100 protein-coding genes, 2 tRNA genes and 2 pseudogenes are annotated in these 113,316 nt (G+C 67.7%); 33 read left to right on the top strand and 71 right to left on the bottom strand.

Annotated elements, in window-relative coordinates:
• Window positions 1-132: 132 nt before the first annotated feature.
• The 4 genes from E4V01_RS12605 to E4V01_RS12590 all read right to left on the bottom strand — a co-directional run bounded on the left by E4V01_RS12605 (window position 133) and on the right by E4V01_RS12590 (window position 3,271).
• Window positions 133-690 (bottom strand): chemotaxis protein CheW, encoded by a 558-nt coding sequence (locus E4V01_RS12605; protein ID WP_135298574.1) that lies wholly within the window; start codon window positions 688-690, stop codon window positions 133-135.
• A complete protein-coding gene (locus E4V01_RS12600; protein ID WP_135298573.1) occupies window positions 687-2,132 on the bottom strand; it encodes a protein-glutamate O-methyltransferase CheR in 1,446 nt (481 codons plus the stop codon). The genes E4V01_RS12605 and E4V01_RS12600 overlap by 4 nt, the downstream gene beginning before the upstream one ends.
• 11 nt (window positions 2,133-2,143) lie before the next feature.
• Entirely contained in the window at window positions 2,144-2,644 is a 501-nt protein-coding gene (locus E4V01_RS12595; RefSeq protein ID WP_135298572.1) for a chemotaxis protein CheW, read from the bottom strand.
• A gap of 138 nt (window positions 2,645-2,782) precedes the next feature.
• Entirely contained in the window at window positions 2,783-3,271 is a 489-nt protein-coding gene (locus tag E4V01_RS12590) for a MucR family transcriptional regulator (RefSeq protein WP_135298606.1), read from the bottom strand.
• Between the two features lie 613 nt (window positions 3,272-3,884).
• Here E4V01_RS12590 and E4V01_RS12585 point away from each other — a divergent pair.
• From E4V01_RS12585 to E4V01_RS12550, 8 genes are all read left to right on the top strand, one after another.
• Window positions 3,885-4,286 (top strand): hypothetical protein, encoded by a 402-nt coding sequence (locus tag E4V01_RS12585; protein WP_245517535.1) that lies wholly within the window; start codon window positions 3,885-3,887, stop codon window positions 4,284-4,286.
• A gap of 71 nt (window positions 4,287-4,357) precedes the next feature.
• On the top strand, window positions 4,358-6,088 hold the full coding sequence (locus E4V01_RS12580; RefSeq protein ID WP_135298570.1) for an efflux RND transporter periplasmic adaptor subunit: 1,731 nt from the start codon (window positions 4,358-4,360) through the stop codon (window positions 6,086-6,088).
• A gap of 239 nt (window positions 6,089-6,327) precedes the next feature.
• On the top strand, window positions 6,328-9,504 hold the full coding sequence (locus E4V01_RS12575) for an efflux RND transporter permease subunit (protein WP_135298569.1): 3,177 nt from the start codon (window positions 6,328-6,330) through the stop codon (window positions 9,502-9,504).
• A gap of 26 nt (window positions 9,505-9,530) precedes the next feature.
• Window positions 9,531-9,908, top strand: a complete 378-nt coding sequence (locus E4V01_RS12570; protein WP_135298568.1) for a hypothetical protein — start codon at window positions 9,531-9,533, stop codon at window positions 9,906-9,908.
• 30 nt (window positions 9,909-9,938) lie between these two features.
• Window positions 9,939-10,325 (top strand): DUF305 domain-containing protein, encoded by a 387-nt coding sequence (locus tag E4V01_RS12565; protein ID WP_135298567.1) that lies wholly within the window; start codon window positions 9,939-9,941, stop codon window positions 10,323-10,325.
• A gap of 849 nt (window positions 10,326-11,174) precedes the next feature.
• Window positions 11,175-11,486, top strand: a complete 312-nt coding sequence (locus E4V01_RS12560; RefSeq protein ID WP_060772285.1) for a hypothetical protein — start codon at window positions 11,175-11,177, stop codon at window positions 11,484-11,486.
• 299 nt (window positions 11,487-11,785) lie between these two features.
• Complete coding sequence (locus E4V01_RS12555; RefSeq protein WP_135298566.1) at window positions 11,786-12,505, top strand: carbonic anhydrase; 720 nt, start codon at window positions 11,786-11,788, stop codon at window positions 12,503-12,505.
• Between the two features lie 8 nt (window positions 12,506-12,513).
• Window positions 12,514-14,082 (top strand): SulP family inorganic anion transporter, encoded by a 1,569-nt coding sequence (locus E4V01_RS12550; protein ID WP_135298565.1) that lies wholly within the window; start codon window positions 12,514-12,516, stop codon window positions 14,080-14,082.
• 155 nt (window positions 14,083-14,237) lie between these two features.
• Here the strand turns inward: E4V01_RS12550 and hflX are convergent, their stop codons facing one another.
• The 5 genes from hflX to E4V01_RS12525 form a co-directional block, all read right to left on the bottom strand.
• A complete protein-coding gene (gene hflX, locus E4V01_RS12545) occupies window positions 14,238-15,653 on the bottom strand; it encodes a GTPase HflX (RefSeq protein WP_060770242.1) in 1,416 nt (471 codons plus the stop codon).
• Between the two features lie 97 nt (window positions 15,654-15,750).
• Entirely contained in the window at window positions 15,751-16,005 is a 255-nt protein-coding gene (hfq, locus tag E4V01_RS12540; RefSeq protein ID WP_003600267.1) for an RNA chaperone Hfq, read from the bottom strand.
• Between the two features lie 306 nt (window positions 16,006-16,311).
• Window positions 16,312-17,682, bottom strand: a complete 1,371-nt coding sequence (locus E4V01_RS12535; protein WP_060770241.1) for a sigma-54 dependent transcriptional regulator — start codon at window positions 17,680-17,682, stop codon at window positions 16,312-16,314.
• Window positions 17,679-20,078 carry a PAS domain-containing sensor histidine kinase gene (locus tag E4V01_RS12530; RefSeq protein WP_135298564.1) on the bottom strand — a complete coding sequence of 800 codons (2,400 nt, stop codon included), beginning with the start codon at window positions 20,076-20,078 and terminating at the stop codon, window positions 17,679-17,681. Before E4V01_RS12530 ends, E4V01_RS12535 begins: the two co-directional genes overlap by 4 nt.
• Window positions 20,079-20,141: 63 nt before the next feature.
• Window positions 20,142-21,779 carry a DEAD/DEAH box helicase gene (locus E4V01_RS12525; RefSeq protein WP_135298563.1) on the bottom strand — a complete coding sequence of 546 codons (1,638 nt, stop codon included), beginning with the start codon at window positions 21,777-21,779 and terminating at the stop codon, window positions 20,142-20,144.
• A 214-nt stretch (window positions 21,780-21,993) separates the two neighbouring features.
• Here E4V01_RS12525 and E4V01_RS12520 point away from each other — a divergent pair, with 214 nt between their 5' ends.
• Window positions 21,994-22,668 (top strand): helix-turn-helix domain-containing protein, encoded by a 675-nt coding sequence (locus E4V01_RS12520; RefSeq protein WP_135298562.1) that lies wholly within the window; start codon window positions 21,994-21,996, stop codon window positions 22,666-22,668.
• Window positions 22,669-22,824: 156 nt separating this feature from the next.
• On the opposite strand, the gene ntrC is transcribed toward E4V01_RS12520, so the two are convergent.
• Genes ntrC through dusB form a run of 3 tightly spaced genes read right to left on the bottom strand, consistent with a single transcriptional unit; the run spans window position 22,825 to window position 26,469 of the window.
• Complete coding sequence (ntrC, locus tag E4V01_RS12515) at window positions 22,825-24,297, bottom strand: nitrogen regulation protein NR(I) (protein ID WP_135298561.1); 1,473 nt, start codon at window positions 24,295-24,297, stop codon at window positions 22,825-22,827.
• A 10-nt stretch (window positions 24,298-24,307) separates the two neighbouring features.
• Window positions 24,308-25,441: a nitrogen regulation protein NR(II) gene (locus tag E4V01_RS12510; RefSeq protein ID WP_135298560.1), complete on the bottom strand. Its 1,134-nt coding sequence runs from the start codon at window positions 25,439-25,441 to the stop codon at window positions 24,308-24,310.
• The gene (dusB, locus tag E4V01_RS12505; RefSeq protein ID WP_135298559.1) at window positions 25,441-26,469 is read right to left on the bottom strand and encodes a tRNA dihydrouridine synthase DusB; all 1,029 of its coding nucleotides are present in this window, start codon (window positions 26,467-26,469) and stop codon (window positions 25,441-25,443) included. The genes E4V01_RS12510 and dusB overlap by 1 nt, the downstream gene beginning before the upstream one ends.
• Before the next feature lie 127 nt (window positions 26,470-26,596).
• Here dusB and E4V01_RS12500 point away from each other — a divergent pair, with 127 nt between their 5' ends.
• Together E4V01_RS12500 and E4V01_RS12495 are read left to right on the top strand one after the other, a co-directional pair.
• The gene (locus E4V01_RS12500) at window positions 26,597-27,931 is read left to right on the top strand and encodes a bifunctional 2-C-methyl-D-erythritol 4-phosphate cytidylyltransferase/2-C-methyl-D-erythritol 2,4-cyclodiphosphate synthase (RefSeq protein ID WP_135298558.1); all 1,335 of its coding nucleotides are present in this window, start codon (window positions 26,597-26,599) and stop codon (window positions 27,929-27,931) included.
• Entirely contained in the window at window positions 27,928-28,458 is a 531-nt protein-coding gene (locus tag E4V01_RS12495; protein ID WP_135298557.1) for a CinA family protein, read from the top strand. The genes E4V01_RS12500 and E4V01_RS12495 overlap by 4 nt, the downstream gene beginning before the upstream one ends.
• A 147-nt stretch (window positions 28,459-28,605) precedes the next feature.
• On the opposite strand, the gene E4V01_RS12490 is transcribed toward E4V01_RS12495, so the two are convergent.
• From E4V01_RS12490 to cysC, 4 genes are all read right to left on the bottom strand, one after another.
• A complete protein-coding gene (locus E4V01_RS12490) occupies window positions 28,606-30,849 on the bottom strand; it encodes a xanthine dehydrogenase family protein molybdopterin-binding subunit (protein WP_135298556.1) in 2,244 nt (747 codons plus the stop codon).
• The gene (locus tag E4V01_RS12485) at window positions 30,842-31,891 is read right to left on the bottom strand and encodes a xanthine dehydrogenase family protein subunit M (protein WP_135298555.1); all 1,050 of its coding nucleotides are present in this window, start codon (window positions 31,889-31,891) and stop codon (window positions 30,842-30,844) included. The genes E4V01_RS12490 and E4V01_RS12485 overlap by 8 nt, the downstream gene beginning before the upstream one ends.
• Window positions 31,888-32,385 carry a (2Fe-2S)-binding protein gene (locus tag E4V01_RS12480; RefSeq protein ID WP_135298554.1) on the bottom strand — a complete coding sequence of 166 codons (498 nt, stop codon included), beginning with the start codon at window positions 32,383-32,385 and terminating at the stop codon, window positions 31,888-31,890. Before E4V01_RS12480 ends, E4V01_RS12485 begins: the two co-directional genes overlap by 4 nt.
• 169 nt (window positions 32,386-32,554) lie before the next feature.
• Window positions 32,555-33,181: an adenylyl-sulfate kinase gene (gene cysC, locus E4V01_RS12475; RefSeq protein ID WP_135298553.1), complete on the bottom strand. Its 627-nt coding sequence runs from the start codon at window positions 33,179-33,181 to the stop codon at window positions 32,555-32,557.
• Between the two features lie 528 nt (window positions 33,182-33,709).
• On the opposite strand from cysC, the gene E4V01_RS12470 reads away from it, so the two are divergent.
• The 3 genes from E4V01_RS12470 (at window position 33,710) to E4V01_RS12460 (ending at window position 38,261) form a co-directional block, all read left to right on the top strand.
• Window positions 33,710-35,497 carry an ABC transporter ATP-binding protein gene (locus E4V01_RS12470; RefSeq protein ID WP_135298552.1) on the top strand — a complete coding sequence of 596 codons (1,788 nt, stop codon included), beginning with the start codon at window positions 33,710-33,712 and terminating at the stop codon, window positions 35,495-35,497.
• A complete protein-coding gene (locus tag E4V01_RS12465) occupies window positions 35,494-35,832 on the top strand; it encodes a low molecular weight protein tyrosine phosphatase family protein (protein ID WP_135298551.1) in 339 nt (112 codons plus the stop codon). The genes E4V01_RS12470 and E4V01_RS12465 overlap by 4 nt, the downstream gene beginning before the upstream one ends.
• A 275-nt stretch (window positions 35,833-36,107) precedes the next feature.
• Window positions 36,108-38,261 (top strand): tetratricopeptide repeat protein, encoded by a 2,154-nt coding sequence (locus tag E4V01_RS12460; RefSeq protein WP_135298550.1) that lies wholly within the window; start codon window positions 36,108-36,110, stop codon window positions 38,259-38,261.
• Between the two features lie 189 nt (window positions 38,262-38,450).
• Here E4V01_RS12460 and E4V01_RS12455 read toward each other — a convergent pair whose 3' ends face one another.
• On the bottom strand, window positions 38,451-39,101 hold the full coding sequence (locus E4V01_RS12455) for an acetyltransferase (protein ID WP_060770226.1): 651 nt from the start codon (window positions 39,099-39,101) through the stop codon (window positions 38,451-38,453).
• Between the two features lie 318 nt (window positions 39,102-39,419).
• On the opposite strand from E4V01_RS12455, the gene E4V01_RS12450 reads away from it, so the two are divergent.
• Window positions 39,420-40,568 carry an aromatic ring-hydroxylating dioxygenase subunit alpha gene (locus tag E4V01_RS12450; RefSeq protein ID WP_135298549.1) on the top strand — a complete coding sequence of 383 codons (1,149 nt, stop codon included), beginning with the start codon at window positions 39,420-39,422 and terminating at the stop codon, window positions 40,566-40,568.
• On the opposite strand, the gene E4V01_RS12445 is transcribed toward E4V01_RS12450, so the two are convergent.
• The 5 genes from E4V01_RS12445 to E4V01_RS12425 form a co-directional block, all read right to left on the bottom strand.
• Entirely contained in the window at window positions 40,497-41,258 is a 762-nt protein-coding gene (locus tag E4V01_RS12445) for an SDR family NAD(P)-dependent oxidoreductase (RefSeq protein ID WP_060770224.1), read from the bottom strand. The genes E4V01_RS12450 and E4V01_RS12445 overlap by 72 nt on opposite strands.
• Window positions 41,255-42,301, bottom strand: a complete 1,047-nt coding sequence (locus E4V01_RS12440; RefSeq protein WP_135298548.1) for a 3-oxoacyl-ACP synthase III family protein — start codon at window positions 42,299-42,301, stop codon at window positions 41,255-41,257. Before E4V01_RS12440 ends, E4V01_RS12445 begins: the two co-directional genes overlap by 4 nt.
• Window positions 42,302-42,535: an acyl carrier protein gene (locus E4V01_RS12435; protein WP_135298547.1), complete on the bottom strand. Its 234-nt coding sequence runs from the start codon at window positions 42,533-42,535 to the stop codon at window positions 42,302-42,304. It abuts the gene before it with no gap.
• Window positions 42,536-42,554: 19 nt separating this feature from the next.
• Window positions 42,555-43,595, bottom strand: coding sequence for a 3-oxoacyl-ACP synthase III family protein (locus E4V01_RS12430; RefSeq protein ID WP_135298546.1), 1,041 nt, complete (start codon window positions 43,593-43,595; stop codon window positions 42,555-42,557).
• A gap of 233 nt (window positions 43,596-43,828) precedes the next feature.
• Window positions 43,829-44,860 carry an ornithine cyclodeaminase gene (locus E4V01_RS12425; protein ID WP_135298545.1) on the bottom strand — a complete coding sequence of 344 codons (1,032 nt, stop codon included), beginning with the start codon at window positions 44,858-44,860 and terminating at the stop codon, window positions 43,829-43,831.
• Between the two features lie 130 nt (window positions 44,861-44,990).
• On the opposite strand from E4V01_RS12425, the gene E4V01_RS12420 reads away from it, so the two are divergent.
• The gene (locus E4V01_RS12420; protein WP_060770221.1) at window positions 44,991-45,416 is read left to right on the top strand and encodes an Lrp/AsnC family transcriptional regulator; all 426 of its coding nucleotides are present in this window, start codon (window positions 44,991-44,993) and stop codon (window positions 45,414-45,416) included.
• Window positions 45,417-45,582: 166 nt separating this feature from the next.
• Here E4V01_RS12420 and E4V01_RS12415 read toward each other — a convergent pair whose 3' ends face one another.
• From E4V01_RS12415 to E4V01_RS12405, 3 genes are all read right to left on the bottom strand, one after another.
• Window positions 45,583-46,041 (bottom strand): type II toxin-antitoxin system RatA family toxin, encoded by a 459-nt coding sequence (locus E4V01_RS12415; protein WP_135298544.1) that lies wholly within the window; start codon window positions 46,039-46,041, stop codon window positions 45,583-45,585.
• Between the two features lie 6 nt (window positions 46,042-46,047).
• Window positions 46,048-47,067, bottom strand: coding sequence for a lipoyl synthase (gene lipA, locus E4V01_RS12410; protein ID WP_003597435.1), 1,020 nt, complete (start codon window positions 47,065-47,067; stop codon window positions 46,048-46,050).
• A gap of 136 nt (window positions 47,068-47,203) precedes the next feature.
• Window positions 47,204-47,941 (bottom strand): cell wall hydrolase, encoded by a 738-nt coding sequence (locus E4V01_RS12405; RefSeq protein ID WP_135298543.1) that lies wholly within the window; start codon window positions 47,939-47,941, stop codon window positions 47,204-47,206.
• 209 nt (window positions 47,942-48,150) lie between these two features.
• On the opposite strand from E4V01_RS12405, the gene E4V01_RS12400 reads away from it, so the two are divergent.
• A complete protein-coding gene (locus E4V01_RS12400) occupies window positions 48,151-48,366 on the top strand; it encodes a hypothetical protein (protein ID WP_135298542.1) in 216 nt (71 codons plus the stop codon).
• A 21-nt stretch (window positions 48,367-48,387) separates the two neighbouring features.
• A complete protein-coding gene (locus E4V01_RS12395; RefSeq protein WP_135298541.1) occupies window positions 48,388-49,734 on the top strand; it encodes a sorbosone dehydrogenase family protein in 1,347 nt (448 codons plus the stop codon).
• 168 nt (window positions 49,735-49,902) lie between these two features.
• On the opposite strand, the gene E4V01_RS12390 is transcribed toward E4V01_RS12395, so the two are convergent.
• From E4V01_RS12390 to E4V01_RS26175, 3 genes are all read right to left on the bottom strand, one after another.
• Window positions 49,903-50,541 (bottom strand): L,D-transpeptidase, encoded by a 639-nt coding sequence (locus tag E4V01_RS12390; protein ID WP_245517533.1) that lies wholly within the window; start codon window positions 50,539-50,541, stop codon window positions 49,903-49,905.
• A gap of 87 nt (window positions 50,542-50,628) precedes the next feature.
• Window positions 50,629-50,889: a hypothetical protein gene (locus E4V01_RS26180; RefSeq protein ID WP_135298539.1), complete on the bottom strand. Its 261-nt coding sequence runs from the start codon at window positions 50,887-50,889 to the stop codon at window positions 50,629-50,631.
• A gap of 117 nt (window positions 50,890-51,006) precedes the next feature.
• Entirely contained in the window at window positions 51,007-51,333 is a 327-nt protein-coding gene (locus E4V01_RS26175; protein WP_245517531.1) for a hypothetical protein, read from the bottom strand.
• 477 nt (window positions 51,334-51,810) lie between these two features.
• Between E4V01_RS26175 and E4V01_RS12375 the strand changes: the two genes are divergently transcribed.
• Entirely contained in the window at window positions 51,811-52,323 is a 513-nt protein-coding gene (locus E4V01_RS12375; protein ID WP_135298537.1) for a hypothetical protein, read from the top strand.
• Between the two features lie 200 nt (window positions 52,324-52,523).
• Here E4V01_RS12375 and E4V01_RS25685 read toward each other — a convergent pair whose 3' ends face one another.
• The 8 genes from E4V01_RS25685 to eno all read right to left on the bottom strand — a co-directional run bounded on the left by E4V01_RS25685 (window position 52,524) and on the right by eno (window position 61,325).
• Window positions 52,524-52,676, bottom strand: a complete 153-nt coding sequence (locus E4V01_RS25685) for a hypothetical protein (protein ID WP_193763197.1) — start codon at window positions 52,674-52,676, stop codon at window positions 52,524-52,526.
• A gap of 343 nt (window positions 52,677-53,019) precedes the next feature.
• A complete protein-coding gene (lpdA, locus tag E4V01_RS12370) occupies window positions 53,020-54,459 on the bottom strand; it encodes a dihydrolipoyl dehydrogenase (RefSeq protein ID WP_135298536.1) in 1,440 nt (479 codons plus the stop codon).
• A gap of 161 nt (window positions 54,460-54,620) precedes the next feature.
• Complete coding sequence (locus tag E4V01_RS12365; protein ID WP_135298535.1) at window positions 54,621-56,018, bottom strand: pyruvate dehydrogenase complex dihydrolipoamide acetyltransferase; 1,398 nt, start codon at window positions 56,016-56,018, stop codon at window positions 54,621-54,623.
• A 33-nt stretch (window positions 56,019-56,051) separates the two neighbouring features.
• Window positions 56,052-56,330, bottom strand: a complete 279-nt coding sequence (locus E4V01_RS12360) for a DUF5076 domain-containing protein (RefSeq protein WP_135298534.1) — start codon at window positions 56,328-56,330, stop codon at window positions 56,052-56,054.
• 474 nt (window positions 56,331-56,804) lie between these two features.
• Window positions 56,805-58,253, bottom strand: coding sequence for a pyruvate dehydrogenase complex E1 component subunit beta (locus E4V01_RS12355; RefSeq protein WP_135298533.1), 1,449 nt, complete (start codon window positions 58,251-58,253; stop codon window positions 56,805-56,807).
• Between the two features lie 111 nt (window positions 58,254-58,364).
• The gene (pdhA, locus tag E4V01_RS12350; RefSeq protein ID WP_060770208.1) at window positions 58,365-59,414 is read right to left on the bottom strand and encodes a pyruvate dehydrogenase (acetyl-transferring) E1 component subunit alpha; all 1,050 of its coding nucleotides are present in this window, start codon (window positions 59,412-59,414) and stop codon (window positions 58,365-58,367) included.
• A 175-nt stretch (window positions 59,415-59,589) separates the two neighbouring features.
• Window positions 59,590-59,901, bottom strand: a complete 312-nt coding sequence (locus tag E4V01_RS12345; RefSeq protein WP_060770207.1) for a septum formation initiator family protein — start codon at window positions 59,899-59,901, stop codon at window positions 59,590-59,592.
• Window positions 59,902-60,035: 134 nt separating this feature from the next.
• Complete coding sequence (gene eno, locus E4V01_RS12340) at window positions 60,036-61,325, bottom strand: phosphopyruvate hydratase (protein WP_060770206.1); 1,290 nt, start codon at window positions 61,323-61,325, stop codon at window positions 60,036-60,038.
• A gap of 292 nt (window positions 61,326-61,617) precedes the next feature.
• Here eno and queF point away from each other — a divergent pair, with 292 nt between their 5' ends.
• Window positions 61,618-62,079, top strand: a complete 462-nt coding sequence (gene queF, locus E4V01_RS12335; RefSeq protein ID WP_135298532.1) for a preQ(1) synthase — start codon at window positions 61,618-61,620, stop codon at window positions 62,077-62,079.
• Between the two features lie 18 nt (window positions 62,080-62,097).
• Here queF and E4V01_RS12330 read toward each other — a convergent pair whose 3' ends face one another.
• The 5 genes from E4V01_RS12330 to E4V01_RS12310 form a co-directional block, all read right to left on the bottom strand.
• A complete protein-coding gene (locus tag E4V01_RS12330; protein WP_135298531.1) occupies window positions 62,098-62,616 on the bottom strand; it encodes a hypothetical protein in 519 nt (172 codons plus the stop codon).
• Between the two features lie 177 nt (window positions 62,617-62,793).
• Entirely contained in the window at window positions 62,794-63,105 is a 312-nt protein-coding gene (locus E4V01_RS12325) for a hypothetical protein (RefSeq protein ID WP_060770203.1), read from the bottom strand.
• A gap of 175 nt (window positions 63,106-63,280) precedes the next feature.
• Window positions 63,281-64,129 (bottom strand): 3-deoxy-8-phosphooctulonate synthase, encoded by an 849-nt coding sequence (gene kdsA, locus E4V01_RS12320; protein WP_060770202.1) that lies wholly within the window; start codon window positions 64,127-64,129, stop codon window positions 63,281-63,283.
• A gap of 10 nt (window positions 64,130-64,139) precedes the next feature.
• Window positions 64,140-64,628 (bottom strand): hypothetical protein, encoded by a 489-nt coding sequence (locus tag E4V01_RS12315; protein WP_135298530.1) that lies wholly within the window; start codon window positions 64,626-64,628, stop codon window positions 64,140-64,142.
• Between the two features lie 28 nt (window positions 64,629-64,656).
• Window positions 64,657-66,543 (bottom strand): chloride channel protein, encoded by a 1,887-nt coding sequence (locus E4V01_RS12310; protein ID WP_371688520.1) that lies wholly within the window; start codon window positions 66,541-66,543, stop codon window positions 64,657-64,659.
• Window positions 66,544-66,655: 112 nt separating this feature from the next.
• On the opposite strand from E4V01_RS12310, the gene E4V01_RS12305 reads away from it, so the two are divergent.
• Window positions 66,656-66,732, top strand: a tRNA-His gene (locus tag E4V01_RS12305).
• A 149-nt stretch (window positions 66,733-66,881) separates the two neighbouring features.
• Here the strand turns inward: E4V01_RS12305 and E4V01_RS12300 are convergent.
• Window positions 66,882-67,133 (bottom strand): hypothetical protein, encoded by a 252-nt coding sequence (locus E4V01_RS12300; protein WP_004446489.1) that lies wholly within the window; start codon window positions 67,131-67,133, stop codon window positions 66,882-66,884.
• An 88-nt stretch (window positions 67,134-67,221) separates the two neighbouring features.
• Here E4V01_RS12300 and E4V01_RS12295 point away from each other — a divergent pair, with 88 nt between their 5' ends.
• Window positions 67,222-67,893: a spermidine synthase gene (locus E4V01_RS12295; protein WP_135298528.1), complete on the top strand. Its 672-nt coding sequence runs from the start codon at window positions 67,222-67,224 to the stop codon at window positions 67,891-67,893.
• Window positions 67,894-68,006: 113 nt separating this feature from the next.
• Here the strand turns inward: E4V01_RS12295 and E4V01_RS25680 are convergent, their stop codons facing one another.
• A complete protein-coding gene (locus E4V01_RS25680; RefSeq protein ID WP_193763198.1) occupies window positions 68,007-68,168 on the bottom strand; it encodes a hypothetical protein in 162 nt (53 codons plus the stop codon).
• 99 nt (window positions 68,169-68,267) lie between these two features.
• Window positions 68,268-71,132, bottom strand: a complete 2,865-nt coding sequence (locus tag E4V01_RS12290; RefSeq protein WP_135298527.1) for an EAL domain-containing protein — start codon at window positions 71,130-71,132, stop codon at window positions 68,268-68,270.
• Between the two features lie 183 nt (window positions 71,133-71,315).
• Here E4V01_RS12290 and E4V01_RS12285 point away from each other — a divergent pair, with 183 nt between their 5' ends.
• Both E4V01_RS12285 and E4V01_RS12280 read left to right on the top strand, forming a co-directional pair.
• Window positions 71,316-71,687 (top strand): hypothetical protein, encoded by a 372-nt coding sequence (locus E4V01_RS12285; RefSeq protein WP_135298526.1) that lies wholly within the window; start codon window positions 71,316-71,318, stop codon window positions 71,685-71,687.
• Window positions 71,688-71,856: 169 nt separating this feature from the next.
• Window positions 71,857-72,915 carry a cytochrome-c peroxidase gene (locus E4V01_RS12280; protein WP_135298525.1) on the top strand — a complete coding sequence of 353 codons (1,059 nt, stop codon included), beginning with the start codon at window positions 71,857-71,859 and terminating at the stop codon, window positions 72,913-72,915.
• A 31-nt stretch (window positions 72,916-72,946) separates the two neighbouring features.
• Here E4V01_RS12280 and E4V01_RS12275 read toward each other — a convergent pair whose 3' ends face one another.
• Together E4V01_RS12275 and E4V01_RS12270 are read right to left on the bottom strand one after the other, a co-directional pair.
• The gene (locus E4V01_RS12275) at window positions 72,947-74,473 is read right to left on the bottom strand and encodes a carbohydrate porin (RefSeq protein WP_135298524.1); all 1,527 of its coding nucleotides are present in this window, start codon (window positions 74,471-74,473) and stop codon (window positions 72,947-72,949) included.
• A gap of 161 nt (window positions 74,474-74,634) precedes the next feature.
• The gene (locus E4V01_RS12270; protein WP_135298523.1) at window positions 74,635-76,524 is read right to left on the bottom strand and encodes a sigma 54-interacting transcriptional regulator; all 1,890 of its coding nucleotides are present in this window, start codon (window positions 76,522-76,524) and stop codon (window positions 74,635-74,637) included.
• Between the two features lie 284 nt (window positions 76,525-76,808).
• Between E4V01_RS12270 and cynS the strand changes: the two genes are divergently transcribed.
• Window positions 76,809-77,297, top strand: a complete 489-nt coding sequence (gene cynS / locus E4V01_RS12265; protein WP_012454767.1) for a cyanase — start codon at window positions 76,809-76,811, stop codon at window positions 77,295-77,297.
• A gap of 182 nt (window positions 77,298-77,479) precedes the next feature.
• Here cynS and E4V01_RS12260 read toward each other — a convergent pair whose 3' ends face one another.
• Window positions 77,480-77,749: a hypothetical protein gene (locus E4V01_RS12260; RefSeq protein ID WP_135298522.1), complete on the bottom strand. Its 270-nt coding sequence runs from the start codon at window positions 77,747-77,749 to the stop codon at window positions 77,480-77,482.
• A 191-nt stretch (window positions 77,750-77,940) separates the two neighbouring features.
• Entirely contained in the window at window positions 77,941-78,201 is a 261-nt protein-coding gene (locus tag E4V01_RS12255; protein WP_135298605.1) for a hypothetical protein, read from the bottom strand.
• Window positions 78,202-78,609: 408 nt separating this feature from the next.
• On the opposite strand from E4V01_RS12255, the pseudogene E4V01_RS12250 reads away from it, so the two are divergent.
• Window positions 78,610-78,858 (top strand): annotated as a pseudogene (locus E4V01_RS12250) (cyanase); the annotation flags it as partial.
• 104 nt (window positions 78,859-78,962) lie between these two features.
• Here the strand turns inward: E4V01_RS12250 and E4V01_RS12245 are convergent.
• The 15 genes from E4V01_RS12245 to E4V01_RS12175 all read right to left on the bottom strand — a co-directional run bounded on the left by E4V01_RS12245 (window position 78,963) and on the right by E4V01_RS12175 (window position 97,865).
• Window positions 78,963-79,433 (bottom strand): hypothetical protein, encoded by a 471-nt coding sequence (locus E4V01_RS12245; RefSeq protein ID WP_153227046.1) that lies wholly within the window; start codon window positions 79,431-79,433, stop codon window positions 78,963-78,965.
• Between the two features lie 170 nt (window positions 79,434-79,603).
• On the bottom strand, window positions 79,604-83,995 hold the full coding sequence (locus E4V01_RS12240; RefSeq protein WP_135298520.1) for a translocation/assembly module TamB domain-containing protein: 4,392 nt from the start codon (window positions 83,993-83,995) through the stop codon (window positions 79,604-79,606).
• Window positions 83,996-85,981 carry an autotransporter assembly complex family protein gene (locus E4V01_RS12235; protein ID WP_135298519.1) on the bottom strand — a complete coding sequence of 662 codons (1,986 nt, stop codon included), beginning with the start codon at window positions 85,979-85,981 and terminating at the stop codon, window positions 83,996-83,998.
• A 210-nt stretch (window positions 85,982-86,191) separates the two neighbouring features.
• A complete protein-coding gene (locus E4V01_RS12230) occupies window positions 86,192-86,896 on the bottom strand; it encodes an HWE histidine kinase domain-containing protein (protein WP_135298518.1) in 705 nt (234 codons plus the stop codon).
• 51 nt (window positions 86,897-86,947) lie between these two features.
• Window positions 86,948-87,682: a Crp/Fnr family transcriptional regulator gene (locus tag E4V01_RS12225; RefSeq protein ID WP_135298517.1), complete on the bottom strand. Its 735-nt coding sequence runs from the start codon at window positions 87,680-87,682 to the stop codon at window positions 86,948-86,950.
• Window positions 87,683-87,972: 290 nt separating this feature from the next.
• Window positions 87,973-88,056 (bottom strand) — tRNA-Tyr (locus tag E4V01_RS12220).
• Window positions 88,057-88,145: 89 nt separating this feature from the next.
• Window positions 88,146-89,981 (bottom strand): single-stranded-DNA-specific exonuclease RecJ, encoded by a 1,836-nt coding sequence (recJ, locus tag E4V01_RS12215; RefSeq protein WP_135298516.1) that lies wholly within the window; start codon window positions 89,979-89,981, stop codon window positions 88,146-88,148.
• Between the two features lie 94 nt (window positions 89,982-90,075).
• On the bottom strand, window positions 90,076-91,476 hold the full coding sequence (locus E4V01_RS12210; protein ID WP_135298515.1) for an NAD(P)(+) transhydrogenase (Re/Si-specific) subunit beta: 1,401 nt from the start codon (window positions 91,474-91,476) through the stop codon (window positions 90,076-90,078).
• 4 nt (window positions 91,477-91,480) lie between these two features.
• Window positions 91,481-91,933 carry a proton-translocating transhydrogenase family protein gene (locus tag E4V01_RS12205; protein ID WP_004446455.1) on the bottom strand — a complete coding sequence of 151 codons (453 nt, stop codon included), beginning with the start codon at window positions 91,931-91,933 and terminating at the stop codon, window positions 91,481-91,483.
• Between the two features lie 21 nt (window positions 91,934-91,954).
• The gene (locus tag E4V01_RS12200) at window positions 91,955-93,094 is read right to left on the bottom strand and encodes a Re/Si-specific NAD(P)(+) transhydrogenase subunit alpha (protein ID WP_135298514.1); all 1,140 of its coding nucleotides are present in this window, start codon (window positions 93,092-93,094) and stop codon (window positions 91,955-91,957) included.
• A 111-nt stretch (window positions 93,095-93,205) separates the two neighbouring features.
• Entirely contained in the window at window positions 93,206-93,499 is a 294-nt protein-coding gene (locus E4V01_RS12195; RefSeq protein ID WP_060770185.1) for an aa3-type cytochrome c oxidase subunit IV, read from the bottom strand.
• Between the two features lie 112 nt (window positions 93,500-93,611).
• The gene (locus E4V01_RS12190) at window positions 93,612-94,982 is read right to left on the bottom strand and encodes an AarF/ABC1/UbiB kinase family protein (RefSeq protein ID WP_135298513.1); all 1,371 of its coding nucleotides are present in this window, start codon (window positions 94,980-94,982) and stop codon (window positions 93,612-93,614) included.
• Between the two features lie 92 nt (window positions 94,983-95,074).
• Window positions 95,075-95,488 carry a type II toxin-antitoxin system death-on-curing family toxin gene (locus tag E4V01_RS12185; RefSeq protein WP_135298512.1) on the bottom strand — a complete coding sequence of 138 codons (414 nt, stop codon included), beginning with the start codon at window positions 95,486-95,488 and terminating at the stop codon, window positions 95,075-95,077.
• Window positions 95,485-95,910: a hypothetical protein gene (locus E4V01_RS12180; protein ID WP_135298511.1), complete on the bottom strand. Its 426-nt coding sequence runs from the start codon at window positions 95,908-95,910 to the stop codon at window positions 95,485-95,487. The genes E4V01_RS12185 and E4V01_RS12180 overlap by 4 nt, the downstream gene beginning before the upstream one ends.
• 77 nt (window positions 95,911-95,987) lie before the next feature.
• Window positions 95,988-97,865 (bottom strand): M3 family oligoendopeptidase, encoded by a 1,878-nt coding sequence (locus E4V01_RS12175; RefSeq protein ID WP_135298510.1) that lies wholly within the window; start codon window positions 97,863-97,865, stop codon window positions 95,988-95,990.
• A 328-nt stretch (window positions 97,866-98,193) separates the two neighbouring features.
• Here E4V01_RS12175 and E4V01_RS12170 point away from each other — a divergent pair, with 328 nt between their 5' ends.
• The 4 genes from E4V01_RS12170 (at window position 98,194) to E4V01_RS12155 (ending at window position 104,429) form a co-directional block, all read left to right on the top strand.
• On the top strand, window positions 98,194-99,684 hold the full coding sequence (locus E4V01_RS12170) for a sigma-54 dependent transcriptional regulator (protein ID WP_060770181.1): 1,491 nt from the start codon (window positions 98,194-98,196) through the stop codon (window positions 99,682-99,684).
• Between the two features lie 247 nt (window positions 99,685-99,931).
• Window positions 99,932-101,872, top strand: a complete 1,941-nt coding sequence (locus E4V01_RS12165; RefSeq protein WP_135298509.1) for a murein L,D-transpeptidase — start codon at window positions 99,932-99,934, stop codon at window positions 101,870-101,872.
• A gap of 234 nt (window positions 101,873-102,106) precedes the next feature.
• Window positions 102,107-103,597, top strand: coding sequence for a DUF882 domain-containing protein (locus tag E4V01_RS12160; protein WP_135298508.1), 1,491 nt, complete (start codon window positions 102,107-102,109; stop codon window positions 103,595-103,597).
• A 49-nt stretch (window positions 103,598-103,646) separates the two neighbouring features.
• Window positions 103,647-104,429 (top strand): glutathione S-transferase family protein, encoded by a 783-nt coding sequence (locus tag E4V01_RS12155; protein WP_060770178.1) that lies wholly within the window; start codon window positions 103,647-103,649, stop codon window positions 104,427-104,429.
• Window positions 104,430-104,535: 106 nt separating this feature from the next.
• On the opposite strand, the gene E4V01_RS12150 is transcribed toward E4V01_RS12155, so the two are convergent.
• The 3 genes from E4V01_RS12150 to E4V01_RS12140 form a co-directional block, all read right to left on the bottom strand.
• The gene (locus E4V01_RS12150) at window positions 104,536-104,802 is read right to left on the bottom strand and encodes a DUF2312 domain-containing protein (RefSeq protein WP_003601858.1); all 267 of its coding nucleotides are present in this window, start codon (window positions 104,800-104,802) and stop codon (window positions 104,536-104,538) included.
• Between the two features lie 105 nt (window positions 104,803-104,907).
• Window positions 104,908-105,240 carry a DUF1244 domain-containing protein gene (locus E4V01_RS12145; RefSeq protein ID WP_060770177.1) on the bottom strand — a complete coding sequence of 111 codons (333 nt, stop codon included), beginning with the start codon at window positions 105,238-105,240 and terminating at the stop codon, window positions 104,908-104,910.
• Between the two features lie 57 nt (window positions 105,241-105,297).
• The gene (locus E4V01_RS12140) at window positions 105,298-106,071 is read right to left on the bottom strand and encodes an N-formylglutamate amidohydrolase (RefSeq protein ID WP_135298507.1); all 774 of its coding nucleotides are present in this window, start codon (window positions 106,069-106,071) and stop codon (window positions 105,298-105,300) included.
• A 242-nt stretch (window positions 106,072-106,313) separates the two neighbouring features.
• Between E4V01_RS12140 and E4V01_RS12135 the strand changes: the two genes are divergently transcribed.
• Both E4V01_RS12135 and E4V01_RS12130 read left to right on the top strand, forming a co-directional pair.
• Complete coding sequence (locus E4V01_RS12135) at window positions 106,314-107,627, top strand: glycerate kinase (protein WP_135298506.1); 1,314 nt, start codon at window positions 106,314-106,316, stop codon at window positions 107,625-107,627.
• A 52-nt stretch (window positions 107,628-107,679) separates the two neighbouring features.
• On the top strand, window positions 107,680-108,135 hold the full coding sequence (locus tag E4V01_RS12130) for a DUF1036 domain-containing protein (protein WP_060770174.1): 456 nt from the start codon (window positions 107,680-107,682) through the stop codon (window positions 108,133-108,135).
• A 334-nt stretch (window positions 108,136-108,469) separates the two neighbouring features.
• Here the strand turns inward: E4V01_RS12130 and E4V01_RS12125 are convergent, their stop codons facing one another.
• Window positions 108,470-109,327 carry an outer membrane protein gene (locus tag E4V01_RS12125; protein ID WP_060770173.1) on the bottom strand — a complete coding sequence of 286 codons (858 nt, stop codon included), beginning with the start codon at window positions 109,325-109,327 and terminating at the stop codon, window positions 108,470-108,472.
• 368 nt (window positions 109,328-109,695) lie between these two features.
• Here E4V01_RS12125 and pyk point away from each other — a divergent pair, with 368 nt between their 5' ends.
• Complete coding sequence (gene pyk, locus E4V01_RS12120; RefSeq protein ID WP_060772279.1) at window positions 109,696-111,132, top strand: pyruvate kinase; 1,437 nt, start codon at window positions 109,696-109,698, stop codon at window positions 111,130-111,132.
• Window positions 111,133-111,183: 51 nt separating this feature from the next.
• On the opposite strand, the gene E4V01_RS12115 is transcribed toward pyk, so the two are convergent.
• From E4V01_RS12115 to E4V01_RS26170, 4 genes and pseudogenes are all read right to left on the bottom strand, one after another.
• Complete coding sequence (locus tag E4V01_RS12115) at window positions 111,184-112,179, bottom strand: alpha/beta fold hydrolase (RefSeq protein WP_135298505.1); 996 nt, start codon at window positions 112,177-112,179, stop codon at window positions 111,184-111,186.
• Between the two features lie 10 nt (window positions 112,180-112,189).
• Window positions 112,190-112,798, bottom strand: coding sequence for a tetratricopeptide repeat protein (locus E4V01_RS12110; protein WP_135298504.1), 609 nt, complete (start codon window positions 112,796-112,798; stop codon window positions 112,190-112,192).
• 77 nt (window positions 112,799-112,875) lie between these two features.
• The gene (gene ykgO / locus E4V01_RS12105) at window positions 112,876-113,001 is read right to left on the bottom strand and encodes a type B 50S ribosomal protein L36 (RefSeq protein WP_003601867.1); all 126 of its coding nucleotides are present in this window, start codon (window positions 112,999-113,001) and stop codon (window positions 112,876-112,878) included.
• Between the two features lie 152 nt (window positions 113,002-113,153).
• A pseudogene (locus E4V01_RS26170) lies at window positions 113,154-113,316 on the bottom strand (HlyD family type I secretion periplasmic adaptor subunit); the annotation flags it as partial.

The following is a 113,316-nucleotide window of genomic DNA, read 5'->3' as shown; positions in this document are numbered from 1 at the left end:
ACTCCGGCAGGCGGCGCGGGGAGAGGGTTCGGGTTCTCGGGGCCGCCTCCGTCGCGGGCGGCTCCAAGCTTCTGTTTTGACGCGCGCTCGACCGAACCGGCTTCCCGGTCGGCGTAAGAACGCGCGCGACGGTCACGTCGTGAAGCGGCCCAGCAGGGCCGGGATATCGATGAGGGAGAAGTCCTCGGGGATCCCGCCCGTTCTGTCCGAGCCGGGCGGTGCATAGCCCGAAAGCGGTCCGCGTCCCAGACTTTCCGACTCCGTCGTTGGCCGGGCCAGCGTGGTTTCGATTTGCGCGATCCCGAGCACGCGATCGACGGCGAGCGCGACCGGCGGCTCCTGCGCGCGCAGGCGCACCACGTGTCCGCCTTCTTCGGTCTCCGCGCGGTCCAGTCCCAGGCAGGCGGCGAGGTCGAGAACACTGACGATCACCCCCGACACCGCCGTGATGCCTCGGAGCGCCGGCGGTGCACCCGGCAGCGCCGTGCAGGCTCCCTCAGGCGTGACGCCCGCGACCGCCGTGAGCGGCACGCCGTAGCGCTCCGCCCCGCAGGCGCAGACGAGATAGGGTGCGGTCTCGATCGTCCGCTCCTGCCCCACCGTTCGGGCAGCGAGTGCGGCGGCGCGGGCATCGAGCAGCGCGGCGGTGCGCGCTTCGGCATCCGCTCCGGCGGTCACGCCGATCTTCATGCGTCTCGGCCCGTGATTCCGGCCAGGGCACGGCGTGCGCTCTCGGCCAAGCGTGCGGCGCTCACTCCGTCTCCCTCCGGCAGGATCGTTTCGGGCGGCAGTCCTTGCGCGAGGCGCAGGGCGTTGTCGAGGGCGCGGGCGGCCTCGCTCCGGCGTCCGACGCGGGCGAGCAGCAACCCGAGCTGAAAATGGGCCATCACGAAGCCGCGGTCGAGGAACAGCGCCCCCCGCAAGGCCCGTTCGGCCTCCCGCTCCCGCCCGAGATCGAGGGCGAGCAGACCCTCATAGTAGCGCAGGGGCGAATCGGTGGCGTAGCCGTCGATCTCTTCGTGCAATCGGCGCCACGCCCGCGCGGTCTCGCCCGCATCGGCCAGCACGCGGATCTCAGCGAGGAGATCACCCGGCGACAGCGGATGCGCGATCGCGGCCGGTGCCGGGATCGGCAACGGCAGGGCAGGCACCGGGTCAGGCGCGGGTTCCGGCAGCGCGAACAGGATCGGCGCCGGTTCCGGAGGCGCGGGCCCGAGGACAGGCGGCGGCTGGGGCGCTGGCGTGTCGATCGGGCGGTAGGCGACCGTTCCCGGCAGGGCCACGGGCTGCAGCCACTGCGAGAAGGTGGGATTGGGCTCGGCATGCCCGATCAGGAGCCAGCCCTGCGGGTTCAGCCGCTCGCCGAGCGCCCGCACGATACGGGTGACATGGTCGGCGCTGAAATAGATCAGGACGTTGCGGCACAGGATCAGGTCGAAGCCCCCCTGTATCCGGTCGCTCCCGTCGATCAGGGTGAGCAGGTTCTGCCGTTCGAAGCGCACCATGCGGCGAAACGCCGGCCGCAGGGCGTAGCCGCCATGCGGCAAGCCCGGTCGGGCGGGGGTGCGGCGAAACCAGCGCGCGCGCTCCTCGGTGTCCAGGGTCCGCAGGGCCCAGGGGCCGAACTCCGCCTCGCGCGCGACGGCGAGCGCGGCGGCGCTGAGATCGGTGCCGAGGATCGTCACGGACCAGTCGGCAAGGGCTTCGCCGAGAAGATCGTGCACGAGGATGGCGAGGGAATACGGCTCGGCCCCGGTAGAGCAGCCGGCACTCCAGATCCGCAGACGGCGGATCTCGCGGCGTGCCTCGATCACTTCCGGAAGAATCGTCCGGCGCAGGGCGGCGAATTGCTCGGCGTAGCGAAAGAAGAAGGTCTCGCCGATGGTGATCTCGGCCTCGAGTGCGGCCCATTCTTCCCGGCCGGCCGCGCCGTCGAGCAGGGATGAATAGGCGGCGCAGTCGGCGACCCCACAACTTCGCATGCGCTTGCGCAGGCGATCGTAGAGCAGGTCGTCCTTGTCTTCGTAATAGTTGTGTCCGGTCCGGGCGATCACCCGATCCTTCAGAGCCGGAAATCCGGGATCCACCGTCGCGCTGGCGACGCGTCGGGATCGCTCGACCGGGGCCGTCACGACCGGTGTCCTCAGACGGCTCGCGCCCCAGCGGGCTCGAACCGGGCAAGCCGCGTCGTCGCCTGCCGGGTCAGCGCTTCGAGCCGGGTCCGCTCGTCGAGGGTCAAGATGCGGTCGAGGGAGAGGAGGTGCACGAGTTGGTCACCCATTGCGAATTCGCCGACGACGCAGCCGTTGAGGCTGCGGGCGGATTCGACCGGCCGCAGGGACTCTTCCTCGACTTGAACGAAGTCGAGCGCCCGATCGACGAGAAAGGCGATGCCGCCCCCGCGGGCTAGCACGACGTGCCGGTAGGGATCGCGATCGCCGCCCGCGTCGCGAAGCGCGAACAGGGCGGCGAGATCGATGACGGGCACCGGCTCGCCGGCCAGATTGAGAAGGCCCGCGAGCGGACCGCCCGCGGCCGGCGGCGTGTGCAGGCGCGGCAGCGGGAGAATCTCGCGGATCTCGGCCTGCGGCAAGGCGCAGGTCGTCCCGGCGATGTCGAGAAGTAGGGTGGGCAAACGCGCCATCGCATGTCCTTGGGGCGGTTCGCCGCGGGAGCGGACGACGGGACCGCTCGTCACCTCGATCATGCGGTTGACGCTCGCCGAACGCAAAGGTTTCACGAACGACCGGTCCGGCCGTCCGTTCCTGCGGCGAGCGCCGTATCAGGCGACCTTCTGGCGCGACCGCGACTTCGTTGCCGGCTCGGGCGCGGGGGCCTCTTCCTCGATACGACCGCCCGGCCGGCCGAGGCCGATCGACTTCGCGAGGGCGGAGCGCTGCGCGGCGTAGTTCGGCGCGACCATCGGATAGTCGTTCGGCAGACCGTAGCGCTGGCGATACGAATAGGGATCGAGGCCGTGGGTGCCGAGATGGCGCTTGAGCGTCTTGTACGGCTTACCGTCGATGAAGCTGATGATCGCTTCCGGCGTCACCGACTTGCGGACCTGCCCGGCGGATGGCTTCTCGATCACTTCCTCGGCGGGAGCGGCCACAGCCTCGGGGCTGCTGAGGGTGGTCAGCGCCGTATGCACGCTGATGATCAGGCCCGGAAGCTCGGAAGCGGGGACTGAGTTGTTCGACACATAAGACGAGACGATGTCGCTCGCCAGTTCGACGAAATCGTTGAACGATTTCTGGTTTTCTTCTGTCATTCTGCTTGTCCGTTCCGTAGGCCCCCGGGCGCCAAAATCATACGTGATGCGCACCGATGCAAGAGAAGAATTCAAAAAACTACGCCAGGCTTGTGGGTATTGAGGATGGCACACTCAAGTCCAGCGTCGCCGTTGAAGCGTAGAACGTTAAATGGAAGACGTGCTCGCACGGTCCAATGATGTGTCATAGCTTAACTTTTTCGACGCCAAGCCGGAGCGTTACGGCATCCGGAACGTCCTATAAGCGACGGACGGATCGAGAGTTTCAGCGCGGCGTCCGCACTTGGCGCAGCGGCGCGGAAGGAGGATGCACGCATCGTGCCTGCCCTCTGGCCGACCCGCGAGGCGCTGGACGGGAAACGTGCGACGTGTCGGCCTCTTAAGCACCCATATTCTACACTATACAACCTATGCGAGACGATCCGTCGCGCCGTCATCAAGCCTCGATTTGTGTCTCCAAGTCCATCGAAGGTGGCGGTTTCGGGCGGGGTATGCCGTTCTTGTGAACGCGGCCGTCGCGGCTCTCATCGCCCGCCGGCCTCTGTTGACGGCGACGTGTCCATGCTACGGGTCACGCACAATGAAGTCCGTTCGTCTCATAGCGCTGTGGCTGGTGGCGGTGATCCTCACGATCGCCGCCGTGCTGATGCCGTCCGGCGCCCGCGCGCACGGCGTGCACGAGCACGTCGCTCAGGCGCAGCCGGTCGCGGCCTCGGCGCCTGACCTCGCGATTGCCGGATCGGACGTCCGGCGCGCCGCTCTGATGTCGGTCGTTCGAGCGGATGCGATACCGGTAATCGGGCAATCCCGGATGGACTGCGCCTGCCCGGCTTGCGCGGCCGGCGGTGTTTGCGGCCATGCGCCGTCGTCCTGCTGCGCCACCGGGCTCGCCCCGTCACCGGTTCCGGCCCTTCCGCCGGCCGCCGCGCAGGCCTGTGCCCCTGCGCGCGACGGACCGCGTCTGTCGGGCATCGTGCCCGAGGCGCAGATCGAGCCGCCCCGAATCCTCGCCTGATGCCCGATCCCCATCCGGTACGCTCCGTGCCGGGTGATGTCGTTGCTCATCCGGCGAAGGATTCGTTCCCCATGTCCATCCGTCTCGCGGCGGCGCTTCGGGCGCTGGCTGTCTCGCTCGTGCTCGCCGCCGCATCGGCAGCGGGCAGTGCCGCCCTGGCCCATGAGGGTCACAGCCACGGTGACGAGGTGCCGGCTCTGCCTGCACAGACCACCCCTCGGGCCGAAGCGGCCTCGGCCACCTTCGAACTCGTGGCGGTGGCGTCCGGCAACCGGATACGATTCTATCTCGATCGGTTCAGCAGCAACGAGCCCGTGAACGGCGCCGAGATCGAGATCGAGACGCCGGACGGCCCGGCCGAGACGCGGGCCGTCGGCGACGGCGTCTACGAGATCGCGGCCCCCTGGCTGGCCGGTGGTCGACGATACGACCTGCTCGCGACCGTGACGGCCGACGGTATGACGGACGTGCTGGCCCTCGATCTGCACCTGCCCGAGCCGGAGGCGGCAGCGATGCCGGTCCAGGCCGAAGCGTCGGCCTGGCTCGCCCATCTCCGCCGTCATCTCACCCATCAGGGTCCGATCGGTGCGGCCGCCGGCGGGTTTCTGCTCGGGCTCGCCGTCATCATGCTCGTGCGCGCGCGCCGGGCGCTCCCCGCCTTCGCGGTCCTCGCTCTGACCCTCACGCTTCTCCTCGGCACGGCCGCCCTTGCCCATGAGGGACATGCTCATGAGACAGATCGGCCCGGCGAAGGGGGGGCCGCAGCGGTTGAGGGCGTGGCTCTCACCGCGCCCATGGCCGTGCCCGTCGAGCGCGCCCGGCGCCTGCCGGGCGGCGCGGTGTTCGTCCCGAAATCGACGCAGCGCCTGCTCGCTTTGCGCACCGGCCTCACCGGCATCGCCGACCATCGCCGCACCGTCGAATTGCCGGGGCGTGTCATCGCCGATCCGAATGCCAGCGGCGTGGTGCAATCATCGGTCGGCGGCCGCCTCGCCCCCCCGCCCGGCGGTTTCCCGAATCTCGGCACACGGGTCCGCAAGGGTGAGGTGCTCGCCACCGTCACGCCGCCGGTCCAGGCGGTCGATCTCTCCGACATGCGCCAGACACAGGGCGATCTCGACCAGCAGATCGCCATCACCGGCCGCAAGGTCGCCCGCTACGAGCGCCTCGCCGCGACCGGCGCGGTGGCGCAGACCGCCTTGGAGGACGCCCGCGCCGAACTCGCCGGCCTGAAGGACCGCCGCGCCGCCCTCGACACGATTCGCCGCGCACCCGAAGAGCTGATCGCCCCGGTGGACGGCGTCGTCGCCGAGCGGGCGGCGGTGGCGGGCCAGATGGCGGCGGCGGGCACGATGGTGTTCCGCATCGTCGATCCGGACAAGCTCTACGTCGAGGCGCTCAGCTTCGTCGGCCTGGAGCCTGGCGCCACTGCCACCGCACGGCTGCCCGATGGGCGCACGCTGGCGCTGGCATCCCGCGGCGCCGGCCTCGCCGACCGCAATCAAGCGGCGCCGGTGCAGTTCGCGATCACCGGAAGCACCGAGGGTGTCCGGCTCGGTCAGTTCGTGACCGTGATGGCGCCGACCGGCGAAACCATCGGCGGATTGGCCGTGCCCCGGGCGGGGATCGTCCGAACCGAGAGTGGCGCGGTGGTCTACGAGCACGTCTCCGCCGAGCGGTTCGAGCCGCGGCCCGTGCGGGTCGAGCCGCTGGATGCCGAGCAGGTGATCGTCGCCGGTGGCCTCGGCGCCGGCCGGCGCGTCGTGGTGCAGGGCGCCGAACTGCTCGATCAGGTCCGCTAGAACATCGTCCCGGATATCGGATCCGGTTCGATGCTCTAGCCTGTTGTTTCGCATCCTCTTTTTCCGAAAGCCGGACGCCACCTTTCGGGATGATGCTCTAGCCTGTTGTTTCGCATCATCTTTTTTCCGAAAGCCGGACGCCACCTTTCGGGATGATGCTCTTGCCTGTTGTTTCGCATCATCTTTTTTCCGAAAGCCGGCAGCCACCTTTCGGGATGATGCTCTGGGGACGCCTCGCTATGTTCGCCCTTCTCGTCCGCGGCGCCCTGCTCAACCGGGTGCTGGTCCTGGCGCTCTGTCTCGGCCTGGTGCTGGCCGGCGGCCTCGCGCTCACGCGCCTGCCCGTCGATGTGCTGCCCGATCTCAACCGCCCCACCGTCACGGTGATGACGGAGGCCGAGGGCTATGCCCCGCCGGAGGTGGAGCAGCTCGTCACCTATCCCATCGAGACGCGGATGAACGGCCTGCCCGGCGTCACCCGTGTCCGCTCGGTGTCGAGTGCCGGGCTCTCCATCGTCACCGTCGAATTCGGCTGGGAGACCGACCTCTACCGCGACCGCCAGTTCGTGGCCGAACGCCTCGCCCTGGTGCGATCCGAGCTGCCGGCGGGCATCGTCCCGCAGATGGGCCCGGTCGCCTCGATCATGGGCGGCATCCTGCTCGTTGCCGTCACGAGCGAGACGTCGAGCCCGATGCAGGTCCGCGAGACGGCCGACTTCATCCTGCGCCCGCGCCTGCTGTCGATTCCCGGCGTCGCACAGGTGATCCCGATCGGCGGCGAGGTGCGCCAGTTCCGCGTCAGCCCCAATCCGGCGGCGATGCGGGCGCTCGGCGTCAGCAACGAAGCGCTCGTCACCGCTTTGTCCGGCTTCGGCACCAATGCCGGCGGCGGGTTTGCCGACGCCAACGCCCGCGAGATCCTGATCCGCAACATCGGCCGCACCCTGAGCCTGGAAGACTTGCGCAACCTCGTGATCCCGACGGGCCCGCAGGGTGCGACGGCAGCGGCCGACCTGCCCGGCACCGGCAACCCGGCGATCGAGGGCCGCGTCTATCTGCGCCAGATCGCCGAGGTCGCGTTCGCGGCGCGGCCCAAGCGCGGCGATGGCGGCTATCGCGGCGAGCCGGCGGTGATTCTCTCGGTCGAGAAGCAGCCCGGCGTCGATACCGTGCGCCTGACGCAGGCCGTCGAGGCGGCGCTGATGGAGATCGCACCCACTCTGCCGAAGGGCATGGACGCCCAGAAAATCCTGTTCCGGCAGGCGGACTTCATCGAGACGTCGCTCGCCAATGTCGAGCGGGTGCTGATGGAGGCGGTCGCGGTGGTGGCCGTGGTGCTGTTCGCCTTCCTGATGAACGCGCGCACGACGCTGATCTCGCTCACCGCGATTCCGGTCTCGATCCTGACCACGGCCCTGGTGTTCTGGCTCTTGGGCTTCTCGATCAACACCATGACGCTCGGCGGGCTCGCCATCGCCATCGGCGAATTGGTCGATGACGCGGTGGTCGATGTCGAGAACATCTTCCGCCGGCTGCGCGAGAACCGGGCCGAGGGCTCGCCCCGCAGCGTGTTCGACGTGGTGGTGGCCGCCTCCAGCGAGGTGCGATCCGGCATCGTTTACGCGACCGCAATCATCGTGCTCGTCTTCGTGCCGCTGTTCGCGCTCTCCGGCATTGAGGGCCGGCTCTTCGCCCCGCTCGGCCAAGCCTATATCGTCGCGATTCTGGCGAGCCTGCTGGTCTCCGTCACCCTGACGCCGGTCCTCGCCTCCTGGCTGCTGCCGGGGATGAAGACCCTGGCCGAGCGCGAACCGCTCTTGGTGCGGCGGCTCAAGGCCGGCAATGCGGCGCTGCTCAAGCTCGCGCTGGCCCATCCGCGGGTGCTGATTTCCGGCATCGCCCTCTGCGTCGTCGCGGCGGGAATCGCTGCGGCGCATCTGCCGCGCGCCTTCCTGCCGGCCTTCAACGAGGGCTCGCTCACCATCAACGCCACCTTCCGCCCCGGCATCTCCCTCGCCGAGAGCAGCCGCGTCGGCGCCATCGCCGAACGGCTGGTGCTCGACGTGCCGGAAGTCGCCACCGTCGGGCGCCGAACCGGCCGCGCCGAACTCGACGAGCATGCGGAAGGTGTCCACTCCTCCGATCTCGAAGTGCGGCTGAAAGCCGGCCGCCCCCGCGAAACGGTGATCGCCGAGATCCGCGAGCGCCTCGCGGTTCTGCCGGTGACGGTCAATGTCGGCCAGCCGATCTCGCACCGGCTCGACCATATGCTCTCGGGCGTGCGCGCCGAGATCGCCCTGAAACTGTTCGGCGACGACCTCGATAGCCTGCGCGCCGCGGCCGAAGGCATCCGCGAGCGGATCGCGGCAGCGGTGCCCGGCGTCACCGACCTTCAGGTCGAGCGGCAGGTGCGCATCCCGCAACTCGACATCCGGGTCGATTACGGCCGCGCCGCGCTCTACGGCGTCTCGCCCTCGACTGTGGTCGAGACCATCGCCCGGCTCGCCAACGGACGAACGCTCTCGACCATCGCCGACGGACCGCGCCGCTTCGACGTCACCCTGCGCCTGCCCGAGGCCCGGCGCAGCCCGCAGGCGCTGGGCGACCTCCTGATCGAGACGCCGTCGGGCTGGGTGCCGGCCCGCGAGATCGCCGACATCCGCGAGACCGACGGGCCGAACCAGATTCTGCGCGAGAACGGGCGGCGGCGAATCGTGGTGCAGGCCAATTCCGACGGCCGCACCGATATGGCGGCCATCGTCGCCGGTATCCGCCGCGTGCTGGCCGAGACGCCCCTGCCCGAGGGGGTGAGTGCGCGGCTGGAGGGCAGCTACGAGGCGCAAGGGGAGGCTGCGCGCACCATCGGCGGGCTCAGCCTCGTGTCGCTCGCCCTCGTCTTCGCCCTGCTGCACGGGCGCTACCGCTCGGTGCCGCTGGCCCTGATCGTCATGGGCAACGTGCCGCTGGCCTTGATCGGCAGCGTTCTGGCACTCTGGATGGCCGACCTGCCGCTGTCGGTCGCCTCGATGATCGGGTTCGTCACGCTCACCGGCATCGTTGCCCGCAACGGCATCCTCAAGATCAGCCACATGCTGAACCTCGCCCGCGACGAAGGGCTGGCCCTTGGCCCTGCCCTCGTGACCCGGGCAAGCCTGGAGCGGATGACGCCGGTGCTGATGACGGCTTTGTCGGCCGGCATCGCCCTGGTGCCGCTGCTGATCGACGGCACGGCGCCGGGCAAGGAGATCCTGCACCCCGTTGCCGTGACGATCTTCGGCGGCTTGATGAGCGCGACCCTGCTCGACGCCGTGCTCACTCCCGTTCTCGTCCTGATGTTCGGGCGAGGTGCCTTTGCTCGGCTTCATGCTCCGGCCGGAGCCGACGCGCTGCACGCACCCGTGCGTGAAGCCTTTTGATCCAACCGCATTCCAGGAGACGATCGATGAACCGCCCGATGTCCTGCGCCGTGCTGGCTTTGCTTCTGCTGGCCGCACCCGCGAGCGGCCAGCACGCCCATGACCATCCGCCCGGCCCCAATGGCGGTCGCGTCGAGGATGCGGGCGCGTGGCACGCCGAACTCGTGACACGGGCCGAGACCGTCTCGGTCTATCTCAGCGACGGTGACGGCAAGCCCCTGCCGGCCGAGGGGTTCAAGGCGGTCGCCATCCTCAAATCCGGAGCCAAGACGGCCCGCATACTCCTCAGTCCAGCGGGCAATCGGCTCACCGGAACGGCCGAGGCCGCCCTGGGGGACCGTCCCGGCGGCGCGGTGCGCATCACCGGGCCGGGCGGCGTCACAGCCAGCGCCCGCTTCGACTGATTTCTATTCGCGATACCAGGAGCATTCTCGATGTCGAAGACAATCCTCGCGGTTCTCGTCGCCAGTATTTTGGCCGGCACAGCCCTCGCTCAGGACCCGCACCACCATCACGGGCACGGTCAACCGGATGCGAAGGCCGCGGTGCAGGACAGCGCGGCGACCAAGGCGTTTCGCGAGGCCGACGCCCGCATGCACCGCGAGATGGACATCCGCTACACCAACGACATCGATCTCGATTTCGTGCGCGGGATGATCCCGCATCATCGCGGCGCGATCGAGATGGCGAAGATCGCCCTCGAACACTCGAAGGATCCCGAGATCCGCAAGCTCGCCGAAGACATCGTGAAGGCGCAGGATACGGAAATCGCGCAGATGGAAGCCTTCCTCAAGCGCAAGCAAGCGGCCAGGCACCGCTGAGAGGCCGTTGCCGCTCTCCTCCGGGGACCGTGACAGTTCTACCGGGTGAATCGCTGAGCTTCGAAGCACGGCGCAGCGCGTCCCCGCAGAAGCGATGCCACGGGATCGACCCTGCGGGATGCTTCGAGGCCGAGCTTTCGCGCGGGACCTCACGGCGAGGACAAGCGAAAGCACTGAGTGATCGTGGCGCAACGATCGTCGGAGCGCGCGCCGTGCTTCGACGACTGTATTTTTTTACGATCATATCGAGGCCAAGCAACGGCGCGGATTGAAAATCGACGGAGATCACTCCGCTCTGAAGGTGTCCGCCCGGCTTGAAGACATTTCGATCGACGGACGATCGATCAAGCGTCGCTGCTGATATCCTCGTCCGCTCTTTGAAAATGCCCCTCGCCGGCGCGGCTGCTCTTTGCAGCTCACCGCTCTGCTCCGACGAAACGTCAGTCGTTCCAAGTCCGCCGCTCCGATCCGGTCGTCTGGCGACGGCTTGATCGGTTCGCGATGGAGGCCGCCGCCCTGGTTCAGGCGCTGCGCTGTTTCGCGGGATGGGCGACCTTGATGATCGACCGCTGCTCTTATCGTCGATCTATGATTAGGTAGTTCAGCGAAGTGCCGTCGGATTTAATCCTGACCAATCGCAATCAATTTTCATCCCTCGATCACGTCTAGTTTATCGTTGAAATGTGCCGTTGCGCACCGGGCAAACAATCTGCCAGGATTAAATCATGAGTATATTCCGGTGATAAAACGCACTTTCCAAATATAATTCGTGGAATTACTGTCTCATTGCGACACCTGAAGAAGACGAAAAATAATTCGCAACTCAGGGATTACGAGAGGATGTTCGATATGAAGCGCATTGTGACACTCGGTTTCCTGGCGGCTGCGGCCGTTGCTTTGCCGCTCACGGCGCAGGCTCAGGACGGTGGAAATGGCAGCCGCCAGCAGGCGGGCGGCGGCTTCATGAGCAGCTACGTGGACGATCCCTACCACGACCCCCGATCGCTTCACTCGCAGCGTTCGGGCTCGGGCCAGATCCTCGGCGCGCCGATGCTCAGCGAGAACGCCGGCGCCAAGGGCGGCGACATTCGCCCTGCCGCACGCATGGGCTCGGTCGAGTCGCGCTGGTCCGCCGGCACCGCTCCGCGCCGGGCGCGCTAAGCAAGGCTTGTCCGCCGGCGGCGCTCAACCCCCGCTGCCGGCCACGTCCCCGCCATCCGACTCCGGCCGCCCCGCTTCGGGCCGACCGGGTATCCCGGACGACACCGTACCGGCTCACACGTCGTCGCAGTCCTTGCGGCGGCGCGGGCGGCCTTATGCCTGACGGAGGCGTCGGCATCACCGCGTCTCGCCTGATCGGACTTCGCGGAGCGACAGGCGGGATGCGCCTGTCATCCAGCCAACATCTCATGCGTCCCGGCGTGTCGGCTCACGCGTGGTGACGGACAGCGGGGTTTGACGTGGACGGCATCATCCAAGGCCTCTCGAACTTCCGGGGAACGGTCTTTCCGGGCCAGCAGCAGATGTATCAGCGGCTGGTGCGCGACGGCCAGCAGCCGCAGGCGCTCATCATCGCCTGCGCCGATTCCCGCGTCTCGCCCGAGCACATCACGCAGGCCGGTCCGGGCGACCTGTTCGTATGCCGGAACGCCGGCAACATCGTGCCGCCCTTCTCGCAGCAGAACGGCGGCGTGTCCTCCGCGATCGAGTACGCGGTCGTCGCACTCGGCGTGCTCGACATCGTGATCTGCGGTCATTCCGATTGCGGCGCCATGAAGGGACTTATGAATCCCGAGGCGCTGGGCAACATGCCCAACGTGGCGGCGTGGCTGCGCCACAGCCATGCGGCGAAACAGATCGTCTGCGAAGCCTATCCCGAGGGCATGGACCCGAAGGAGCGCCACCGCGCCGTCGCCCTCGAAAACGTCGTGGTGCAGCTCAGCAATCTTCGCACCCATCCGAGCGTGGCGACGGCTTTGGCCCGCGGCAAGCTCAGACTGCACGGCTGGTTCTTCGAAATCGAGAGTGGCCAAGTGCTCGCCTATTGCGGCGAGCGCAGCCGCTTCATCCCCATCGACGAAGCCACGGGGGTCCCCGTCGCCCAGGCTTCGGCGTCGCGGATCGCCACCCCCGAATTCGCCGGCCCCGAAGCCGTCCCCCACGCCATCGCAGCGGAGTAGATCTCGCCATGCGCGCCTCCCTCGCCCGGCTGATGCCGTCGACCATCGGCCGGGATCTTCCGGCCTCCTTCGTCGTCTTCCTCGTGGCGATGCCCCTCTGCATGGGCATTGCCATGGCCTCCGGTGTGCCAGCCGAGCGCGGTCTCATCACCGGCATGATCGGCGGCATCGTCGTCGGCTTCCTCGCCGGCTCGCCGCTTCAGGTCAGCGGCCCGGCCGCGGGCCTTGCCGTCATCGTCTTCGAGTTCGTGCGTGAGCACGGTATCGACGCGCTCGGGCCGGTCCTCGTCGCGGCGGGCGCCATCCAGCTTCTTGCCGGGGCGCTCCGGGTCGGCGGCTGGTTCCGGGCGATCTCGCCGGCGGTCGTGCACGGCATGCTCGCCGGCATCGGCATCCTGATCGTGCTGGCCCAGATCCACGTGTTGACGGACGCGCTGCCCAAGGCCAGCGGCCTCGACAACCTCGTCGCCATCCCCGCCGCGTTCTTCAACTTCGTCTCCGGTCCGGACGGCAACCGCCCCGGGGCCGTGATCGTCGGCCTCGCCACCATCGTTGCGATGATCGGTTGGGAGAAGGTCCGTCCGGCCAAGCTCAAGCTGATCCCCGGTGCGCTGATGGGCGTCCTGGCCGGCACGCTCGTCGCGGCCGTCGGCAGCATGGATGTCAAGCGCGTCGAGGTGCCGGAGAACATCTTCTCCGCCGTGACCATGCCGGGGATGGGCGACTGGAGCCGTCTGGCCGAGCCGGCGATGATCCTGATGGCGGTCACCCTTGCGGTCATCGCCAGCGCGGAGAGCCTGCTCTCGGCGGCGGCGGTGGACCGGATGCATGACGGCCCGCGCACGCAGTACAACCGCGAACTCGGGGCGCAGGGTATCGGCAACATCCTCTGCGGCCTCGCGGGCGGCCTGCCGATGACCGGCGTGATCGTCCGCTCCTCGGCCAACGTCCAGGCGGGCGCGGCGACGCGAGCCTCCACCATCCTGCACGGGAGCTGGATCCTCGCCTTCCTGCTGGTCCTGCCGATGGTGCTGAAGGTCGTGCCGACGGCCTCCCTCGCCGGAATCCTCGTCGTGACGGGCTGGCGCCTCGTGAGCCCCGCCCACGCCTTCCACCTGCACAAGCGTTACGGCCTGCCGACCGCCGCGATCTGGTTGGCTACCATGGTGATGGTCGTCGCCACCGACCTGTTGACCGGTGTTCTCACGGGCCTCGCGCTCAGCCTCGTTCAGGTGATCCCGCACTACCTGCGTGGCCCGCTCAAGATCGAGGGTGGCGCGGCGCAGACCATGCAGGGCGGAGCGCTTCAGGCGGTGCCGGAACTGCGGCTCTCGGGCTCTGCGACCTTCCTCCAACTGCCGCACCTCACTGCGGCGCTGGAGCGGACGCCGGAAGGCTCGCCGGTCCGGCTCGAGGCGCAGGATCTGCGCCACGTCGATCACACCTGCCTGGAGATGATCCGGGAATGGGCGACGCGGCGGGCGAAGACCGGGTCCAGGGTCGAGGTCGTCGGCGGCGGCGCGAGCGGCCTGCACCACAGCCTCGCGATGGTCGCCCACGCCGCGCCGAAGGACTGACGGCAAGCGCAGAGACGCGACCCGAAAGCCGGCGACTGGCTTTCGGGACGAAGCTCCGGAACAGGAAAAGGCCGGTGCCGCGATGGGCGGCACCGGCCTTTTCGTTTGCTGGAATCTTCTCTGCGCCGAATTGCCACCCGCAAGCGGACGAGGCCCTAAGCGGCCGGAGAACTCTGTGGACCGCCGACGCGCTGGGCCGCCTCGAACCGGTTGAGAAAGCGGGGTTCCTTCTCCGGCGCGATGCGGATCGTCAGGGCGATCGCGCCGCCGGTCTCGGATTGGCGATCGAGGACCTCGGCGTTCTCGTAGAGCCAGTTGAGAGCGGCGCCGTCCTCGGGCGGAAGCGTCACCGCGAAGGTCGAGCGCGCCCGCGCCACCTGCCCCTCGATCCGCTCGGTGAGTTCCGGAAGACCTTCCCCCGTCAAGGCTGAGATGAGAATCGGGGCCGGTCCGGCACCGCGATGCGCGGCGCTGAGATTGAGCAGACGGGTGCGCTCGCCCTCGTCGAGGAGGTCGGCCTTGTTCCACACCTCGATGATCCGCTCCGCATCCGCCTCGATTCCGAGTTCGCGCAGCACGCCCTCGACATCCTCGGCTTGGGCCTGGGTATCGCCATGCGAGACGTCGCGCACGTGCAGCAGGATGTCCGCCTCGATCACGTCTTCCAGCGTGGCGCGGAAGGCGGCGATCAGGGAGGTCGGAAGGTCGGAGATGAAGCCCACCGTGTCGGAGAGAATCACCGTCTCGCCGTGCGGCAGCTTGGTCGCCCGCGCGGTTGGATCGAGGGTGGCGAACAACATGTCCTGCGCCCGCACCTCGGCCTTGGTCAGGGCATTGAACAGCGTTGACTTGCCGGCATTGGTGTAACCGACCAGCGCCACGATCGGATAAGGCACCCGCGCGCGGCTCTTGCGGTGGAGACCACGGGTACGGGTGACGGCTTCGAGATCGCGCTCGATTCGGGTCATCCGCTCCTGAATCATCCGCCGATCAGCCTCGATCTGGGTCTCACCGGGGCCGCCGAGGAAGCCGAAGCCGCCGCGCTGCCGCTCCAAGTGGGTCCACGACCGCACGAGACGGGACTTCTGATAGGCGAGATGGGCGTGCTCGACCTGAAGCGTGCCCTCGCGGGTCGAGGCGCGCCGGCCGAAAATCTCGAGAATCAAGCCGGTGCGGTCGATGACCTTGGCGCCCCAAGCCTTTTCGAGATTGCGCTGCTGCACCGGCGAGAGCGCGCAATCCATCACCACGAGGCCGATCTCCTCGGCCTTGATGAGCCCGGCGATCTCCTCGACCCGGCCCTTGCCGAGATAGGTCGAGGGACGCGGGCGCTGGAGATGCACCGAGATCGCCTGGGTGACGTCGAGTTCGATGGCGGCCGCCAATCCGACCGCTTCGTCGAGCCGCGCCTCGTCGGAGCGCACGGTTTCCGTCTGTCCGGGTGCGAGCCGCTGAGCGGCGCGTGTGAGATAGGGGCCGAGAACCAGCGTGCGGGTCGCGGCGGCAATCTCGCCCTCGGGGGCGGCCTTCGCCTGCAGGCGCGCTTCGCCGGGCGGAAGGATTTCAGTCATGGCGTCTCCGTGTCATCGTTCCCTTATGTCGGAACGATGACGCAATTTTACATCCGCTGGCTGCCGCAAATAAGGGGAGCCGGCCCGCTTCGCGCGCTCAGGCCTTTTCAGGCGCCGTTTCGTCCGGCTCGAACAGCTGCACCGGATGACCCGGCATGATCGTTGAGATCGCGTGCTTGTAGACGAGTTGCGAGTGCCCGTCCCGACGGAGCAGGACGCAGAAGTTGTCGAACCAGGTCACGACACCTTGAAGCTTGACCCCATTGACGAGGAAGATCGTCAGCGGGATCTTGTTCTTACGGACATGATTCAGGAACGTGTCCTGGAGGTTCTGAGCGCGCTCGCCCGCCATTTCTTTTTATCCTTAGTTCGAGACTCGCGCCACGGATCAGCAGGGTCCCGTGGCTGAAGCGCGGGGCGGCGCTCTCACATGCTGGGACCGCTCTGCCGGGCCATTTCTATTACAGGGCGAAGCTTGCCGCGATGCAAGAGGCCCCCCGCAGCGCAAAGCGTCAATATCCACCCCTTGCAACCGCTCGCGCCGCCGATTCGCCCGCCGAACCGGCAGCGGCCGATGAGCCTCTGTCACAACACGCCCGCCGAGCCGCCGTGCCCGGAGGGCAGACGATCGGCGAGCGGGCGTTTCGCGAGTGACGTCTTATGGGCCGATGCCGAGCGACTTCAGCTTCCGGTGGAGGGCCGAGCGCTCCATGCCGATGAATTCGGCCGTGCGGGAGATGTTGCCGGAGAAGCGGGCGATCTGGGCGATGAGGTATTCCCGCTCGAAGATCTCGCGGGCCTCGCGCAGGGCCAGACTCATCAGCTTCTCGCCGCCGGCACCCGTCGGCGTCGTCGGCACCAGCGCGCCGATCTCGGTCGGCAGCATCTCGGAGGTGACGTCCTGCTCCGGATCGCTCTGGGTCAGGATCATCAGCCGCTCGACGTTGTTGCGCAGCTGGCGGACGTTGCCGGGCCAGTCGTGCGACTGGAGCACCGCCATCGCGTCCTCGGCGATGCGCCGTCGCGGCAGGCCGGTGGCGGCCGAGATCTGCTCCATGAAGAAGGTGATGAGCTCCGGCACGTCCTCACGCCGTTCGGCCAGCGAGGGAATGCGGATCGGCACCACCGAGAGGCGGTGGAAGAGATCCTCGCGGAAGCGCCCTGCGGCGATCTCCTCCGTCAGGTCGCGGGACGAGGAGGAGATGATGCGCACATCGACATGGACGCGGGCCGTGCCGCCGACGCGCTGGAAGTTCTGATCGACGAGGACGCGTAGAATCCGGCTCTGCGTTTCCTTCGGCATGTCAGCGACTTCGTCGATGTAGAGCGAGCCGCCATGCGCCTCCTCCAGGGCACCGACGCGCCGCACCCGACCCTCGCCGCCCTCGACGCCGAACAACTCGGCTTCCATCGTGTCCGGCGTGATCGTCGCGGCGTTGATGACGACGAAGGGCCCGCTCGCCCGCGAGGAGGCGGCGTGCAGCGTGCGCGCCGAGAGCTCCTTGCCGGCGCCCGGCGCCCCCGAGATCATCACGCGGGCGTTGGTCGGCGCCACGCGTTCGATGGTCTGGCGGAGCTGGTTGACCGCGACCGAGCCGCCGACGATGCGGCTGGCTTGGCCCGAGCGGACCTTGAGGTCGCGCACCTCGCGCTTGAGGCGCGAGGCTTCGAGCGCCCGCTCGGCGACGAGGATCAGGCGGTCGGCCTTGAACGGCTTCTCGATGAAGTCGTAGGCGCCGGATTTGATCGCCGCCACCGCGGTCTCGATATTGCCGTGGCCCGAGATCATCACCACCGGCAGATCCGGGTGGCCCGCCTTGATCAGGTCGAGCACCTGCAACCCGTCGAGGCGCGAGCCCTGGAGCCAGATATCGAGGAAAACGAGGTGGGGCCGGCGTGATTCGATCGCCGCCAGCGCCTCGTCGGACCCGGCGGCGGTTCGGGTGCGGTGCCCCTCGTCGTCCAGGATGCCCGCGACCAGATCGCGGATGTCGGCCTCGTCGTCGACGATCAGGATATCGGCGCTCATGGCTGCACCTCCGCGACGCGTCGCGCTTCCATGGCGTCCTCCGTATTCTTATCCATCGTTGTCCTGTCACGCGTGTCCGGTGTGGCGGAGCGCTCCCGCTCCTGTCCCGCACCGGTCCCGGAATTCCGTTCGTCCGGCCGCCCGACTTCCCGCGGCAGCCGCATGCGGACCTGTCCGCCGCGCCCCTCCGGGTTATCGTTCAGCTCGATCCCCCCGCCATGCTCTTCGAGCACCTTGGAAACGATCGCGAGTCCGAGGCCGGTCCCGCCCTCGCGGGTCGTCATATAGGGTTCGAGCAAGCGCTGGCGCCCCTCTGCCGGAAAGCCTTTTCCGTTATCGGTGACCTCGATCACCACGAATGCCTCTTCGACGACCAGCGTCAGGGCGACCCGACCCTTGCCACCATCGGCCGTCAGCACGTCCTCCGGCACCGCTTGAACCGCCTCGACGGCGTTCTTGAGGATGTTGGTGAGCGCCTGGGAGAACAGCCGCACGTCGAAGGCGGCGACGACGCGGCCCTTCTCGTCCTCGCCGACCGTTTCGAAGGGGAAATCAAGATCGGGATGCGCCATGCGCAGCATGAACAGGTTCTGGCGCGCGATCTCGGCCAGATCCTGCTGCGTGATCGCCGGCTTCGGCATCCGGGCAAACGAGGAGAACTCGTCCACCATCCGCTTGATCTCGTCCACCTGCCGCACGATCGTGGCGGTGCACTGCTCGAACACGTCCTTGTCGGTCGTGATCACTTTTCCGTATTTGCGCCGGATGCGCTCGGCCGAGAGCTGGATCGGCGTCAGCGGGTTCTTGATTTCGTGGGCGATGCGGCGGGCCACGTCCGCCCAGGCCGAGGTGCGCTGCGCCGTGACGAGATCGGTGATGTCGTCCAGCGTGACGACGTAGCCCCGCGCCTCGCCCTGCGCCTGCTCGCTGGTGACGCGGACGGCAATGGTGCGCTCGCGGCCGCCGCGCACGAGCTGGATCTGCTGCTGCAGGGCGCGGTGGCGTCCCTCCGCCTCCGGGAACAAAGCGGCGATCTCCGGCACGACATTCGTCAGCGGCTGTCCGACGAGTTCCTGGGCCGTGAGGCCCAGAGTCCGTTCCGCGCCGGGATTGGCGATGGTGATGACGCCATCGGCATCGACGCCGAGCACGCCGGGCGAGACGCCCGACAACACGGCCTCGGTGAAGCGGCGGCGGCGGTCGATCAGGTCGTTGGCCGCGCGTAGGCCATCGTGCTGGCGGCGCAGCTCCTGCGTCATCGTGTTGAAGCTCTCGCCGAGATGGGCGAGGTCGCCGTCGGATTTGCGCGCCGGAACGCGGGCGTAGAAATTGCCCGCGGCGACCTCGTCGGCGGCGTTGATGAGCCGGCGGATCGGAGCGACGAAACGGTTGGCGAAGTTCAGCCCGAACCAGACCGCCGACAGCAGCGTGATCAGCGCGATCAGGATGAAGACCGAGGCGAAGGCGATCTGCACGTAACGGCGCAGTTCGTCGAAGGTCAGGTACTCGGCCGCCGCGGCGCGGGCGACACCGGGAAAGTCGATCGCGAGCTGGCTTACCTCGCGCTGCACCAGCAGCACGGCGTTGTCGTAGGCCGGCATCCGCATCAGGGCGGCGAAGACCCGGCCCTCGTTCGGCAGCAGGCAGATCGGGTCGCTCGACTTCGCCGCATCCTCGAAGGCGGCGGCCGAGGGCAGGCGCGTCTGCTTGAGCACGTCGATATTGGCACGCGCCACCACCTCGTTCGGCCCGCGCATGATCTTGACGATCGGCAGGCCGAGCGCCTGGGCGCGGGTGGTCATGAAGCCCTCGAACCACTCGCGGTTCACATCAAAATTCGGCCGCGCCCGCGTCAGGTCGTCGGCGAAGATGCGGATTTCGCGGGCGAGCGACTGGCAGTGATTCTCCTGATAGGCGTCGGCGACCTGAACCGATTTGAGCACCACGTCACGGACGCGGTCGGTGAAGCCGAGCGACAAGCCGACATCGATCGTCACCGAGGCGACGATGGCGAGCAGGATCGTCGGCAGGATCGCAATCAGGCTGAACAGGCCGACGATGCGGGTGTGCAGCCGCGCCACCGAGGCGTGGGTGCGCCGGGCATGCAGGAAGACCCGCGCCTCCCAGGCGATCACGACGACCAGCGCGAGAACCAGCGCGGCGTTGACCGAGAGCAAGGCCACGCCGGTCGTCGGCGTCCGCGTGATCTGGATGATGCCGGCGAGGATGAGGAAAGTGACCGAGGCGGAAATCAGCGCCGTGAGCACCACCGCCGCCCCGATCCAGCCCGGCCCGCGCGGGGGCGAGTCGAACCGGCGCGCGACCGCCTCGGCGCCGTCCTCGGGGGACGGGGCATCGGACGGCACGTTTTCAGAACGTCGCGACAGAAGCGGCATCACTGATGCGGGGCCACATCAGTGTGGCGAAATTAATACGAATCGGCCCCTACGAGGATCCGATCAGGCGGCCAGGGTGCCCCAGCGGCGCAGGTCGCGGAACCGCCGCCCGTCGGAAAAATGCACCGTCACGCTCTCGGAAAGCCGGCCGGCGGCCTCCACCCGGAGGGTCTCCGGCCGCTCCAACTCGTCCGTCCGTTGCAGCGCTGCGGCGACCGACATCGGCACCGGATCGGCGCCGCCGAACGCGCGCCACCATTGCACCGCCTTCTCGCGGGCATGGCCGGAATGCTCCAGGCAGACCTCGACCCGGCAGCCGCCGCCTCGCCAGCGCAGGGCGACGACGAGCCGGTCCGGGCCGGAGCCGCCGGGACCGCGGTCGAGGCACCAGCCGGTCACCTCGCGCCAGGGGCAGATCGATTCGGACAGGATCGGCATGGCGTCCTCCGCGCTCGCGGCGTGAGGTGCCTCCTCGTCCTCCGGTTCGGGCTCCACCCAGCAGGCTTCGCAGGTGCTGGCGTTGAGCGCGATCAGCGCGCCACAGCCGGGGCAGGGTTTGGCCCGCGCCATTCCCGACGCCGCCGGGCCGAGCGCGACGCTGCGGGCGGTCACCGCGTCCACGGGACCGTGCATCCGCACCAGTCCGGCATAATCGAGCACGATCGCATCCGACTTGCCCGGCGCCCGGCGCAAGGCCCGGCCAACCTGCTGCACGTAGAGCCCGGCCGATTGGGTCGGGCGCAGCAGGGCGATGAGATCGACTTCCGGCACGTTGAAGCCGGTGGAGAGCACGCCGACCGAGACGAGGCAGCGGATCTTTCCGGCGCGGAAGTCGCGCACGATGCGGTCACGCTCGCGCTTTCCCATCTCGCCGGTGACGGTCTCACAGGAGATTCCTTCCGCCCGGATCGCATCGCGCACGGAGGCCGCGTGGGCGAGCCCGGCGCAGAAGGCGAGCCACGCCCGCCGCTCGCGGCCATAGCCTACCATCTCCTCGACCGCCGCGCGGGTGATCCATTCGCGGTTGACCGCCGCCTCCAGCGCCGAGGGGATGTAGTCGCCGCCGCGCTTCGGCACCCCCGACACGTCGAGGGCGAGCGCGGTCGCCTTGCAAACCAGGGGCGCCAGAAAGCCCTGATGGATCAGGTCGCCGACCAGCGATTCGTAAACGATCCGCTCGAACACGCGGCCCTCGCCCTCGTCGAGCCGGCCGGAATCGAGCCGGTAAGGCGTGGCGGTGAAGCCCGCGACCTTGAGATCCGGGTTGCCGGCCCGCGCTGCGGCGAGGAAGCGGCCGTATCCCGTCTCGCTCGCACGCGGCACGAGATGGGCCTCGTCGATCACGATGAGGTCGATGGCGCCGAACAACGCGGCCCGGTCACGCACGGATTGGATCGAGCAGAAGGTGACCTGCGCGTGAACTTCCCGCCGGCCGATGCCGGCGGAGACGATGCCGGCGGGCGCCTCGGGCCAGTAGGCCAGCAACTCGCCGTGGTTCTGCACGACGAGTTCGCGGACATGGGTAAGAACGCAGATCCGCGCCTCCGGCGCCCGATCCAGCCATTCGCGGATCAGCGCGGCGATGACGAGCGCCTTGCCGGCGCCGGTCGGCAGCACGACGAGGCCGGGCCCGCCGCCCTGGTCCCAATGACAATCGAGCGCGTCGAGGGCGGCGCGCTGGTACTCGCGAAGGCGCAGCATGGCGCGCCTTTAGCGGAGTTGGCGAGCCTGGAACAGGAGCCGCTGCCGGTCGCGATGCGAGGGGCCATGGCGATCCGCGCCGCCGCGCCGCAAACCAGCCGCAGCGTCCGGGACTCGGCGCAATATGCCTATGGACAACCTAGGGTAATAGTCTCGGCAGGTGGATTTCATGTAGGGTGGTGGTCAGCTCGCTTCGGACCCGTTCTCTGCTGAAATGTCAGAATCATTCCCGGAGCGACTAGAACAAGCTCTAGCGGCACGAGGTATCCGCAAGTTGTACGCTTTAGCCGATGAAATCGGTGTGAATAAAATCGCTTTGACGCGATGGAAATCTGGTAAGAATATCAGCATCGAAAACATCTGCCGGCTGGCCGAGTGCCTCGATATATCTATCGATTGGCTTTTTGCAGCCAAAAGCGCGACAACAGGAGGGATCAGCCAAAACACTTATAGCGGCACGATCGATGTCGGGGAAATCCTGAACTCTCTCCTGTCTACTTACTTCGGGCCCACCGAAATGGCAGGGTACGAGGCCCTCGCGCAACTGATGTCGAGTGACCCGGGCGATGATGGAACCAAAGACTTCCTAACATTCTGGTGGAATGCAGCCTCATCGGACACCAAGAGGACCAACCTCGCTTTCGGTCCCCTCAAGGTCGATCAAGGGCAGGCGTCGGTCACGCTCGTCTATCTGAGCATGGATATCGCTTTCCAGGATTGGCGGTCCATGTTCGTCTCGTTCCATCACGAGGGCGTTAATGTCACGAGTTCCGCGATCACCCTCGACTTGGATATGAACGTTTGGGAATCAGTGTCCCAGAATATCACTGACCAGAAAAAATCACAGATCACGAAGCACATCGCTTCGACGACATTGAACTTCGGATGATCGGCGCATCCGCCAGGTCGTACCGTGCCTCGACGGGACGCTTGGCGGATGGCGAGACCGTTGCCATCGAGAGAGGTGATCCGATCCTGAAAGATCGGATCACGTCTCAGGGCCGCCGTTGCGTCTGGCCCGGATACGCAACCGAACGCGGACGCCTCACCGCGAAGTGCGGAACACCTGCAGATCGAGATCCCGCACCTTCTTGCGCAGGGTGTTGCGGTTGACCCCCAGCAGTTCCGCCGCGCGGATCTGGTTGCCGCGGGTGGCGGCGAGCGCCGCACCGATCAGGGGGCCTTCGATCTCGCGCAGGATGCGGTGGTAGAGGCCGGGCGGGGGAAGGGCGTCGCGGTAGCCCGAGAAGTAGTCGGCGAGGTGCCGCTCGACCGCGCCGGACAGGGTCTCGCTGTCGGAGGCGCCGTTTGCGTTCTTGCGGGCCGCTCCGTTGCCGTTGGCCGTGGGCTGGGCGAGCGGCAGGGTGTCGAGTTCCGCCTCGATCACCGGGCCGGTGATGGTCTCCTGCGGGTAGAGCGCCGCCAGGCGCCGGACGAGGTTTTCGAGTTCGCGCACGTTGCCGGGCCAGCGGTAGCGCTTGAGCCGCTCCATGGCGTCGCCGTCCAGCGTCTTGCGGGTCAGCCCCTCGCGCTCCACCAGCACGAAGAAGTGGCGGATCAGGTCCGGCACGTCTTCGGCCCGCTCGCGCAGGGCCGGCAGCCGCAGCGGCACGACGTTGAGCCGGAAGAACAGGTCCTCGCGGAAGATGCCCTGCTGGATCGAGACGCGCAGATCCTTGTTGGTCGCGGCGATGATGCGGACGTTGGTCTTGATCGGCACCCGCCCGCCGACGGTGGTGTACTCGCCCTGCTGAAGCACCCGCAGCAGCCGGGTCTGCGCCTCCATCGGCATGTCGCCGATCTCGTCGAGGAACAGCGTGCCGCCCTCCGCCTGCTCGAACCGCCCGGCCGAGCGCGAGAGCGCGCCGGTGAAGGCGCCCTTCTCGTGGCCGAACAGCTCGGATTCGATGAGGTCGCGGGGGATCGCCGCCATGTTCACGGGCACGAACGGTCCGGTGCGGCGGCGGCCGTAATCGTGCAGCGCCCGGGCGACCAACTCCTTGCCGGTGCCGGACTCGCCCGTGATCATGACCGTGAGGTCGGTCGGCATCAGCCGGGCCAGCGCCCGGTAGATCTCCTGCATGGCCGGCGAGCGGCCGACCAGCGGGATGTCCTCGTTCTCCGGCCCGGCGCCGGGCGCGGGCGTCCCGCGGGGGCGTGACAGCGCCCGGCCGACGATCGCGATCAGCTCCTTCAGGTCGAAGGGCTTGGGCAGGTACTCGTAGGCGCCGCGCTCGGAGGCGCGGATCGCGGTCATGAAGGTGTTCTGCGCGCTCATCACGATGATCGGCAGTTCCGGCCGAACGCGCTTGATGCGCGGCAGCAGGTCGAACACGTTCTCGTCCGGCATCATCACGTCGGTGATGACGAGGTCGCCCTCGCCCTGCGCGACCCAGCGCCAGAGCGTGGAGCAGTTCGAGGTGGTGCGAACCTCGTAGCCGGCCCGGGACAGGGCCTGGTTGAGCACGGTGCGGATCGCGGCGTCGTCGTCCGCGACGATGATGTGGCCGTTGGGCATAGCTCTCGACTCAGCGCTCCGCGGCCGATTCACGCCCGTCGCGGGCGCTCGACATGGGAAGGAGGATCCGGAAGGCGGTGCGGCGGGGTACGGGATCGCATTCGACGATGCCCCCATGGTCGCCGACGATCTTGGCCACCAATGCAAGTCCGAGGCCGGAGCCCTGCACCTTGGTGGTGACGAAGGGGTCGAACAGGTCCGACAGCATGTCGGTCGGGATACCCGGCCCGTTGTCGCGCACCGCGACTTCGATCGGCAGGCTGACGCGCTCGCGCGATCCGGGGATCTGGAGGCGCAGGCCGGTGCGGAAGGCGGTCGAGAGGGTGATCTCGCCCTCGACCGTGTCCGTGCCGATCGCCTCGGCCGCGTTCTTCACGAGGTTCAGGATCACCTGGATCAACTGGTCCCTGTTGCCGAGGACGGGCGGCAGCGAGGGATCGTAGTTCTCGACGAAACGGATGTGACGGGCAAAGCCGGACTGGGCCGAGCGCTTCACCTGATCGAGCACGCCATGGACGTTGACGGGGCCGCGCTCCACCGGCCGCTCGTCGCCGAACAACTCCATCCGCTCGACGATGCGCACGATCCGGTCCGACTCGTCGCAGATCAGGCGGGTCAGTAGCCGGTCCTCTTCGTCGCTCTCCTGTTCGAGAAGCTGCGCCGCGCCGCGGATGCCGGCGAGCGGGTTCTTGATCTCGTGAGCGAGCATCGCGCCGAGCGCCACCATCGAGCGCGCGGCGCCGCGATGGGTGAGCTGCCGGTTCATCTTGTCCGCGATGGTGCGCTCTTGCAGCATCAGCACCACCGAATCGTCCTCGTCCCGCAGGGGCGTGGCGAAGACGTCGACGCTGCGCTCGGTCCCCGAGCGCGGCTGGACCAGCTCGACCCGGTATTCCGACACGGAGGAGCGGCGGCGGCGCACCTCGGTCACCAGCGCGATGATCGGCGAGGAGAACGGGATGATGTCGCGCAGCCGCCCCCGCAGCATCAGCCGGGCCGAGGCGTCGAAGAACAGTTCGGCGGCGTGGTTGACCCGCAGGATCCGCTCGTCCGGCCCGATGGTGAGGACCGGCAGCGGCAGCGAGTTCAGCACCGCCTCGGCCGGCGGCAGGGATTCAGGAGTGGGCTCGTCGGAAAAGGGCATCAGGCCGCCTTGCCGAGGGGCGTGGTCGCCACCCCGGCCGGTTCGAGGAACGCGCGTTGCAAGAGGCGGAGCGCCTCCGCCGGATCGTGCGTGGTGACGAGACGGCGCCGGTCGTCCGGGGTCAGTCCGCCGGCCGCATCGGCATAGGCCGCGAGATGCTTGCGGGCGTGGCGCACGCCCATCGCCGCGCCGTAGAGCGCGATCAAACCCTGGTAATGCTCGGCCGCGACCGCCGCCCGCTGCTCGGCCGAGAGCGGCGGCGCCACGCGCCCGGCGAGGCCGGCGGCGATCTCGCCGACGAGCCAGGGGCGCCCGACCGCCGCGCGCCCGACCATCACGCCCGCCGCACCGGATTGGCTGAGGCAGGCGCGGGCCTCCTCCAGGCCGGTGATGTCGCCGTTGGCGATGACGGGGATGCGCACCGCCTCGACCACGGAACGGATCGCCGACCAATCGGCCCGGCCCTTGTAGAATTGCTGCCGGGTGCGGCCGTGAACCGTCACGCCGTCGAGCCCGAGCGCTTCGGCGCGCCGTGCCAGTTCGGCGGCGTTGAGGCTCGCGTGATCCCAGCCGAGCCGCATCTTCACGGTGACGGGCATGTCGACCGCGCCGCGCACCGCCACGAGGAGGCGCGCGGCGTGGTCGAGGTCGCGCATCAGGGCCGAACCCGATTCGCCGCCCGTCACGGTCTTGGCCGGGCAGCCCATGTTGATGTCGATGGCGTCCGCGCCGTTCGCCACGGCGATGCGGGCGGCCTCGGCCATCGGTTCGGGCGCGCAGCCGGCGAGCTGCACCACATGCGGGTCCACCCCCGCGCCCTCGGCCCGGACCTGCGATTCGGCGTCACCCTTCGCCAGTTCGGCCGCCGCGACCATCTCGGAGACCACCGCGCTGGCACCGAGCCGCTGGGCGAGACGGCGCATATGGAGGTCGGTGACGCCCGACAGCGGTGCCAGCAGGACCGGCGGGCTCTTCGCCCCCGGATCGTCAGCCCCACGCAGTGCGCTCAAATAATGGTCACGTGTCATTGTGCTCAATAAGTAGCCAAATGGCGGGCGGACGCAAGCGCCTGCTGCGTTTGCCTTCGCGCATCTTGACGCATAAGGACGCGGCGATCCCCATCCATCCCCAGATGATTTCCATTCGAGGCCCAGCATGTCCGACCAAGCCGCGCGGCCGCCCGGGCAGGGATCGGGGCGTAAATCGGTGGCGGCGGTCGTGGTGGCGGCCGGCAAGGGCCTGCGCGTCGGCGGCGATTTACCCAAGCAATATCGCCGCGTCGGCGGCCGAGCCGTCCTGACGCGGACGCTTGCGGCGCTGGCGCAATCGCCCCGCATCGCCCGCATCCAGCCGGTGATCGCGCCGGATGCGCAGGACTTCTATCGCGAATGCCTTGCCGATCTCGAGCCGGCGCAGCGTGAAAAACTCGCCGAGCCGGTGCCGGGCGGGGCGACGCGCCAGCAATCGGTGGCGGCCGGGCTCGAAGGGCTCGCCCGCTTAGGCGCGCCCGATCTCGTGCTCGTCCACGACGCGGCGCGGCCCTTCGTGGACGAGGCGCTGATCGCCCGCGCGGTCGCGGCCGGCTCCGAGCACGGCGCATCGGTGCCGGGCATCGCGGTCTCCGACACGATCAAGCTCGTGGAGGAGATCGCGCCGGGCATCGGCCGCGTCCACGAAACCCCGGCTCGCGAAAATCTTCGCGCCGTGCAGACCCCGCAGAGCTTCCGCTTCGGTCTGCTTCTCGACGCGCATCGCCGAGCCGTCGCCGAGGGCCGCGATGGCTTCACCGATGACGGGGCGCTCGCCGAATGGGCCGGGCTGCCGGTCGTGGTGTTCGAGGGCGACGCCCGCAACCGCAAGATCACCCAGGCCGCGGACCTGATCGAGGCCGACCGGGCATTCTCCGGACGGTCTTTCTCTGAACCTGCGCCCGCGATATCGGATGACCCCATGACCACCTACGTGACCCGCCTCGGCACCGGCTTCGACGTCCACGCCTTCACGGAGGGCGACCATGTCTGGCTCGGCGGCGTGAAGATCCCCGCCGACCGGGGCGTGCTCGCCCATTCCGACGGCGACGTGGCTCTGCACGCGCTCACCGACGCGCTGCTCGGCGCCATCGCCGACGGCGACATCGGCACGCATTTCCCGCCCTCCGACGAGAAGTGGCGCGGCGCGGCCTCCGATCAGTTCCTGGCCCATGCCTGCGAATTGGTGCGCGCGCGCGGCGGCAAGATCGACCATCTCGACATCACGGTGCTCGCGGAAGCCCCCCGCATCGGCCAGCACCGCGAGGCCATCCGCGCCCGCATCGCCGAGATCGCAGGCGTGCCGCTCTCCTCTGTCTCGATCAAGGCGACCACCACGGAAAAGCTCGGCTTCGTCGGGCGCGCCGAGGGCCTCGCCGCCCAAGCCGCCGCGACGGTGCGGCTGCCGGAGGTCTGCGCGGAGCTGGAGACCGAGGCGGAGACCAACGAGCGCCGCTCGTGATCGCTGACGCCGCTCTGCTGGCCCGCGCCGAGGCGCTGGTGCGGGCCTACGCGGCAGCGGGCCAACGCATCGCGACCGCCGAGTCCTGCACCGGTGGTCTCGTGGCCGGGCTGCTCACGGCAGTGCCCGGTTCCTCCGCGGTGGTGGAGCGCGGCTTCGTCACCTATTCCAACGAGGCGAAGGCCGAATCGATCGGCGTGCCGATGGACCTCATCGCGGCGCACGGCGCGGTGAGCGAGCCGGTCGCCCGCGCCATGGCGGAAGGCGCGCTCGCCGCGTCACACGCGGACGTGGCGGTCTCGGTGACCGGCATCGCCGGGCCGGGCGGCGGCAGTGACGCCAAGCCGGTCGGCCTCGTGCATTTCGGGCTCGCCGTGAAGGGCGGCGCCACCCGCCACGTCGAGCGGCGTTTCGGCGATCCGGGCCGGGCCGAGATCCGGCGGCTGTCGGTGGCGGAGGCGCTGACGCTTCTGGAGGAAGCCGTCGATTTGCATCGCCCCGGCTCGCCATCAGGCGAAACCATCTGACCCCACTTCTCCCATCCTGATCCTCATCCTGAGGTGCCCGCGTCAGCGGGCCTCGAAGGATCTTCCAGGGATCGAGCGGGATCTGGACGATCCTTCGAGGCCGCTTCGCGGCACCTCAGGATGAGGGCGGTGTCTTGGAAGCGCCGATCAACCCAGCAATCGGTCCAGCGTGATCGGCGTCTTGCGCACCCTGATCCCCGTCGCGTGATACACCGCGTTGGCGATGGCGCCCGCTGTACCGGTGATACCGATCTCGCCGACGCCCTTGATGCCGAGCGGGTTCACGTGCGGGTCGTGCTCGTCGACGAGGATCGCCTCGATCGACGGCACGTCGGCGTTCACGGGCACATGGTACTCGCCGAGATTGGCGTTCATCACCCGGCCCGAGCGGGGATCGACCGCGGCGTTTTCGTGGAGCGCGAAGGACACGCCCCAGATCATGCCGCCGTAATATTGGCTCGTGACGAGGCGCGGGTTGACGATCCGGCCGGCGGCGAAAGCACCGACGAGCCGGGTGACGCGGATCTGGCCGAGATCGGGATCGACGGTGACCTCGGCGAAGACCGCGCCGTGGGCGTGCATCGCGTAGGCCTCGCGTGCGGCCGGATCGGGGGCGGCCTGCCCTTGCGCCGAGACCGATGCGCGGCCGGCCCGGTTCAGGATCTCGGTGAACGACTCGCTGCGTCCCTCGTCGTCCCGTCGGATCAGTCGACCGCCGCTTGCGTAGACGCCGGCATTACCGGCGCCATACAGGGCCGATCGTTCGTCGTTGGTCGCGAGGTCGGCGAGTTGCGCCAGCACCGCGGCAGCGGCGGAATGGATCGCCGTGCCGGCGGTGGCGGTGTGGGCCGAGCCGCCGGCGATGCCGGCATTCGGCAGGTCCGACGTGCCGCTCTGGAAATCGAGTTGCGCAAGGCCAATCCCGAGACCGTCGGCGGCGATCTGCGCCAGCGCGGTCCACGCGCCTTGCCCCATATCATGGGCGCCGAGCGCGACGGTGCCGGTGCCGTCGGCGCGAATCTCGGCCCGCGCTTCCGCCTGCATCATCAGAGCCGGGAACAGGGCCGTGCCCATGCCATAGCCGACGAGGTGCCCGGCCGAATCGCGCATCGATCGGGGCACCGGGGCACGTCGGTCCCAGCCGAAGCGGGCGGCGCCTTGGGCGTAGCATGCACGCAGGGCCTTGGAGGAGAAGGGTCGGCCGGAGATCGGCTCGACCTCGGCATAGTTCTTCAAGCGGAATTCGAGCGGATCGAGGCCGCAGGCTTCCGCCATCTCGTCGATCGCGCCCTCCAGGGCGACGCTGCCCGAAGCCTCGCCGGGCGCACGCATGAAGAGCGGCGTGCCGGTATCGACCCGCACGCCGGAATGGCGCGTCGAGACCGCGGGCGCGGCGTAGAGGTAGCGGGAGATGGCGCTGGCCGGCTCGTAGAATTCGTCGAAGCGGCTCGTCGCCGTCAGTGTGTGGTGGTCGAGGGCGGTGAGTGCGCCCGACGCATCGGTGCCGAGCCGCAGCGTCTGCCGCGTCTCGGCGCGGTGGCCGACGGGGCCGAACATCTGCTCCCGACGCAGCACGAGCTTCACCGGACGGCCGACGAGTTTGGCTGCCATCACGCCGAGAACCTGCGGCCCGGACAGGAAGCCCTTCGAGCCGAAGCCGCCGCCGAGAAAGGGGGAGCGGACGAGAATGTTCTTCGGGTTGAGCCCGAACAGGCCGGCGAGCCGCATCTTGGCCATGGTGAGCCCCTGGCTCGGCGTGTCGACGACGAGCCGGTCGCCGTCCCACTGCGCCACGATGGCGTGGGGTTCGAGCGCGTTGTGATACTGCGCCGGTGTTTCGTAGGTCGCCTCGACCCGGCGCTGCGCCTGTCCCAGCCCGGCCTCGACATCGCCGCGCGACACGATCGCCTTGTCGCCGGCACCGACGCCCTCGGGCTCCTGCGGCGCCTCGGCATCGAGCCCGATACGCGGCGAATCCACCTCGTAACGCGGGGCCAGCAACGCGGCGCCCTCGGTCGCGGCCTCCAGGGTCTCGGCGATCACCACCGCGATCGGCTGGTGTGCGTAGCGGACGCGGTCGTTCTGCAACAGATCGAGCCGGAACATGAAGGGGTTGTCCTTCGCGTCCGGGTCCTGGGCGAGCCGCGGCGCGTTGGCGCCCGTCATCACCTCGACCACGCCGGGATGGGCCTTGGCCGCCGCGACGTCGAGGCCGGCGACCCGGCCGCGGGCGATCCGGCTCACCGCCACCACCGCGTGAAGCAAGCTCTCCGGCCGGTTGTCGGCGGCGTAGGTCGCCTGCCCGGTGACCTTCAGGAGGCCGTCGCGGCGGGTGAGCGGCTGGCCGATACTCGACCCGTGCCGGGCCTGCTCGTAGGCAATGTCAGGCATGGAGCGCGTCTCCCGAGAAGGCGGAGGCCGGAAGCGCCGGCATGCGCTCCGGGGTGCCGGCGGCGGCAAGGGTCAGCGCCCGCACGATCAGGCGGCGGGACAGCTCGATCTTGTAGGCGTTGTCGCCGGAAGGCCGAGCCTCGGCCAGGGCCGCATCGGCAGCCTCCCGCAAACTCCGCTCGCTCAGTTCCGCGCCGGCCAGCGCCGCCTCGGCCGCGCGGGCGCGCCAAGGCTTCAGCGCGACGCCGCCCAGAGCGATCCGCGCCTCGCCGACCCGCCCCCCATCGAAGCGCAGCGAGGCCGCGGCCGAAACTACGGCGAAGGCATAGGAGGTGCGGTCGCGGACCTTGAGGTAGCGGGAATGCCCGGCAAAGTCCGCAGCTTCCGCCGGCAGGCGCAGGGCGACGATGAGGTCGCCGGGTTCCAGCACGGTCTCCCGGTCCGGCCGGTCTTCCGGCAGGCGGTAGAGTGCGTCGAGCGGCACCTCGCGGGCGCCGGCTCGGCCCTCGATCTCGACGGTGGCATCGAGTGAAACCAGGGGCACGCAGAAGTCGGAGGGGTGGGTGGCGATGCAGTGCTCGCTCCAGCCGAGTACGGCGTGGAGCCGCGTCTCGCCGCCGCGCGCCTCGCAGCCGGCGCCGGGATCGCGTTTGTTGCAGGCGCTGGCCGGGTCGTAGAAGTAGGGGCAGCGGGTCCGCTGCAGCAGGTTGCCAGCCACCGTCGCCGCGTTGCGCAGTTGCGCCGAGGCCCCCGATAGCAGGGCTTCGGCCACGGCGGGATGCGCTTTCGAGACGTGCGGATCGTAGGCGAGGTCGCTGTTGCGCACGAGCGCACCGATACGGATGCCTCCATCCGGCAAGTGCTCGATCCGGTCGAGGCCGGGAAGATGCGTGACATCCACAAGGCGGCCGGGGCGGGTGATGCCGCCCTTCATCAAGTCGAGCAGGTTGGTGCCGGCAGCGAGATAGGTCGCGCCCGGCTCGGCGGCCGCGGCGACGGCTTCGGCAATGCTGCCGGCGCGGATATAGTCGAAGCGGTTCACGCGGCGTCTCCCTGATCGACGCCGGCGCTGCGGGCCTGGGCGTCGAGCACGGCCTCGGTGATGCCGATATAGGCGCCGCAACGGCAGAGATTGCCGCTCATGCTCTCGCGTACCCGCTCGGGATCATCGCCCGCACGGCCCTCGCGGATCAGTCCGACAGCGCTCATGATCTGTCCCGGGGTGCAGAAGCCGCACTGGAAGCCGTCATGCTCGATGAAGGCGGCCTGGACCGGGTGAAGCTGCTCGCCGACCGCCAGACCCTCGATGGTCAGAACCTCGGCCCCGTCCAGGCTCACGGCGAGCGCGAGGCAGGAATTGATCCGCCGCCCGTTCAGCAGAACGGTGCAGGCGCCGCATTGGCCCCGATCGCAGCCCTTCTTCGAGCCGGTGAGGCCGAGCCGTTCACGAAGGAGATCGAGGAGGGTGACGCGCGGATCGTCGAGTTCGATCGCGCGCGGTTCACTGTTGACGGTCAGCGTCAGACGAAACGTCATGCGGAGACGGCTCCCAGGCTCGCATCCTGTCTGGAAGCGTTTCAATTAGCCCGGCCGCTGCGCGCGACCAGGGGATGCGACGGAACCGACCGTCACGTCCACCTTCCATGCCCGCCTTCAACGCCGATGCCACCCCCCTTCCTGGGCGCGCGCCGCAGCAACGAGCGCCCTAGGCCGGTCCGCCCGGCCCATGGGCACTCAGGCGTAGCAGCGCGGCGATGAGCGGCTGGGCGGAGTCTGCGACGGCGTGGTCACGGGTCTGGAGCGCGAGGTCCGGTTCGGTCGGTGCCTCGTACGGAGCCGAAATCCCGGTGAAGTTGGGAATCTTGCCCGCCCTCGCCCGATCGTAGAGGCCCTTGGGATCGCGGGCTTCACAGACCGAGAGCGGCGTGTCGATGAACACTTCGAGGAAGGGGATGTCGCCCGCAATCGCCCGGGCCGCCGCGCGTTCCGCGCGAAACGGCGAGATCAGGGAGACGATCACCACGAGGCCGGCCTCTGCCATGAGGCGGGCGGCCTCGGCGGCGCGGCGGATGTTCTCGATCCGGTCGTCCGCGGTGAAGCCGAGGCCGCGATTGAGGCCCTGACGCAGGTTGTCGCCATCGAGCACCATGGTGCAACGGCCCGCCTCCGTCAGCGCGCGATCGACCGCATCGGCAATGGTCGATTTGCCGGCACCGGACAGACCCGTCAGCCATGCGATGGCCGGGCGCTGTCCCATCTGCGCCCAACGTCTCTCACGCGGTTGCAGCACCTGCCAGGTCAGGTTCGACGGGGGACCTGCGGGTAGCGTCATCGGCACTCCATCTCGTCATTGCGAGGCAGTGACCTCGATCATGACGTATCGCCTTCTGCACTGCTGTTTACCTACTTGCTGCGCGCTGTCTTCGTCCTGCCTTTGGCCGAGACGGCGTCGGCTCTGTCATGCCAGGCAAGTACGGCGCGACACGGGAAGTCGCAAAGCGCGAAGATGTTGCATAACGAACGAGCGATGCGTGCCTTCCTGGACTTCGCCGGTGCCGCTCTCCGACAAGTGGACGGTCGGGCGGACCGGTATTGGACGTTGCGAATCGAAACCCCGATCGTTATCGGTCGAGCCGGTCGCGTTCGAACAGGGAGACGCAGCATGGTTGTCGGCATCGTCTTCCGTCGTGCAGGAATCGCTGTAGCGCCTGCCGGAATTGCCTAGGCGCATTCCCCCGCCGCCCGGCCTGACGGCCCGCGCAGCTCACGCACCCTCCCCGATCTGACCTCGCCGGACCGCGCGTTCCAATCCGCGGCGCCCGCGTATTTCGGAGCCGACGCTTCGTCGTCGGGCACTGCCATGTCCCTGTCTTCTCCCCGGCGCGCGGATGTTGTCCGCCGCGTCCTTGCCTTCGTCGTCCGTGGCTGGCGCCGGCGCCTCGGCCTCGTTTCCGCCCTCGTGGCCGCGATCACGCTCGCCACGCTGGCCGACGTGATGCTGCCACTCTATGCCGGGCGCCTCGTCGATGCGCTCGCCGGTGCCGAGCGACACGCCGCCCTTGAGGCTGCGTTGCCGGCTTTCGCCATCATGACCGCGCTGAGCCTCGCGGCCGTGCTGTTGCGCCATGTCGCCTGGAGCCTCGTGGTGCCGCTGACGCTCGGCACGATGTCCGACGTCGCGAGCCAGAGCTTCGCACGCGTCCAGCGCTTCTCGACCGAGTGGCACGCCAACACCTTCTCCGGCTCCACCGTGCGCAAGATCTCGCGGGGGATGTGGGCGCTCGACGGGCTCAACGACGTCCTCCTGCTCTCGATCCTGCCCTCCGTCGTCGTGCTCATGGGCACGACCGTGGTGCTCGGCCTGCATTGGCCGGCGATGGGCGCGGTGATCGGGTTCGGCACGCTCGCCTATGTCGGCACCGCCGTGTTCCTGGCGACGCGGGTGATCGCCCCTGCGGCGACGCTCTCGAACGCCCTCGACACCCGGCTCGGCGGCGCGCTCAGCGACACGATCGGCAACAACGCGGTGGTGAAGGCGTTCGGCGCCGAGGCGCGGGAGGACGAGCGGCTCGCGCGCGTCCTGTCGAAGTGGCGGCGGCGCACCCGGCGCACCTGGATGATCGTGACGTGGAGCGGCACCATTCAGCTCGGGCTGCTGCTGGCCTTCCGCAGCGCCATCGTCGCCACGGCCCTATGGCTGTGGTGGCAGGGCCAAGCGAGCCCCGGCGAAGTGGCCTACGTGCTCACCACCTACTTCGTGGTGCATGGCTATCTCCGCGACATCGGCGGGCACATCAACCACCTGCAACGCTCGGTCAACGAGATGGAGGAACTGGTCGCCCTCGAAGCCGAGTCCTTGGGCGTCGCCGACCGTCCGGGCGCGGTGCCGCTCGCTGTGAGTGGCGGCGCGATCCGATTCGACGCGGTGCGCTTCCACTACGGCACCCACGGCACGCCACTCTACGACGGGCTGTCGGTGACGATTCCCGCCGGCCAGCGCGTCGGTCTCGTCGGGCGCTCCGGGTCGGGCAAGACGACCTTCGTCAAGCTGATCCAGCGGCTCTACGACGTGAGCGGCGGGCACGTGCGCATCGATGGGCAGGACGTGGCGGGCGCGACGCAGGCGAGCCTGCGGGCGCAGGTCGCCATCGTCCCGCAGGAGCCGGTGCTGTTCCACCGCTCGCTCGCCGAGAACATCGCCTATGCCCGGCCTGGCGCCTCGCTCGAAGAGATCGAGCGGGCGGCGCAGCTCGCCAACGCGCACGATTTCATCGCGCGGCTGCCGAAGGGCTACGCCACGCTGGTGGGCGAGCGCGGCGTCAAGCTGTCCGGCGGCGAGCGGCAGCGGGTGGCGCTGGCCCGCGCCTTCCTCGCGGATGCGCCGATCCTGATCCTGGACGAGGCGACGTCCAGTCTCGATTCGGAATCGGAAGCGCTGGTGCAGGAGGCGATGGAGCGGCTGATGCGGGGGCGCACCGCGATCGTGATCGCCCACCGTCTCTCGACGGTGCGCGCCCTCGACCGCATCCTCGTGTTCGACCGGGGCCGCATCGTCGAGGACGGGGCGCACGCCGCACTGATGCGGCGCCCGAACGGGGCCTACCGCGCCCTGTTCGAGCGGCAATCGGAACTGGCGGAGAACGCGTGAGGATCCTGTTCGTCTGCGGCCGGGCGCGCGCCCGCAGCCCGACCGCCGAGCAGCTGTTTTCGCTGTGGCCCGGCCTGGAGACGGCTTCGGCGGGTGTCTCGGACGACGCGGACGAGCCCGTGGAGGCCGATCACCTCGCCTGGGCGGAGATCATCGTGGTGATGGAGCGCGCGCATCGGCGCAAGCTGATGCGCCGCTTCCGGCCGGCGCTCCGGCACGCCCGGATCGTCTGCCTCGATGTGCGCGATGACGACGCCTTCATGGAGCCGGCGCTGGTGCGCCTGCTCGAAGCGCGGGCGGGGCGGTTCCTGCTGCCCGGATGCAAGCCCGGTTGAGCTTCGCCCACAGAACCCGCGCCGCGCTTTCGTCGCCGGAGCGCGAACACTCATCACCAAGAGTTTTGTGTCAAGCACGCCCGGTGTTTGATCTCGCCCTCATGTGAGCTGCCCTGCAGCCGTCGCAGCGCAGCACGGTGAGAGGCGGATCATCCTTGAACGGGGCAGTTTCCCAGGGCTTGGATCGGTCTCGCGCCAGCCTGAATGAGAGCCGATATTAATAATTTGTTGAGCATAGAGTCCTTACCGTGCTGCCTTCTCAAGGAGCGTCGGGCATGCGCGAACATCGAAAATCGCGGACGATCGAGCACGCTCACGCCGCGGATTCGGTCGAGCGCACCCTCGCCAAGGCCATCGCCCACCGCACCGCCGGACGTTATGAGAAAGCCCGCCGCAACCTTCAGCGCGTGCTGGACGCGGTGCCGCATCACGCGGGCACGCACCACGAACTCGGCCTCCTGACCAGCAAAGCGGACGGACCCGGACCGGCGGTCCCGCATTTCGTCGCCGCCCTGAGGGCTGAGCCCGAGCAGCCACGCCATTGGCTGGCTCTGGCCGTGACGCTCCTCGTGCTGAACCGGCTCGACGAGGCGCGTGCCCTGATGGAGCAATTCCGGAATCGGGACATCGCCGACGATGCATCACGCGCGATCCTCAAGGATTTCGCCGACCATGCCTTCGCGCGGGGACAGGAGCGCTACATCGCGGGCGACCTCGCCGCTGCGGAGACCCTGGCCGACCTCGTCATTGGCCTGGACGAAACCCACGCCAACGCGACCCATCTCGCGGGCGCCATCGCCGCGGGGAAGGGCCGACACCAGCAGGCGTTCGACCTGTTCAGCATCGCGATCTACCGCGACCCCGACAACGCCGGCTATTTCAGCAGCCTCGGTGCGGTCCTGATCACGCTGGGCGACTACACCGGCGCCATCTCGGCTTTGGAGCGGGCGGTCTCCCTCAATCCCAACCTCGCGATCGCGCATTCGAACCTGTCCGGTGTCTATCAGCGCGTCAGTCATCACAGCGCGGCCGTGACCCATGCGCGGCGTGCCGTCGCGCTCGATCCCGGCCTCTCCAACGCGCACAACAATCTCGGTTGCAGCCTGAAGAGTCTCGGCCACTTGCCCGAGGCGCTCGCAAGTTTCGACCGGGCGCTCGCGACCGATCCCAGGCATATCACCGCCCATTCCAACCGGCTGTTCACCAAGCTCTATGCCGAGGGCGTTCCGCACACCGACTACGCGGCCGACGCGCGCAGCTTCGGCGCACGTTTCGCCGATCCGCTGCTGCGCAGGCGCCCCTTCGCCAACGATCGTGATCCCGACCGCCGCCTGCGAATCGGATTCGTCTCGGGCGACCTCTGCACCCACGCCGTCGCCCGCTTCATCGAGCCGTTCCTGCGCCACCTGGATCGGACGCAGTTCGAGGCGCGCGCCTACATGACCCATGCGGCGGAAGACGCCGTTTCGGCCCGCCTGCGGACTCTGTTCGATGGTTGGCACAACATCGCCGGCCTCAACGACGACGAGGCCGCAGACCTCATCGAGTCGGAGAAGATCGATATCCTCGTCGATCTGTCCGGCCACAGCGCCGGCCACCGTTTGCTTGTCTTCGCTCGGAAGCCGGCACCGGTTCAGGTCACGTGGATGGGCCACCCGGCGACCACGGGGCTGCGCGCCATGGATTACCGCCTGACCGATGCCCGTCTCGACGTGCCCGGCCAGACGGAAAGCCTGCACACGGAGACGGTGTGGTGGCTGCCGGGCGTCTCCGCCACCTACGAGGCGCATCACGATATCCCGCCCGTGCGGGAGCGACCGCCCTTCGAAGACAACGGCTTCGTCACCTTCGGTGTCATGAACCGCTTCGAGAAGATCAGCGACGGCGCTTTGAAGACCTGGGCCGCCATCCTGCAGGCGCTTCCCGACGCGCGTCTGTTCATGGTCGTGGCCGACGTCGAGACGGCCGTCATTCGGGAACAGGTCAGTGCACGTCTGTCGATGGCCGGGATACCGCTCGACCGTGTGCGGCTGCATCCGCGCGTCACGACGACATATTTCGACCTCTACCACGAGTTCGACATCGCCCTCGATTCGTTTCCCTACAACGGTGGGACGACGAGTTGCGACACGCTCTGCATGGGCGTCCCCTTCATCGCGCTGCGGGGCAGCCAAGCGGTCTCGCGGGTCGGTTCATCGCTGCTGGAGGCGATCGGACTGGAAGAACTCGTAGGCGACACGCCCGACGGTTATGCGACCCGCGCGCTGGAACTCGCACATAATCCGGATCGCCTCCGCGCCATCCGCACGAACCTGCGCGAGCGCATGTTCGATGGTCCGGTCATGGACCATGCGCGCTTCGCGCGGGACATGGGCGACGCTTTCCGCTCCATGTGGAAAGGTTGGCTCGAGACGCACCGCTCCGCGTGAGCCGGGTGTGGTCTTGATCCCTTTGCGTGAATAATGTTGTTAACCAGCGCTTGAGCCGGGGCATTAGAAGGCGGGCAAAAATCTCATTCAGCGCACGGCGTTGAGAAGCGAAGAATTGTCAGCGCAAGAATTGATTCGATCAGAAATCGCTCTGTCCGAAATTTTTGGATTTCGAATTCCCGCTGCCGCTCAGCTTTTTGGCTTCATCGAGAGCTGCTTGGCAGGAGCGGCGAACACCGTCATGTTCGGTTTAACCGAGCGGACCACGATCGAACCTGCCCCGATCGTCGCACCGTCGCCGATCGTCACCTTCGGCAAGAGACGTGCCCCCGAACCGATCAGGACATCCCTGCCAATCCGCACATAGCCCGTGACATCGACCATCGAACTCAGCGTCGTGAACTCGCCGCACACGCTGTCATGGCCAAAGCCCGAATAATTGTTCAGCGTCACGAAGCGCTCGATACGGGTGTCGGGCAGCGCCATGGTATAGGGGCACATGATGACGCCCTCAGCAATCGACGCCGTGCGCACGACGGTCGCGGTCGGATGGCGCAACGTCGCGAAACGGGCGCCACGCGACTGAAGCAACTCGACCACGCGGCGCTTCTTGGCAGGCGCGCCCAACGCGACCACGAACAGATCGCCCGGTGTCGGCGTGTAGTCCTGCAGGCTTGAAATTCGGGGTAGGTCATAGCCGGGCAATTGTTGGACTACGTCATCGATGTACCCGGCGAGGGGAGGCAACGTCCCTGCCGCGTGGCAGTCTCCTGCCCAGAAGTACACTTCCCGCCCGAATCCGCCGGCGCCGACCAGAATAAGGCGTTCCCGCGCTGCCATTTTGCCGACCCTTCTTTGCTTCTATGTGTTTTCCCCGATATTCGAGGTGTAAACATTCGCATGCTAAGCTATTTTGTTAGGTTGGCATTGCATTTCACCGCACGGACGGGTCTTGCCTCGGGTCGTCGACATAGGGCGACCTAGTGCGCTACTTTACATCAACTGATGGTCATCATAATCCTGTTCCGCTCCTCCTTCGCCGCCACGAACTTGAGTGGTGCGGGGAAAACGCCTTCGGCATGGTCGCCGCCTGACCTCGAAAGAGAGGCGAGAATGTCGAGAGAGTTGTGAGAAGGCTGGTTCGAGAACGAAACGCCAATGCTGCCTTGCGCAAATTACTACCGTCCCGAGATCCTCGGCGACGAACTGAACACTCTGTTCGATCCACTTTGGCAATTCGGAGCGCTGGCAGGAGAACTCGCCGCGGATCGCGATTTCGTCTGCGTCGATTACAAGAACACGGCGACCGTCCTGCAGAACTTCCGCGGCGAGATCCGGGCATTCGCCAATGTGTGCAGCCATCGGTTCAACCGCATCCAGCCGGGCGAGCGCGGCAACCGGCCGCTGATGTGTGCCTATCATGGCTGGAGCTTCGACAGCACCGGTTTCCCGCATGGCATGCCGCGCCGCGACGGATTCGCGCTCGATGATCGCGAGCGGTTATGCCTGACCCGTTACGAAATTGAGACGTGTGGGATTTTCGTATTTTTTCGTAAGCGGAGCGGCGGGCCGTCTCTGCGCGAGTATCTGGGTGCATTCTATCCACTGCTCGAGCAGATCGGTTCCTATTTCGGGCCGGAGATCGATACCGGAACGCTCATCCATGCAGCAAATTGGAAGCTGCTCGTCGAGAACGTTCTCGAATGCTACCATTGCTCCGTCGTCCATCAGGACACCTTTGTGAAAACGCTCGGGATTGGCCGGGCAGGCATCGAGCAGGAACGGTTCGACGGACCGCATTCCAGTAGCCACTTCCCGCGCACCGCGACGGCCGGAGAGGCCCGGCGACAGAAGGCGCTCGCCTACCTCGACACGCGCGCGTTCACCCACGACTCCTTTTTTCACATTCACATCTTTCCCAACCTGTTCATCTCATCGACGCAGGGTCTGTCTTTCTATGTCGGCCACGCTTTGCCTCTGTCGGCAACGGAAACCGGACTGCGCTTTCGGCTTTTCGAACCGAAGCTCGACCTGACCCGCGCGCAGCGAGCGGCACAGGATATGATCAATCAGTCGGGCAAAGCGCTGGGTCGCGCGGTGATCGACGAGGACCGCGCGATCCTGGAGAATGTTCAGCGGGGCGTCGAACTGTCGGAGAAGCCCGGTGTGATCGGTCGCGACGAGATCCGGATCGCCGCGTTCATGCGCGCCTACACACATCTCATCGGTGGCGGCTCACTTGGCGGTATACCCCCCGTCGACGACCATATTGCTGCCTGTGATCCAGCGCGAAGCATCGCTGAGTAGAAACATCGCAGCATGGGCGACATCGTCGGGTCGGCCGAAACCGAGCATGTGCAGCGCCTCGTAGTTCCGCACCATTTCGCTGCCGACGGATTCCGTGAAATCACGGTGCATCGCCGTCTCGATCCCGCCTGCAACGATTGAATTCACCCGGATGCGACGGTCGGCCATTTCCGACGCCAGCACGCGCACCATACCGTCCACCGCAGCCTTGGCAGCCGAATAGGCGCTCATGCCGGGGCGCCCGCGCATTGACGACACCGACGACATGAACACCAGAGATCCGCCATCCATCACGACGTCCTTCTTCGCAGCCGCCCGAGCGACTCCGAAAGCGCCGCGGACGCCCGCCGCGAAGACATCGTCGAGATGGCGGTTCTTGGTGGCCCGCGCCGGAAGGATCAGTGCCGTGCCCGCAGAATGGAAAATGCCGCAGAAACGACCGTGCTGCTTGGCGATCCCCTGAACGAGGTCCGCGGTTACCTCGGCGTCGCTCAGATCGGCGGAATGGCTGGAATGGCCGTTGCCAGCGAGCAAGGCAGCGATCGCGGCAAGGCGTTCGGTGTTGCGGCCGATCAGGGCCACCCGCGCTCCGGCCTCCGCCAGCCGCACCGCCGTATGCTGACCAATTCCCGATGAGGCTCCGGTGATCAGGAAGTGACGTCCCTCGAAGGCTTCGCGGGAGAAGATCACAGCGAAATCGTCTCGCAGCAGCGGAGCGGGCCGATCCGCATCGAGGCCGCTGCCCACGAGTAGCCGACCCCGAAGCCGAACAGGGCCACCTGGCAATCGCCTGTCATCAGCGCATCCGCCCGGTCGGTGGTCATGAGCAGCGGCAAGGTCGCGCTGCTGGTGTTGCCGTAGCGGTCGATGTTGATCGGCACCTTCTCCGGCGGCAGCTTCGCCTTCTTGGCGAGGTGTCGGATCATGAACGCGTTCGCCTGATGGAGGAGGAACATGTCGTAATCCTCGAACTCCTCGCCCGCCGCGGCCATGGTGTCCCTGATCAGCGACGGCACGGCCTTGAGCGTGAAGTTGAACACCTCACCGCCATCCATGAACAGCTTGTCGAGGGGATGGCCCTCCAATCGGCCGGTGGCCTCGCGTTTGCGGAAGGCACCCTGGGGGACGATGAGGTTGTCGGCCCCCTGGCCGTCGGTACCGAGAATGAACCAAGCAGGATCGGCGTCGGGAACGGTCGCTTCGATCGCGGTCACGGTTCCGGCATCGCCGAACAGAAGGGCGGTGCTGCGATCGTCGGGATCGTTCATGATACTGCTGGTGTCGCCGACGGCGAGGAGGATCCGCTTGGCCGCGCCGGTCTGGACCATCATCATCGCCATCCAGAGACCGTAGGGATAACCCGAGCAGCCCAGCGACACGTCGAAGGCGAGAATGCCCGTGCGTAGGCTGAGCCGATGCTGCAGCACGCAGGATGTCGCCGGCAGCCGGTAGTCCGGCGTCTGCGAGACGAAGATGATGCCGTCGACGCTCCCGCGTTCCCAGCCGAGACGGTCAAGCAAGCATTCGGCAGCGGCGGCGCACAAGTCGGAGGTCGTGGTGCCGTCCTCGACCCAATAGCGGGTCCTGACGCCGGTCATCTTGACCACCTCGTGGACCTTGTCGCCGAAACGATCGAGGAAGTCCTCGTTCTCGATTCGACGCGAGGGCAGACAGGAGACGACCCCGGCGATTCGGGATCCCGACGTGCGCGCGGTCTGCCCGCTCGAGGCCATCTACGCCTCGCTCTCGGTCGGGTGTGCTGCAATCAAGCGCTCGATGTCGCCGACTGTCTCGCACGCAGCGAGGGCCGTGGCGTTGACAGCCCTGTCATACTGCTCATCGATCAGGGCAATGGTGGAGACCACAGCCAGCGAGTCCCACGACGTATTTTCCAGGCGCAGGTCGGCCGTCATTTGGTCCGGCTCGACCTCGAGGATTTCAGCGAGTTCTTCGTAAAAGCCGCTCATTGTCATCCCTTCATGAAGCTCAGCAGACGATCGAAGCCCCGGCCCACGAGAGTCCGACGCCGAACCCGATCACGACGAGGCGGCGACCGAGTGCCATTTGCCCCTTATCCCGCAGGTTTGCCAGAACGAAGGGGATGGTCGACGACACGGTGTTACCGATGTCCTCGTAGTGGTGGGGCACCTTTTCGGCGGGGAGGCCCATCTTGCGCTGCAGCGCGTTCAACATAAGCTTGTTCGCTTGATGAAGGACGACGTGATCCACGTCCGCTTGGGCTAGGCCGCTTGCCTCCAGCAGGCGCGCAAAGGTGCGTGGCACCTCCCGCAAGGAAAAGCTCATCACATTGGCACCATTCATGTAGAGGTGTTCGCGCGAACGAACATTGCCGTGTGAATCCTCTCCTGCCAGACCGGTCTCCGGCCCCCGAGGTGTGCGAAAGCCACCCGCTTCGACGATCAGATCCTTGCCGCCCGCGCCATCGGTGCCGAACACAAAAGGGCCGATTACGGACTTGCTGCTCGCCGTGATCAGTGTTGCTGCGGAACCGTCACCGAACAAGGTGCGGACGCTCTTGTCGCCTTCATGGATGAACTTGGAATAGGTGTCGGCCGTCAGGAGAAGCACGTTGCGCGCTGCGCCCGCCGCGATCAGCCCGGTTGCCAAAGCGAGACCGTAGACGAAGCCGGAGCACCCGAGATTCACGTCGAGCGCGCCGACATGCCGACCCAAGCCGAGCCGGTCTTGGAGGAGGCAGGCCGTGGTTGGCAGCAGATAGTCGGGCGCCTGGGTGCAGAAAATGAGGAAATCGATATCCTCGCGCGCGCAATCGCCTGCCGCAAATAACTTCTCGGCGGCATGAAAGGCCAGGTCGCCTGCCGTCTCGTACTCCGCAGCCACACGACGTTCGCGGATGCCGGTCTTGTCGAGAATCTTCTCGGAGGACCAATCTGGATAAAGTTCGGCGAGATGTTCGTTCGTGAGGACACGCTCGGGGAGATGCGTCGCGATCGCGGCGATACGCGCGCCGACGGTCCGGCCTTCGGATTGAATGGCAGAAATCATCGGCCTACGACAAAAAGTGCACAGTCCTCATTCCGAGAATCTTTGGCCTGTCGGCATCATGGCGTCTTATTCTCTGGAGGCATCATACAGAACCACGTGGCTTGTGCCGAGCTTGTGCGTGGGTATTCGCCTTTCACAACCTGAGCCCCCGGTTTCTCCCGGAGGCTGATGGTGATGCGTCCTCGGTTTCGAAGAACGCGTCGCACGGGCCACCGACTCTCTGTACGAGCCAGTTACGCCGCTTGCTCGTACCCGATGCCCGGTGAAAAGACCGACCCGAACAGATCTTTCGGGTCCTCCGGCTCGGGGATAAGGTCGAGCCCCGGCCCGGGGCCGGCGATATCCTTCAGGCAGCACAAGGCCGAAAAGTCCTCCAGCGCAAAGCCGACCGAGTCGAACAGGGTGATCTCGTCGCAGCCGACGCGGCCCGGCGCGTCGCCGCGCAGCACGCGCCACAATTCGGTGACGGGATAATCCGCAGGCATCTGCTGGATCTCGCCCTCGATGCGCGATTGCGGTTCGTATTCCACGATCGTGCGGGCCCGGGCCACGATGTCCGGGTGCAACTCGGTCTTGCCGGGGCAGTCGCCGCCGATGGCGTTGAGATGCTGGCCCGGCTCCACGAGGCCGGGGGTGAGGATCGTGGCGCGGGTCTTATCGGCGGTCGCCGTAGTCACGATGTCGGCACCCGCCACCGCCTCACCGATGGAGTGGGCGCAGACGAGCCGCAACCCATGGCCGTCGAGGTTGGCCCGCGCCTTCGCCATCGCCGCCGGATCGACGTCGAACAGCCGAATCTCGCTGATGCCGAGTGCCATTTTGAAAGCGAGGGCCTGGAACTCGGCCTGCGCGCCGGTGCCGATCAGCGCCATGGAGCGGCTCTCGGGCCGTGCGAGAACGGACGCCGCGAGTGCTGAGGTCGCCGCCGTGCGCAGGGCCGTCAGCACGCTCATCTCGCAGATCAGCAGCGGATAACCCGTCGCCACGTCCGCGAGCATGCCGAAGGCGACGACAGTCTGCTTGCCCAGCCGTGTGTTGCCGGGATGACCGTTGACGAACTTGAATGTATAGAGCCGCGCATCCGCGATCGGCATCAGCTCGATCACCCCGCCGGCCGAGTGGCTCGCGAGACGCGGGGCGAGATCGAATTCGGGCCAGCGCAGGAAATCGGCGCGGAGTTCGTCGATGAGACGACGCAGGATCGGCTCCGGCCCCTCCCGGCGCAGCAGAGCCGCCATCTCACCACTGCCGATGTAGCGCGTCACGTCCGTCTCCCGAATCTTCCGTGGCGCAAGCATGGCTGAGACAAGCGGATAATCGACAGCGGGAGAATTGCTCGATCGGGACAGACAATCGTCCGATCTGCTAAGCTGAACTGCTCAAAGTGGAAAGACCATGCTCGACGCGACCGATCGTCAGCTCATCGCCCTGCTGCGAACCGAGGCGCGGATGCCGGTGGCCAAGCTCGCCGCGGCGCTCGGCGTCACGCGGGCGACGGTGCGGGCCCGGCTCGACCGTCTTGTGATGTCCGGAATCATCACCGGCTTCACCATCACGGTGCGGAACCCGGAGCCCGGGGGCTTGCGGGCGGTGACGCTGATCGAGGTGGATGGGCGCCATGCGGAGAGCGTGATCCGCCGCCTGTCCGGCCTGCCGGAGATCCGGGCGCTTCACACCACCAATGGCCGCTGGGATATCGTCGCCGAGATCGAGGTGCCGACGCTCGGCGATTTCGACGCGCTCCTGCGCACGATCCGTCAGTTCGACGGGATCGCCAATTCCGAGACCAGCATCCTGCTCGCGGCCCGGAAGGGTGGATGAGCCGGGGGCACAGATTGAAGTGCCCGATCACGCATCGTTCTCGGTCCGGCGACGAAGGCGCGGAGGGAATTCCGTCCGTGGCGCCTGCGTGTCTCTCACACAATTCCTGCCGCGCTGTCATCGCCAGAGCGAGATCGGTCAGGGACCGGGAGTTTTGTCAGTCACTCTAAGCCGGCACGCCGTAGATCGCGTTGGCGCGGGCCTCGAACGCATCGGTGAATTTGCGGAAGGCGCGGTCGAACATCGTGCCCATAAGGAGGCCGAGGGTCCGGCTCCTGAACTCGTAGGTGATGAAGAAATCGACCTCGCAGCCACCGCCCTCGGCATCGCGGAAGGACCAGCGGTTCTCCAGATGCCTGAACGGACCGTCGATATATTCGGCGACGATCTTGCGGTTCTCGCGGTCGAGACTCACGCGGGTGGTGAACCGCTCGCGGATCGCCTTGTAGCCGACACCCATCTCCGCGACCCGCACCGTCGAGCCGTTCGGCCCCTCCGCGTCGCGCAGCACCCGCAGCGATTCGCAGAGCGGCAGGAACTCGGGATAGCGCTCGATATCGGCGACGAGGTCATACATCTGCGTCGCCGTGTGACGCACTTTCCTCGTGATGCGGAAGGATGGCATTCGGGCTCAGGCGTTGACGGCGCGGATGCTGGCAGCCACCGGTGCGGGCCCGAGCTTGGCCAGACGAGCCGCCTTCAGCCGGGCGAAATCCTCGCCGGCGTGATGCGACGAGCGCGTGAGCGGCGTCGCCGAGACCAGCAGGAAGCCTTTGGCATAGGCCGTGGTCTCGTAGGCTTTGAACTCGTCCGGCGGCACGAAGCGCACGACCTCATGGTGCTTGCGGGTCGGTTGCAGATATTGGCCGATGGTGAGGAAGTCGACCTCTGCCGAACGCAGATCGTCCATGAGTTGCACGACTTCGTTCCGCTCCTCGCCGAGGCCGACCATAATGCCGGACTTGGTGAAGATCGTCGGATCGAGTTCCTTCACCCGCTGGAGCAGGCGCACCGAGTGGAAGTAGCGGGCACCGGGCCGCACGGTGACGTACTTGCCGGGCACGGTCTCCATATTGTGGTTGAACACGTCGGGCTTGGCCGCGACCACCACTTCGAGGGCGCCGGGCTTGCGCAGGAAGTCGGGCGTCAGGATCTCGACGGTGGTACCGGGGCTTGCCCGGCGGATCGCGGCGATCGTGCGCGAGAAATGCTCGGCGCCGCCATCCTTGAGGTCGTCACGATCGACCGAGGTGACGACGACATGGTGCAGTCCGAGCTTGGCCACCGCCTCGGCGACCTTCTCCGGCTCGGCCTCGTCAAGCGCCGCCGGCAGGCCCGTACGCACGTTGCAGAACGAGCAGGCGCGGGTGCAGGTGTCCCCCATGATCATGAAGGTGGCGTGCCGCTTTTCCCAGCACTCGCCGATATTGGGGCAGCCCGCCTCCTCGCAGACCGTGACGAGGTTGTTGGCGCGGACGATGTCCTTGGTCTCGGCCCAGAGCTTGGAGCCCGGCGCCTTCACCCGGATCCAGTCCGGCTTGCGCTGGATGGCGGTGTCCGGCCGGTGCGCCTTCTCGGGATGGCGCGGACGCGCGGGCGCATCCAGCTTGGGCCGGGTGTCTTTGTTCAGGAGATCGAGGACAACGGCCATGGCGATGCGGGGTGAGCCTCACGGGAGCCGGACCGGGCAACCCGGCCGCATCTCTGACTTAAGGCCTTGCGGTGGCTGCGCCTAGGGCGGGGGCGACAACCCGCCCCGGCCGTAACCCCGTCGCTGGACGGCTCCGCTACTGCTTGTCGCGGCCGGGGGCCGAGGCGTAGCGGGCTGGACCGGGGATGCGCAGCTCGGGTGCCGTCGGGGCGGTGTACTCGGCGGTCAACGTCGGCTGGACGCGACCGGTGAGCGGAAGCCCGATCATGCCCGAACTCGCGGCGGCGACTTGGAGCGGCATCAGGCGGCCGGTGGCCGTCTGCACCACGGCGCGGGGCTGGACCGCCGGGAGATAACCTTCGCGGTCGCTCTTCTCGTAGAAGACGTTGCCGCCGGCCGCGACGACGTAGTGCATGTTGTTGTACGGGAACTTGTAGCCTGCGGTGTGGAAGTGCAGCGCCGGCCCCACCCCGTCGTGGCGCTTGCCCGAGAGCAGTGCGTCGGCGACCCGCTCCAGCCGCGGCCGGTCCTGGTCACGGACGGGCTTCGTCAGCACGCCGTTGGCGAACTGCCGCTTCTGACCGACGACTTCGCAGATCCGGCCGGGATAGGCCGGCGCGTCCAGGCGGTTCATCACCACCGTGCCGACGGCGAGCAGTCCATCCTCGTCGCTGCGGTTCGATTCGAAGTACATCGCCCGGGCGAGGCATTCCTTGTCGGCAGGGGTCGGCGGCTGCACGACTTTGGCGTTCATTGCGATCGAGCCGGTGGTCAGCTCAGCCTGATGCGGAAACAGACCGCATCCCCCAAGACCCGAACCGGTCAGCGCTAGCCCGAAAAGGCAGAGGAGACGGAGGGTCCGGTCGGCTCGCATGCAGGCTCCTGAAGGCTAACGACGCTGGGTAATCAAGCTGGACCATTCTGCCCACAGGTGCAAAGAAACTGTTAAGCCTGGGCATCGAAACCGGGGTGGTGTGTCCTTTGGCACACGCTCACCTTCCCGTTCACCCGCGACCGACATTGAACGGAGTGGCGAGCACGGACGTTGACGACATTGGAGCAACGTCAGCGAAGGGCCGGGCCATGATGGAAACGCGTTCGGAAACGCCCGCCGCTTTCGAAGAGCGCATGCGCGAGGAGGCGGCCGCGGCCGGGCGTACCGCGTTGGAGGCCTCGCTCCAACGCTTCCCACAGGAGCAGCGCGACGCATTCTGGAACGCGATCGGGCTCTATTATACGAGCCGCCGCCATCCGGGTGCCGACGGGGCGGCCGTGCAACTGGCCGCCACGACCGCCTGATCGGGTATCGCGGAGTTTTCGATGCGCACCCCTGCCAAGGTCGGCCTTGCCGCACTCGCCGTCCTGCTGCTCGGTGGGGCGGCGTTCCTGCGTTTCGTCGTCTATCCGGAATCCGCCTCGCTCGACGTAGCGGCGAGCAGCGGGTCGAGTCCGGCCCTGCCGGCGCCGAACCCGACGCTGATGCCGACTGTCAACATTGCCCGCGTGGTGCGCTGGGCGGAGGGCGCCAAGCCGAAAGCTGCGGAGGGCCTGAGCGTCGCCGCCTTCGCCACCGGGCTCGACCATCCGCGCTGGCCTGTCGTGCTGCCCAACGGCGACGTGCTCGTCGCCGAGAGCCAGGCACCGAAATCGGGCGACCACTCGACCAGCGTCACCGATTGGGTGGCCGACAGGGTGAAAAGCCTCGCCGGAGCCGGCGGCGCGAGTCCGGACCGCATCGTGCTCCTGCGCGATCGGGACGGGGACGGCGTGGCCGAGGAGCGCCACGTCCTCCTCAAGGGGCTCACCTCACCCTTCGGTATGGCGCTTGTCGGCTCCGACCTCTACGTGGCCAACGCCGACGCGCTGGTCCGCGTGCCCTACGCGGAAGGGCAGACCGAGATCACGGCGGCCCCCGAAAAGGTCGTCGATCTGCCTGCCGGCATCAACCACCACTGGACCAAGAACGTGGTCGCGAGCCCGGACGGACGAAAGCTCTTCATCACCGTGGGCTCGAACAGCAATGTCGGCGAGAACGGCCTCGACATCGAGAAGGGCCGGGCCGCGATCTGGCAATACACGATCGCCACCAAGGCGATGCGCGAATACGCCACCGGCCTGCGCAACCCCAACGGTCTCGCCTTCGAGCCGGTGACCGGCGGCCTGTGGACCGCGGTGAACGAACGTGACGAGATCGGCAGCGATCTCGTGCCGGACTACATCACCCGCGCGAAGGAGGGCGCCTTCTATGGCTGGCCGTGGAGCTACTGGGGTCAGCACGTGGACGAACGGGTGCAGCCGCCGCGGCCGGAAAAGGTGAAGCAGGCGATCGCCCCCGACTACGCCGTCGGGACCCATACGGCCTCGCTGGGTATCGCTTTCGCAACGGGGTCGAGCCTGCCGGATGCCTGGAAGAGCGGCCTCTTCGTCGCTCAGCACGGTTCGTGGAACCGTCGGCCGAAGAGCGGCTATAAGGTGATCTACGTGCCCTTCAAGGATGGACAGCCATCCGGTGCCCCGGTTGACGTGCTGGCCGGCTTCCTCAACGCCGATGAAAAGGCCCAGGGGCGGCCCGTCGGCGTCGCGATCGACAAGGCCGGCGCGCTTCTCGTGACGGACGATGTCGGCAATGCGGTGTGGCGGGTAACCGGCGCGGCGGCGTCGAACTGATCGATGGCCGGGACTTTCCGGCCTGACCGACACGCGACGAGGATGGAATTCATTCTCTCGTCATCGCGAGGCGGGGTTAGGGCAACATCGACTGGCCGAGGATCGCCGACCTTACGCAATAGCCGGTGCCGGGCTCATTCGACGGTCGGGGGGTATGTTGCCTGACGCTCAATATAGATCGCCATACCCGACGCCCGAACCATAGCCGTCGTCGAACACATCCGGGTAGCGGCGGCGCACGGGCGCGCCGTACGTTTCATCCTCCCAGGTCCCTCCCCGGGAGCGCACGGCGACCACACCCTCGCCGCCGTCATAGCCGCGCCCGACCGAGCGCGCTCGGCCGGGGCGTTGGGCATCGGCGACCGGGGCATCGCCGACACTACCCTCGAGGACAACGCGGGTGTTGGCCATCTTCTGCTGCTTCACCAGGGTGAAGAGCGTCGCGGCGTTGCGTTGCGAGAGGCGGACGCAGCCATGCGAGGCGGCGCGGCCAAGACGGCGGGTGTGCGTGGTGCCGTGGATCGCGTGGCCGACCTGCGTAAAGAAAATCGCGTGCGGCATCGGTGCGTTGTCCCATTCGCGGGAGAAATGCGTCTTCTCCATGCGGAACGGGCGATGGCTGCCGTTCGGCGTATCGTGACCTGCGACCCCGGTCGAGACCGGCCACTCGTAGCGCGGTGAGCCATCGACCACCACGCTCATCCGCTGCGCATCCTTGTCGATGGCGATGAGAAGGTCGGCCCGCGCCGCCGGTGACGCGGCGACGAAGGCGAGCCCCGCAAGAATCGTGAGGAAAGACAGGCGCATATCGGTCATCCCGGACAACGTCCCTTCGAAGATGCGCCCCACCTCCCCCGCTTCAAGCGGTGCGTCTCACCGCCACGCCCCAAATCGCTACCAAAGTGGCCGTGTGTTACGGACAAAGCCACGCGAGATGAGACGGCTGTTCTCACGGTCTCGCCGCTCGGCCTCCATCAGGTCGGACAAGGCGTCGGTGATCGCGCAACGCAACGCGATGCCTGCATCGCCACCCGTGCTGCTGAGATAGGCCTGGGCAAGCTCCTCTACGGGGCAGGAGGCGGCCCTCTCCTCCCCGAGATCTGCTGCGGATGAGACCGTGCTTCGGCTCCGCTCGGCAATTTGAGGCTTAGGCATCATCCTTCTCCGACTCGGCACGAGAACGAAGATAGAACATATCGAAGTGGTGAGCGAGATCTTACCGAGGCTGACTCAGACTGTGGACAGCCCGGCACGGTGCACGTTCCCTTGCCGTCAGCGCAGACCGGAGCCGGAGAGCGGATCGAAATAGGCATCGGTCGGTCTGCGGGAGAAGCCTGCGCTACCGGCGATGCCGGCGCCTGCGGGCGCACCCCCTCCCCCGCCCGATCCGGCACTGGCGGCCACGTCGTCGAGGGGGCGGCGCCCGACGGCACTGGTCCCGCCGCCGGTCGAACGCAATCCGGAGCCGCCGACGGCCGTCGCCGCCGCGCCACCGAAGCTCAAACCTCCGGCATTGCCACCGGACGGTGTCGAGGCGCCGAGCCCCGAGACGCGGGAGGCGCCGCCGAAACTCAAGCCGCCGGGATTGGCGAGGGCCATCGTCGGACTCGGCGCCGCCACTGTCGCGACCGACGAAGTCGGGCCAAAGGGAAGGCCGGGTGCAGTGAAGCCGGAGGGCAATCCTGCGCTGCCGGATGTCTGGGCAAGAGCGGGCACGCTGCCAAGGCCGACCCCCGAGACCAAAAGGCCAACCCACACCGTGCGCATCATGGTCATGGTGGTTTCCCGCTTTCGCGCCGGCTTTCGTATGGATGTGCAACCTCAACGCCGCCCGGGTGCCCGGGTTTCCCCGTGGCGCCGCGCGTTGCGAGCCCTACGGAATCGACGCTGCCGGCCCACCGCACCCGGCGCGACGGCGAAGCGGGGGGCGTGGCAGGGACGCCGAGATGGCGCCGACGCGATCCTCGAGTGCCGACCGAGGCAACCTTCGCGGAACGGAGGTGTTGGCGTTCGAGCGTCGGCGCCTCGCGCTGGGCCGCTCATGTCGCAGGCAACCTGTAGGAACCGGGAGTAACCATGTCCGTATCGCGACGCCGTGAGGAGCGGCTGCTAGATGCCGGTGAGACCGAGTTGGTGAAGCGCTCGCATCACCCCGAGTTGGATGCGGAAGATGATAAGGCACTGCCCGATTTGATCCGCCTGCTCCGCGAACGGCGCGACCGCGCTCGCGATGTGTCTCGCCGCCAAAGGCGCGAGCTGCGTGGCAAGGCCGCCCCATCCGGAGCAAATCGGGCCTCCGACAACTCCGGCACCCGCGAGAAGGCGGCCTTGCTCGCCGCGGCCGTGAAGCGCGTCAGCAAGGAGCATGAGCGCCGCCGCAACGCCGATGCCCGCGGCCGGACGGTCTCCGGGGCCCGGCGTGCCCTCGCTCTGAAACGCGCGGCCGGAAACCCGGCCGACGGCCGACCGTCCTCGCGGACCGCAAACGAGGGCATGAATCCGGTCCCCAACGAGCGGAACGCCCCCTCGGGCGCGGTGAATCAGGAAGGTCAGGAGATCGCCATGCGCCGCGGCGGCGGCCCGCGCTGACGGAGAGCCGTATCCGACCTGATGACACCAAGCCAACGTCTCTCGGTCTTTGATTATGACGCGCATTCTTTCGACGAACCGGCAGCCATTTCGGCGGAATGCGCTCTCACCACACTGTCCGATCCATGCAAAAAGGGCGTGTCCGCCGAAGCGAACACGCCCTTTGCCGATCGAAGGGGCTCCGAAGTGCCTAGCGACGCCTATTCGTGCTCTTCCCGGAAGACGAGGTAGCTCAACGGCCCTGCACTCAAAAACAGAAGCAGAAGAGTGACGTAGAGGTGGACGCGCAGCGACGTCAGCGCAGCGTAGATAGCTCCGAGCCCGAGGCCGATCAGAAGAACTCGTAGGATCATGAAGGGGTGAGCTTCCGCATCAAGGGCGCACCAACGCTGGTATACGGCACGCCTCGACTCCAGAAGTTCAAACGAACAGATTCATCCGGCATCCTTACCGAATTCCACCGGGAAATTCTTTGCGCCGGCACGGCACGCCGCGGAGTCGAACGAGCGTGGAGGCGCGTGGAAAACAAAGTGGGCGCGCAGGGCCGGGGCAACGAGCCCGATCCTGCACACCCATCGACGTTTTTAGTTGTCCCTCACAATACTCCCGCCGCGCTGTCATCGCCAGAACGAGAACGGTCGGGGACCGGGGGCTTCGTGAGGCACTCCTAACTTCGCAGGGAGCGATCGCTCCGGGTCAGGTGTGGATCACGCGACCATACGCATCGAGCACGCTCTCGTGCATCATCTCGGAGAGCGTCGGATGCGGGAAGACCGTGTGCATCAGCTCTTCCTCGGTCGATTCCAGGGTCATCGCGACGACGTAGCCCTGGATCAGCTCGGTGACTTCGGCACCGATCATGTGGGCGCCGAGCAACTGTCCGGTCTTGGCGTCGAAGATCGTCTTGATGAGACCGTCCGGCTCGCCGAGCGCGATCGCCTTGCCGTTGCCCGCGAAGGGGAAGCGGCCGACCTTGATCGAGAGACCAAGCTCCTTCGCCTTCCCCTCGGTGACGCCGACGCTGGCGATCTGCGGATGGCAATAGGTGCAGCCCGGAATCTTGGCCTTGTCCATCGCATGGGTATGCAGGCCCTTGATGGTCTCGATGCAGATGACACCCTCGTGCTCGGCCTTATGGGCAAGCATCGGCGGGCCGGCCACATCGCCGATGGCGTAGACGCCCGGCACGTTGGTGCGTCCGAGCCCGTCGGTCACGACGACACCGCGCTCGATCTTCACCCCGACCTTCTCAAGACCCAGATTCTCGATATTGCCGACGACGCCGACGGCCGAGATCAACTTCTCTGCGGTGAGCTGCTGCGTCTTGCCCTTGTCGTCCTCGACCGTGGCGGTGACCGAGTCGGCGCCCTTCTCAACCTTCGTCACCTTGGCGCTGGTGAGGATCTTGATGCCCTGCTTCTCGAAACGCTTGCGGGCGAGACCGGCGATCTCCGCATCCTCCACCGGAAGGATCTGCGGCAACAGCTCGATGACCGTCACGTCGGCGCCCATCGTGCGGTAGAACGACGCGAACTCGATGCCGATCGCGCCGGAGCCCATCACCAGCAGGCTCTTGGGCATTTTCTCCGGGACCATCGCCTCGTAATAGGTCCAGATCTGCTTCTTGTCGGGCTCGATGCCGGGCAGTACGCGCGGGCGGGCGCCGGTCGCGACAATGATGTGCTTGGCCGCGTAGGTGCCCGCACCCTTGGCGCCCTTCGGCGGCTCGGCGCGCTTCGTCTCCTTGACCGTGACCTTACCCGGCTCGTTGCCCTTGGCCGCCGAGTCGATCGAGGCCTCGCCCCAGATCACATCGACCTTGTTCTTCTTGAGCAGCATGCCGACGCCGCCGTTGAGCCGGCCCGACACCCCGCGTGAGCGCTTGACGATCGCCGCCGCGTCGAAGCTGACCTCCTTGGCGGAGAGACCGTAATCGGAGGCGTGCTGCATGTAGTGGTAGATCTCGGCCGAGCGCAGCAGGGCCTTGGTGGGAATGCAGCCCCAGTTCAGGCAGATGCCGCCGAGATGCTCGCGGTCGATCACGGCGGTCTTGAAACCGAGCTGTGCCGAGCGGATTGCGGTCACGTAGCCGCCGGGCCCCGCGCCGATGATGAGGACGTCATAGGTTTCGGACATCAAGGCCTCCTGCTCCCCTCCCGCTTGTGGGGAGGGGGTGAGAATGAGGATCGGGCGGCTTGGCCGGCGGTGACGGACGGGATCACGAGAGCGGCCGGCTCGAGCCGATTCGCCTTCCCGCCCAGCTCCGCACCGTGGGCGAAGGTGCGCGTTGACGGCCCTTAGACGAGCATCCCCATCGGGTTCTCGATCAGCCCCTTGAAGGCCGCGATCAGCTCGGCGCCGAGCGCGCCGTCGAGGACGCGGTGGTCGCAGGAGAGGGTCGCCGTCATCACCTGGGCAACGGTCGGCTGCCCATCCTTCACGACGACGCGCTTCTCACCTGCGCCGACCGCGAGGATGCTCGATTGCGGGGGGTTGATCACCGCCGTGAAGTGCTTGATGCCGAACATGCCGAGGTTCGACACCGAGGTGACGCCGCCCTGGTACTCTTCCGGCTTCAGCTTCTTGGCGCGCGCGCGGCCTGCGAAATCCTTCATCTCATTGGAGATGGCGGAGAGCGTCTTCTGGTCGGCCTTGCGGATCACCGGGGTGAACAGGCCGCCATCGATCGCCACCGCGACGCCGACCTCGGCGTGCTTGAAGCGCAGGATACGGTCTTCCGCCCAGACGGCGTTGGCGGCGGGAACGCGGGTGAGCGCGAGGCCCATCGCCTTGATGACGAAGTCGTTGACCGAGAGCTTGAACAGCGGCTTGCCGTCCTTGTCCTTGCCGGCCGAGCCGTTGAGCGTCTCGCGCAGCTTCATCAGCGCATCGAGTTCGCAATCGACGGTGAGGTAGAAGTGCGGCGCGACCTGCATCGCCTCGGTGAGGCGCTTGGCGATGGTCTTGCGCATACCGTCGAGCGGCACTTCCTCGAAGCTGCCCTTCTCGTAGAAGCCCCTGACCTGATCGAGGCTGAGCCCGGCCGGTGCGCCGCCGGAGGCCGCCTTCGGCGCGGGTTTCTCGGGCGCGGGGGCGCTTTTGGCCTCGGGATTGGCCGCCGCACCGGCTTTCGCCGTGCCGCCTTCGATCGCCGCCTGCACGTCGCGCTGGATCACGCGGCCATGCGGACCCGAGCCCTTCACCGCCGAGAGATCGACGCCCTCCTGCTTGGCGATGCGGCGCGCGAGCGGCGAGGCGAAGACGCGGTCGCCGGAGCCTGCCGACTGCGCGGCGCCGCTCGGCTTGGCCCCTTCGGGCGCTTGATCGACGCGCGCGTAGGAGGCGTGGGCGCCGTCGGGCGCGGCGTTCTGGTCGGGCGTGCCCTTCGGCTCGACGGGGGCGGTCTTCGCCTCAGCGCCGCCCTTGGGGGCCTGGACACTGCCCGGATCCTCGCCCTCTTCGGCGATCAACGCGATCAGTTCATTGACCGGAACGTCGGCGGTGCCTTCGGCCACGAGGATCTTGGCGAGCACGCCCTCATCGACCGCCTCGACCTCCATGGTGGCCTTGTCGGTCTCGATCTCGGCGATGACGTCGCCGGACTTGATGGCGTCGCCCTCCTTCTTGAGCCACTTGGCGAGGTTGCCCTTCTCCATGGTCGGGGAGAGCGCGGGCATCAGGACGTTGATCGGCATCGTATCGTTCCCGAGCGGCCTTGAGAGGAAGGTTCAGTTGAGGGCGTTGTTGGGATCGAGGCTTTCCGCCTCCCACCCGGCACGGATGCGCTCGAAGGCTTCTTCCTCCGAGGTGTCCGTTTCCATCGCGTAGGCGCGGGCGGCCTGCCGCGCGAGGTCGATGAGCAGGCGGCCCCAGGTTGCTGGGTCGTCGAAGGCGCGCCGCAGCGCCACGCTCACGGCGCCATCGACGATCGAAGCGCGCACGATCTCGATCCCGCCCTGTTCCAGGGCGTCCGGCGGGATGTTGAGAGCTTCGAAATTGTCCGTCATTGGCCTACGGTCGCTTCTCACTCCAAAATGGTTGCGCATGTGAAGCCTACCGGCTGACGCGGCCCGCAACAGAGAACCCGCAACTTCTGCCGTGACGTTCCCAGTATCATGACTGCATAGTCGGGTGGCAGCCGTGGCTCGCCGCAACTGAGATTCCAAAAGCCGCTGCGGGTCCCAATCTCTGCATTGACAACATTCTGAATGCGGCAGGCATTCGGATTTGCGATGTGCACAGCTCGATCAAAAAGCTGAATCCTCCTACTGAGGGGCATCTTCAGAATCTCTGATACGGAGCTGACGAGCGGTTCGCGCTTCTGTTCGGTGCTTTTTAGATCGCTCGCGCAGGATGGTGATTCTTCCGCAGAAAAGGCCGAATTGCTGAGGTTGGCTAAACATCCCAAGACCAAAACCATACAGCTAAAGGCGCTTGATAGACGGCCGGCTATGCGTGTGTGACCATTGCCCATTACAGATCTACCTGTAGCACACGGCCTTGACCGCCTCGATGACGTCCGCCACGCTGGGCAGGGCGAGCTTCTCGAGATTGGCGGCGTAGGGCATCGGGACGTCCTTGCCGGTGACCCGCAGGACGGGCGCATCGAGATAGTCGAAGGCATCGACCATCAGGCGGGCGACGATCTCGGCGCCGACGCCCGATTGCGGGAAGCCCTCTTCCACGCAGACGCAGCGGCCGGTCTTCTTGACCGATTCGACCACCGTGGCACTGTCCATCGGGCGGATCGTGCGAAGATCGATCACCTCCGCCTCGATGCCTTCCTCGGCCAGCGCCTGGGCCGCCTTGAGCGCGTAGGTCATGCCGATCGAGAAGGAAACGATGGTGACGTCCTTGCCGGGGCGGTGGATGCGCGCCTTGCCGATCGGCAGGACGAAATCCTCGATCTCCGGCACCGGGAACGACTGGCCGTAGAGAATCTCATTCTCGAGGAAGATCACCGGGTTGGGGTCGCGGATCGCCGCCTTGAGCAGGCCCTTGGCGTCGGAGGCGGTGTAGGGCGCGATCACCTTGAGGCCCGGTACGTTCGAGTACCACGCGGCGTAGTCGTGGCTGTGCTGGGCACCGACGCGGGCAGCCGCGCCGTTGGGGCCGCGGAACACGATCGGGCAACCGAGCTGGCCGCCGGACATGTAGAGCGTCTTGGCCGCCGAGTTGATGATGTGATCGATCGCCTGCATGGCGAAGTTGAAGGTCATGAACTCGACGATGGGCTTGAGGCCCATAAAGGCCGCACCGACGCCGATGCCTGCAAAGCCGTGCTCGGTGATCGGGGTATCGACCACGCGGCGCGCGCCGAATTCCTGAAGCAAGCCTTGCGTGATCTTGTAGGCGCCCTGGTACTCGGCGACCTCCTCACCCATCACCAGGACCTTGTCGTCCTTGCGCATCTCCTCGGCCATGGCGTCGCGCAGGGCTTCGCGCACGGTCGTGGTCTTCATCGGCGAGTCGGCCGGGAACTCCTCCATCACCGGGTCCGGCGCCTTGTTGGTGATGATGGCGGGCGAGGCCGGAGCCTTCTGCGCGTCGTCACCGGTCTTGGCGGTGGCGGCCGAGGTGTCGGCCATGCCCTCGGCCTGCATATCGGGGGTCGGAGCGGGCGAACCGCCGGAGGCCCCGTCGGGCTTGCCCTTGCCGCCGCTCGCGGCCGCCGCTGCCACGTCCTCGCCCTCTTCGGCGATGATGGCGATCGGCGTGTTGACGGCGACGTTCTCGGTGCCGTCCGCAACGAGGATCTTGGCGAGGACACCCTCGTCGATCGCCTCGACCTCCATCGTCGCCTTATCGGTTTCGATCTCGGCCAGGATGTCGCCGGCCTTGACCGGATCGCCCTCCTTTTTCAGCCATTTGGCGAGCTTTCCCTCCTCCATGGTCGGAGAGAGGGCGGGCATCAGGATGTCGGTCGCCATATGCGCTGCTCTATCGATCCGGGTGCGTCGACGGTCGGGCGTGTATTTTTGTCGAAGGCGTCGCTTAGAGCCCCCGGGCCGAGACGGCTCGGGGGCGTGTCAGGGACACATTCAGGCGCGGGCTTCGAGAAGGATGTCGGTCCAGAGTTCCGACGGATCGGGCTCGGGATCGTGGGTCGCGAAATCCGCCGACTCGTTGACGACCTCGCGGACCTTGGCGTCGATGCTCTTCAGCTCCGCCTCGGGCACGCCGTGCGCCTCGAGCAGGCGCTTGCGCACCATCTCGATCGGATCGTGCTCGTCGCGCATCTTCGAGACCTCGTCCTTGGTCCGGTACTTGGCCGGATCGGACATCGAGTGGCCGCGATAGCGGTAGGTCTGCATCTCGAGGATGTAGGGGCCCTCGCCCGAACGGGCGTGGTTGATGGCACGCGAAGCGGCCTCGCGAACCGTCCGTACGTCCATGCCGTCCACCTGCTCGCCGGGGATGCCGAACGAGAGGCCGCGCTTGGAGAAGTCCGTCTGGGCGGAGGCGCGGGCCACCGACGTGCCCATGGCGTAGCGGTTGTTCTCGATCACGTAGACGACCGGCAGCTTCCAAAGAGCCGCCATGTTGAAGCTCTCGTAGACCTGGCCCTGGTTGGCCGCGCCGTCGCCCATATAGGTGAAGCTGACCTTGCCGTTCTTGAGATAGGCGTCGGCGAAGGCGAGGCCGGTGCCGAGCGCGACCTGCGCGCCGACGATGCCGTGGCCGCCGAAGAACTGCTTCTCGCGGCTGAACATGTGCATCGAGCCGCCCTTGCCGCGGGAATAGCCTCCGCGGCGTCCGGTCAACTCGGCCATCACGCCCTTGGGGTCCATGCCGCAGGCGAGCATGTGGCCGTGGTCGCGATAGCCGGTGATGTTCTGGTCCCCGTCCTCGCCGGCCATCTGCATGCCGACGACGACCGCTTCCTGGCCGATATAGAGGTGGCAGAAGCCGCCGATCAGGCCCATGCCGTAGAGCTGGCCCGCCTTCTCCTCGAAGCGACGGATACTCAGCATCTCACGGTAAGCGTGAAGGTCTTCGTCCTTCGTGAACTGCGGAATATTCGGTGCCGGCCGATGTTGCGGCGCGTCTGTTTCCGCCGCAGGTTTCCCCGCCTCGCTGCCCGCACCCATCGGTGTCCTCCCGCAATCGCGTTGTTGGAGAGGGTTCTAGGGCAGCGAATTACGGAAATCGAGTGGCGGGCTGACAGCCTTCAAATGCTGTTACCGTCACGGTTGTACCGGTGGATAAATCGCAAGGACAGTGAAAATGAATATTTATCGAGTTTAGTGTTGCTGAAATAAAAATTTATGGGCCGATGATGACGAGGTCATTGGCATGGACGCGGCCGAGCACGACCCGGGCCCGCTCTTCCAGAAGATCGCGGTCGATCTGTTCACTCCGGAGCAGGGAGACGCGGTGCTCCCAGGTCGCCCGCTCGGCCTTGGCGGCGTTCAACTCCTGCGTGAGCCCGTAGGCCTCGACCTTCAGGAGCCGTTTGGCTTCGAGGCCGCGGCTACCGCTCTCGGCCTGATGCACGAAGTAGCCCACGACGAGAGCCGAGACCGTCCAGAGGACGGCGGGAACGACGATGGCGCGGACGCGGCGACGAATGACCATGGCAGTCAGGAGCTTCGCCCGAACAAGGTGAAGAAAGCGTTTCCGCGCGGCGCGATCGCGCGCCCTTGGTCCCCAGATACGAAAACGCGCGGCCGCCCCTTCCGGCCTGCCGCGCGTCGATCCGTCAGGTGCGATCAGCGCCCGGCGAGCTGGCGGATCGCGCTGCGGCCGGCATAGAGTGCCTGGGCGCCGAGGCCCTCCTCGATGCGGATGAGCTGGTTGTACTTGGCCAGTCTGTCCGAACGGGCGAGCGAGCCGGTCTTGATCTGCCCGCAATTCGTCGCGACCGCGAGGTCGGCGATCGTCGAATCCTCGGTCTCGCCGGAGCGGTGCGACATCACCGCGGTGTAGCCGGCGCGCTGGGCCATATCGACGGCGGCCAGGGTCTCGGTGAGCGAGCCGATCTGGTTGACCTTCACGAGAATCGAGTTGCCGGTCCCCGTCTCGATGCCGCGGGCGAGACGCTCGACATTGGTGACGAACAGGTCGTCGCCGACGAGCTGCACGCGGCTGCCGATCCGGTCGGTGAGGAGCTTCCAGCCCTCCCAATCATCCTCGGACATGCCGTCCTCGATGGAGAGAATCGGATAGGCCTCGGTCAGCTTGGCGAGGTAATCGACCTGGGCTTCGATGGAGCGGGTCTGGCCCTCGCCCTCGTAGCGGTAGGCGCCGTCCTTGAAGAACTCGGTCGCGGCGCAGTCGAGCGCCAGCACCACGTCGCTGCCGGGCTTGAACCCGGCGGCATTGATCGATTCCATGACGAAATCGAGCGCGGCCTCGGCCGACGGCAGGTTCGGGGCGAAGCCGCCCTCGTCGCCGACATTCGTGTTGTGTCCGGCCTTCTTCAGGGCGCTCTTGAGGGTATGGAAAATCTCGGCGCCCATCCGCACCGCGTCGGAGAGCGAGGTGGCGCCGACGGGCATCACCATGAATTCCTGGAAGTCGATCGGGTTGTCGGCGTGGGCCCCGCCGTTGACGATGTTCATCATCGGCACCGGGAGCACCCGGCCCTGCACGCCGCCGACATAGCGGTAGAGCGGCAGGCCGGCGGTCTCGGCTGCCGCCTTGGCGACCGCGAGCGAGACCCCGAGGATGGCGTTGGCGCCGAGCCGCGCCTTGTTGGGGGTGCCGTCGAGCGCGATCATCGCCTCGTCGACGGCGACCTGATCCTCGGCATCCATGCCGCCGATCGCGTCGAGGATTTCGCTCTGTACCGCATCGATGGCCTTGAGCACGCCCTTGCCGTTGTAGCGGCTCTTGTCGCCGTCCCGCAGCTCGACCGCCTCGTGGGCGCCGGTGGAGGCGCCGGAGGGGACCGCGGCGCGACCGAAGGAGCCGTCCTCCAGAAGGACATCGACCTCGACGGTGGGGTTGCCACGGCTGTCGAGAATTTCGCGGGCGGCGATATTGGTGATCGCGGTCATGAGCGCTCCTTGGCGGCGCGTCGCGGCGGGGTCGTCTCGCGGATGCCGTTCGAGGCCCGCGCGTCCTGCGACGCTCTGCGTTGCGGGCTTATCCGCCAACCTCGGGATACGGGCAAGCACCCGGCCGGCTCCAAGGGTCAAACAGCTTTCACAAAATCCGTCCGGCGCCATAATTTTTTTGGGCGGCACAGCGCCTGGGAGCGGCCTCTGGTCCGGCTCGGTTGATCGGGGAGAATCCCTGGCATTCTCCCGGCGCCATAGGCGCAACGGGAGTTGCCGGGTATAGGCCCCTATGGATTCGATCGAGACCCACGCCAAGCAACTCGGACAGCAGACGTCGCTGCCGGCCTCGCCCGAGGCCGCGCAACTCGACCGCGTGCCCAACCCTCACGCCGACACCGATTACCTCGCCCGCTTCACCGCGCCGGAATTCACCTCGCTCTGCCCGGTGACGGGCCAGCCGGATTTCGCGACGCTCGTCATCGACTACGTGCCGGATCGCTGGCTCGTGGAATCGAAATCGCTGAAGCTCTACCTCGGCGCCTTCCGCAACCACGGCGCCTTCCACGAGGATTGCACCGTCAGCATCGGGCGGCGGCTCGTCGAACGGCTCGAACCGCGTTGGCTGCGCATCGGCGGCTACTGGTATCCGCGCGGCGGCATTCCGATCGACGTGTTCTGGCAAACGGGTGAGCCCCTGAAATCCGTCTGGCTGCCGGACCAGGGGGTCGCGCCCTATCGCGGCCGGGGCTGAGCGACCGCGCCTGGGCCGTCAGTGCTGCTCGGCCAGCACGCGGACGGTGCGCGCGATGAAGCGCTCCTGTGCCTCGATCGGCCCTCCATGGATGACGGCGACGGCTTCCAGCATCCGCTCCAGATCATCGCGCTCGGAGGCGGTGAGCTTGTCCCGCAGAAGCGGCGCGAGGTGATCGACGGCCGTGTTGGCGTCGGCGGCCTGGGACGCGGCGTGACGGATATAGGCCATGCGCGTCCCGTGGTCGTCGTCGGGCGCGGTGATTGTGCGCATCTCGGCCTCGATGGCCGCCTCCTGCTCCGGGGTCGGGGTGCCGCGGGCGAGGGCCACGAGCATCATCAGCACGCCTGCCGCGTCGGCCGGATCGCGAATCGCACGCAGCGGCGCGGCTCGGAAGGCGGCCTCGCTCTTCGCTCGCAGCTTCGCGTTGCGTCGGTCGCCGAGGAAGTGGTCGAGCTGCGCCATCCCGTTGCCGTAGATGAAGTAGTACGTCAGCCCGGTCATGAACGCCCCGACGACGGCTGCGATGACAGGCATGATTCCCCCTAAACTGTTGCGATGCGGTAGCATGTCGCATCGGCTTCGGGGGTGCAATCCTAGCGTGTCTTCCGATTCTCGTTTGCCGCGGATTCTCAACGGATCTCAGGCGTCGCTGGGCATGAAAAAGGCGGCCGGTTGCCCGGCCGCCTGTTCACGTCAGAGAAGGCTCCAGCCTCAGTAGCCGTAGTCGTAATAGCCGCCGCCGTAGGCCGGACGGCCGTAGTAGCTGTCGCGGGCGTAGGCGTCGCGCGCCGCGCCGGCGGCGATCGCGCCGGCTGCGAGACCCGCAATACCGAGGCCCACGGCCGCGCCGGTGCCGATGCCGCGGCGGCGACCGCCGTAATAGGCGCGCGGGCCGTAGCCGCCGCCATGATAATGACCGTGATGGTGGCCGTAGCCGCGGCCGTAGGGGCGCGCATCGGCGGATGTGGCGGTGAGCGTGCCGACGGAGATCAGGGCGGCGGTCACAAGGGCAAGCTTACGCATAGCGTCCTTTCCAATCCAGAAGCGTCTTGGCGGTCAAACACCCGAGCTTTGCCGGAAGTTCCCGCGCGGTCCGATCAGGGTCGAAGTCTCACGCGGAGCCGCGTTGTTCTCGATTGCAGCCGAATATCGCCCAAGTCGCCTGAATGAAATCTGAAGCCGGTGCGTCCACGCCGGCCTACGCCTTGGCGAGACGGTCGAACGCCATGAGCGTCTCGATCAAAGCGGGCAAGTCGGCCAGCGCCACCATGTTCGGCCCGTCGGAGGGCGCGCGGTCGGGATCGGGATGGGTCTCGATGAACACGCCCGCCACGCCGACCGCCACCGCGGCGCGGGCGAGCACCGCGACGAACTCCCTCTGCCCGCCGGAGGTGGCGCCCTGCCCGCCCGGCTGCTGCACCGAGTGCGTCGCGTCGAACACCACCGGTGCGCCGCCGGTGACGCGGGCCATGATCGGCAGCGAGCGCATGTCGGAGACGAGTGTGTTGTAGCCGAAGGAGGCGCCGCGCTCGGTGACGATGACGTTGGGGTTGCCGGCCTCCGTCACCTTGGCCGCGACATGGGCCATGTCCCAGGGCGCGAGGAACTGGCCCTTCTTGACGTTGACCGCCCGCCCGGTGGCGGCGGCGGCGAGCAAGAGGTCGGTCTGGCGACAGAGGAAGGCCGGAATCTGCAGGATGTCGACGGCTTGCGCCGCCCGCGCACAGTGCTCGGCCTCGTGCACGTCGGTGAGCACGGGAAGCCCGAGACTCTCGCGGATCTCGGCGAAGACCGGAAGCGCCTCGTCGAGGCCGACGCCCCGGGCGGTGCGGCCGGAGGTCCGGTTGGCCTTGTCGAAGGACGACTTGAACACGAGGCCGATGCCGAGCTTGGCCGCCATCTCCTTGAGAGCGGCAGCGATCTCGAGGGCATGGGTTCGCCCTTCGAGCTGGCAGGGGCCGGCGATCAGCGCCAGCGGCAGATGGTTGGCGAAGGCAACGCCGCCGGTCTGGACGACGGAACCGGAAGTCTGTGCGGTCTCGGGCATGGCGCCCGCTCTAGCCCGGCCGGGCCGTGCGGGAAAGACCGCGGCGGGGCCGGTCCGCCGCCAGGCGGCACAGGGTGCCGACACCGAAGCCGTCCGGCCGGTCGCCGGGATCGCAGCGGATCACCGCGCCCCCGACGCGGCCGATCTGCGGCGCGCCGGTGAGCAGGCTGTCCTGGTGCACGCGTTGGGCAAGTGTCGCGACGGAATCGGCCGGTGCGCCGGCCAGCGTCCGCGCGGCGAGCCCGATCAGGACAAAGAACCCGCGCGGCGGCTCGCGGAGATTCGAGCGGAACGCGAGCCGCCGCGGCGTCGCACAATCGAGGCTCATCCGGTCGGCGTCGGCGGCGCGGAACACGGCGGTGGCGCCGCTACGTCCGGCCAGGGCGACGCCCGTTCCCCGGATCAACCGTACGGTCAGCCCATCGCAGGAATCCGCGTGCGCCGCCGTGCCGAGGGCGAGAACGAGGCCAAGGCCGGCGAAAAGGGCGCGCAGGGTCATGCCGCGACCCATAGCACGGGCGCGCCGTTCAAGCCGCTTCACCGAGCATGGCGCGTCGTTGCCGGTCCAGCTCTTCGCTGTAGCGCTTCAGCGTGTGGCTCTCGGTCAGCAACCCGATCACGCGGCGGCTCTGCCGATCGCTGAGCACGGCGAGTTCTTCGCTCTCGGCCTCGTCGAAAGCTTCGGCGGCCTGCTTGACGGTCATGTCGGCCAGCAGAAACGACCCCGGGTAACGCACGACGTCGGCGAGGTGCGGCGTCGCACCACCATTCTCGGCCGCACGCGCATGGGCCTCCGGCACGAGGACGATTCCGGCATAGCGATCGTGCTCGTCCACCACGACCACGCGCGACGGCGAGCCGAGGGGATGCGCGCGCAGGAACGTCGCCATCGGCGTGTCGAGGGGAACCGGCCGGATGTCCTTGCGCATCATCCGCCCGACCGTCAGGGAGCGCATCCAGCCGACATCGTGGGCGCTGCGGATGCTTTCGCCGCGCAGGTGGAAGCGCCATGTGGCGAAGGAGTAGCCGAAGGTCTTCCGCACCGCGAGCGAGGAGGCGATCACCGAGGCGAGCACGAGCCCGGTCACGGGGAAGCTGCCCGTCATCTCCAGTGCGAGGAAGGTCATGGTGAGCGGGCCGCCGACGATGGCGACGGCGAAGGCGCTCATGCCGATCACGGCATAGCCGACCGGCGCGAGGCCGAACCCCTCGAAGCCGGGCCAGACCAGCGGCGCCAGCCCGGCGAACAGACGGCCCACCAGCGCGCCGAGGAACAGCGAGGCGAAGAACAGGCCGCCGCGAAAGCCCGATCCGATCGACATCGCGGAGGCCGCGGCCTTGGCGACGATGAGGCCTGCGAGCGCACCGAGCCCGGCCGCCGCCTCGGGCGCGAGGGTGATGTGGAGCGCGCCGTGCCCGGCCGAGAGCACCTGGGGAGTCGTCGCGAGCGCGAGCCCGCCGACGCACAAGCCACCGAGGACGGGCCGCAGGGGCGCGGGCAGGCGCGAGGCGCGAAAGCCTTGCTCCACCAGCGTGACGCCGCGCATCAGCAACACCGCGAGGCCGGCGCAGACGAGGCCAAGGACGAGGCAGGGCAGCGTGTCGCCCGCCCCCAAAGCCGTATTCAAACTCGTATTCTCGGCCAGCGCCAGAGCGCCGACATCGACCAAGGCCGGCTGGGGGGCGAGCGCCCGCGCCACGAGGCTGCCGCACAGGGCCGCGACGACGACGGGGGCGAGCGTCGCGATGGTGTAGGTGCCGATGATGAGTTCGAACGCGTAGAAAGCGCCGGTCAGTGGCGAGCCGAACGCGGCGGCAATGGCGGCTGCCGAGCCGCAGCCGACCAGGGTACGCAGGTCGGAACGCCGCATCTCGAAGGCGATGCCGAGCCGCGAGGCGATCCCCGCCGCGACCTGGGTGTAGCCGGCCTCAAGCCCGACCGAGGCGCCGCAGCCGTTCGAGACCACGTTCTGTGCCGCCACGTCGAGAGAGCCGCGCAGCGACATCCGCCCACCGTGCAGTGCGTTGGCCTCGATCGGATCGACCACCGCGCGCTTGGCCTTGCCGCGCCCCCTCGTCGAGATCAGGAGCAGCAGGCCGAGGATCGCGCCGCCGAGCGCCGGAGCCAGGAACGGGGCCCCCATCAGCCCCTCGGTCGGAAGATCCGACAGGCTGCTGAGGCGCTGGCCCGCGGGAAGCCGATAGAGGATTTCGCGCAGGAACTGGCTGGCGCCGCTCATGGCGACGACGACGAGCCCCCCGACGCATCCCGTGACGGCGGCGAGCCCCACGAGGGCGATCTCGTTCCCCCGCACCCAGGCCCGAAGTCGCACCGGAGCCTGGACGAGCGGGGCGGTGGTGGGCGGAGACGGGCTCATCGCACTCGCGGAGGCTGGGTCCGGATCGCAGGCCATAGCGGCCATGCGCCCGCCGTCTAGCATCGGTGGATCGAGGGTGCGAACCGTGAAGAGGTACCTTCAAGGCGCTTGAAATGCCGCGAGCCTCGGGATAAGTCCCCCCTCACGTGCCGCCGTAGCTCAGTTGGTTAGAGCACTAGATTGTGGATCTAGGGGTCCCCCGTTCGAGCCGGGGCGGTGGTACCATCGAATTTCGTATGGTTGGGAAGGGGTTGGCGCTGAGCCGGCCCCTTCTTCGTTTGGGCCCGGCCGATCGGTCGGCGCCTGTGACCCGGTTGCGGGACGAGCCGGGCCTCCCCTGCCGCTACGAGCGAGCAGGGGGCAGCGCCATGGCATCAGGTGGCGATCACCGGCTTGGCGATCGGCGAGCGCGTGAGCTGCTGGATTTCGCGCGGTGCCCGGCCGGCCTTCTGCGCGATTTCCGCTTCCTGCTCGGCGATGAGTTGACGCGCCGGCTCGTCGCCGTCGAGGCCACCGAGGATTTCCATCGGGACACGCCGGTTCGAGGCGCGTGTGCCGTCTTCGAAGACAACGTCGAAGAGAACGAAGCCGCGCTGCTGCGGGAGAGATTTGGTGCGTTTAGACATGCCCGCTGATAGGCGGCCTTCAGCGGAAAGAGCAATGGCGACGGACGCATGCGGGGTCGCACCCGGCGCCCGGACGGGAAAGGCAGCGATGAACGAGTGGGTGCACCTCGAAACCAGCGACGTGCCCGGCGGCGGCAAGAGCCTCGCCTTGATGCAGCGCGGCGGTGAATTCTCCATCGTCGTCGGCAACATCGAACTGATGAACAGCACGCGCGGCACCTCGGAGGAAGCGCTGGCCTCGCTGACCTGCGCGCGGCTGACGGACCGGCCGGCGCCGCGCATTCTGATCGGCGGCCTCGGCATGGGCTTCACGCTTCGCGCCGCTTTGCGGGAGCTGGGTCCGGACGCGCGCATCGTCGTCGCCGAACTCGTGCCGGCTGTGGCTGCCTGGGCAAGGGGACCGCTCGCTTCCGTCTTCGCCGGCTGCCTGGATGATCCACGCGTCGAGCTGCGCGAGACGGACGTGACCCGCCTGATCCAATCCGAGGCTGCCGGGTGGGATGCGATCCTTTTGGATGTGGATAACGGCCCCGAGGGTCTGCTGCGACGCGCGAACAACCGGCTCTACGACGAGTGGGGCCTGAAGCGGGCGCAATGGGCGCTCAAGCCCGGCGGTACGCTCGGGGTGTGGTCGGGGACGCCCGACCGGAAGTTCAAGGCGCGGCTCCAGCGTCTCGGTTTCACCGTCGCGGAGGTTCGTCGGCCGGCCAGCGGTTCGAGCGGTCCCCGCCATGTCATCTGGCTCGCAACGCCGCCCTGACGGTTCGGTGAGCTGCTTGCGCGGAACAAGATTCGCGCACCGGGCCCGAATCGTTCGGCCCCGTGCGCGATGTCGTGTCGCTCGTCCGGGCGACTGCCGAGCTCACCTGTGGGTCAGCGGTCCGCCTTCTCGCCCGCGGCGGTGAGATCGAGGCAACGCTTGGTCGTCGGGCCGATCCGTTCACGCACCCGGCGCACCATCGCCTCTTCCTCCTGCAAGGATTGGCGGAAGCCCGTCAGGCTACCGCTCGGCACACAGCTCACATGGCCGAGCACGGCCAGGTCTTTCGACTGGCTGCGCTTCAGCTCTTGTGTCAGGGAAATTGCCGTGTGCGCGCCTTGTTCAGCAGAAACTTGCGCCGATCGCGTCGCCGTTCAGGCCGCGTTGCGGCCGAGTGCCGTCACCAATTCACGGATCGTGGCCGAGGGGACAGGGCGGCTGAACAGGTAGCCTTGACCCTCGTCGCATCCTTCGAGCCGAAGCTGGTCGAGTTGGGCCTCGGTCTCGATTCCCTCCGCCGTGGTCGTGATGCCGAGGCTGCGGCCGAGGCCGACCACGGAGCGCACGATCAGCCGCGCATTGCCGGGCTCGGCGAGGTTGCGCACGAAGGACTGGTCGATCTTGATCTTGTCGAAGGGGAAGCTCTGTAGGTAGCTCAACGACGAGAAGCCGGTGCCGAAATCGTCCATCGCCACCCGCACGCCCAGACGCTTCAGGGTGTGGAGCGTCGCCAGCGTCGTCACGCTGTCGTTGAGCAGGACCGATTCGGTGATTTCCAGTTCCAGCCGGTGCGCCGGCAACCCGCTCGCGGCGAGCGCATCCATCACTGCCCGGACGACCGCCGCGTTCTTGAACTGTGCGGCGGAGACATTGACGGCGACGCCGATGCCAGCGGGCCAGCTCGCGGCCTCGCTGCAAGCCTTGCGCAGCACCCATTCGCCGATTTCGCCGATGGTGCCCGTCTCTTCCGCCAGCGGGATGAAATCCGCGGGAGAGACATAGCCGCGCTCGGGGTGCCGCCAGCGCAGCAGCGCTTCGCAACTGGAGATCCGCTGCCGGTCGAGCTTGACGATCGGCTGGAACACGAGTTCGAACTCGCCGTTGCCCACGGCCTTCCTGAGATCGCTTTCCAGGGCCCGGCGCTTGCGCAGCTCGACGTCCATCCCCTCGTCGAAGAATGACCAGCAGCCCCGTCCGGTCGCCTTGGCGCGGTAGAGTGCCAGATCGGCGCTCTTCAGCAGCTTCTCCGGGCTCGTTCCGTGTTCCGGTGCGAGCGAGATGCCGATGCTGATCCCCACCGTCACGGTGTGCCCGTCGAGGAGGAAGGGCTGCTGGAAGGCGGTGATCAGGCGCTTGGCCAGGGCGCTCGCATCCCGCCGCGCATGCGCGCCGGCCTGGACGCCGGCTTGGACGATGGCGAACTCGTCGCCCCCCAGACGCGCCACGAGGTCGGTGTCGCGCAGGCAGCCTTGCAGCCGCTCCGCAACGCTGCGCAGCAACCCGTCGCCGATGGGATGGCCGAGCGTGTCGTTGACTTCCTTGAACCGGTCGAGATCGAGGCAGAGCGTGGCGAAGCCGGCACCGGCTCCCTCGACGAGATGCGCGGCGGCCTCTTCCAGGCGCTCGCCGAAGACCATGCGGTTGGCGAGCCCCGTCAGCGCGTCCTTGCGCGCCATGGTGATGATCCGCGCTTCCGCTTCGTAGCGCTGGGTGACATCCTCGTAGGTGGCGATCCAACCACCCTCCGCCGTCGGCTGCTGCTTCAGCGCGACGATACAATCCGTCCGGATCGGGCAACAGAGCGACGCGCTCAACCCGTGTTGAAGCAGGGCCTCCTGTTCGATGAGAAGATCGATTGCGCGGCCGCTATCGGACGAGGCTTCGACGAGACGGGCCACGTCGCGGATGCTCATGCCCGGCCGCAGCGCGGCGGCATCGACGCCGAACATATCGCAAAAGCGGCGATTGTAGACGAGGAGGCCGCCTTCGGCATCGTAGAGGCAGAGCCCCTGGAGCATGTTGCTGAGAGCCGCGTCGAGCTGCGCATTGCTGCGCTTGAGCTGATCCTCCTGCTCCTTGAGCAGGGACACATCGCTGCAGACGGCGACGAACCCGCCCTCTCGTGTGGGACTGCGGCTGATGCGCAGCCAGCGCCCGTCGGCGGCATGCGTCTCGGCGGTCAGGGTGGCGTTGCCGGGCATGGCGAGCAGGGCATCGGCGACGGCCGAACCCCGCGCGTCCGAGAGATGGCGATGGCCGGACTCGGCCTCATCGATCCCGAGTAAGGCTGCCGCCCGCGCGTTCGCGAGCACAATGCGGCCCCCGGCATCGACGACGACGATCCCTTCGATCGACCCCTGCACCGCGTCGGCCAGCAGGCTTTGGGCGGAGCGGCGCTGAGCGACCTCCTCCTGCATCATCGCCGCGATGTTGTCGCGCATGATCGCCATGGCGCGCAGCAGGACACCGAACTCGTCGTCGCCGCCCTCGGGCACTCGGACGGTCAACTCACCGGCGGCGATGCGGCTCGCGACCGTCGAGGCGTCGGCCACCGGCCGAACGATCTGCCGCAACAGAAGCAAGGCGACGATGCCCGAGAGAACGATTGCGAGCGAGGTCGCGAAGATGCTGAGCCGCACGTCGCGGGCGACGTCCGCGCGAGCCGTCTGCCGATAGGAGAAGCCATCCCCGGCGGTGAAGTTGATCAGCAGGTCGATATGCTGCTCGGCCACCGCCGCGTGGGCGTCGAGCGCCTGCCAGACATCCGCCGTCTGCTGATCGGGGCCGAACTCCCTGCGGGCCGCCAGCCACTGCGTGACGGCGTCCTTGGCGGCGGCAGCTTCCCGCGTCGCGCGCTCCGATTGGGCTCGGTCCGCCGCGATCTCCAGATCTTCCTCGAACGATTCCGTCAACGCCTCGATCCGCGCCTCGAGCGTGCGCCGCTCGGCGCTATCGCCCGCCAAGCGGGCTCGGGCGACCGCAGCCTGGAGCATCGCGAGGTCGGCCGCGGCGGCCCGGGCGTAATTGATCGCCATCAGAGAGCGGTCGTAGGTCTTATCGACCAGCGCACCCGTCGTCATGATGCCGAAGGCGGCGTAACCGCCGAGCGCCGCCGTGATCGCGCTCAGCATCAGGAAGGCGAGGAAGATGCGGCCGCGAATCGTGCGACCACCGCGCAGCACGGTCTCGAGGGCACTGCGCCCCGCAGAAAAGCCAATGGGTTGGCGTGTAAGACTCATCGGGCAAACGCTCGCTTTTCGCAGCCAGCATGTCCGACAATCGTTAAGGTAATCTACGACGCCAGCGATTTCGGTAGCATACCCCTTGAATTCGGTGATGCCGTTAAGGCGAACGCAACTTCATAGATGCTCATTTGAGATGATCGAGTGCGCGGGGGCGTCCTCGAAATAGAGGAGACGGGCATGACGGATGCGTGCCGGATGAGAAGTGTCCCCACGCCGCGGCGCACAGGTTCAGTCCTGTTGCTGACATTCCTCATCGCATCCGGAACGGCGCTTGCGCTGGCGGGCGATACGGCGTCCCACCGCGTCACGCAGAAGGGCCGATCCTTCGCACCGGGGGCGGTCTCCCTGCGGGCTGGCGAGGCCATCGCGATCGTGAACGACGACGGTGAACTCGTCCATCACGCCTATCTCGAAAATCCGGACTTCAGCTTCGACACGGGCGAGCAGATTCCGGGCAGCAAGACCGTCGTCTTCTTTCCGAAACCGGGGCAGTTCACGATCCTGTGCGGCATTCATCCGAAGATGAAGCTCGCGGTTTCGGTGAAGTAAAGAAGCGCGGAGCAACGGGAGGTTGAGCGCAATCGATATGCTGCCGAGGCTATCGGCCTATCAGGCCATCTAAATTCGAACCGACCGGGATCGCTCGCAACAATGCTAGGTTCTTTCCTTAACCAAAATTAAAGCCAAAGCCCCAAAGATCGGATCGATCGAGGTTCGAATGGCTTGGAAATTCGTGGGGGGCGCCACAGTCCTCCTGACGATCCTGTTGGGAGGCTGGGCGATCGCGACGAACGGCGAGCCCGACCGTTCGGCTGCGCTCGCCGCGTACCGCCGCCCGGCCGCAATCCCCTTCCCCGACGACAACCCGTATCAGGCCGCCAAGGCCGAACTCGGCCGCGCGCTGTTCTTCGAGCCCGTTCTCTCACGGGAGAGCGACCGCACCTGCGCCACCTGTCACGTGCCGGGGCAGGACTGGACCGACTCGAATCCGCGCGCCCCGCGCAGCGACGGCGGTTTCATGGATTTCCGCACGCCGACGCTGCTCAACGTCGCCTGGACCGACACGATCTATGGCTGGGACGGTAAGTTTCGCGGTCTCGAATCCGTGGCCCGCACACCGCTGACCGCCCCCGGCAACATGAACATGCCGCCCGAGGAGATGGTCCGGCGCCTCTCGGCCGATCCCAAATATGTCACGGCTTTCGCCAAAGGGTTCCCTGGGCCCGTTCCGGACGGTGGGCCGATCACCCAGGAGCGCATCGAGCAGGCACTCGCCACGTTCCAGCGCCTGATCGTCTCCGGTCGGGCGCCGTTCGACCGCTGGGTCGAGGGCGATGCGCGCGCGCTCGGTCCTGCCGCCAAGCGCGGCTTCGATCTGTTCAACGACAAGGCCAATTGCGCCGCGTGCCATTCGGGCTGGAACTTCACGGACGGCTCGTTCCACGACATCGGCGTCGCCACGGATGGCGCGATCGGCCGGGGGCGGTTCTTCCCGACTTCGACGGCTCTACGCCACGCTTTCAAGACGCCGACCCTGCGCAACGTCGCGCGGCGCCCGCCCTATATGCATGACGGTTCACTGAGGACGTTGTCCGAGGTGATCGACCTCTACGACCGCGGCGGCATCGACCGGCCGAGCCGGTCCCGCGACATCCGTCCGCTGCATCTGACGGCGCAGGAGAAGGCCGACCTCATCGCCTTCATGGAAACCCTCAACGACGACGGCGCCGAGGGGCCCGCCTACCAGCCGATCGGAGCCGAGCCACCGCGGCCGTGACGGATGCCGGGACCGGCGCGCGGCGCGTCCGTCAGTAGTTGATGGTTGCGCGCAGACCCAGAACCGTGGCGTTACGCAGCCGGCGTCCGCGCTCATCGGCCAGACCGCCGCCGGGCCGCATGACATATTGGAGATCCGGCTGAAGGGTGAAGCCGGGAATCACTTCGGCCTGATACGTCGCCTCGAACACGGTCTCGCTGCTGCGCAGCGGCCCCGATCCGTCCGCGAAAACGCGTTGGTCGCGGTCGAAGGCGCGGGCGGCCGGGCTGATGCGGGAATGGATCATCCCGAGGCCCAACGTATCGTTGGGGCGGCCCTCGAACAGGCCTCGATAGGCCACGCCGGCATCGACGTAGAGATCGATCAGGTTGCGGTCGGCCGGCACGGCGGAGACCCGCAGGAAAGCCGAGGCACCCTCGTTCACGGTTCCGGGCTCGCGATAGATCGTCTGGTCGAGCATCGCGTAGAGACCCGCATTGCCGCGAAAGCGCCGGGCGATTCCGCTCGCCTCGGGATCGGCCAGGAGCCGCCCCCGGACTTCGTCGAGGCGGGGGCTGTCGAACCGGCCGAAATGGTACCAGCCGCCCAGGGTCGCGGTGCCGGGCAGCCGCTCGGCGCCGGGCAGGCTGGGATAGGCATAGGCCACCTCGCCGATCAGCAGTGCCGGATCGTTGACGCGGAAACTCGTGCCGGTGCGGTTGCGCCGTTCCGGATCGGTCTCGTCGCCGGCCGGCGTCCCCGCCGGGTCGCCGTTGAACAAGCCGCCCTGCAGCGAGAGTTCGGCGGTCGGCTCGTATTTCAGGCGGATGGCGGGTGTGGCCAACGGATAGATCGGACCGCCGCTCGGCATCACGACCGCACCGACATTCGGCCAGCCGAATCCCGCATTGATGAAAACCACCGCCGACTGGGCGATGGCGAACTCCGTGTCGGCCGAGACCTGGCCGATCTTCACCGAGAACCGGTCGTCGAAGAAGCGCTGCTCGATCCACAATTCGAACAGCCGGGTCGACGGCAAAGCCTCGATGCCGCTGACCGTCGTGAGGTTGTTGACGAAGCGCCGAGACAGGCCATGACCGTGGATCTGGAAGAAGTCGGTATGAAACCGGGCGCCGCTCCAGCCGGCGAGCTTATCGAGATCGATGTCGAGCGAGGTGTCCAAGCGACCGCCGAAGGTCGTCCCGTGCCGCACTCCGCCGGAGGCGCTGGAAAGCCCCTCGCCGATATAGGTGAGAACGTAGGTGACGCCCCGCGCCGCCAGCGCGGCACGCAGGCCGAACGGGTCGCCATAGGGGCCGAGCGCATCCTGGATCGAGCCCTCGTTCGTTACCGACACCTGATCCGATGTCCGCGATTGCGCGATCGCGGTCTGCGGGTCGCCGCCTGCGCCCGTCAGCGGAAGGCCGAGCGGCATGGGTGAGACGAGCGAGGGCAGCGATTGGGCGCCAGCCGGGACCGGGGCGATGCCGAGCGGAGCGGACAGGGCGAGGACCGCGACGCCGCTCGCGAGGAGCCGGAGCGTTCGGGCCGCGCGGCGGCGTGTCGTTTCCGCTCTCACAGCATCGCTCGGCTCGGCACACAGGCGTGTTTCCGTAAGGTGGCGATCCCTCATGAGGGGCGGCCCGGTCGGGACATATCGGATGATATCCAAGCACGCGCAAATGACAGCTCTGCGAAGCGCCGCCCTCGCTGCCGTCGTTCGATGGGGATCACCGCCCGTCAGAGCGGTTCGATCCCGAGCACCTTCATCCGCGAGCGCAACGTCGTCGGCTTGAGGCCGAGCAGCTCGGCCGCGCCGCCGGCACCGAAGACCTTTCCGCCACTGATGTGAAGCGCCGCCTCGATCTCGCTGCGGGCACGGGCGCGGCGCTCCTCTTCGGACAGCGGCCGGCCGAGAGTTTCCGGGCGCTCCGGCGCGGGCGCGACAGAACCGGTGCTGCGGGTTTCCGGCAGATCGAAGCGCAGGCGCCCGCGCTCGGCGAGAATCGCGGCGCGCTCGATCACGTTCTCCAACTCGCGCACGTTGCCCGGCCAATCGTAGCGGGACAGGCGGCGGGCGTCGGCCTCGGTCAGGCGCAGATCCGTCCGGTTGAGGCGCCGCGCGGCGGCCTTCAGGACGTGCTGCGCGATCAGCGGCACGTCCTCGCGGCGTTCCCGCAGGGGCGCGGAGGTCAGGGGGAAGACGTTGAGGCGGAAGTAGAGATCCTCGCGAAAGCGCCCGCGGCGCACCTCCTCCTTGAGGTCGCGGTTGGTCGCGGCGATCAGCCGGATATCGACCGCGCGGGTGCGTTCCTCGCCGACCCGCTCGAATTGGCGCTCTTGGAGGACGCGCAGCAGCTTACCCTGAAGGTCGAGCGGGATCTCTCCGACCTCGTCGAGGAACAGCGTGCCGCCGTCGGCGAGTTCGAACCGCCCGATCCGGTCGCGCAGAGCCCCGGTGAAGGCGCCCTTCGCGTGGCCGAAGAACTCGCTCTCGAACAGGTCGCGCGGGATCGCTGCACAGTTCACGCGGATCAGCGGCCGCTCGCGGCGGCGGCTTGCCTCGTGGATGGCCCGGGCGATCAACTCCTTCCCGGTACCGGATTCGCCGGCGACGAGAACGGTGGCATCGGTGCCTGCCACCACGTCGATCTGGCGCAGCAACGCCTCCATGACCGGGCTACGCCCGATGATGCCCTGATGGTGGCTCTCGGCGCGGATTTCCTCCTTCAGGTAGGCGTTCTCCTGCTCCAGGCGCTCGCGCAGGGAATCGACTTCGGCCAGCGCGGCCCGCAATGGGGCCTCGTCCTCACGGCGCTGGCTGACATCGCGAAACACGATCACCGCGCCAAGCAATTGCCCGCCCTCGCGGATCGGCGTCGAGGTGTACTCGACCGGAAAGCAGGTGCCGTCCTTGCGCCAGAACACCTCGCCGTCGACCTGATGCACGGCGCCGTCGCGGAATGCCGCATAGATCGGGCAGTCGTGATGCGGGTAATGCGCACCGCCCGCGCGGGTATGGTGCACGGTGGCGTGCATGTCTTTGCCGACGAGATCGGCCGAGGCCCATCCCAGCATCCGCTCCGCGGCCGGGTTGACGAAGGTGGTGATCCCGTCCGCGTTGACGCCGTAGATCCCCTCCCCCGCCGCGCGCAGGATCAGCCGGTTGCCGCGTTCGATGTCGCGAAAGATGCGCTCCATGCGCTGCCATTCCGGCAGGCCGGCGCGCATGTGCTCCTCGGCCTCCCGGTCGATGCGGCGGCGCTCGCGCTCCTCGAGATCGAAGAGGGTGACGAGAAGCCGCGCCGGCTCACCCGACAGCACGCAGCCGGAATATTCGAGCCGCAACGGCTTGCCGGCGCCGTGGCACGGGGTGAGGGCGCGCGTCCACCATTGCCCCTCGGCGAGAACCGCCTGCGTGAACAACACGAGCGCAGGCCGCTGGTCGGGATGCAGGGCGCTCACCGGCATCGCCCGCAGGGCGGCGCGGTCGCGGCCGAGCAACCGGGCGGCCGCCTCGTTGGCGTCGTCGATGCCGTCCGTTAGGGGCTCGAACACCAGCAGCGCCTCGCGATTTTCGTCGAAGACGATACCGTAAACCGAGGGCGCACCCAGCGCTGATGACGACATTACGAAATCTCGCAGTCTCACTACGACATTTCATCATAAACGAAATTTCGTAGAACGACGATCTTAGCGCAATGCATTGAAAGAGAAAGACTTCCAGCGCCGTATTCGCCTGGCACGCCGCTTGCGGACCATGTTCGCAATGGCGCGGCTCCTGGCCCGTCAGCCGAGTGCCGTCCGGCCCGCTCAGGCGGGTCGAGACGGTCCGGCCGTTCGGACGCTACGCCCCCAGGCATCCGAACGGCCGCCCCCATCGCAACCGGCCCTCGGCCGGAAGGGAGACAAGCATGAAGCGCGAAGACCTCACCGAGAAGCTTCTCGACATCAAGCGCGAGAAGGGCTGGACCTGGAAGTACATCCAGGACGAGATCGGAGGCATCTCGCCGATCCTCATCACCGCCGCCTGCATGGGCCAGATGAAGCTTCCGAAGGCTCAGGCCAAGAAGGCCGCCGAGCTGTTCGGGCTGAGCCAGGCCGAGGAGCGGATGCTGAACGAGGCCCCCTATCGCGGCTCGATCCCGCAGATGCCGCCGACGGACCCGCTGATCTACCGTTTCTACGAGCTCGTGATGGTCTACGGCACCACTTGGAAAGAGCTGATCCAGGAGGAGTTCGGCGACGGCATCATGTCGGCGATCGACTTCAACATGACGATGGAGCGCGAGCCCAACAACAAGGGCGACCGGGTGAAACTCGCCATGTCGGGCAAGTTCCTGCCCTACAAGTACTACGGCAACGAGGACGGCGTGCCGGAATACGGCTTCAAGGAGCCGTAGGAGCCGTCCGGTTCAGAAAAGCCCGGGCCATGACGACGCCGGGCTTCTCTTCGTCTCGCAGGGCTGCTGTCGGGTCGATATCGCCCGCGCCTGAGTGTCTCGCACAAAACTTCCGCCATCCTTTCATCGCCAGAACGAGAACGGTCGGAGACCGGGAGTTTTGCGAGGCACTCTTATCCGCCTCAGCAGCCGACACAGATGTCCTTCATGAGGAAACTGTCCTTGAACTGAGGTTCAGGCTTCTGCGCGGCCTCGCCGGTTGCTGGGGAGCCCAAGACCTGCGGGCGCGGGATGACTCTTCCTGTCGGCGCGACGTGCGGGGCTGTGATCGTCGTGTCCGGCCCACCGCCCGTACCGGTCCCCGCCGGATGATTCATCGCGTTCGCGGCCGTATACGAAAGCAGGTAAATCACGCCGACCAGCGCGATTCTCAAAGATGTCGTTCCAGTCACGCTTTATCTCCGTTGTCGGTTGCGGAATCCCTTCTTGTTTTTGCGGACCCTTCTTATATCGGGGCACCTATTCTGAATATGCGCCGCCGCACTTCGCGTCCGATCGGCCTTCGACTGAAATCAATCAATCAAGACTGGCTGTGCTTCCGGCAAACTGTCGCGCCCTCCATCCACGTCGCATTGCGCTGCGGTCAGCGTGTCCCGGGGAGATAACAGATCAGCGGGTTCGCTCGACCGCCGCCGCTCTGATGGCTTTTTGCGTGACCGATCGAGCCGGTCATGTCCTGGGTCGGGTTTCCGCCGGGACGTTTCACGACGATGTCGCAGTACATCCGATGCGGATCGGCGGGGCCTTGGAGATCCATCGTGCGCCGAGCCAGCGCCGACGTCGGCAGGAGGGTGACGGCGACGGCAACAAGAAGACCCAGCGCGCGGCTTAATCCACGAAACAACAAATTCTCCTGTCTTGCAGAGCGTGGCCCAAACAAGAGGCGCATTGCTTAAATATAAACCCGATATCGAAAGCCAAGTGCGCGAAAACACATCTTGGATATTGCAATAAATTTGCACAGAGCCAGACTTTTAATCAGGATTAAATCTATTACTTAAACGTATTGTACGAGCAGGGGCGAACACGTCACCGGACAGTACGGTCCCGGGCATCCCGACAAGGCTTGGTCACCGACCCGCTCCGAGGGAACGCTTTGGGGCACATCCGGCGGTTTCCAGCCGGCCGCGAGCGGCTACGCACCACCGGTCACCGCGGCTCACGTGGTCAAGCGGATCGTGCTTCGATCCAAATGCGTCATCGCCGGCGACACCTATGCGATGCCATCCGCCGTCTTCTTCGGGCAGGTCGCCCGGCGACCGACCCGCTGATCTACCGCTTCTACGAGCTGGTGATGGTCTATGGCACCACCTGGAAAAGGCTGATCCAGGAAGGATTTGGCGACGGCATCATGTCGGCGATCGACTTCAACATGACGATGGAGCGCGAGCCCAACAACAAGGGCGACCGGATGAAGATGAATCTTTCCGGCAAGTGTCTGCCCTACAAGTATTACGGCAACGACGAGGGCGTGCCGGAATACGGCTTCAAGGAGCCGTAGGACGCCTCCCGTCGGCAAAGCCCGGCGCCGTGACGGCGCCGGGCTCTTTCAAGTTGACCGACGACGGCATCGCGAACCGTTCGGGCACCGATGCGACCGGACCCCTACCGTGTGGGCGGACGCGTGCCGTCGCGTATCGCGCGAAAAACCGGCAGCGCGCTCGGCAGAGCCTGCTTCGTCGTCGCGCAGACGATGTCCGTTCGGCCGATGACGCGGTCCATGATCGCCATGTAGATGCGGACGTTGCGGTGGTCGGGCCCGGTCGTCGGGATTGAGACGATCTCGAACCCGGCGAAGTCGCGGCTATGGATCGGCTCGACGGTCTCCGTCTTTAGGCCTTGACCATTCAGAACCTGTCGGGCTTCGGCGACCCGGTTTCGAAGGGCCGGCAGGGCGTTCAACGCGTCCTGTGAGGCAATCGCGCCCTTCGGATTCCGTCTGAACCCGGCCGCACAAAGCGCTTCGCTGCGTCCCGCGACCGGCGGCTGCCCGGTCAGGCTAACGATGTCGACCAGGGTTTCGTGGTTGGTGTCCTGGCGCGGCGGTCGGATGGCGAAGCCGTCCGGCACGGTCACCGAGAAGCCTGTCGCCGGATCCGTGAACTCTCCGCTGGTCGCGGCAGCGCTGACGAGCAAAAGAGCGAGGGACAATCCGGACGCGTGGGTGAAAGCCCGCCTCATGCTCGCTCCCTTTGGTTCGCAGCTCATGACGTCTCGGGCCGCTTCGCCGACGCTCGCAAGCGCGCCTACCACTCCCATTCCGCGCCGACGCCGACCGAGGTGCGGCCGTCGCTGCCGGCCTCACCGTTCAGCTTGATCCGCCGCGTCACGTCGTAGTTGATCGTCGCGGCGGTGTCGGCGGGCTTGGCGCCGGCCTTCACGCCGACGCTGATGCGGTCGTTGATGTAGCGCGAAGCGCCGACCGCCGGGCCGCCGCTCGCGCCCGTCGAGACATCGAGGCTGTCGAGGCCGAGCCCCTTGCGGGCCGCCTCGAACACATCGGGGCCCCCTGCCCCGCCGGAAAGCTGCGCCACGGCCTGGGCCAGTTGCAGCGCCTGGAACGCCGAGAGCCCGGCTGCCGCCTTCTTGAACAGGATGCGCGAGAGGATCTCGTCCTGCGGCAGGCTGGGATCGGAGGAGAGCGCGAAGATGGGCTGCGCCGCAGGGCCGGTGACCGCGACACGGGCGGTGACGTCGGCGGCCTTGGTCTCGGCGGCAAAATCGAGATCGGGCTGGGCGATGTCGCCCGCAAAGAACACCCGGCCGCGGGTGAAGTCGAGGCGCTGGCCGCCGAGGCTGAATACGCCGCGCCGCAGGGAGAAGTCGCCGTTGGCCTGCGGGTCGCGCGAGGAGCCGGTGACGTGCAACTCGCCGCCGAGTTCCGCGTCGATGCCGCGCCCGCGCACGAAGATGCGGCTCGGCGCGCTCACGATCACGTCGAGACCGGCGTCGAAGGGCGGGGCCGCCTTCTTCCGGCGGCCGGCCGCCTCGATCTGCGCCCTGCGCTCGGCCCGCTTGGCGAGGCGCTCGCGCACCTCAGGCGTCACGTTCACCCGGCGGATGCCCGGCAGTGGCTGCACCGTGGCGGGCAGGCGGTCGGGCACCGACACGTCGATGGAGACGACATCGATCCGGCCCTTGATGGTCGGCTTGCGGGCCAGCGGCCCCGATAGAGCGAGGTTCAGGCTCGAGACCGCTGTCATCAGCGGGCTCGACACCAGTTCGGCCCGGTCGGCGGTGATGCGGAGCGTGCCGGGAAAGCCGGAGGCCGGTTCCACGGCGACGCGCCCGTCCATGGAAAGGCGCCCGCCATTACGGGTCGCCGCCGTCAGCCGCTCGATGACGATGGTGTCGCCGCGGCCGGTCACCCGGCCCTGGATGTCGGTGATGCGGATGCCGTTGAGCGGATCGGTGACGCTGCCCCCCGAAAGCGTCGCGGAGCCTTCCACCTTCGGCGCCGCGACCGTACCGGTCACGCCCGCATCGAGCACGATTCGGCCGGCAACCCGCTGCCCGCTCGCGCTCAACATCGAATTGGCCAGCGCCGCGTCGAGGTTGCCTCGGGCGCGGAGATTCAGCCCGCTGCCGGCTTCGACCGGCACTGTGCCCGTCACCGTTACGTCAGCGCCGCGTCCGGACGAGAACCGCCCGTCGATGCTGGCCGCGCCGTCATTGAGCCGGCCGCTCGCCTGCGCGGTGATCGGCGGCAGGCCGGCCTTGCGGGTTTCGGGCGTCACGAGGCCGGCGACGGTGAGGGCGTAGCGCCCCTCCGGCCGCGCGGCGGTCCCGCGCAGGTCGGCCTCACCCTCCAGCGTGCCGGACAAGGCAAGGCTTGGGCTCGCGATCCGCGCGAGCGACAGCGGCAGGGCACGGATGCCGAGCTTGAGGTCGAGATCGGACCCGACTCGCCCCTGCATGCTGACCCGGCCGGAGCCGGCGGCAACCACCAGATTCTCGATCAGCGCCGAGCCACCATCGAGGATGATCGCGGCGGGGCCGGCCAGTGCCAGACGGTCGCCGCCGCGCTGCGCCGAGAACCGGGCAATTTCGATCCGCGTGCGCTCGGCCGGGATCAGCCGCGCGGCACCGTCGAGGGCGAAGCCGCGGGTTTGGGCAGTGAGGGTGATGTCGCTCGCCGCCGCGGTGCCGTTGGCGGTGAGCCGCACCGTATCGATGCTCTGGCCCGCCGTGACGAGCCGCCCGACGTCGGCATGGCCGTCGATGACCGGATGGGCCCGCAGGTCGCGGCCGGTGAGATCCGCGTCGAGCTTGGCAAGACCGAACGTGTCGTAGCGCAGGCTGGTGCCCGTCGCGCGGACCGTCGCGTCCTGGCGTCCGCCCACGCGGGAAAGGGTCACCGCCGCATCGAGACTGCCGCCCATGGGCGCGAGGGCAAGCGGCGACAGGTCTCCGAGATCGCCGGCACGGACCGTCAAGGCGCCCTCGGCGAGGAGGCTGTCGGCGTTCACGACCGCCTGTCCGTCCGCCAAGACGGAACCGAGGGCGAAGGCGAGCCGGTCGAGGGCGTAGTCGCTGCGGTTCGGCCGGGCGATGTGGGCCTCGGCCCGCAGCGGCTTGCCGGCGATGTCGCCGGTCATGCGCAGGGTGCCGTCGAGGGCATCGCGCAGGTCGTTCAGCGCCGCGTCGAGGCGCAGATCCCGGATCGGACGCCCGTTGGCGCTCACTTCGGGTGCGCGGAGCGCGGCGGTGAAGGCGGGCTTGAGCAGGGAGCCCGTCAGCCGCGCATCGGCGCTCGCCGGCCCGGAGAGGCGCTCATCGAAGGCGGAAAGCGTCTTGAGATCGACGCGGGCGCCGACGTCTGCGATCTTGGCGTTCGCCTGTCCCTGGAGGGTCGCGACGAACCCCGCGCCCTCGAAGCGCAGGCGCTCGAAACCGTAGCCGTCATAGGTCTGCGAGACGCGCCCCGTGAGCGACGGAGCGCGGCCGACAAGCCGGTCGGCGGTCGCGTCGCCGAGTACGAGACCGCCGCCGCGCAGATCGAGGTCAGCGGAGAGAGCCTTGCGGGCGGGATCTCCGCTCAGGATCGCCTTGGCATCGAGACGGCCGGCCAGGGTCCGTCCCGCGATGCCCGAGAAAGCGCCGGCATCGGACAAAGCTGCCTCGAGCGTGCCGGCCAGCGTGTTCTGCCCGATCCGTCCGGCATAGGCGGCGCGGGCCGTATCGGATTCGACGGTCAGGGTCGTGACGTCCAGGACGCCGTCCGAGCCCGCAGCGGCGCGCAGGGTCAGCTTGGCCCGGCTGCCGACAGCGCGGCGGAGCGCCGGATCGGCGAGGCGGAGGCCCTCCACGGCCGCATCGGCGGTGATGCTGAAGCGCTGCGCCTTGTCGGCGCCCGTCGGCTCGACGTTCAGAACGGCATCGATCCGCTCCAGGCTCGATTCGCTGGTGCGCAGGCCGGCCGCCTTGAGATTGCCCTTCACCCGCGGCGAGGAGAGCGGCCCCTTCAGATTTCCGTCGAAGACGAGAGTGTCCAGCTCGGCATCCGCCGCCTTGGTGACACCGCCCTCGGTCGGGACCGTGCGGGCCGAGATCGTGAAATCCGCGACCCGGTCGGCGGTCAGGGCGCCGCCGATTGCGAGCCGTGCGGTGCGCGAGGCGAGGTCGAGCCGGTCGATGCGGAACGCCCCCGTGTCGGAGAAAGCCATGCCGCCGTCGAGCTTGGTCTCGCCGGAGAAGATCGCCGCAGCCGGGCCCGGCACCAGGCCCTCGATGCGCGAGGTCAGGTCGAGGCTCAGGCGCCGATCGGTGCCGATGCGCGAGAGGCGCGCGCCGCCCTTCGCACCGATCTCCGGGCCGGCATCGAAGTCGAGGCGGGCGTTGAAGGAATCGAGGGTGCCGCGACCGTCGAGATCGAAGTTGATCGGCGGCGTGCCGGGAAGGTTCGCCGCCTTCGAGAGCAGGCCGCCCTCCGGCTCGACGAGGCTCGCCTTCACCTCCAGGCGCTCGCCCTTGGGCACGAACAGCAGACGGGCGATGAAGCGTCCGGCCGCATCGAGGCGGCGGAAATCCGCGCTGACGTCGAGCCCCTCGGACGGGTTTCCAAGCTTCGCCTTGCCATCGCCCGCGAGCCGCGCCGGCTGGCCCGCGATGCTCTCGCCCAGCACCAGTTCGGCCAGCGCGAAGCTCTTGATCTCGACCTTCACCGGCAGGTCCGGCAGCAGGCTTCCATCGGGCTCGGCCTCGGCCGGCGTCGGGCCGGGCACCGGCTTGCGCAGCACTTCGAGCCGGCCGATCTCGAGGGTATCGACTTCGAGCCGGCCGGACAGAAGGGCGAGGCGCCGCCAGATCAGGCGAGCGCGGTCGAGCTTCAGCCACGGGCCGTCGGAATCGCTGATGACCACATCGCGGATCGTGGCATCCGAGGACAGGGCGCCATCGACGGCGCCGATCGTGACCTGCGACGAGGGCGTCGACAGCGCTTTCGACAGCAGACCGCCGAGCACCGTCTTCTCGCCATCGGCAGCGCGGGTGTCGTCGGTGGTGATGAATGCGGCAAAAAGCAGTGCGATCGACAGGAACGCGGCCGCGAACACCGCTCGGCCGTAGGCTCGGCTCCGCCCCTCGCCCGCCGTGGCGGCCGGGCTGCGACGGTGTCGTCCGCGAGCAGAAAACGCCATTCAGAACGCCTGTCCGAGGCTGATGTACAGGGCGGCCGGCAGCTCGCGGTTTCCCTTGATCCGGTCGAGCGGGAAAGCGAGGTCGGCGCGGATTGGACCGATGCCGGTGTAGTAGCGCAGGCCGATGCCCGCCGCCTTGCGGATACGCTCATCGAAATCCGGCAGCGTCGAGGCGAAGGCGGTGCCCGCGTCGAAGAAGGGCACGATGCCGATCGTGTCGGTGATCTTGATGCGGGCCTCGATCGAAGCCTCGAGCAAGCTGCGCCCGCCGATCGGCAGGTTGAACGGGCCGCGGGGCCCGAGGGTGCGGAAGGCAAAGCCGCGCACCGAGCCGCCGCCACCGGCGAAGAAGCGGAAATTGTCGGGAATCTCATCGAGGCGGGCGCCCGAGACCGAGCCGAAGCCGACGCGCCCGGCGAGCACGTATTTCGCCTCGTCATCGAGCGCGTAATAGGTCGAGCCCTGAGCCTTCGCGACGAAGATGCCCGGATCCGAGCCGAGGAAGCCGGGATAGGGCGCGGCCGAGGCGATCACGCGGAAACCCTCGGTGGGATCGAGCAGGCTGTCGGTCGAGTCGTAGGTCACCGAGACCGGCACGCCGATCAGGCGGTAATCGACAGTGCCGATGGCATCCTTGGAGCGGCCGACCTGCCCGTCGAGGCCGATCTGGGCCGAGAAGGTGTCGGAGAAGCGGTGGCGGACCGCGACTGAGGCCCCGGCCGCGTCCACGAAGTAGCTCTGCTGCACCTCGCGGGTGACGAAGACGTTCGCCAGCAGGTCGTTGCGGGTGCCGCCGAGTGCCGGCTTCACGAAGGTCGCCGAGAGGCGCCCGCCGAGGCCGGTCGTGTCGATGCCGGCAAGCTTGCGCTGGGTCGCGAACGGATCGAAGCCGAGTCCGAGATAGTAGATGTCGGCGTCGAGCCGCAGCGTCTCGCCGCCGCCCCAGAGGTTGCGGTTGGCGTAGTAGGCGCGCACGCCCGGCCCATCGACGGTGGAGTAGCGCGCCGAGACACCGATGAGGTTGCGCTCGCGCTCGCTCACCTCGACGAAGATCGGCAGGTTGCCCTGTGCATCGAGGCTCTCGCCCTCGCGCACGCGGACCGGACCGAGGCCCTCGATGCGGGCGACTGAGCGACGGATGTCGGAGACCGCCTTCGGCGAGTAGGGATCGCCGGGCTCGGAATAGATGAACGAGCGGATCACCGCCGGATCGATGCCGTCGGTCGCCTTCACCGAGACCTCGCCGAGGCCGGCCATCGGCCCGGGATCGATCGTGAAGGTCACGTCCATAACGTGGGCCGCGTCGTCCACGACGGGATCGCGCGTCACGGCCTTGGCGAAGGGGTGGCCGAGGGCGCGGAAGCGATCGACGATCTTCGCCTCGCGGGCGAGCACGGTCGCCGAGCGAGCCGGAACGTCGTCGCCGGTGCGGGTGAAGCGCTCGGGCAGCACCTCGTCCGAGAACGGACGGCCGCGAGGGTCGATGACGTTCACGGTGCGCAGGGCGTAGGCGGGACCGAGATCGACCGCGATCTTGACCGGCACGAGCGTGCGAGCGCGCGCGTTCTCCGCTGCGCGTGAGGCGGCAACGAGCGAGGCCTCGCCACCGACCGGGACTCCGTCGATGCGGATCGAGACGGTGCCCTGATAGTAGCCGTAACCCGAGAGCACATCGGTCAGGCGGCGCAGATCGGCCTCGGCGCGCCGCACCAGCCCCTCCCCGTCCGGCGGCGCCTCCTGGCGCAGGCGGTAGAGCGTCGAGGTGTCCTGCAGGGCACGAAGAATGTCCGAGTCGTCGGTGCCGGTGATCCGCAGGCTATAGGGCAGCGCCGTCGCGCTCGGAGCTGGCGGCTCCTCATCCGAGCCGAACAAGCCGAACAGGTCGAAAGCGGCCGCCGGCTGCGGTAGAAGGACCAGCGCCGCGACACTTAGAAGAACGCCACCAAAAACCGGCGAACGCAGCAGGCAGTTCATCCGGGCATGCATTCGCTGGGCGGGATCCGTGGCTCGTGACGGGCGATGCCTCCAGGAAAGCATCCGGATGTTAACTACCCGTCGATCCGTCGCGCGGCTACCCCGGCCCCGCTTGGCACAGTGCGTGATCGAGGAATGGTGAGTGGACAATGTAACGGTGTACCCGGCGGGCCGCAGATCGGGCCGGTTGCCGTGACACGCAGCGCGTTCGGGGACGCGGTTCTATTCGTCGTCTTCGACCACAGTGATCTGAGACGGCAGCGGCAGGCTGATCGTACAGCGCAGTCCATGCGGCTCGAAAGTGAGGGTCGTCTCCGCCTTCAATTCATAACGAAGGCTGCGTGTGAGCACTTCGGTGCCGAAGCCGCAGTGAGACGGCGCCGGTGGGAGGTTTGCCAGACCACTCTCTTCCCAGACAAAGGTCAATTGCGGGCGGGATCCGGACGGCCCGGTCGGCGGCGACAGCGTCCAACCCACGTGGATGCGGCCCTGGGGCACGGTCAGGGCGCCGTGTTCGACGGCATTCACGGCCAGTTCGTGGATGGCCATGGCGATCACCTCCGCCGCGCCTGGACACAGAAGGAGGCTCGGGCCGGAAATCGCGACCTGCTCACCCTCGCGCGCGAGATGAACCAGCAGCTCGTCCGCGACGAGGGAATGCAAGGTGATCCCTTCGGGTACGCTGCGCATCAGGGCATTGAGCACGCGGGCGAGCGCGTCGAGCCGCCCATCGAGATGGGCGACATAGGTTTCCAGTGAGTCGCTGGTCTCGGCGGAGCGACGGATGATCGCCCGCAGCATGGAAAGCGTATTGCGTACCTTGTGGCGCAGCTCGGCCGGCAGGCCCGTCTCATCGAGGAAGCGGCGCAACCGCCGATTCTCGGCCTCCAACTCCTCAATGCGTGTATCGCGCGGATCTCGGTTCATGACTTAGCCGTTCGCTGATCTCAGTACGATAAATCGGCCAACGGCCGATCTTTAATCCTCGTTCTGGCTGAATGGATCGCGCTCGTAATGCAGATAAGACGAGTCGAATAGTGAAGTGGCTTGGAGTGCTGAAAAGTCTGGTATCGTCAACTGTCGGCCACGCAGGCGGATCAAGCCCGCCGCCCGCAATTCTTTGAGAGTGCGGTTGATGTGCACGGTAGAAAGCCCCATCGCATCCCCGAGATCGGCCTGGGTTATGGGGAATTCGCAACTCGTGTCGTTCGTCATTCCGACAGCGCGAAGGCGAAGGAACAGTTCGCAAAACAGATGTCCGAGCCGCTCGGTCGCCAGCCGCTGACCGAGGCTAACGGTCCATTCGCGCTGAATCGCCGCCGTCACGAGCATTTCCCACCACAACGCCTCCGCCACGCGCGGGTATTGCAGGGCGATCTCCCGTATGGCGGATTCCGAAATCTCGGCGACCACCACCGAGGTCAGCGTGCCAAGCGAGTGATCCATCTTCCGCAGAACGAAGACATGCGGATCGCACAGATCACCGGGCAGGAAGATCGAGATGACCTGACGGCGCCCGTCCTCGAGTTGCTTGTAGCGGCAGGCCCAGCCTTCGAGCACGACATTGATATGACGCGGCCAGTCGCCATCGCCGACCACGTCCTCACGCGGTCCGAGCCTTCGTGTCGGCTGAGCGATCTTCTCCAACGCTTGCTTCTCTTCGGAAGTAAGGCGGATGAAATTTTCCAGCTTGCGGACGAGCGGGTTTGGCACTGGGTTTCCTTGGCCTGTTGCGGCAACTTAGCGCACTCGAGCCCGAACCGAACTAACACACGCTAATTTTGCCCACGAAAGCGCTTAGCTGCTAATAGAATCGTGCCGCACGGCGAAGGGAACGCAGCAGCGCGCATTCTCTGCAGGTTGCATTTCTGGGAGCGCTCAGCTTGCTTGCCGCCCCCCCCCCGCGATCAGGCAGAACAGGCGCAATTTTTTACGCAGCCGCCGCAGGCCGAAAGCCTCGGCAGGCGACGAAGTGATCGGCTGCGATTGTGCAACGTGAAGTTTGGTGGGGGAAGTAGGACTCGAACCTACGAAGCTTACGCAGCGGATTTACAGTCCGCCCCCTTTGCCGCTCGGGACATTCCCCCAAACCGGGTCACCGCATGTCTCGCGCGGTGGGCGAGGCCCTTATGATTAGGGTGCGATCGGGTGTCAACCGATCTGCTTGGCCCAATTTCTATCCACAGGGCGCCACGTCGCAGATTCGCACCTGGGCCCGCTCCGCACCGCGCCAGCGGTCGCACGAGAGGGTTCCGGCGACGTGGAAGCTCCGGCCGATCCCGCCGAGCAGGGCGACCCCCAGCGGTCCCTGCGCGGCGCGGAACGCGATCGCGCCGACCGCTTGCCCGTCCCCGCTGACGAGGCGGGCGCGGACATGCCCGTTGCCGACGATCCCGGCATCGACGATGCGATGGCGGGGCAAGGCCATCACCGGCTCGGGCGCCCCCTGCCCGAACGGCCCGGCCCGTTGGATCAGGCGCACCAGCTCGGCAGTCGCCCCGCCGGCACTCACGGTGCCGTCGATCAACAGCGCCTCGGCGGCGCGGGCCCGGCCGACGGCCTCGACGAGATCCTGGGTGAGGCTCTCCCCGAAGGCGGCGAGGCCTCCCGGCGGGAGGGTGACGCCCGCGGCCATGGCATGCCCGCCGCCCTTGACCGCGAGCCCCGCCTCGACCGCGCTGCGCACGGCACCGCCGAGATCCGCACCGACGACCGATCGGCCGGAGCCGACGGCGCTGCCGTCGGGCTTGACCGCGAAGGCGAAAGCCGGCCGGCCGAACCGCTCCTTGAGCCGGGCGGCGATGAGGCCGACGATGCCGGGATGCCATTCGGGCGAGGCGGCGATCAGGACCGGACGGTCCGGATCGCGGGTGAGGTGGGCATCCATCTCGGCCTCGGCCTCGGCGACCGCTTGCGCCTCGATGGCCTGCCGCTCGCGGTTGAGCCGATCGAGTTCCTCGGCGATGCGACGGGCTTCCATGGGGTCGGCGGTGGTGAGCAGCCGCGCGCCGAGACCGGCATCGCCGATCCGCCCGCCGGCATTGATGCGCGGCCCGACGAGAAAGCCGAGATGCCACGCTTCGGGTGGCTCGCTCAGTCCGGCCGCGTCGAGCAGAGCCGCAAGTCCCGGCCGCCCGCGCCCGCGCATCACCGCGAGCCCCTGGACGACGAAGGCTCGGTTGAGCCCGGTGAGCGGCACCACGTCGGCGACGGTGGCAAGCGCCACGAGGTCGAGGAAGTCGGTGAGGCGTGGCTCGGCGGATGTCGCGAAGACGCCGTCCCGCCGCAGCCGACGGGCCAGTGCGACGAGGGTCATGAACACCACGCCCGCCGCGCAGAGATGGCCAAGGCCGGACAGGTCGTCGAGACGGTTCGGATTGACCAGGGCCCGCGTCTGCGGAAGCTCTTCCGGCGCGCCGTGGTGGTCGAGCACGATCACGTCGAGGCCCAGAGAAGCGGCAGCGGCCAACGGCTCGTGGCCGGCGGTACCGCAATCGACGCAAACGAGTAGGCCCGCGCCCTCCTCCCGCAGGGTCGTGACGGCGCCGACATTGGGGCCGTATCCTTCCGTGATGCGGTCGGGGATGTGGATGCGCACCGGTACGCCGAGCGCCCGGAGATAGTCGGCGAGCAGAGCCGCGCTCGCCGCCCCGTCCACGTCGTAATCGCCGAAGATCGCCACCGCTTCGCGGGCGCGCACGGCATGGGCCAGCCGCTCGACCGCCGCTTCCATTTCCACGAGCACCGATGGATCCGGCATCAGGTCGCGCAGGCGCGGGGCGAGGTAGGCGTCCGCCTCTGCCGGCCGCACGCCGCGCCCGACGAGGACGCGGGCGAGCAGATCCGGCAGGCCATAGGCCTGCGTCATCGTCACGGCGAGTGCCTGGAGACCCGGATCGCCGCAGCGCTCGCGCCAGGGCCGCCCGAGCGCCGAGGCGGTGACGTCGAGGAACGGACGCGGGAGGTCCGAGGAGGGATCGATGAGCATGGCGGCGGTCACGCGGCCGACCATAGCCGTTTCCGTGCCCGAAGACTGCGCCCCGCAAACGACAGCGGGGCGGACGATTGCTCGCCCGCCCCGCCGCGCTGCCCGTCGTTTGGGCCGGTCAGAGGTTCTTGACGATCGAGTCGACAACCTTCTTGGCGTCTCCGAACAGCATCATCGTGTTGTCGCGGAAGAACACCTCGTTCTCGACGCCGGCATAGCCCGAGCCCATGCCGCGCTTGATGAAGAGGACGGTCTTGGCCTTCTCCACGTCGAGGATCGGCATGCCGTAGATCGGCGAGGCCTTGTCGGTCTTGGCGGCCGGGTTGGTGACGTCGTTGGCGCCGATCACGAAGGCCACGTCGGCCTGCGGGAACTCGCCGTTGATGTCTTCCAGCTCGAACACCTCGTCGTAGGGCACGTTAGCTTCGGCCAGGAGCACGTTCATGTGCCCCGGCATGCGGCCCGCCACCGGGTGGATGGCGTACTTCACCTCCACGCCTTCCTTCTTCAGCATGTCCACCATCTCGCGGAGGCTATGCTGGGCCTGGGCGACCGCCATGCCGTAGCCCGGCACGATGATGACGCGCTCGGCGTTCTTCATGATGTAGGCCGCATCGTCGGCCGAGCCCTGCTTGACGGGACGCGTCTCGACCTGGCCGCCACCGGCCGCAGCGGCGGAATCACCGCCGAAGCCGCCGAGGATGACCGAGATGAACGACCGGTTCATCGCTTTGCACATGATGTAGGACAGGATCGCGCCCGAGGAGCCGACCAGCGAGCCCGTGATGATGAGCGCGAGGTTGCCCAGGGTGAAGCCGATGCCGGCCGCCGCCCAGCCCGAGTAGGAGTTCAGCATCGAGACGACGACCGGCATGTCCGCGCCGCCGATCGGGATGATGAGAAGCCCGCCGAGGGTGAAGGACAGGAGCACGATCAGCCAGAAGACCAGCTTGCTCTCGTTGCCGATGAACACGGCGATCAGCACCACCAGGGCGATGCCCAGGGCGATGTTGATGGCGTGCCGCTGCGGCAGCATGATCGGCTTGCCGGACATGCGCCCGTCGAGCTTGGCGAAGGCGATGACCGAACCGGTGAAGGTGATCGCGCCGATCGCCGCGCCCAGCGCCATCTCGAACAGCGACTCCTTGTGGATGTGGCCGTTCTCGAGGATGCCGACCGCCTGGGGGGCGTAGAGCGTTGCCGCCGCACCCGCCACGGCGGCGAGGCCGACGAGGGAGTGGAAGGCCGCGACGAGCTGCGGCATCGCCGTCATCGGCACCCGCTTGGCGATCACGGCGCCCGCGCCGCCACCGATACCGAGGCCGAGCAGCACCAGGATCCAGGCGCCGATTCCCGCCGGCGGATGGCCGACCAGGGTGGTGAGCACGGCGAGCGCCATGCCGATCATGCCGTACAGGTTACCCTGTCGCGACGTGGTGGGGTGCGAGAGTCCCCGCAGCGCCATGATGAACAGGACGCCGGCGACGATGTAGAGAAGGGATGAGACGTTTTCCGACATCGCCTCAGGCCTTCTTCTTGTACATGCCGAGCATGCGCTGGGTCACGAGGAAGCCGCCGAAGATATTCACGGAGGCGAGGACGATACCGATGAAGCCGAAGAAGCGGGCCCAGCCGGTGCCCTTCTCGATGAGCGGCACGCCGGCCGCCAGGAGTGCGCCGACGATGATGACCGACGAGATCGCGTTGGTCACCGACATCAGCGGTGTGTGCAGGGCCGGCGTCACCGACCAGACGACGTAGTAGCCGACGAAGATCGCGAGCACGAAGATCGCGAGCTGGAACACCGTGGGATCGACGGCGCCGTGGGTGGCGGCGGCGATGCCGTGACCGAGCGAGTCGGCGATCGACTGCGCCTGGGCGGCGTTCTGATGGGCGATGTCAGCCGCGGCGCGTGCGGCCGACGCAGCGGCCTGGGCCTGCTCTGCAGGCGAGACGGGCGGAAGGGGGGTTGCCATGGTGAGATCCTCCGCGACCGATCAGGCTTTGGGCTGAAAGTTGGGGTGGACCACCTGACCGTCGCGGGTCAGATTGGTGGCCTTGACGAGTTCGTCGTCCCACTGCACCGCCAGCGCCTTCGATTCCTTGTCGATCAGGGTCTCGACGAAGGCATAGAGGTTGCGGGCGTAGAGGCTCGACGCCGTGGCTGCGAGGCGGCCCGGCACGTTGACGTGGCCGACGATCTTCACGCCGTTGCCGACGGTGACGATTTCACCCGCCTTGGCGCCGGCAACGTTGCCGCCGCGCTCGACCGCGAGGTCTACGAGCACCGAGCCGGGCTTCATCGAAGCGACCATCTCCTCGGAGACGAGCTTCGGCGCGGGCCGGCCGGGAATCAGCGCCGTGGTGATGACGATGTCCTGCTTGGCGATGTGGCCCTTGACCAGCTCCGCCTGCTTCTTCTGATACTCGGCCGACATCTCCTTGGCGTAGCCGCCGGAGGTCTCGGCCTGCTTGAACTCGTCGTCCTCGACGGCGACGAACTTCGCGCCGAGCGATTCGACCTGTTCCTTGGTGGCGGGCCGCACGTCGGTGGCCGTCACCACGGCACCCATGCGGCGGGCGGTGGCGATGGCCTGGAGGCCGGCGACGCCGACGCCCATGATGAAGATGCGCGCGGCCGGAACGGTACCGGCGGCGGTCATCATCATCGGCAGGGAGCGGCCGTACTCGGCAGCGCCATCGACCACGGCGCGGTAGCCGGCGAGGTTCGCTTGGGAGGAGAGGACGTCCATCACCTGCGCGCGGGTGATTCGGGGCATCAACTCCATGGCAAAGGTGTTGACACCCGCCTCGGCGGCGGCCTTCAGCTCGTCCTCGTGGCCGTAGGGGTCCATGATCGCAATGACCGTGGCGCCCTTCTGGATCTTGCCCAGTTCCTCGGCGTTCGGACGGCGGACCTTCAGGACGAGGTCGGCGCCGGAGAGAGCCTCCTCGGCGCTCCCGGCGATCTTGGCGCCGGCGGCCTCGTACTCGCCATCGGGAACGCCGGCCTTGGCACCGGCCCCCGATTGCACGACGACATCGGACCCCAGACCGATGAACTTCTTGACCGTTTCTGGGACGGCCGCGACCCGTGGTTCTATCGGGTCCGTCTCCGTCAAGACGGCAATACGCATCAGTTGCTCCCGTTCTTACAGCCGCCTTTCGGCGTGCCGGTATCCGAGCTTGCTGGGAAGTTCAGATCTGGAAAAGGCCGACTCGAGGAGTCGGCCCGGAAGTCTCGATCCTCAGCTCAGGAAGAGGATCGCGAGGAGTGCGGCGAAGACGAAAGCTTGGGCCTTCCAGCCGATGGCGGGGACGAAGGCACCGATGGCCGCGGCCACCCAGGAGACCAGCACGCCGATGATCGCCGTCACCCACGCTTCGTGCACGCCGCCGATGGCGAGAGCCGCCACCCAGCACAACACCGTGACGGTACCGATCTCGACGAAGCGGACGAAGCCCCGATAGGTCTGCTCGTGGGTCTTCTCGTCCATCGCCGGGCTGTAGTGCAGGCCGGTGAGGGTCTTCGTGTCCGCCATTGCGCGCCCGTTCCCTGGTATCGTTTTGCTTGTCACGCGCGGATTTAGCGCAACGCTTATCCGCGAGCAATCAGCTTGACGCTGAGGTTCACATGTCGTGAGCCGGCTTTTGTCACGCCGGATCGGGCAATCCCACCGCGGCCAGCGCCGCCCCCTGCCGCTCGGAAAGCGTGTCGAGCGAGAAGCGTTCGATCTCGGCCTCGAACAATTGGTGGTAATTGAGTTCGGAGCGCAGGTGCAGGAAGACCGCGCCGAGCCCGACCGCGGCCCGATCCATGAACACGAATTCCTGTGGAACCGTGACGGGACCCTTCTCCTTGAGCGCCTGATGCACGGAGAAGGCCTCGCGCCGCCCGTAGGCGCCGGGATCGATCCCATCGGCGACGGTGCGGGTGCGATCCTCCAGCAGCGGGCCGTAGATGAAGCGGGCCCAGATGTTGAGGATGTCGATGGTTTCGTTGTCGAGCTTCTTGAAGCCCCATACTTCGTAGGCATGGACGACCCGCGCGCGATCGTCTTCCAGCAGGCCGCGGTAGAGATCCACCACACCGCCGACGAAGCGGGGATGGAAGATGCGCACGCAGCCGTAATCGAGCAGGTTGATGCCCTGCGCTTCGCCGCCTTCGGAGAAGACGGTGTAGTTGCCGAGATGCGGATCGCCGTGGATCACGGCAGCGCGGCTGAAGGGATGCCACCACGCCCGGAACATCGCCTGGGCGATTCGGTTGCGGATCTCGATCGGGCTCTGCGCGAAGCTCAGGATCTTTTCGCCCTCCAGCCAGCCGAGGGTGAGAAGACGCTTCGTCGAGAGGTCGGAATGCACTGCCGGCACCCGAACGGAAGCGATGTCCTTGAGCACGTCGCCATAGAGGGCGGCATGCTTGGCCTCGCGACCGTAATCGAGCTCCTCGCGCACCCGCGCGCCGATCTCCGTGGCGATCTCGGAGGTGTCGAGCCAGGAGTTCATGCGCCGGTGGAGCGCGAAGGCAACCTGAAGCTGCTTGAGGTCCGCCTCGACCGCCGATTGCATGTCGGGATACTGGAGCTTGCAGGCGAGTGGGGTGCCATCCCTTGATTGCGCGCGGTGGACCTGCCCCAGCGAGGCGGCGGCGGCCGGCTTGAGATCGAAGCTGCCGAAGCGGCTCTGCCAGTCAGCGCCGAGTTCGGCCATCATCCGGCGCTTGACGAAGGCCGCGCCCATCGGCGGCGCGTCGGCCTGTAGTTTCTGCAGTTCGGCCGCGTATTCCGGCGGCAGCAGGTCCGGCACGGTGGCGAGGAGCTGCGCCACCTTCATGATTGGCCCCTTGAGGCCGCCGAGCGCCTGGGCCAAAGCCGCCGCGTTGTTGAGGCTCGCGCCGTCCTTGCCGCCGAACAGGCGCGCCGCCGCCATCCGCGCGGCCACCCCTCCGACATTGGCGCCGACGCTGGCGTAGCGGCTCGCGCGGGCGGTGAAGCGGTTGGCTTCGCGGTCGGTCTCGGCCATGGATTCGGATCGATTCCTATCGGGACTCGACCGGAGATAGGCGCTGCCGGGGTTCGCGCCCAGGGCGCTGGGACGGCGCGCCGCGGGCCGCGCTACGCTTTCGGCCAGTTGTCGCGAATCCAGCGGGTCAGGCCGGATTCATCGATCTCGCCCGCGGCGAGGCCGAGGATGATGGCCGTCGCCTCTGCCGGGTCTGGCTCGAAGGGGATTTCGTTCAGCAACAGGAACCCCATCATCGCCATGAAACCGGCCCGCTTGTTGCCGTCCATGAAGAGGTGATTACGGATGACACCGAAGGCGTAGGCAGCCGCCAGCTCGGCAAGTTCTGCTTGCTCGTATCGCCAACGGTTGATCGGCCGTCCGACGGCCGACTCGAGAGCCCCCCGATCACGAAGTCCCGCCGCTTCGCCGAAGATCCGAAGGTGACGGGCGTGGGCGTCCTCCACCTCCTCGACCGTCAGCCACTCGGGCTCGGCAGCGTCCGATACCTCGAGATCTGCGCTCACTTCGCCAACTCGGTCAGCGTTGACCGGTAGCGGACCATGACATCTTCCATGATCTTGGCGACCTTGTCCCGATGGCCGCTATCCGGCTCCGCAGGAAGCTCCCAGATCGTGCCGGATTTCACGAACCGTGCTTTCCGCACGCGTCCGCGGCGCTTCTCGCCACGGGCATCCCGGGCAATCCGAAACCCGCGGGCCGTCAGAAGATCACCGATCAGTGCCCCAGCAGACTGAATCGCATAATTCCGAATGTCGGGATCGAGCTTTTCGATAATCGGCTCGATCTCCCAAACAGCCGCCTGGACCGCCGGGATCTCGAGCCTGCTAAGCAACTCATATTGCGGAAGCATCTCCGGACGGCTCAGAACGTCCCTGATGGGACGAGCATCCGGCCGTTCGAAAAATGCAGCGTGACTGGTATTCATGTGGACCCCCTATGGAGGCACAGAGATCGCCCGCAACGCTGAATGCCGTCAACGTTGCGCCGTGCTACGTAGTGGATCTATTTCTCTTCCATCGCCTCCAGCTCCGCGATCATCCCCTCGATCATCCCGAGGCCGATCTGCCAGAAGCCCGGATCGCTGGCGTCGAGTCCGAACGGCTCCAGCAATTCGCCATAGGGCTTCGAGCCGCCCGCCGAGAGCAGGGCGAAGTAGCGCTCGACGAAGCCGGGCTCGGCGCGGGCGTAGACGCCGTAGAGCGAGTTCACGAGACAATCGCCGAACGCGTAGGCGTAGACGTAGAACGGCGAGTGGATGAAGTGCGGGATGTAGGCCCAGAACGGCTCGTAGCCCTTATCGAGGGTGATCGCCGGGCCGAGGCTTTCCGACTGCACCGACATCCAGAGTTCGTTGATCTGCTCGGCCGTCAGCTCGCCCTTGGCGCGGGCGAGGTGGACCTTCCGCTCGAACGAGTAGAACGCGATCTGGCGCACCACCGTGTTGATCATGTCCTCGACCTTGGCCGCGAGCATCGCCCGGCGCTGGGTCGGATCCGTGGTCTGGCCCAGCAGCCGCCGGAAGGTCAGCATCTCGCCGAAGACGCTCGCGGTCTCCGCCAGCGTCAGCGGGGTCGGCGCCATCAGAGCACCGTTCGGGGCGGCGAGCACCTGATGCACACCGTGGCCGAGTTCGTGCGCGAGGGTCATCACGTCGCGCGGCTTGCCCTGGTAATTCACCAGCACATAGGGGTGGGCGGAGGGCACGGTCGGATGCGCGAAGGCGCCGGGCGCCTTGCCGGGCCGGGTCGGCGCATCGATCCAGCCGCCGTCGAAGAACTTTTTGGCGATGCCGGCCATATCCGGTGAGAAGGCGTCGTAGGCCTCCAGCACCGTGTCGCGGGCCTGGGCCCAGGGAATCGTGCGTTGCTCGACCTTCGGCAGCGGCGCGTTGCGGTCCCAATAGGGCAGCGCCTCGACACCGAACCACTTGGCCTTGAGCCGGTAGTAGCGGTGCGAGAGCCGCGGATAGGCCGCGCGCACGGCCTCGACCATGGCGGCCACGACCTCCGGCTCGACGCGATTCGAGAGGTGGCGTGCATCGGCCACGTCCTTGAAGCCGCGCCAGCGGTCGGAGATCTCCTTATCCTTGGCCAGCGTGTTGGTGATCAGCGTGAAGATGCGCAGATTCGCCCGCAGGGTCTCGCCGAGCGCCTGTGCCGCCTCCTGGCGCACCGCCCCGTCCGAGTCCTGAAGCTTGTTGAGCGTCGGCTCCAGCGTCATGCGCTCGCCCTGAACCGAGAAGCGGAGCGAGGCGATCGTCTCGTTGAACAGCCGGTCCCAGGCGGCGTTCGAGGTCACCGACTTGTCGAGGAACAGCTTCTCCGTGCGGTCGTCGAGCTGGTGCGGCTTCTCGCGCCGCAGATCCTCGATCCAGGGCCGGTAATGGGCCAGCGGCCCGTCCGTCATCGCCGCGTCGAGCACCGCATCCTCGACGCGGTTCAACTCAAGGCCGAAGAACAGCAGGTCGCCCGAGGCCGTGGTCAGCCGCTCGCGGGTGTCGCCGTAGAACTTGGCGCGGGTCTCGTCCGTCGTGTCGCCGGAATAGACGAGACCGGCATAGGACATCAGCCGCCCCATCAGATCCTCGATCCGCTCGAAGGTCCGCACCGCCTCGCCGAGGAGGGACGAGGCATCCGGCCCGGCCGCGATCTCGGCGATTCGGCCCGCGTAGCGTTCGGCGAAAGCCCGGCTCTCGGCCTCGGCCCGGTCGAGATCGTCGCGGAAGGCCGGCGCGTCCATGCTCGGATAGAGGTCGGTGAGGTCCCATTCCGGCAGCACGCCGAGATCGGCCGCCTGCAGCGCGCCGCGCACCGCCGCGAGTTCCTCGGCCCCTCTCGGCAAGTCCGGCGACAGGGCGGCGAAAACGGCTCGGCTCGACATGATGTACTGTTTCCTCGACGTGGTGGACCGCCGCTTCGGCATCGGGCGCGCCAGCGCGGCCAGGGTCAGATATCGAGCGCAGGACCGTCACGATCAACCGCGCTGCGCAATCCCGGCTCCGTGAGCGCCGACGGAACGCGCCCCTCGATGCGCCGTCATGTCGTTGGAAGCGCCGTGCGGGCTAAATTCGAGCGTCGTTAAGCGGCGCTTTACGCTCTTGGGCGACCCTGTGCCTCGAAACGAAACAGCCGCCGCCATGCGCCGCTGGTCTCCTCTTGGAGGCCGGGTCGGCTCGCGGCCGGCTCGAGCGGAAAGCGAGGCGCCCCGCATGTCGACCACCGTTCTCATCATCGATGACGATCCCGTGCAGCGTCGCCTCGCCGAGGCGATGGTGCGTCGCCTCGGTTTCCAGGCACAGATCGCGGAGAACGGCCATGACGGGTTGAACCTCCTGCGCGGCGGCGAGAGCGTCGATGTCGTGCTGCTGGATCTCGTCATGCCCGGCGGCATGGACGGGCTGAGCGTGCTGGCCGAGATGCGCAAGAGCGGCATCGATACCCCCGTCATCGTGCAGACCTCGAACGGCTCCATCGACGCGGTGGTGAACGCCATGCGGGCGGGGGCCGTCGATTTCGTGGTCAAGCCGGCCGGTGCCGAACGGCTCCAGGTCTCGATCAAGAACGCCCTGCGGGTCGATCAGCTCGAGGAGGAGGTGCGCCGGATGCGCCGCCGCGCCTCGGGCGCGCTCGGCTTCAAGGATCTCGCCTCGAAGAGCCCGGACATGGAGCGGGTGATCCGGCTGGCCGAGCGGTCGGCGAAATCGAACATTCCCGTCCTGATCGAGGGCGAATCGGGGGTCGGCAAGGAGGTGCTGGCTCGCGCGATTCAGGGCTCGGGCGACCGGCGCGGCAAGTCCTTCGTCACCGTCAATTGCGGGGCAATCCCCGAGAACCTCGTCGAATCGACCCTGTTCGGTCACGAGAAAGGTGCCTTCACCGGCGCCACGGAGAAGCATGTCGGCAAGTTCGTGGAGGCCTCGGGAGGCACGCTGTTCCTCGACGAGATCGGCGAGCTGCCCCTCGACGCCCAGGTGAAGCTCCTGCGGGCGCTGCAGGAGGGAGAGGTCGATCCCGTCGGCGGTAAGCGCGCCGTGCGCGTCGATATCCGCCTGATCTCGGCCACCAACCGCTCGCTGCTCGACCTCGTGAAGCAGGGCAAATTCCGCGAGGATCTCTATTACCGCCTCAACGTCTTCCCCATGACGCTGCCGCCGCTGCGGGCGCGGCGCGAGGACATCCCGGACCTCGTGCGCTCGTTCTGCGCGCGGTTCGCGGCGGAAGAGGGCAAACGCCTGCGCGGCATCACGGCCGAGGCGATGGCGCTGCTCTCGCGCTATCCCTGGCCCGGCAACGTGCGCCAGCTGGAGAACGCCCTGTTCCGCGCGGTCGTGCTGGCGGACGGCGACGAGCTGACGGTGGCGGAATTTCCGCAGATCGCGGCGCAGGTCGAGGGCTTCGACGTGCGCATCCCGCCGCTGCCGACACAGGCCTCCCTGCCCGCGGGCGGTCTCGAACCGGTGCGGGAGATCGTCCGCGTCGAGGTGCGCGATCCGCACGCCATGTCGCTCGTCGTCGAGGACACCGGCGACATGAAGACGATGGAAGCGGTCGAGGCGGAGGTGATCCGCTTCGCCCTGCAATTCTACCGCGGCCGAATGTCCGAAGTCTCCCGCCGCCTCGGAATCGGCCGATCGACCCTCTATCGCAAACTCAAGGAGCTCGGCCTCGACGACGGGGAGCGTTCCGAGGACGCCGCCTGAGGCCCGAAGCATCGTTCGAAGCATCGTCCCGAAAGGGGGTCGCCGGCTTTCAGGACGATGCGAAAACAAGAGGCACGCGCATCGTCTTCGATCCGATATCAAGGACGATGCGCTTGCCTCGGCTATTCGCCTTCAGGTTCCGGCCTGGCCTTGGCATGTGGTCGTGTGGTTGCGCACGGCCGTGCTTCGGTCGATGATCTTTAAGCAGAGCTGCGGCATTCTCGGCCGTATCCAGGGAGTTGCCGACATGCGCGCTGCATCGGAAGCCGGAACGGGCATCGCGCGGACCCTGTCCGTCGCGCTGGCGGCCCTCCTCGCTTTCAGCCAAGCCCCGGCCCGTGCCGAGGAAGCGCCTGCCGCGACGGAGTCAGGCGTTGTGATCCGTAAGGCCGCCGTCGATATTGCCAGCGAGCCGGTGGTCACGCCCGACGCCTCCGACGGCGCGGCATCGACCGCCGATGCGCCTGCGCCCTCCGCGGAGCCGGCCCCCGCGGTCGAAGGGCCACCGGCCCCGGTCGCGCCGAGCGAGCCGCTTCCGGCCGCACTCTATGCGCGCCTCAACGACACCGCGCCGTTGCTGCAACGGCTGACCGGCAAGGACCGCGAGGCGATCCAGGCCTTCTACGCGCTCGGCAACTTCAAGCCGGTCTGGATCGAGAACCGGGCCTTCAATGCCGCCGCCCATGCGGCGATCGCCCGCCTGCGAGAAGCGGGCGAAGACGGGCTCGATCCGAATGCCTATCCCGTCCCGGTGGTGGGCAAGCTCAGCCGCCCGAACACGGATGCAGAGATCGCCGAGGCCGACCTCAAGCTCTCGGCCGCGCTCGCCCTTTACGCCCGCGACGCCCGCGGCGGACGGGTGAACCCGGCGGCGATCTCGAGGCTCATCACGCCTACCCTCGACCTGCCGCCAGCCGACACGGTGCTGACCCGCCTCGCCGCTTCGGGCGCGGGGGCCGGAGAGGTGCTGCAGAGCTACAATCCGCGCCAGCCCGGCTACCTCGCCCTGAAGAAGCGCCTCGCCGGCCTGCGTGCAGGCCGGACGCAAGGGGCGCCGAGCGTCAAGCTTCCCGACGGGCCTGTGCTTAAGCTCGGGATGAGCGACCCCCGCGTGCCGTTGCTGCGCAGCGGCTTCGGCCTCGACGCGAGCGCCGCCGGCACCCTCGATTCAGCGCCGGGAGAGGCGGATGCCTACGACCGCTCCGTCGCCGATGCCGTCAGGAACTTCCAGCGCAGCCGTGGCCTCCCGGCGAGCGGGACGCTCACCCGCGCCACCGTCGCGGCACTCGCCGATGCGAGCGTGCCGAAGACGAGCGCGAGCGAGGCCGACCTCCTCGTCAACATGGAGCGCTGGCGCTGGCTGCCGCCCGAACTCGGGCCGAACTACGTTTTCGTGAACGTGCCCGAATTCAAGCTGAAGGTGTTTCGCGACGGGCGCTTGCGCGACGAAACCCGGGTCATCGTCGGCAAGCCGACGAGTCCGACGCCGACCTTCTCGGGGATGATGGAATACGCCGTCGTCAACCCGTCCTGGTACGTGCCGCCCTCGATCCTGAAGCAGATGCTGGCCTCGGGCCGCACCGCCGGGTTCGAGGTGGTGCGCCGGGGCGGCAACATCTCCCTGCGCCAGCCGCCGGGCGAGCGGAACGCACTCGGCTTCATCAAGTTCATGTTCCCCAACCAGCACGCGGTCTACCTGCACGATACCCCGAACCGCTCGCTGTTCTCCGCCTCGACCCGCGCCTTCAGCCACGGCTGCGTGCGCGTGGACGACCCGTTCCGTTTCGCCGACGCGGTGCTGCCGAACTGGACGCAGGAGCGCCTCAAGAAGCTGATCGGCAAGGGCGAGCGGACGCTGCGCCTGCCCGAGAAGCTGCCGGTGCACCTCGCCTACTTCACGGCGGAAGTAGACGATCTCGGCTCCTACCGCACCCTGCCGGACCTCTATGGCTACGATGGGCCGATGAAGGTCGCGCTGGGGCTCGCCGCCCGCCCGGATGCCGTGGCGAGGGGGCCTGCGAAGGAGAAGCGCACGAGTGCCGAGGCCGCTCGCTCAGCCCCGCGCCAGGCCGTGGCGCGCGAGGCGGTGCGCAGCGAGCGCCGCGCCGCCCCCCGCCGTTCGTCGGACATGTTCGGCGAGCCGGAGAGCGCCCCGACCTACGCGTATCCGCCGCGCAGCTACTGGTAGGCCGCCGGTCGCGCTTCATCCCCACTTGGTTACGGCACCGTCACTCGGCCGGGGACAGCGCGGGCCCGAGATCACGCTTGGCTCTTGTAAGGCTCTTTTTTGCCACGGTTGGCCCGTAGCCGTCTTTGAAAGACGGTGAGCAGCACGGGCCCCGACGACCCGCCTTTCCGGTCCTCGGCCATCCTTGCGCCTCGCGGCATCGCCGATGCCGCGCCGTTTCGTGGGGTGAGGACCATGCTGCGCACGATCCGGGACGGCCTGTCCTCGAACCGCACTTCGCCCTCCCCGCGCCTGAAGCGCCTTGCTTCCGCCGCTGGCGCGATGGCCGCCCTGCTCGTCGCCGGCACGGTCGAGACCCAGGACGCGGTCGCCAACGGCGACACCCGCAGCCTTTCCATGGTGCATGAGCACACAGGGGAGACGCTGAACGTCACCTTCAAACGCGATGGACGCTACGACCGCGCCGCCCTTGACCAGATCAACTGGCTCATGCGCGACTGGCGCGAGAACGAATCGGTCAAAATGGACCCGCGCCTGTTCGACGTGGTGTGGGAGGCGCAGCGCTCCGTCGGCTCGACCGCGCCGCTGCGTATCGTCTGCGGCTACCGCAGCCCGAAGACCAATGGCATGCTGCGCCGCCGTTCCTCAGGCGTCGCCGACACCAGCCAGCACATGCTCGGCAAGGCCATGGATTTCTTCATGACCGACGCCTCGATCGACCAGATCCGCGCGGTCGGTATGCGGATGCAGCGCGGCGGCGTCGGCTGGTATCCCCGCTCCGGCTCGCCCTTCGTGCATCTTGATGTCGGGTCGGTTCGATCCTGGCCGCGCATGAGCCACGACCAGCTCGCCCGCCTGTTCCCGGATGGCAAGACCGTCCACCTTCCCGCCGACGGCAAGCCGCTCGCCCGCTACGAGGAGGCTCGCGCCGAAATCCTGTCCCGCGGCGGCACGGTGCTGGGCTACACGGCACTCGCCAGCGCCGACGAGGTCGGCGAGGGGCCGGGGCTCAAAGGCTTCTTCGCCTCGCTCTTCGGCGGCAGCGGCGGGACCGACGCGCCGCCGGCCGCACTCGCCAGCGCCGCCATGCCGTCCAAAACTCGGGCCAAGCCGAGCATCGCGGTCGCCAGCGCCGATCCGACCGATGGGACGGCGGCGATGGCCTATGCCGCGCCGGCCGCCTCCGAGGCCTTGCGCGCGACGAGCCTGCGCCGGGACGGCGTCTCGGCAAAGGAATTGCTGACCGGCGAGGCGGATCAGGCAGTGGTCGCGCCGCTGCCGCCGCGGCGTCCCTCGGAATTCGCCGTCGTCGCGACCGCCCTCACCATTCCGCTGCCGCCGCAGCGCCCGGTGCAGCTCGCCTCTCTCAACGGCGAGGGCCTGGGCGGCATGGTTCACGTCGCACAGGCGGAGAGCGAGACGGCCACCGATTTGCCGGAGCCGGCCACCGTCGTGGCGCGTCTGGTGCCGGCGGATGCCGACCCGCGCGAGCAGGTCCGCGGCCTGTTCTTCGCCGCGGTTCAGGGTGTGTCGGAGCCGGCCGCGCCGACGGCTTTCGTCCGCGTGGCGCTCGCGCGTCCGCGTCCCGACGAGGTACTGCCCGCGGAGGCGTTCCACATCGCCTCGGTCGAGGCTCTGGGCGGACGCTTCTCGGCCGAGCCGATGGCGTTGTCCGCTGCCCGCTTCACCGGCTCCGCTACCCAAGGGCCGGCCGGCGCCCGTTGACGCCCGAGCCGTCCGCGCCACGTTCGGAGGAATCCGACCGAGGCTCCCGATGCTGCTCTACGAGCACCCGCTCTCGTCCTACGCTCAGAAGATCAAGATCGCGCTGCGCGAGAAGGGCGTGCCGTTCACGGCCGAGATCCCTGGAAGCTTCGGCACCGGACGCAGCGAAGGGCCTTTCGCCGCCGCCAACCCCCGCACCGAGGTGCCGGTGCTGGTCGATGGCGATGTCTCGATCTTCGAATCGACCGTGATCCTCGAATATGTCGAGGAGCGGTGGCCCGATCCGCCGCTTCTACCCCATGATCCCGCTGCCCGCGCCTTCGCCCGGCTGACCGAGGAGGTCTGCGACACGCAGTATGAGGCGGTGAACTGGGGTTTTGGCGAAGTGCTGTGGTTCGGCCGCGCCACCGGCGCCCTGGCCGATCACCTGCGGAGGCGGGCGGCGGCGCAGACCCGCACGCTTCAGGCGTGGCTGACGGCACGTCTCGGCGCGGCCGACTGGTTCGGCGGAAACGATTTCGGCTGGGCCGATGCGGCGGCGGCCCCGATGGTCAACCGCTCGGTCCATTATGGCCTGGGGCCGGAGGCCAACGCACCGCTCGCCCGTTGGCACGCCCGAGTTCGGGAAAGGCCATCCGCGGCGGCGACCTTCGCGGAGTTCGATGCTGCGGCGGAAAAGATGGCCGCCGCCTCGGATCACTACACGACGGGTGGGCGCCGCCGGGAATATCGCGACCACAGGCTCGAATGGATGGTGAAGTCCGGTGGAATCGACGTGGTGCTGGCGGGCCTGCGTGACGGAAACATCCGCTTCCCCTGGCCGGAGGGCTGACCCGGCGTCCGTCGCGGCGGGGCGAAGCCATCCAACGGCGTGATAACCCCCGGTAAGGGCACCGCATGGGATCGCTTCGGCTCCGCCTCGCGATGACGGCGGACGGCTACGCCATGCCGAGTGCCTGGAGGTAGAGTTCGAGGATCGCCTCTTCCTCCTGGCGCTCGTCGTGGTCGCGCTTGCGCAGGGAAATGATCTTGCGCAGCACCTTCACATCGAAGCCGTTGGCCTTGGCTTCGGCGTAGACATCCTTGATGTCGCCCGCGATGCCGGCCTTCTCCTCTTCGAGACGCTCGATGCGCTCGATGATGCTCTTGAGCTGGTCGGCGGCGACCGAGGACGGGTCGACGGCAGGGGCAGGCGAGGCGGCCATGGCAGCGCTCCTTCACGCGAGGGGTGGCGTGCGTCCGAGGACCCACGCCGGATGCCTGGGGATTACGGCATCAACCTTACCTGCTCGTTGATGCCGACGCTCCCCTCAGTGACCGCCGGTCTGGGCGGCGGAAAAGCGCGCCTGCTGCTCGGGGCCCGCCTCGGTCTGGTACTTCTGCTTCCATTCCTCGTAGGGCATGCCGTAGACGTGCTCGCGGCTCTGATCCTTCGAGAGAGCGAGGCCGCGCTCGTCGGCCGCGTCTTTCAGCCAGTTCGACAGGCAGTTGCGGCAGAAGCCGGCGAGATTCATCAAGTCGATGTTCTGCACATCGGTGCGGTTGCGCAGGTGCGAGACGAGGCGGCGGAACACGGCCGCCTCCAGCTCGGTCTGCGTCGCGGAATCGATTCCGGTCGTGATACCGGTCATGGGCTCGGTCATCGGGCGGCTTTCGCTGTCGAGGGGATCACGCAGAGGTCGCCCTGCGATCCCCTTCCGTCAAGCGGGCGGACGCAGCATCGGCCTCAGGATGCGGGCGAAGCGCTGCGCCCATTCCTCCTGGCCCTCGGGCCCGTCGATCAGATCCTGGCGGATCTCGATCAGCGCGTTGGGCAGGCCGCGGACGGTGGCGTGCCGATCGATCGTATCGCCGGGTAGGCCTCCGCCGTAGGGCTGGTTGTCGCCGACGCAGAGGCCGGCCGGATCGGCCTTGAGCGCCTCGATCAGCAGGCGGCTCAGCCCCGCATCCCGATCGTAGAGGACGCCGACCTGCCAGGGCCGGGCGACGGTGCGCCAGAACGGCGTGAAACTGTGGATCGTCACGAACATCGGACGCACGCCTGCAGCCTCCGACCGGCCGACCGCCTCGTCCACGGCGCGGTCGAACGGCACGTAGAAGCGGCGGATCCGCTCGGCGATGCCGGCCGCGTCGATCCGGGCGTTTCCGGGCACGATCGCGCCGTCGGAGAGCCGCATCACCAGAGTCGGATCGCGCCGGCCCCGGTTCGGATCGATGATGAGCCGGGAGAACTGCGTCAGCACCGCCGGAACCCCGAGCCGGGCGGCGAGCCGGCGCGTCACCTCGGCGGCCCCGATATCGTAGGCGATGTGACGGGAGAATTCGGCTTCCGGCACGCCGAGTCGACCGAGATCCTCCGGCACCGCATTGGAGGCATGTTCGCAGACGAGCAGGAGGCCCAGGGACGCAGCGCCCGCGATGCGTTCGATCGGGTGTTCGGGGCGGGTTTCGGTCTCGGGTTCAAGGGACAGCATGGCGCTTATCTGGGCCGCCTCGGCAAGATCGAAAGGGGCGCGGCTCTCACCGCCGACCCGTCATGCGCAGGGCGCTGCGTAACAGGGCGATGCGTAAACCGGCGAGCAAGGATGGTGCCGGGGTCAAAAAGAATGCTCCGGCGCCCGAAAGTTTTGTGAAACCGCGAAGGCTTGCCGACACGGCAGCGCTCGGGCAAGCAAACGCACAAACAAGAACCGTCAAGAACCGCGCGAGGACGCCCATGACCGCCCCTGCCCCGACCGATCCGGCCCACGCGGAGCGTCGCGCCCTCCTCTCGTCGATCCTGGACGAGGCGATCGCCGCCGCCCATCCGCGCAAGTGCCTCGTCGGGCACCTGCCGGCGCCGACGCCGGGGCGGCTCATCATTCTCGGTGCGGGCAAGGCCGGCGGCAGCATGGCCGCGGTGGCGAGCCGGTTCTACCGCCAGGAACACGGGGTACCGGAGGATCGGATCGTCGGTCTCGCCGTGGCCCGCCACGGTTACGGCGAGGAGGCCCCCGGCATCCGCATGGTCGAGGCCGGCCATCCGGTTCCCGATGCGGCGGGCATCGAGGCGACGAAGGAAGCCCTCGCCATCGCCGCGAGCGCCGGCCCGGAGGACGAGGTTCTGGTGCTGCTCTCCGGCGGCGGCTCGGCGAACTGGATTGCGCCCGCCGGCAACCTGACGCTCAGCGAGAAGCAGGCGATCACCAAGTCGCTGCTGCGCTCCGGTGCGCCGATCAACGAGATCAACGCCGTGCGCAAGCACCTCTCGCGCATCAAGGGCGGGCGGCTCGCGGTGGCGGCACGCAACGCGAAGTCGATCCTGACGCTCGCCATCTCCGACGTGCCGCACGACGACCCTTCCGTGATCGCCTCCGGCCCGACCGTGCCCGATCCTTCCACCCTGGCCGATGCCCGCGCGATCTGCGAACGCCGGGGCATCACCCTGCCCGAATCCGCGCTCGCCCTGTTGAACGATCCGGCCAACGAGACGCCGAAGGCGGGCGATCCGGCCTTCGCCCGGGCCGAGTACCGCATCATCGCCCGGCCGATCGACGCCCTCGAGGCGGCGGCCGAGGCCGCGCGGCGGGCCGGCTACGAGCCGGTGATGCTGGGCTCCGATCTCGAGGGCGAGGCCCGCGAGGTCGCGGCCGAACATGCCCGGCTTGCGCTCGACGCGCGGCAGGCGGGGCGTCGCGTCGCCCTGATCTCCGGCGGCGAGCTCACCGTCACCATTCGCGGCGAGGGCGATGGCGGACCCAATCAGGAATATGCGCTGGCGCTCGCCATCGCGCTCGATGGAGCTGAGGGCATCGCCGGCATCGCCGCCGATACCGACGGCACCGATGGCGGGCGCGGCGCGGCGACCGACCCCGCGGGCGGCTTGGTCGATGCCACGACGCTGACGCGCGCCCAGGCGGTAGGGCTCGATCCGAAAGCGATGCTGCTCGACAATGATTCGACGCGATTCTTCGCGACAATCGGCGATCTCGTTCAGCCGGGCCCCACTCGGACCAATGTCAACGATTGCCGCGTCATCCTCGTCGGTTGAGTTCTCGAGAGCATCGTCCCAAAAGGTCGCCACCGACTTTTGGACGAAGACGATGCAGACACAAGCGAGCGCGCGCTCGCTGCGCAGGGCCGTGCTCGGGCTGTGCGCCGCCGCCTCCGCGCTCCTCCCCCTCCCCGCTTCGGCCGATCTGCGCCTGTGCAACCAGACCGCCAGCAAGGTCGGCGTGACCCTGGGCTACCGGGATGCGCAGGGCTGGGTGACGGAAGGTTGGTGGGATCTCAAGCCGCGCAACTGCGAGACCCTGCTCAAGGGCTCGCTGGCGGCGCAGTTCTATTATCTCTTCGCCGTCGATTACAGTCGTGGCGGCGAGTGGAGCGGGCGCGCCATGATGTGCACCCGCGACACCGCCTTCACCATCCGCGGTGTCGAGGATTGTCTGGCCCGCGGCTTCGACCGCAACGGCTTCATCGAGGTCGATACCGGCCAGCAGCGGAACTGGACGATCCAGCTCTCCGATCCGGGCCAACCTCTGGCCGGCGGCCCGTAGAGACGGCCGCTCGCCGCGATTCGCGGCGCGACCGGGCCGGCCACTTCGATTTGTATCGGTGCTGTCGCGCGCGACCCTTGAGGCCTCGCGCCGTGCGGGAGCGACATCCCCTCGCACCGCGGCCCGCATGTCGGCTGCGAGTTTACGCGAAGCATGGAACGGGCGCCCTGCCATCGCCAATGGCGGCCTTGCAATCGAGCCACCGTGAGCCCGCGATCCAGATGGATGAAGAGCGCCGTCCTCCGCGGCCACATCCGATCGGACCGGCGCAAACGAAAACGGGCGCCTCGTGGGAGGCGCCCGTTGAACGTCGTCGGTCTCTGGGGTTCGAGGCTTAGAGGCCGCTGAACTTGTAGTTGAAGCCGGCGCGGATCAGGCTGCCCTCGGTGGCGAAGCGCGAGGTGTAGGAGCCGGGCGGGGTCGGCGCGGTCTGGTTGATCAGCACGTTGCGGCTGCCGAGATCGTAGCGGATGTACTCCGCCTTGATCGTCACGTCGGACTTGATGCCGAGCCAGCGGCCGACTGAGAAGTAGTTCAGGAAGCTGTCGACCGGGATGGCGTACTCGATGCCGCCGCCGTAGTTGTAGCCGGTCTCGAAGATCTTGCGACCGCCGCCGGTGTACTGAAGGACGGTGGCGCCCGGGTTGAAGAAGTCCGCGCCGTAGCTGACATGGCCGAACGCGAGACCGCCGGTGCCGTAGACGAAGAACCGGTCGAAGGCGTAGCCGAGCTTGCCGTTGACGGTGCCGAGGAAGTCGAGGTTCTGCGTGTAGACGCTGGCGTTTCCGACGGTGGGGTTCGGCGCGCCGTAGAAGCCCGTGCGCTTGTCGAGGTCGAGCCAGGTGGCGTCGAAGGCCAGACCGGCCACGAAGCCGCCGCCCGGCGTGAACTGATGGTTGTAGCCGAAGCCGCCGCCGATGCGGGAGAAGCCATCGACCTCGCTCTTGAGAGAAGCGGGGCGACGGGCGAGCGTCACGTTGCTGGCGGTGAAGGGATCGTTGCCGCGGGTCTGGATGTTCGGGTTGTCGGTGAACGCGTAACCCGTGTGCAGGCCGGCGTAGAAGCCGGTCCAGGTGAAGACCGGGATGGGCGCAAAGGCGATCGGCGGAGCCTCGCGGCGCGGCAGATCGGCGGCGAGCGCGGCGGTGCTCACAAGCGCTGCGGTGCCGCCCAGGAGGAGAGCTCTGATCACGATGGGGTGCGCCTTCGAACAATGCTGATTTCGAGGGCTAAGTTACCAGCGAGACGGCCAAGCTGCCTATGACTTTCCAGCAACACACAGCGTCGATAACGCCAGAGTTGCGTTGGGTAGCGCGTAAACGCTTAGATCTCGGAAAGTTTAACAGCGAAGAACGGCGAGCCGACGAAAAAGTTCCCGTATCAGCCCTCTGTTCGAAATGCGTCGATGCTCCGGCCTTGACCTCGCGGGCCGGGGGATGCTTGTGGCCGCCAAGCCCCCGTCCGGCCATTGGCGCCCGCCCGCGCGCCACCCATCCGCCGGGCCGTTCCCGTACGCGATCAACGCGCCCTGCGGGTCCAGCGGGTCTGATGGAGGCCCCTTTGAAGCGCTCGCGCCGCACCAAGATCGTCGCCACCCTCGGCCCGGCATCCGACACGCCGGAGATGATCGAGAAGCTGTTCCACGCCGGTGCGGACGTGTTCCGCATCAATATGAGCCATCTGGCTCGCGAGAAGCTGCCCGAACGCATCGAGGTGATCCGCACCATCGAGCGCGAGGCCAAGCGCCCCATCGGCATCCTCGTGGACCTTCAGGGGCCGAAGCTGCGGCTCGGCACCTTCGTGGGCGATGCGGCCGTGCTCGAGAACGGCCAGACCTTCGTGCTCGATTCGGATCCGACGCCGGGCGATACCGACCGCGTCTTCCTTCCTCATCCCGAGATCCTGTCGGCGCTGGAGCCCAGTCACGGCATCCTGATCGACGACGGAAAGCTTCGCCTCGTCGTCACCGAGGTGAGCGAGGGGCGTGCGGTCACCCGTGTCGAAGTCGGCGGCCGCATCTCGAATCGCAAGGGCGTGTCGCTGCCCCACACCGTGCTGCCGGTGCCGGCGATGACCGAGAAGGATCGCGGTGATCTGGAAGCGGGCCTCGCGGCCGGCGCCGACTGGATCGCGGTGTCCTTCGTGCAGCGCCCGGAAGACGTGGCGGAGGTCAAGAAGGTCGCCGCCGGGCGTGCCCTGGTGATGGCCAAGATCGAGAAGCCGCAGGCACTCACCCGCCTCGACGAGATCATCGAGATCTCCGACGGCATCATGGTCGCCCGCGGCGACCTCGGCGTCGAGATGCCGCTCGAACAGGTGCCGGGTGTGCAGAAGCGCATCACCCGTGGCGCGCGCCGGCTCGGCAAGCCGGTCGTCGTCGCGACGCAGATGCTCGAATCGATGATCACCTCGCCGGTGCCGACCCGCGCCGAGGTGTCGGACGTGGCCACCGCCGTCTACGAGGGCGCGGATGCGGTGATGCTCTCGGCCGAAAGCGCCGCCGGCGACTTTCCGGTCGAGGCGATCGGCACCATGAACCGCATCGCCGAGCAGGTGGAGCGCGACGCGCTCTACTGGTCGATCCTGATGGCGCAGCGTTCCGAGCCGGAGCCGACGGCCTCCGACGCCATCGCGGCCGCGGCCCACCAGATCGTCGAGGCGCTGAGCCTGCGCTCGATCATGGCCTGGACCCATTCGGGTTCGACGGTGCTGCGGCTGGCGCGCGCCCGGCCCAATGCCAGCGTCATCGCGCTGACGCCGAAGCGCGAGACGGCGCGGCGCCTCACCATGGCCTGGGGCGTGCACCCGATCGTCACCAAGGATGCCAGCGACGTGGACGACATGGCCTTCCGCGCCGCGAAATTCGCGGTGCGCGAGCGCTTCGCCGAGATCGGCGACCGGGTGATCATCGTGGCCGGCGTGCCGTTCGGCATTCCGGGGGCGACCAACATGGTCCGCATCGCCTTCGTCACCCGCGAGCACGCCGAGCGGGCCTGACGCGTCCACCCGGAGATCGCATCCAGGCGGACGCTCGATCGCGCGGCGGTTCTACCGCGCGATCGCCTTCGCTAACGCCTCGACCTCGCGCAGGAGCGTGTCGGGTGCGGTGTAGGTCAGCATATGCCCGGCGCCCGGCAGCACGACGCGCCGGGCATGCGGCATCGCCCGGCTCAGCGGATCGGTCTGCAGGCGGGTTTGGACGACCGGATCGGCCTCGCCGGCCACGATCACGGTGGGCACGGCAATGTTTTCGTAGCGCGGCGCCTGCTCGGCGAGCGCGGCGGGCAGTCCGGCGAGATCCCGGATGTTGGCAAGCGCCGGACCCGGTCGGAGAATCAGCGGCGCCCGGCTCGCCGCGATGTAGTTCTCGACCGGTGCTTCCGGCTTGAACACGCTTCTCGCGACCGAGGGCAGGTAGGAGAGGCCGATCGGGACGGCGACGGTCTGGGTAAGCAGCCACGTGACCGGCTGTGCCAAGGCGATTCGCGCCCACCAAGGCAGCGGACGCGACGGAAACGGCATGGCCACGGGCGCCACGAGGACGAGGCCAGCCACCTGCTCGGGCCGGTCGATGGCCATCCGCAGCGCAAGCGCACCGGACCAGGAATGACCGAGCAGGATCACCGGCCCGATGCCGAGTCGATCGAGGGCCTGTCCCAGCGCCCTCCCCTGGAAGGCTGGTGAGGCGGCGTCCGCGCCGCTGATTCGGTCGCTATTGCCGTAGCCCGGCCGATCGAAGGCGATGACGCGAAAGCCGGATCGGGCGAGGTGCCGACCAACGCCCTCCATCGGGTCATAGGCGTTCGCCGAGGCGCCGTGGAGCAGGACGACCGTGCCTCGCGCCCCCGTCTCGGGCCCATCCTCCAGATAGGCGATCCGGCCTCCCGCGATCGCGACGCTTCGGTCGGCCGCCGGATAGCGTGCCTCGACGCGCCACGCGATCAGCCGGGTCGCCACCGCGGCGCAGAGGAGCAGCAGCGCGACGAGGCCGATGGCCGATGCCAGCAGGCCGGTGGCGAGGCGGAGAGGGTCAGCGAGGCTCACGGGACGCGAATCAGAGATCGCGTCCCTGCACTTCGGGTGTCAAACGCTCGATCGCCTTCTTGAGCACGTCCCATTGCGGGTAGAGCGCTTCCGCCCGGCGGAAGGCGTCGAGGGCCCGGCCCTTGTCGTCCTGAGCAAGGTAGAGCTTGCCGAGCGCGGCCCAGGCCTCGAAATGGCGCGGCTCCAGCACAAGCGCGCGCTGCAGGTCGGCAATGGCGGTCGCAGTGTCGGACAGGCGCCAGAACAGGGTCGCGCGCCGGCTCCAGCCTTCGGACCAGTTCGGCTCGAGGGAAACGGAGCGATCCATCAGTTCGACGGCGAGCGGCAGGTCGTTGCCGCTCATCGCCTGCCGGGCACGATCGGAAAGGAGGTCGGCTGTCGCGCTGCCGGAGCGGCCGAGACGCCGCTCGATCAATGTGGCGACGGCCTTGGACTCGGTCTCGTCCTCGGCCTGCTTGAGGCGGGCGTAGAGATCGTCGAGACTGACCGGCGGATGCGCCTTGCGCTCCTTCTCCGGCCGCGCCTTATCGGCTGCCGCGAGGCTGGCAGTTGACGCACTGCCTACGAGCGCGAGGCCGAGGCAAAGGGCGGTCAGGAGTGAGGTGCGGCGAGCGTCCATAGGTCCGGAGCTTCCACCCCGAACCCGGCTCCCGTCAACGCGCTTCGGTGCCGCGTGCGAATCGCGGCACCGAGGAATCAGCCCTGGCGGGCCTTGAAGCGCTTCTGGGTCTTGTTGATGACGTAGACGCGGCCCTTGCGGCGCACGAGCTGGTTATCGCGGTGACGGCCGCGCAGCGACTTGAGCGAGTTGCGAATCTTCATCGGTCTCACATCGGCACGGATTCGAGACCGGCCGCCTGTTGTTCATGTGTCTCGAAGGAACGGAGCGCCACGGGGACGCTCCGGCGATGACATCAGCGACATCGCGGGGAGGCGGTCGCCTTATCAGACAACGCGCCTGTGAGGCAAGATTGTCAGCGCTCCCGCCACGCTTTTGCAATCTGATCGGTGAGCGGCTTGGTGAGATAGGACAGGACCGAGCGTTCGCCGATCTGGGTGAAGGACTCGACCGGCATGCCCGGCACCAGCCGCAGGCCCTTCAGCCGCTCCTTCTGATCCTCGCGGATGCGGATGCGC

The sequence above is a fragment of the Methylorubrum sp. Q1 genome (genome assembly GCF_004683995.1).
Taxonomy (GTDB): domain Bacteria; phylum Pseudomonadota; class Alphaproteobacteria; order Rhizobiales; family Beijerinckiaceae; genus Methylobacterium.
Note: the sequence above shows the minus strand (reverse complement) of the source record. Positions and strands in the feature narration are given on the sequence as shown.

Excerpts from the sequence above, each read along its gene's own strand:
- E4V01_RS12595 (WP_135298572.1), bottom strand. The coding sequence starts at position 2,644 with ATGGCGCGTTTGCCCACCCTACTTCTCGACATCGCCGGGACGACCTGC.
- E4V01_RS12325 (WP_060770203.1), bottom strand. The coding sequence starts at position 63,105 with ATGCGTAAGCTTGCCCTTGTGACCGCCGCCCTGATCTCCGTCGGCACG.
- E4V01_RS12175 (WP_135298510.1), bottom strand. The coding sequence starts at position 97,865 with ATGTCGAGCCGAGCCGTTTTCGCCGCCCTGTCGCCGGACTTGCCGAGA.
- hflX (WP_060770242.1), bottom strand. The coding sequence starts at position 15,653 with ATGACTGAAATCCTTCCGCCCGGCGAAGCGCGCCTGCAGGCGAAGGCC.
- E4V01_RS12150 (WP_003601858.1), bottom strand. The coding sequence starts at position 104,802 with ATGGCCGCCTCGCCTGCCCCTGCCGTCGACCCGTCCTCGGTCGCCGCC.
- E4V01_RS12605 (WP_135298574.1), bottom strand. The coding sequence starts at position 690 with ATGAAGATCGGCGTGACCGCCGGAGCGGATGCCGAAGCGCGCACCGCC.
- recJ (WP_135298516.1), bottom strand. The coding sequence starts at position 89,981 with ATGGTCGGCCGCGTGACCGCCGCCATGCTCATCGATCCCTCCTCGGAC.
- E4V01_RS12290 (WP_135298527.1), bottom strand. The coding sequence starts at position 71,132 with ATGAGTCTTACACGCCAACCCATTGGCTTTTCTGCGGGGCGCAGTGCC.
- E4V01_RS12160 (WP_135298508.1), top strand. The coding sequence starts at position 102,107 with ATGCTGCGCACGATCCGGGACGGCCTGTCCTCGAACCGCACTTCGCCC.
- E4V01_RS12330 (WP_135298531.1), bottom strand. The coding sequence starts at position 62,616 with ATGCCTGTCATCGCAGCCGTCGTCGGGGCGTTCATGACCGGGCTGACG.
- E4V01_RS12345 (WP_060770207.1), bottom strand. The coding sequence starts at position 59,901 with ATGGTCATTCGTCGCCGCGTCCGCGCCATCGTCGTTCCCGCCGTCCTC.
- E4V01_RS12230 (WP_135298518.1), bottom strand. The coding sequence starts at position 86,896 with ATGAACCGAGATCCGCGCGATACACGCATTGAGGAGTTGGAGGCCGAG.
- E4V01_RS12315 (WP_135298530.1), bottom strand. The coding sequence starts at position 64,628 with ATGACCCTGCGCGCCCTTTTCGCCGGCCTTGGCCTCGTTCTCGCCCTC.
- E4V01_RS12400 (WP_135298542.1), top strand. The coding sequence starts at position 48,151 with ATGATGGAAACGCGTTCGGAAACGCCCGCCGCTTTCGAAGAGCGCATG.
- E4V01_RS12295 (WP_135298528.1), top strand. The coding sequence starts at position 67,222 with ATGAACGAGTGGGTGCACCTCGAAACCAGCGACGTGCCCGGCGGCGGC.
- E4V01_RS12145 (WP_060770177.1), bottom strand. The coding sequence starts at position 105,240 with ATGACCGAGCCCATGACCGGTATCACGACCGGAATCGATTCCGCGACG.
- E4V01_RS12575 (WP_135298569.1), top strand. The coding sequence starts at position 6,328 with ATGTTCGCCCTTCTCGTCCGCGGCGCCCTGCTCAACCGGGTGCTGGTC.
- E4V01_RS25685 (WP_193763197.1), bottom strand. The coding sequence starts at position 52,676 with ATGATCCTACGAGTTCTTCTGATCGGCCTCGGGCTCGGAGCTATCTAC.
- E4V01_RS12530 (WP_135298564.1), bottom strand. The coding sequence starts at position 20,078 with ATGCCGCTTCTGTCGCGACGTTCTGAAAACGTGCCGTCCGATGCCCCG.
- E4V01_RS12200 (WP_135298514.1), bottom strand. The coding sequence starts at position 93,094 with ATGCGTATTGCCGTCTTGACGGAGACGGACCCGATAGAACCACGGGTC.
- E4V01_RS12280 (WP_135298525.1), top strand. The coding sequence starts at position 71,857 with ATGGCTTGGAAATTCGTGGGGGGCGCCACAGTCCTCCTGACGATCCTG.
- E4V01_RS12420 (WP_060770221.1), top strand. The coding sequence starts at position 44,991 with ATGCTCGACGCGACCGATCGTCAGCTCATCGCCCTGCTGCGAACCGAG.
- E4V01_RS12190 (WP_135298513.1), bottom strand. The coding sequence starts at position 94,982 with ATGGCCGAGACCGACCGCGAAGCCAACCGCTTCACCGCCCGCGCGAGC.
- E4V01_RS12510 (WP_135298560.1), bottom strand. The coding sequence starts at position 25,441 with ATGCCCTTTTCCGACGAGCCCACTCCTGAATCCCTGCCGCCGGCCGAG.
- ykgO (WP_003601867.1), bottom strand. The coding sequence starts at position 113,001 with ATGAAGATTCGCAACTCGCTCAAGTCGCTGCGCGGCCGTCACCGCGAT.
- E4V01_RS12360 (WP_135298534.1), bottom strand. The coding sequence starts at position 56,330 with ATGACGGACAATTTCGAAGCTCTCAACATCCCGCCGGACGCCCTGGAA.
- E4V01_RS12300 (WP_004446489.1), bottom strand. The coding sequence starts at position 67,133 with ATGTCTAAACGCACCAAATCTCTCCCGCAGCAGCGCGGCTTCGTTCTC.
- E4V01_RS12415 (WP_135298544.1), bottom strand. The coding sequence starts at position 46,041 with ATGCCATCCTTCCGCATCACGAGGAAAGTGCGTCACACGGCGACGCAG.
- E4V01_RS12355 (WP_135298533.1), bottom strand. The coding sequence starts at position 58,253 with ATGGCGACCGACATCCTGATGCCCGCCCTCTCTCCGACCATGGAGGAG.
- E4V01_RS12240 (WP_135298520.1), bottom strand. The coding sequence starts at position 83,995 with ATGGCGTTTTCTGCTCGCGGACGACACCGTCGCAGCCCGGCCGCCACG.
- E4V01_RS12395 (WP_135298541.1), top strand. The coding sequence starts at position 48,388 with ATGCGCACCCCTGCCAAGGTCGGCCTTGCCGCACTCGCCGTCCTGCTG.
- E4V01_RS12130 (WP_060770174.1), top strand. The coding sequence starts at position 107,680 with ATGCAGACACAAGCGAGCGCGCGCTCGCTGCGCAGGGCCGTGCTCGGG.
- E4V01_RS12565 (WP_135298567.1), top strand. The coding sequence starts at position 9,939 with ATGTCGAAGACAATCCTCGCGGTTCTCGTCGCCAGTATTTTGGCCGGC.
- queF (WP_135298532.1), top strand. The coding sequence starts at position 61,618 with ATGGATTCGATCGAGACCCACGCCAAGCAACTCGGACAGCAGACGTCG.
- pdhA (WP_060770208.1), bottom strand. The coding sequence starts at position 59,414 with ATGGGTGCGGGCAGCGAGGCGGGGAAACCTGCGGCGGAAACAGACGCG.
- E4V01_RS12535 (WP_060770241.1), bottom strand. The coding sequence starts at position 17,682 with ATGAGCGCCGATATCCTGATCGTCGACGACGAGGCCGACATCCGCGAT.
- lpdA (WP_135298536.1), bottom strand. The coding sequence starts at position 54,459 with ATGTCCGAAACCTATGACGTCCTCATCATCGGCGCGGGGCCCGGCGGC.
- E4V01_RS12235 (WP_135298519.1), bottom strand. The coding sequence starts at position 85,981 with ATGCATGCCCGGATGAACTGCCTGCTGCGTTCGCCGGTTTTTGGTGGC.
- cynS (WP_012454767.1), top strand. The coding sequence starts at position 76,809 with ATGAAGCGCGAAGACCTCACCGAGAAGCTTCTCGACATCAAGCGCGAG.
- E4V01_RS12110 (WP_135298504.1), bottom strand. The coding sequence starts at position 112,798 with ATGGACGCTCGCCGCACCTCACTCCTGACCGCCCTTTGCCTCGGCCTC.
- E4V01_RS12460 (WP_135298550.1), top strand. The coding sequence starts at position 36,108 with ATGCGCGAACATCGAAAATCGCGGACGATCGAGCACGCTCACGCCGCG.
- E4V01_RS12430 (WP_135298546.1), bottom strand. The coding sequence starts at position 43,595 with ATGATTTCTGCCATTCAATCCGAAGGCCGGACCGTCGGCGCGCGTATC.
- E4V01_RS12205 (WP_004446455.1), bottom strand. The coding sequence starts at position 91,933 with ATGGCAACCCCCCTTCCGCCCGTCTCGCCTGCAGAGCAGGCCCAGGCC.
- E4V01_RS12490 (WP_135298556.1), bottom strand. The coding sequence starts at position 30,849 with ATGCCTGACATTGCCTACGAGCAGGCCCGGCACGGGTCGAGTATCGGC.
- E4V01_RS12455 (WP_060770226.1), bottom strand. The coding sequence starts at position 39,101 with ATGGCAGCGCGGGAACGCCTTATTCTGGTCGGCGCCGGCGGATTCGGG.
- E4V01_RS12140 (WP_135298507.1), bottom strand. The coding sequence starts at position 106,071 with ATGCTGTCCCTTGAACCCGAGACCGAAACCCGCCCCGAACACCCGATC.
- E4V01_RS12500 (WP_135298558.1), top strand. The coding sequence starts at position 26,597 with ATGTCCGACCAAGCCGCGCGGCCGCCCGGGCAGGGATCGGGGCGTAAA.
- E4V01_RS12310 (WP_371688520.1), bottom strand. The coding sequence starts at position 66,543 with ATGGCCTGCGATCCGGACCCAGCCTCCGCGAGTGCGATGAGCCCGTCT.
- E4V01_RS12550 (WP_135298565.1), top strand. The coding sequence starts at position 12,514 with ATGCGCGCCTCCCTCGCCCGGCTGATGCCGTCGACCATCGGCCGGGAT.
- E4V01_RS12210 (WP_135298515.1), bottom strand. The coding sequence starts at position 91,476 with ATGTCGGAAAACGTCTCATCCCTTCTCTACATCGTCGCCGGCGTCCTG.
- E4V01_RS12270 (WP_135298523.1), bottom strand. The coding sequence starts at position 76,524 with ATGTCGTCATCAGCGCTGGGTGCGCCCTCGGTTTACGGTATCGTCTTC.
- E4V01_RS12480 (WP_135298554.1), bottom strand. The coding sequence starts at position 32,385 with ATGACGTTTCGTCTGACGCTGACCGTCAACAGTGAACCGCGCGCGATC.
- E4V01_RS12570 (WP_135298568.1), top strand. The coding sequence starts at position 9,531 with ATGAACCGCCCGATGTCCTGCGCCGTGCTGGCTTTGCTTCTGCTGGCC.
- E4V01_RS12170 (WP_060770181.1), top strand. The coding sequence starts at position 98,194 with ATGTCGACCACCGTTCTCATCATCGATGACGATCCCGTGCAGCGTCGC.
- E4V01_RS12405 (WP_135298543.1), bottom strand. The coding sequence starts at position 47,941 with ATGCGAGCCGACCGGACCCTCCGTCTCCTCTGCCTTTTCGGGCTAGCG.
- E4V01_RS12520 (WP_135298562.1), top strand. The coding sequence starts at position 21,994 with ATGTCAGAATCATTCCCGGAGCGACTAGAACAAGCTCTAGCGGCACGA.
- E4V01_RS26175 (WP_245517531.1), bottom strand. The coding sequence starts at position 51,333 with ATGGCCCTCGCCAATCCCGGCGGCTTGAGTTTCGGCGGCGCCTCCCGC.
- E4V01_RS12580 (WP_135298570.1), top strand. The coding sequence starts at position 4,358 with ATGTCCATCCGTCTCGCGGCGGCGCTTCGGGCGCTGGCTGTCTCGCTC.
- E4V01_RS12285 (WP_135298526.1), top strand. The coding sequence starts at position 71,316 with ATGACGGATGCGTGCCGGATGAGAAGTGTCCCCACGCCGCGGCGCACA.
- E4V01_RS12590 (WP_135298606.1), bottom strand. The coding sequence starts at position 3,271 with ATGACAGAAGAAAACCAGAAATCGTTCAACGATTTCGTCGAACTGGCG.
- E4V01_RS12180 (WP_135298511.1), bottom strand. The coding sequence starts at position 95,910 with ATGAATACCAGTCACGCTGCATTTTTCGAACGGCCGGATGCTCGTCCC.
- E4V01_RS12195 (WP_060770185.1), bottom strand. The coding sequence starts at position 93,499 with ATGGCGGACACGAAGACCCTCACCGGCCTGCACTACAGCCCGGCGATG.
- E4V01_RS12440 (WP_135298548.1), bottom strand. The coding sequence starts at position 42,301 with ATGGCCTCGAGCGGGCAGACCGCGCGCACGTCGGGATCCCGAATCGCC.
- E4V01_RS12155 (WP_060770178.1), top strand. The coding sequence starts at position 103,647 with ATGCTGCTCTACGAGCACCCGCTCTCGTCCTACGCTCAGAAGATCAAG.
- E4V01_RS26180 (WP_135298539.1), bottom strand. The coding sequence starts at position 50,889 with ATGCCTAAGCCTCAAATTGCCGAGCGGAGCCGAAGCACGGTCTCATCC.
- eno (WP_060770206.1), bottom strand. The coding sequence starts at position 61,325 with ATGACCGCGATCACCAATATCGCCGCCCGCGAAATTCTCGACAGCCGT.
- E4V01_RS12365 (WP_135298535.1), bottom strand. The coding sequence starts at position 56,018 with ATGCCGATCAACGTCCTGATGCCCGCGCTCTCCCCGACCATGGAGAAG.
- ntrC (WP_135298561.1), bottom strand. The coding sequence starts at position 24,297 with ATGCCCAACGGCCACATCATCGTCGCGGACGACGACGCCGCGATCCGC.
- dusB (WP_135298559.1), bottom strand. The coding sequence starts at position 26,469 with ATGACACGTGACCATTATTTGAGCGCACTGCGTGGGGCTGACGATCCG.
- E4V01_RS12435 (WP_135298547.1), bottom strand. The coding sequence starts at position 42,535 with ATGAGCGGCTTTTACGAAGAACTCGCTGAAATCCTCGAGGTCGAGCCG.
- E4V01_RS12390 (WP_245517533.1), bottom strand. The coding sequence starts at position 50,541 with ATGCGCCTGTCTTTCCTCACGATTCTTGCGGGGCTCGCCTTCGTCGCC.
- E4V01_RS12525 (WP_135298563.1), bottom strand. The coding sequence starts at position 21,779 with ATGCTGCGCCTTCGCGAGTACCAGCGCGCCGCCCTCGACGCGCTCGAT.
- E4V01_RS12375 (WP_135298537.1), top strand. The coding sequence starts at position 51,811 with ATGTCCGTATCGCGACGCCGTGAGGAGCGGCTGCTAGATGCCGGTGAG.
- E4V01_RS12450 (WP_135298549.1), top strand. The coding sequence starts at position 39,420 with ATGCTGCCTTGCGCAAATTACTACCGTCCCGAGATCCTCGGCGACGAA.
- E4V01_RS12560 (WP_060772285.1), top strand. The coding sequence starts at position 11,175 with ATGAAGCGCATTGTGACACTCGGTTTCCTGGCGGCTGCGGCCGTTGCT.
- E4V01_RS12135 (WP_135298506.1), top strand. The coding sequence starts at position 106,314 with ATGACCGCCCCTGCCCCGACCGATCCGGCCCACGCGGAGCGTCGCGCC.
- lipA (WP_003597435.1), bottom strand. The coding sequence starts at position 47,067 with ATGGCCGTTGTCCTCGATCTCCTGAACAAAGACACCCGGCCCAAGCTG.
- E4V01_RS12470 (WP_135298552.1), top strand. The coding sequence starts at position 33,710 with ATGTCCCTGTCTTCTCCCCGGCGCGCGGATGTTGTCCGCCGCGTCCTT.
- hfq (WP_003600267.1), bottom strand. The coding sequence starts at position 16,005 with ATGGCGGGCGAGCGCGCTCAGAACCTCCAGGACACGTTCCTGAATCAT.
- E4V01_RS12165 (WP_135298509.1), top strand. The coding sequence starts at position 99,932 with ATGCGCGCTGCATCGGAAGCCGGAACGGGCATCGCGCGGACCCTGTCC.
- kdsA (WP_060770202.1), bottom strand. The coding sequence starts at position 64,129 with ATGCCCGAGACCGCACAGACTTCCGGTTCCGTCGTCCAGACCGGCGGC.
- cysC (WP_135298553.1), bottom strand. The coding sequence starts at position 33,181 with ATGACGCTACCCGCAGGTCCCCCGTCGAACCTGACCTGGCAGGTGCTG.